Raw genomic sequence first — 112,682 nt, forward strand, 5'->3', positions numbered from 1 at the left:
AGCTGTCGGCGATTTTCTGTTGGGCGGCGACCACCTCAGGGGTCAGGAACAGCGCGCCGTAGCCCTGGCGCTTCACCGAAGTCAGGGTGATGTCCGCCGGCAGGCCGAGCAGTGGCGAAACCTGTTTGGTGACGTCCTCGGGATTGGCCCTGGACCATTCACCGACCGCGCGCACTTCTTCCACCAAGGCTTTGATCACGTCAGGATTTTTTTGCGCGTAAGGCTTGGTTGCCAGGTAGAACTGGTGGTTGTCGACGATGCCTTTGCCGTCGCGCAAGGTGCGCGCTTGCAGTTGCTGTTCGGCGGCCGCCTGATACGGGTCCCAGATCACCCAGGCATCGACACTGCCGCGCTCAAATGCGGCGCGGGCATCGGCGGGTGGCAGGAACACGGTCTGGATGTCGGTGTATTTGAGGCCGGCGTCTTCCAGCGCACGCACCAGCAGGTAGTGCACGTTGGAGCCTTTGTTGAGCACGACTTTCTTGCCCTTGAGTTCCTGCACCGATTTGATCGGTGAGCCCTTCGGCACCAGGATCGCTTCGCTGTGGGGCGCTGGCGGTTCATAAGCGACGTAGAGCAGATCGGCGCCCGCGGCCTGAGCGAAAACCGGAGGCGTTTCGCCGGTGACGCCGAAGTCGATGGAGCCGACGTTCAGGCCTTCAAGCAGTTGCGGGCCGCCGGGGAATTCCGTCCATTGCACGTCCACGCCTTGGGCGGCGAGGCGTTTTTCCAGGGTGCCTTTGGCTTTGAGCAGCACCAGGGTGCCGTATTTCTGATAGCCGATTCGCAAAGTCTCGGCTTGGGCTTGAGTAATGACGCCGAAGGACACAGCCGCAGCAAACAGAGCGACCAGACCACGACGCAAAATGACAGGGCGCATGGCGCTCTCCTTTTTGCAGTTGGGTTTTGGCTGCACCTGCTTGCCCGTTGGCGGGCCAGTAAGGTGAGTACTTCAAATTCAGATGTTGCTTGAGGGCTGGCTTAAATGCTCCAGCGAGCACTCAACAAACGTTCGTTCAACAGGTTCGGATCGAGCGGCTTGGGCCGGCGAGCCATGGCGCTGTAGAACAGCTCCAGCGATTCATTCAGTCGTTGTGCAAGCTCGGGGGCCAACTGCGCCTGGGCGCTGCCTTCGCCGTAGGCGATCTGACTGTCTACGGCGAAAATCCCGTGGAGCATTTCCTGGGCCTTCAACGCCGACAGCACTGGCTTGAGCGCGTAATCCACCGCCAACATGTGGGCGATGCTGCCGCCGGTCGCCATTGGCAGAACCACTTTGTGGGCCAGGGCGCGTTCGGGCAGCAAATCCAGTACGGTTTTCAACGCGCCGGAGAACGAGGCTTTGTAAACCGGTGTGGCGATGAGCAGACCGTCGGCGTTATCAATCTGTTGCAACAGATCGATCACCTTCGGGCTGTCGAAACGGGCATGCAGTAAATCTTCAGCCGGGAAGTCCCGTACCTGGTAACTCACCACTTCCACACCTTGCTCTTGCAACCAGCGTTTGGAGCGCTCCAGCAACACCCCGGAACGGGAGCGTGGGCTGGGGCTGCCACCGAGTGAGACGACCAGCATTCAGACAATTCCTTGAGCGGTGTTGGCGATTCGCAGCTTGCGATCTCGCGTCGATGGAATGACCTTAACAGGTGATTTATATATCCATAAATCATATTTATTCATTTGGTTATATCCTAAGTGAATATGCTGTTTGTCTTTTTCCGGACAAAAAAACAGGCCGTCGAAACAGCCTGAAAATCCCCTGCTTTGTAAATCTACACAGCCCTTGTAGGAGCGAGCGGTGCGGCGATCCGACTTGCCCGCGAAGGCGTCATCCCTGACGCTAGAAAGACCGAGGCGTTCGCTTCGCGGGCAAGCCTCGCTCCTACAAAGGTTCAGCGATTCGGCTGCGGCGTCAGCCGCAGGTACGGTTTCACCGCGCGGTATCCCTTGGGAAAACGTCGCTGGATTTCATCTTCGTCCTTGAGCGACGGCACGATCACCACCTCATCACCGTCCTGCCAATTGGCCGGGGTGGCCACCTTGTAGTTGTCGGTGAGCTGCAGCGAATCGATTACCCGCAGAATCTCATTGAAGTTACGGCCGGTACTCGCCGGGTAAGTGATGGTCAGCCGAATCTTCTTGTTCGGATCGATCACGAACAATGAGCGCACGGTCAGGGTGTCGTTGGCATTCGGATGGATCAGGTCGTACAGGTCGGACACTTTACGGTCCGCATCGGCGAGGATCGGGAAGTTGACGATGGCGTTCTGGGTTTCGTTGATGTCCTCGATCCACTTGTGATGCGAATCCACCGGGTCCACGGACAGAGCAATGGCTTTGACACCGCGCTGGGCGAATTCATCCTTGAGCCTGGCAGTGAAGCCCAGCTCGGTGGTGCACACCGGCGTAAAGTCTGCCGGATGGGAAAACAGCACACCCCAGCTATCGCCCAGCCATTCGTGGAAACGGAGGGTGCCGGCGCTGGAATCCTGTTCGAAATCGGGGGCGATATCGCCAAGTCTGAGACTCATGGTGCTGCTCCTGGTGAGTGCTTGTTGAGCTCAACTGTGCCTGCGTTCCAATTTAATTAAAAAGAATAAATATCAATTTATTTAGATCATAAAGAAATATTAAAGATCTGTTCACTGGACCTGATCCGCCATCGGGACGAACATCGATCCCAAGGTTCGAGAAGGCCTTGAGTTGTTGCAAAAAGGGAACTTCAAGGAGGGTTTACGGGGGTGAGCCCGCCTTGAAAACGCAAAAGCCCCGCCCGGCGTGATGCCGGGCGGGGCTTTTTTTCACCGGTTACGCGAGCGCTATTACAACAGCGGGATCGAGTAGCTGACGATCAGACGGTTTTCGTCCTGGTCGCGCTGACCCGGAACGTCGTTGCGCCACATGGCGTTTTTCCAGGTGAGGCCCAGGTTTTTCAGCGGACCTGATTGCACTACGTACGCCAGGGTCAGGTCGCGTTCCCACTCGGAACGGCCAGAACCGTTCTCGCGACCATTGGTACCCACGGTGTCAATGTTGTCGCCACGCAGGTAAACGATGCCGGCAGTAGCACCTGGCAGGCCAACCTTGGCGAAGTCATACGAGTAGCGAGCTTGCCAGGTACGTTCGCCGGCACGGGCGAACTTGGCGATCTGGCTGTCGGTGGTCAGGTAAGCCGACGAGCCGTCACCCTGGTTCAGCCAAGGGAAGTCGCTGCTGCCATTGCTGACCTGATAACCGCCGCCGAAGGTGTGACCGGCAACGGAGTACAGGAACAAGCCGCTGTACAGGTTGTTGTCGACTTTACCGCGACCGGAACGGAAGCCCTCGTAGTTACCGGTGCTGAAATAAGCCGAGTCGTGACCGTTGGCACCGTCATCGGAGCTGTTGAAGTAACGCAAGTCAGACTTCAACACACCAGGACCGATCGACCAGTTGTGAACCAGGCCCAGGAAGTGTTGCTTGTAGAAGTCTTCCAGGTTGCCGTAGTAGTACTGGGCAGTCAGGTCTTTGGTGATTTTGTAGTCACCGCCACCGTAGATAAACTTGTTGCTGTCACGGAAGCCAGCACCGCGCGTGTTCGCACCAGCGATCGACAACTCTTCGTTGTTGCTGGAGTTACGCCCCTTGGCGTGCTCGATCTGACCGCCAACCAGTGTCAGGTCTTTGATCTCGTTCGAGGTGATCTGACCGCCCTGGAAGGTTTGCGGCAGCAGACGACCGTCGTTGGTCACGATCACCGGCAGTTTTGGCTGCAGGGTACCCAACTTCAATTCGGTCTGGGAAATCTTGGCTTTGGCAGTCAGGCCCAGGCTGGAGAAGTTATCAACCGCTTTGCCGTTGGACTCACTTGGGAAAACAGTGCCGCCGTAAGAGGTAGGAGTTGCGCCGTTGGTGCCGCCACCCGAATCCAGACGGACGCCCAGCAGGCCGATGGCATCAATACCAAAGCCAACGGTGCCTTGGGTGTAGCCCGAGGTGAAACGCAGATCGAAGCCTTGTCCCCATTCTTCGTTTTTGCTCTGAACATTGGAAGCAGTTCTAGCTGCCGAATCACGGTTATCAGTGTTGATGTAGAAGTTACGCAGCCCCAATGTAGCCTTGCTGTCTTCGATGAAACCGGCGGCGCCTGCCTGCTGCGCCAAAACCCCTACGGCCACAGCCAGGGCCAAGGTGGACTTGTTCATTGTTTCGCTCCTCTCATTTCTAATTCTGGGTTCCTGGTCCTGGTCGAGTGCCCGGATCCAAAGATGCGCAATGAGCGCCGGGTGGTCAGCCCCCTTGTTTTTGCCGACATGACAAACCAAAAGATTTATTGCGGTATTTTTTAATGCCATTTAGGCATATATATCCATGCCGGGACACAAGGTATCGGCTCATGAACCAATTCCTTGATCTTCAAAATCGGGGGATGCTGAATCCGATACTCGTGTTGCTGCCAATGAGTACCTGATGAATTCATTTTATAGACTCGGGCAAAAAACAAAAAAGAATAAATAATCAACTGAAACTATTTTTTTGGAATATGAAAAAACACACAAAAAAAAGCCTCGCCAACAGGCGAGGCTCTTTTTTGAAGGTTATTACAGGAAGCTGTAGGTGTAGTTGAAGATCAGACGGGTCTGGTCTTGGTCAGCGGTGCTGGTATTACCGCTGTAAGTACCGTGACGCAGAGTCGTACCAAACCCTTTGAGTGCACCCGTTTGAATCACGTAGTCGATACGCGCGTCGGTCTCGTGCTCATTCAGGTCTTTACCCACGCCGTTGGTTGCCTTGATGTCTCGGCCATCCAGGTAAGCAATCGAAGCTTTCAAACCTGGCACACCCAGTGAGGCGAAGTCATAGGAGTACTGACCGTACGTGGTGTTTTCACCGGCACGGATGAAGCTGCCCACGGTGGCGTCGGTGAACGAGTAGAAGCTGGCGCCACCGGCACCTTCTTGACGACCTTTGCTATCGATCAGGCTGCCCTGGTTCAAGAAGACAAAGCCGCCGTCATCGCTGACACGCTGATGACCAAGCAGGAACGCGCTGCCACCCAGGGTGTAGGTGAACGTCGCGCTCCAGGTCTTGTTATCGACCTCGCCTATATTCTTGGCGTAGCCATTGTTGTTGTTGAAGCGGTAGCCGACGTCGCCATTCTTGCCATCGGAGCTGCTGTCGAAATAACGAATATCAGTCTTGAACGACTGGTTCGGGGCGATCGGGTAGACGTGCACCAGGCCGAGGAAGTTCTGCTTGTAGTAGTCTTCCAGGTTCGCGTAGTAGTACTGCAGTGTGAGGTCTTTGGTGACTTTCCAGTCAGCACCGGCATAACGGAACTGGTTGCTGTCCTGAGCACCGCCAGCCACTGCCAGGCCAGTTCTGTTGGAGGAGGCGCGACCCGACGCGTGCTCCAGTTGACCCAGGTTGAAGGTCACATTGTCAATTTCCTTCGAGGTGATGGTGCCACCGTCAAAGGTCTGCGGCAGCACACGGCTGTCGTTCGCGATCAGGATCGGCAAGTTAGGTGCCAGAGCGCCACCCAAGTGGGCCTCGGTCTTCGAGAAGCGCGCCTTGACGTTACCATCCAGACGACTCCACTCGTCGGCGGACCTGTCGCCGTCGCTCGGGAAGAAGGAGTTGCTGTTACCGAGCGGGTGATGTCCCCTGCCGCCATCCAGGTGGATGCCGACCAGTGCCTGGGCGTCGATACCGAAACCAACGGTACCCTGGGTGAACCCGGACAGGTAATCGAACTTGAGACCTTCAGCGGTTTCTCGCTGACGGTTTGCAGCTCTATTGTCGCCTTCACGGACATCGGCGTCGTAATACATGGTCCGGGAACTGACGGAAGCCTTGCTGTCTTCCAGGAAACCCGCTGCGCCTGCCTGCTGCGCCAAAACCCCCACGGCCACAGCCAGGGCTAAGGTGGACTTATTCATGTTTCGCTCCTCTCGTTTTCTAATTTTTGTGTTCTTTGGTCTTGGGTCGAACGCCCTGGATCCACAGATGCGCGATTAGCGCCACTCCGTGACTACCAAGTCAATCGTAACCATACGTGTCTACGACCAAGGTCTAACGTCGAATATTGAGTCCCTGCCGGCGGCTCATCGAACCGGACATGACGGCATTGGCCCAAAAGCTAATTCCTAAAGGGTATTTACCAGCCTTTTTTTATTCCCATTGGCTTTGGCACATCCCGTACGCGTCAATCCCTATCGAAAAGGCGACGCCATCATGGCTAAACGCGCACTATCTAGTCAATTTGTTACAGTTTGTGTATCGCTATTATTTTTCTTTCGGCTCGGGCGGGACGGCGATTCGAGAAACCATAGGCCATAAAGTCGATTGGCGTCGTTTCGATCGCGGTTCGTAAGTGGTCAGCGCCGCGCAGCAGACCGCGGTGCGTTGGCGGCACGACGAAGACGATTGGAGAGATGGCGAAGTTCTTGCGGGAGCAAGGGAAGGTAGAAACGGTGCTGCCGGATTATTCGCCGTATGTCAGCGCCAAATACGTCACTGAGTGATGATCGTTCCCACGCGTGGGAACGATCACAGCCACTCAGTCAGAGGGCTTTTTCGAAGATCTTCGAATTACGCTGATAGTTGTAAAGCGACGCCCGCGCCGACGGCAGGCGATCGACGCTGCTCGGCACGAAACCCCGCTCACGGAACCAGTGGGCGGTCCGGGTGGTGAGCACGAACAGGGTTTTCAGGCCCTGAGCCCGGGCGCGGGTTTCGATACGTTCCAGCAATTCATCGCCGCGACCGCCATGGCGGTACTCCGGGTTCACCGCCAGGCACGCCAGCTCCCCCGCATCCGAATCGGCAATCTGATACAGCGCCGCGCAGGCGATGATCATGCCTTCACGCTCGACCACACTGAACTGCTCGATCTCACGCTCCAGCACCTCGCGGGAACGGCGTACCAGAATCCCCTGCTCTTCCAGCGGGCTGATCAAGTCCAGCAAACCGCCGACGTCCTCGATGGCCGCCTCGCGCACCACCTCGAATTGCTCCTGGGCCACCAGCGTACCGCCACCGTCACGGGTGAACAGTTCGGTCAGCAGCGCGCCGTCTTCGGCGTAGCTGACGATATGACTGCGCGCCACACCGCCCCGACATGCCTCAGCAGCTGCGTCCAGCAGCTCAGCCTGATAGTTGCTGCCCAGACGCTGCAAGTGCGCCGGCACTTGTTGCGGACGCAACTCGCGAACCAGACGACCCTGTTCATCCAGCAGACCGAGCTCGGCGCCGAATAGCAGCAACTTATCTGCGCCCAGGTCGATGGCTGCGCGGGTCGCGACGTCTTCGCAGGCGAGGTTGAAGATCTCGCCGGTCGGCGAGTATCCCAACGGCGACAACAGCACGATGGAGCGTTCGTCCAACAGGCGATTGATGCCCTTGCGGTCGACCCGGCGCACTTCGCCGGTGTGGTGATAATCGACACCTTCGAGCACGCCGATCGGCCGCGCAGTGACCAGATTGCCGCTGGCCACCCGCAGGCGCGAGCCCTGCATCGGCGACGAGGCCATGTCCATGGACAACCGCGCTTCGATGGCGATGCGCAGTTGGCCGACCGCATCGATCACGCACTCCAGCGTCGCTGCATCGGTGATGCGCATGCCGTGGTGGTAGTGCGGGGTCAGGCCGCGAGCAGCGAGGCGGGTTTCAATTTGCGGACGCGAACCGTGAACCAGCACCAGTCGCACGCCCAGGCTGTGCAGCAGCACCAGGTCGTGGACGATATTGCCGAAATTCGGGTGCTCAACACCGTCGCCGGGCAGCATGACGACGAAGGTGCAATCGCGGTGGGCGTTGATGTAAGGCGAAGCGTGGCGAAGCCAATTGACGTATTCGGGCATGAACCTGGGCCTGTAATAAATAGCAGCCGAAAAAAAGAGTAACGCAGTAAACGCACAGCGGGCTGATGGTTATCGTCGGAACAGGCTTGGCGACACGCGCGCTCTCCTCATAAGTACGGGTAGTGACACTGGCAATTTATACGAGCGACGCCGGTGTCAGGCAGTAATGTTCGATCAGTTGACGTAATAGATGCACGGTAGGCTGCAAACGTGACATTTCGAGGTATTCCCCCGGTTGGTGGGCGCAGGCGATGTCGCCGGGGCCCAAGACCAGTGTTTCACAGCCAAGGCGCTGAAGATAAGGCGCTTCTGTGCCGAACGCCACTGCTTCGGCGCGATGGCCGGTGAGCTTTTCGGCGATCCTTACCAATTCCGAGTCCTCGGCCTGCTCGAACGGTGGCACTTCGGGGAACAGAGGCGCGTAATCGATCTTCACCTTATGCCGCTCGGCAATGGGGTTGAGCTTCTGCAAGATCGCCGCACGCAGGGCGTTGGGATCCATGCCCGGCAGCGGACGCAGGTCAAACTCCAGTGAGCACTGGCCGCAGATACGGTTGGGGTTATCGCCACCGTGAATGCAGCCGAAATTCATCGTCGGCTGCGGCACACTGAACTGCGGATTACGAAATTCCCGCTGCCACGCCAGACGCAAGCCGCGCAGTTCGCCGATGGCATCGTGCATGGCTTCGAGGGCGCTATGGCCCAGGCTCGGGTCCGAGGAGTGGCCGCTCTGACCGAGGATGTCGATGCGCTCCATCATCACGCCTTTGTGCAGACGGATCGGCTTCAACCCCGTCGGCTCGCCGATCACCGCCGCACGACCTAGTGGCCGCCCGGCTTCGGCCAAGGCACGTGCACCAGACATCGAACTTTCTTCATCGCAGGTCGCGAGAATCATCAACGGTTGCTTGAACGGTTGGTCGAGCAAGGGTTTGACGGCTTCGATGGCCAGGGCGAAAAAGCCCTTCATGTCGCAACTGCCCAGGCCGACCCAACGGCCGTCCACTTCCGTCAGTTTCAGCGGGTCGGTCTGCCACAACGCCGCGTCGTACGGCACCGTATCGCTATGACCGGCCAGCACCAGGCCGCCGGGACCTGTGCCGAAACTGGCCAGCAGGTTGAATTTGCCGGGGCTGACCTGCTGTATGTCGCAGGCAAAACCCAGCTCCCCGAGCCATGTCGCCAACAAGTCGATGACCGGCCGATTGGTTTGATCCAGGCTGGGTTGGGTACAGCTGACAGACGGCGCGGCGATCAGCGCAGCGAACTGATCTCTCATGGACGGCAAAGGCATCGCTGACTCCCAACTCCCGAATTGAAGTCCATCATAGAGCCATCCGGCGACAGGAATAAACCGCTACGGCACGTAGGACGTATGAGTCCTGTACACTGCACGACCTTGGCAGCCACACATTCCCCCGGCTGCGCTCCCGATCCTGGATTTTCCGGCCATGCAGAAAGAAACCGAAATCAAACTCCGCGTCAGCCGCGAAACCCTCGCCGCCCTGCGCGAGCACCCGTTACTGAAAAAACGCAACAAAAGTGGCTGGGAACGCCGTGAGTTGATGAACCAGTACTTCGATACGCCCGAGCGTGATCTGGCCCGCGCCAAGGTTGCCCTGCGCCTGCGCCGCGATGGCGAAGAAGTGATTCAGACCCTCAAGACCCGTGGCCAGAGCGTCGCCGGTCTGTCCGAACGTCACGAGTACGACTGGCACCTGGCCAAAGCCAAACTCGACGTGAAAAAACTCGACGGCGAATGCTGGCCCGAGCAGTTGGCCGAACTGGACAAGAAAACCCTGAAAGCCATCTTCACCACCGATTTCGTGCGTGAGCGTGCGGAAATCGCCTGGGGCCGTGGCAAGACCAAAGTGGTCATCGAAGCCGCCCTGGACCTGGGCCACGTGGTGGTCGGCAAGCAGAAAGAAGAAATCTGCGAGCTGGAGCTGGAGCTGCGCGAAGGCGAGCCGGCCGCGCTGCTGGAACTGGCCGCCGAACTGGCCGCGACCCTGCCGCTGATGCCATGCGACATCAGCAAGGCCGAACGCGGTTATCGCCTGTTCGACGCCAACAGCTACTCGCTGAGCTTGCCGGCGCCGCAGATCACCGCCGAAATGCCACTGGACGATGCGTTCGCCGCCCTGTGCTGGCACTTGCTGGGCAGCAGCCAGCGCCTGGCCGAGCAATATCGCTTCAATGGCCACTGGCGCCTGCTGCAGGACTGGGTCGAAAACCTCGCTGAAATGCGCGCGCTGATCAGTAGCCTCGGTCAAGCCGCGCCGCGTCAGTCGACTCACGATCTGCGGGTCGCGCTGGATGCCTTGCTGGAGGACTGGCGCCCGCTGGTACAAGCCGGCCTGGACGACGAAGACGTGCGCAAAGCCGCGCCGGAGCAATTCCTCGAAGAGCTGGAAGACCCGCGCTGGGGCTTGTTCTCGCTGAACACTTCGCGCTGGTTGCTGGCCCGTACCTGGGCTGCCGATCGCAACACCCGTGGCAATCGCCAGGGCGCCGCGCAACTGGGCAGCTGGCTGCCACGCCTTCTGGGCGAAGAAGCCAACTCGCTGCAATTGCAGCGTTACCAGCAACAGCCGGAAGACCTGGCCGAGCAGCTGCCGCGCATCGAACGCATCCAGGCCTGGCTGCACCATGCCCGTAGCGTGCTGGACATCCCGGAAATGGATCGCCTGTACGGTGAGCTGAAACAGCTTGCCCTGCTAGCTAACGAGCCGATCACCGATGAGTCGCTGGATGCGCGCAAGCAGCAGGCGATTGCGGTGTATCAGAATCGTGCCTGGAAAATGCTATTGCGCATGTAACACCTGTGGCGAGGGAGCTTGCTCCCGTTCGGCTGCGAAGCAGTCGTAATCCGGGCATCGCGGTTTGTCTGGCATACCGCAATGGCCGGATTAGGAGCGCTTCGCACTCCAGCGGGAGCAAGCTCCCTCGCCACAAAGGCCCTCGAACATCATCAACGCAACACCGGCAAACTCGTCGTGGATTTGATTTCCGACAAAGCCACGATCGAGTTGACCTCCTGTATCCCCGGCACCATCGACAGTTTCTCGAAGAAGAAACGCTCATAAGCCTCGATGTCTGCCGTGACGATCCGCAACAGGAAATCCACCGACCCCATCAGCACATAACATTCCAGCACTTCGGGGAAACCGCGAATCGCTTCGGTGAACTCAGTGAAGTTCGAGCGCCCGTGGGCGTTGAGTTTGATCTCGGCGAAGATTTGCGTGTTGAGGCCGATTTTCTTGCGATCAAGCAACGTCACCTGACCGCGAATGATCCCCTCCTCCTTCATCCGCTGAATCCGCCGCCAGCAGGGCGACTGCGAAAGGCCCACCTGCTCGGCGATCTGCGCGCTGGAGAGCGAAGCGTCCTCTTGCAGCAACGCGAGAATCTTGCGGTCGTAGCCATCCAGCTCGCTATGCATAGAAAAACCTGAAATTAATATGATCTTGAATTGATCGATTCGATAAATCGTCAATAAGCCCAATCATAGATAAGAAATACCCCACACCGAATGTAAAAATTCCTCCAATGATTTTGGAGCCTGACCATGCCGCCCCTCGAAGCCGTGAACACCCCGCCCGCCCGCGCCGATGTCTGGAACGTCAGCAACGCCCACTGCCGCGTTCAATACCAACTGCTGGCCGAGGCCGAGCCGGATCTGCTGTGCCGCGCGCTCAATCTGTTCGCCTTGCAGTTTCTGACGCCGCAGCAGGTCAACGTGCAGCGCCTGGACGATCTGCTGTCGATCGACATCGTCATGGACGGCCTGAGCTGGCACCGAGCCCAGGTGATCGCGGAAAAACTGCGTAACCTGATCAGCGTCTGCTCGGTGAATCTGCAAACGGCCGATTCGGCGTGGCAGGAGCCGGCGCAGGCAGCGGGCTGACCCCCTCCCCTGAAAAAACCCGACACGTGTTGGTCGGGTAGTGGCCCAACGGTCTGCGGGTGCGCAGCTATCCTTTGCGAACGGTTGTTCATAAGGAGCCCGCATGTCCGTTCAACTTGCCACTCAGGACCGCTGGCTGGACCTTAACGATTTGCTGCGTGAACTGGTCGCCCAGGGCTTTGTCAGCCAGGATTCGGCCGAACACGCACTCAACGCCCGCCGCCGTCACGCCCCCCATGGTCAGCAACATCCGCTGGAATTCATCGCCAGCCAGCACCTGGACGATCTCAGCCGTCCGGGTAAACACCTCGATCTGGAAAGCCTGACGCTGTGGCTGTCCCAGCAGGCCGGCCAGCCTTACTTGCGCATCGACCCACTGAAAATCAACGTCGCCGCCATTACGCCGCTGATGTCCTATGCCTTCGCCCAGCGCCACAAGATTCTGGCGGTGGCCATCGACCGCGAGGCCGTCACCGTGGCCAGCGCCCAGCCCTACGTCAGCGGCTGGGAAGCCGACCTGACCCACGTACTGAAGCTGCCGATCAAGCGCGTGGTGGCCAACCCGGTGGACATCCAGCGCTTCAGCGTGGAGTTTTTCCGCCTGGCCAAATCGGTCAGCGGCGCCACCAACGCCGATCAGCAGACGAGCAACCTGGGCAACTTCGAACAGTTGCTCAACCTCGGCGCCAGCGACCAGGAGCCGGACGCCAACGATGCACACATCGTCAACATCGTCGATTGGCTGTTCCAGTACGCATTCCAGCAACGGGCCAGCGATATCCATATCGAGCCCCGGCGTGAGCAAGGCACGGTGCGTTTTCGCATCGACGGCGTGCTGCACAACGTCTATCAATTCCCGCCGCAGGTGACCATGGCCATCGTCAGCCGCCTGAAAAGCCTGGGGCGGATGAACGTCGCGGAAAAGCGCAAACCCCAGGACGGCCGGGTCAAGACCAAGACTCCGGACGGCGGCGAAGTCGAGCTGCGGTTGTCGACATTACCGACAGCGTTCGGCGAGAAGATGGTCATGCGGATTTTCGACCCGGAAGTGCTGCTCAAGGATTTCGACCAACTGGGATTCTCCGCCGAGGACCTGCGCCGCTGGCAAGACATGATCCGCCAGCCCAACGGCATCATTCTGGTGACCGGACCGACCGGTTCGGGCAAGACCACCACGCTGTACACCACCCTCAAGAAACTGGCGACGCCGGAGGTCAACCTCTGCACCATCGAAGACCCGATCGAAATGGTCGAGCCGGCGTTCAATCAGATGCAGGTCCAGCACAATATCGACCTGACCTTTGCCGCCGGCGTGCGCGCGCTGATGCGGCAAGACCCGGACATCATCATGATCGGCGAGATCCGCGACCTCGAAACCGCTGAGATGGCGATTCAGGCGGCACTCACCGGCCACCTGGTGCTATCGACCTTGCACACCAACGATGCCCCGAGCGCGATCAGCCGCCTGCTGGAACTCGGCGTGCCGCATTACCTGATCAAGGCCACAGTGCTCGGGGTCATGGCCCAGCGGCTGGTGCGTACGTTATGCCCTCACTGCAAGGCGCCGCTGACATTGGGCGAGGACGACTGGCAAACCCTGACCCGGCCCTGGCAAGCGCCCCTGCCGGGCAACGCCCAGCGCGCCATCGGTTGCCTGGAATGCCGCGAAACCGGCTATCGCGGTCGCGCCGGGGTTTACGAAATAATGCAACTGACAGACGGCATCAAAGCGCTGATCAACCCCGACACCGATTTGCTGGCGGTCCGCCGTCAGGCATTCAAGGAAGGCATGCGCAGTTTGCGATTGTCGGGGGCGCAGAAAGTGGCGGCGGGGTTGACCACGATCGAAGAGGTGTTGCGGGTGACGCCGCAGAGTGAGCAGAAATAGGCATCCCGTAATGCCGTAAGACCAAGACACATAACTTGTGGGAGCGTGGCTTGCCCGCGAAGAGTGCAGCGCGTTTTTTCAGGTATTACGCGTCATCGTTCTTCGCGGGCAAGCCACGCTCCCACAGGATTTCCGCCGCTCAAATTTCTAGACTTTGCCGACATTAGCCATAGTCCCTGGCCCCTCCAAGTCGCATTCAAACCTTTTGCCCTACACTCTGGTCATCGCAACTCAACCAGGCTGGACAGGGACCGTTATGGGCATTGCACTGATTCTCTTCGTCGTACTGGTCGTGGCCATTCTTTTCATGGGCTTCAAAGTGGTGCCCCAGGGATTCGAATGGACGGTCGAACGCTTCGGCCGTTACACCAACACTCTCAAGCCAGGCCTGAGCATCATCATTCCGGTGATGGACCGCATCGGTCGCAAGATCAACGTGATGGAAAGCGTACTGGACATTCCGCCCCAGGAAGTGATCACCGCCGACAATGCCACCGTGCAGATCGACGCCGTGTGCTTCTTCCAGGTGGTCAACACCGCACAGGCTGCCTACGAGGTGAACAACCTCGAACATGCCGTCCGCAATTTGCTGCAAACCAATATCCGCACCGTGCTCGGTTCCATGGAGCTGGATGCGATGCTCAGCCAGCGCGACAACATCAACGAAAAACTGCTGCGCACCGTCGACGAAGCCACGGCGCCGTGGGGCATCAAGATCACCCGGATCGAGATCAAGGACATCAGCCCTCCCGCCGACCTGATGGCCGCCATGTCCGGCCAGATGAAAGCCGAACGGATCAAGCGCGCACAGATTCTGGAAGCCGAAGGTTTGCGCGCCTCGGCGATCCTCACCGCCGAAGGCAAGAAGCAGGCGCAGATTCTCGAAGCAGAGGGCAGTCGTCAGGCGGCGTTCCTCGAAGCCGAGGCCCGGGAACGTCAGGCCGAGGCCGAAGCCCAGGCCACCAAAGTGGTGTCCGAAGCCATCGCCGGCGGTAACGTGCAGGCAGTCAACTACTTCGTTGCACAGAAGTACATCGATGCCTTGGGCAAACTGGCCTCGGCCAACAACAGCAAAGTGATCCTGATGCCGCTCGAAGCCGGTTCGATGATTGGTGCAGTCGGTGGCATCGGCGAAATCGTCAAAGCCACCTTCGATGGCAAGAAAGGCTGAGGTCGCGGCTCATGGAACTGTTCTCGTTCTGGAGCTGGCTGGCCCTGGGCACACTGTTGCTGATCCTCGAGGTGTTCGGTGCCGGCGGTTATCTGCTGTGGATCGGCATGGCAGCTGCCGCCGTCGGCGTGCTGACGTTCCTGATGCCGAGTTTGCCCTGGGAATGGCAGGTGCTGTTGTTTGCCGTTTTTTCGATCCTCACCGCCCTGTACTGGTGGAGACGACAGCGTAGTGTGGTGCGGGCCAGCGATCAGCCGAACCTGAACCTGCGAGGGCAAGAGCTGATCGGCAAGGTGTTCGTGGTCACTGAAGCGATTGTCGATGGCCGCGGCAAGATCAAGGTCGCCGACGGTGTGTGGATGGCCCGAGGGCCTGACGCCGAGTCCGGCAGCCGTGTTCGGGTGATCGGGCAACAAGGGGCAATTTTACTGGTGGAACGGGCCGACTAACGTCACGGAACTCGATTGGGTTATTGGCAATCAAAGGCCGCAGTTAAAACCCACTGGAGTCACCTTTTATGCGTCTCAAACTTGCTGTCGCTACCTTCGCCGTGTTGTCCCTTTCAGTCGGTTCGGCGATGGCTGATGACAGCTTTTGGAGTAACGTCCTTACTTCCGGTGCCACCACCGGCACCTCCTACCTGACCTCCAGGGATCACAAGCTGATCGTCGCCGCCCAGGACGACGCCGGCAGCTTTGTCGCCAGTGACGGCGCTATTCGCGGCCCCTATCTGGAAGCTGCCATGCAGAAAGTCCGCGCTGAAAACCCTGGCCTGCAAGCCACGGACATGGAACTGGCGAACGCCATCCTGGCGAAGAATGCCATCGCCTCGAAGTAAGCTTCATTGCTGGTCAAAAATGCCGCTCCCAACAGCGGCATTTTTTATGAGCCAGGTAAATTTCACAGTTATTTCCTACGACGGCTAACGCCAAAGCACTGACATGCTGGCGAGCTTTCCCCGACCTTCTGAGGAAAAGTCTGATATGAACGCGAGGAGAGCAAACTCAAACTTTGTCGATTCGGATTACCCATATACGCGAGTCGACTCACATGAAAAAAACAGCCTTATCTTTACTGCTGCTGACCGCCACCTTCTGCCAGATATCGCAGGCCGATGGTCTGTACGGCTCGATAAAAATCCAGAGCGCTCAACAAGACCTTTCCAGCGCCCTGCTCACCAGCCCTCGAGTGAATAACCGCGTCATCAGCCCCGACAGCAACAAGAACATCACCGGCTCCGTTGCGCTAGGGTATGGGTTCAAGGGTGATTGGCGTCTGGAAGGCGAGTACACGATCAAGCAAGACTCGGAATTCAAGAGTTACTGGGCGCCGTTCAACGCCAACGTCAACAACATGCAAGTTTCGTCCAGCCGACTGATGGTCAATGGCTACAAGGATTTTCCTCTGAACGAATACCTGTCCCTGTACGCGATGGCCGGTATCGGTGTCGCGCATATCAGTTCCGAGGGCTATCAATCCAACCCTTCGCGACGGTTCGCCAATAATAGCCAGAACAACTTCGCCTATGCCTTTGGCGTCGGGGCTGACCTCAAGCTCAATCAGCAAGTGACCCTCGGCACCGGTTACCGGTACGTCGACATGGGAGATATTGAAACCGGCTACAACACCTTTGCTAACCGCATTAATGCAAGGGACGAACAACTGAAGGGCAAACTCCGGGAGCAGAACCTATACGTCGAGGCACGAATGTCGTTCTGATTCATTACCCAGAACAATGCCGCTCCATATGAGCGGCATTTTTTTGCCCGACACCAATCAACGGTATTCATCCACCGGCACACACGCGCAAAACAGGTTGCGATCGCCGTAGACATTGTCCACACGGTTCACCACCGGCCAGTACTTGTGGGCCTTGGTGTGAGCATCCGGCGTCACCGCCTGCTCGATGCTGTACGGCCGCTCCCAAGCCCCGGTGATGTCGGCCAGGGTGTGCGGAGAACGCTTCAGCGGGTTGTCCTCGGCCGACCAGTTGCCGTTCTGCACCTCGTTGATTTCCGCGCGAATGCTCAGCATCGCATCGATGAAACGGTCCAGTTCTGCCTTCGATTCACTCTCGGTCGGTTCGACCATCAACGTCCCCGGTACCGGGAATGACATGGTCGGCGCATGGAAGCCGTAGTCCATCAGGCGTTTGGCAACGTCTTCTTCGCTGATCCCCGTCAGCGCCTTGAGTGGCCGCAAGTCGAGGATGCATTCGTGGGCCACTCGCTCGTTGCGCCCGGTGTAGAGCACCGGGAACGCCCCGGACAAATGCCGCGCCAGGTAATTCGCAGCGAGGATCGCCACCTCACTCGCGTCCGCCAGTTGCGGCCCCATCATCGCGATGTACATCCAGCTGATCGGCAGAATGCTTGCACTGCCCCAAGGGGCTGCGCTTACCGCTCCGTTCCCCGGCAGCGGGCCTTCGATCGGCACCACCGGGTGATTGGCGACAAACGGCGCCAGGTGCGCCCGGACACCAATCGGGCCCATCCCCGGCCCGCCACCGCCGTGGGGAATACAGAAAGTCTTGTGCAGGTTCATGTGCGACACGTCGGCACCGATATCTGCCGGCCGCGCCAACCCGACTTGCGCGTTGAGGTTGGCGCCATCCATGTACACCTGACCGCCATGGCGGTGGATAACTTCACAGATCTCGCTGATGCCTTCCTCGTAGACCCCATGGGTCGAAGGATAAGTCGCCATCAGGCAGGCGAGTTTATCCCCCGCCTCGATGGCCTTTTCTTTCAGGTCTTCCAGATCGACGTTGCCCGCCTCGTCGCACTCGACGATCACCACCCGCATCCCGGCCATTTGCGCCGAGGCCGGGTTGGTGCCGTGGGCCGAGGACGGGATCAGACAGATATCCCGCGCGCCCTGATGACGGCTCTCGTGATATTTGCGAATCGCCAGCAACCCGGCGTATTCGCCCTGAGCGCCAGAATTGGGCTGCATGCAGATTGCATCGAAACCGGTGATCGCGCAGAGCCAGCGCTCCAGTTCCTCGATCATCAGGGAATAACCCACCACCTGCTCTTTCGGCACGAACGGGTGCAGGTTGGCAAACTGTGGCCAGGTGATCGGGATCATCTCGCTGGTGGCATTGAGCTTCATGGTGCAAGAGCCCAGCGGGATCATCGATTGATTGAGTGCCAGGTCTTTGTTTTCCAGCTGCTTCAAGTAACGCAGCATTTCGGTTTCGCTGTGATGGGCGTTGAACACCGGATGACGCAGATAAGGCGTACTGCGCTGCAATCCTGCAGGAATGCCGGACACCAGGGCTTCAGCATCCAGTTCGTCGACGTTGAGTCCATGATCGGCACCGAGAAACACATCGAACAGTTTCGCCACGGTGGTTTCGTCACTGGTTTCGTCGAGGCTCAGGCCCAACCGCCCGCGACCAAGAATGCGCAAGTTGATCTGCTCCGCCTGGGCACTTTCGATGATCGCGGTCTGAGTGCCTCCGACTTCCAGAGTCAGGGTGTCGAAGAACTGTTGGTTCACACGTGTAATGCCATGGCGTTCCAGGCCGGCGGCAAGGATGCAGGTCAGCCGATGGACACGCTGGGCAATATTTTTGAGCCCTTCCGGGCCATGGTAGACCGCATAGAAACTGGCGATATTGGCCAGCAGCACCTGGGCGGTGCAGATATTCGAGTTGGCCTTCTCCCGGCGAATGTGTTGTTCGCGGGTTTGCAGGGCCATGCGCAGGGCGACATTGCCGCGAGCATCTTTCGACACGCCGATGATCCGCCCGGGAATCGCACGTTTGTATTCATCGCGGCTGGCAAAAAACGCCGCGTGCGGGCCGCCGTAACCCATGGGCACGCCGAAGCGCTGGGATGAACCGAACACCACATCGGCACCCAACTCTCCCGGCGGAGTCAGCAACAACAGGCTGAGCAGATCGGTGGCGACGCAGGCCAAGGCTTGCTGGGCATGCAGATGATCGATCAGCGGACGCAGGTCGCGAATTTCGCCATGGGTGTCTGGATATTGCAGCAACGCGCCGAACACTTGATGCTGCTTCAAGTTATCCACAGCGTCGACGATCAGGTCGAAACCGAACCCTTCGGCCCGGGTCTGCACCACGGAAATTGTCTGCGGGTGGCAGTTTTCGTCGACGAAGAACAGATTGCTTTTGGACTTGGCGACACGCTTGGCCAGCGCCATGGCCTCGGCGGCCGCCGTGGCTTCATCCAGCAGCGAGGCGTTGGCCAGTTCCAGGCCGGTCAGGTCGATGGTCAACTGCTGGAAATTCAGCAACGCTTCGAGCCGGCCTTGGGCAATCTCCGGTTGATAAGGTGTGTAAGCGGTGTACCAACCGGGATTTTCCAGCACGTTGCGCAGGATGACGGCTGGCGTGAGCGTGCCGTAATAACCCATGCCGATCAGGCTGGTCCAGACCTGGTTCTGCTCGGCATAGCCACGCAGTTTGGCCAGCGCGGCTACTTCATCGAGGGCGGGCGGCAAATCCAACGGCCGGTTGAGGCGGATTCCCGGCGGCACCGTCTGCTCGATCAACTCGACCCGGCTGCCAAGGCCGAGGCTGTCGAGCATCGCCTGCTGCTCGGCGGCATCGGGCCCGAGGTGGCGGCGCAGGAAGGTATTGGGGTCGCGTAACTGGCTCAAGGACGGCAACTGGGACATGACGGGCTCTCTCATGACTGGCGCTCAGCGTCGATGCAACTCGGTCAAACCAGCATAGCAGTCGATACCGGCACGGATGGCGTGGCGCTGTCGGTCATTCCGGATCATCATGCTCGACGCCTACAAACGTTCGCTGATCGGGTATCCACATTTATGAGCCAACTGTCTTTCCTGCCCTTCTCCAAACCCACCATCGATGAAGCCACGATTGCCGCTGTCGGCGATGTGCTGCGCTCGGGCTGGATTACCAGCGGCCCCAAGGTTCAGGCTTTTGAAGCGCAACTCTCGGAATATTTTGGCGGGCGCCCGGTGCGTACGTTCAATTCCGGCACCTGCACCATGGAAATCGCGCTGCGTATTGCCGGAGTCGGGCCGGGTGATGAAGTGATCACCACGCCGATTTCCTGGGTGGCCACCGCCAATGTGATCCTGGAAGTTGGCGCCACGCCGGTGTTTGCCGACATCGACCCGGTTACCCGCAATATCGACTTGGCGCAGCTTGAAGCAGCGATAACTCCGCGCACCAAAGCCATTATCCCGGTGTTTCTCGCGGGACTGCCCGTGGACATGACGCGCCTTTACGCGATTGCAAAAAAACACGGTTTGCGAGTGGTGGAAGACGCGGCCCAGGCATTGGGTTCGAGCTGGAACGGACAGCGCATTGGTGCGACTGGTGATTTCGTGTCCTTCAGTTTCCAGGCGAACAAGAACGTCACTTGCTCAGAGGGCGGTTGCCTGGTGCTGAACAATGCCGAGGAAGCACGGCTGGCGGAAAAGTACCGCTTGCAGGGCGTCACCCGCAGCGGTTTCGATGGGCTGGACGTTGATGTGCTGGGCGGCAAGTTCAACATGACCGATGTCGCGGCAGCCATTGGCCTGGGGCAATTTGCGCATATCGAGGCGATCACGGCTCATCGGCGTGAACTGGCGCGGCACTATTTCGCATGTTTCGGTGAGGACTTCGAAGCGCAGTACGGCGCTCAACTACCGCCGGCAGATTTCGAGAACAGCAACTGGCACTTGTTCCAACTGGTGCTCCCGGAACGCCAGGATGGCAAACCGGCACGGGCCACTTTCATGGAGCAGATGCAGGCACTGGGGATTGGTATTGGCTATCACTACCCGCCGATCCACCTGCTGAGTCTTTACCGCGAACGCGGGTTCAAGGAAGGCATGTTCCCGGTCGCCGAGCGGGTCGGACGACTGATCGTCTCGCTGCCGATGTTCACGGCCATGGATAAAGCGGATGTCGAGCGTTCGGTGGCCGCGGTGAAAGCCGTCTTGCGGCCTTGATTCGACCTTCGCAGGAGCGGCCAAAGGCAGCTCCTGCGAAGGCGAGCATTACTCGCCGATGGCGGCCTTGTAGGCCATCGGGTCGAGCAGCTTGTCCAGCTCAGAGGTATCGCTTGGCTGAAGTTTGAAGAACCAGCTGTCATAAGGCGCGCTGTTGACCAGTTCCGGGCTGTTGGCCAGCTCTTCGTTGACGGCAATGACTGTGCCGGAGACTGGCGAGTAGATATCCGACGCAGCCTTGACCGACTCGACGACACCCGCGGCCTCTCCGGCAGCGAACACTTTGCCGATTTCCGGCAGCTCGACGAACACTACATCACCCAAGGCTTCCTGAGCATGGTCTGAAATACCCACTTTCACGCCGCCATCATGGTCTAGACGGGCCCATTCGTGACTTTCGGCAAAACGCAGGTCGACTGGGATTTCGCTCATGTTCTGTGTCCTCAAGAAAAATATCGGCGGTCATTGACCACCAAAAAAGGTTAGATCAAGGTTTTGCCGTGACGTACGAAGGTCGGCTTGACCACTCGAACCGGGTACCACTTGCCACGGATTTCCACTTCAGCGCGGTCGGCGGTGGCCGCCGGCACGCGCGCCAGTGCAATCGACTTGCTAAGCGTAGGAGAGAAACTACCACTGGTGATCTCCCCTTCGCCAACATCGGCGATGCGAACCACCTGATGCGCTCGCAAGACACCACGTTCTTCAAGGACCAGACCGACCAGTTTGTGCTGCACGCCAGCGGCCTGCTCGGCCTCCAGGGCGGTGCGGCCAAGGAACTGGCGCGTGGCCGGTTCCCAGGCAATGCTCCAGGCCATGTTGGAAGCCAATGGCGAAACGTCTTGATGAATATCCTGACCGTACAGGTTCATGCCAGCTTCGACCCGCAAGGTATCGCGCGCCCCGAGGCCGATCGGGGAAATACCCGCGCCCACCAGATCGTTGAAAAACCCCGGCGCCTGATCGGCCGGCAGCACGATTTCCAGACCGTCCTCACCGGTGTAACCGGTGCGCGCGATGAACCAGTCACCGTCGGCCTGACCTTCGAAAGGTTTGAGTTGCTGGATCAACGTAGCGCGGGACTGGGTCACCAGTTCGGCAATCTTGTGCCGGGCGTGAGGCCCTTGAATGGCCAGCATCGCCAGTTCGGAGCGCTCGTTGAGCCGCACATCGAAGTCGCCGAGATGAGCCTGCATCCAGGCCAGGTCCTGATTGCGGGTGGAGGCGTTGACCACCAGCCGATATCCGTCATCGAGGCGATAGACGATCATGTCGTCGACGATACCGCCGTGCTCGTTGAGCATGGCGCTGTACAAGGCACGGCCAGGGCTGTGCAGGCGTTCGACGTCATTGGCCAGCAAATGCTGGAGCCAGGCCTTGGCCTGGAGGCCGTCGACATCGATCACGGTCATGTGGGATACATCGAAAACCCCGCAATCGCGGCGCACCTGATGGTGTTCCTCGACCTGCGAGCCATAATGCAGAGGCATATCCCAACCGCCAAAATCGACCATCTTCGCGCCAAGGGCGAGATGAAGGTCATACAGAGGCGTGCGCTGTCCCATGGGTTTCTCCTTCCGGGCGTGGCGAAGGTGCGGACAGCCGCTGTATGGGATGAAATGCCTTGAAATAAAGGCTTTCAGCCGATTTCAGCAACCCGGTCTAAAAGACGGACCGCACCGAATGCCGCGCATTGTAGCCGCAAGGTGTAGGACTGACACCTAGCCGTTTCGATGCGCCGACCTTCTGATTAATCCGATGACCGGCAACAGCCCGACCAGAACCAGGGTCAGTGCCGGCAACGAGGCCCTGGCCCACTCGCCTTCGCTGGTCATTTCAAAGATTCGCACCGCCAGCGTGTCCCAGCCAAATGGGCGCATCAGCAGGGTCGCGGGCATTTCCTTGAGCACGTCGACGAACACCAACAATGCAGCACTCAACGTGCCCGGCAGCAACAGCGGCAGATACACTTTGAAAAACAGTCGTGGCCCACTGACGCCAAGGCTACGTGCTGCTTCGGGCAAAGAAGGCCGTATTCGCGCCAGGCTGCTTTCCAGCGGCCCGTAAGCGACGGCGATGAATCGCACCAGATAAGCCAACAACAACGCCGACAGGCTGCCCAGCAGCAACGGTTTGCCCGCGCCGCCAAGCCAGCTCGACAGCGGAATCACCAGCTCACGATCCAGATAACTGAACGCCAGCATGATCGACACCGCCAATACCGAGCCCGGCAAGGCATAGCCAAGGTTGGCCAGGCTGATGCCGGAACGGATCACCCGGGTCGGTGCCAATCGACGGGCAAACGCCAGCAGCAGCGCGACGCTGACGGTGATCAACGCCGCCATGCCGCCCAGGTACAAGGTGTGCACGATCAACCCGGCATAACGTTCGTCCAGATCGAAGCGCCCGCGTTGCCAGAACCACACCAGCAGTTGCAGCACGGGAATGACGAAGGCGCAGGCGAACACCAGACCACACCAGCTCATTGCTGCCAGCGCCTTGACCCCATGCAGGTGATACAGCGCCTTGACCCGTGGCCGCTCATTGCCCGCCCGGTTGGCTCCCCGGGCGCGACGCTCGCCATACAACACGACCATCACCACCAACAGCAACAGGCTGGCCAGTTGCGCGGCAGTGGAGAGACTGAAAAAGCCGTACCAGGTCTTGTAGATGGCGGTGGTGAACGTATCGAAGTTGAACACCGACACCGCACCGAAATCCGCCAGGGTTTCCATCAGCGCCAACGCCACCCCCGCGCCGATCGCCGGACGAGCCATGGGCAACGCCACTCGCCAGAACGCCTGCCACGGGGATTGCCCAAGGACTCGCGCCGCTTCCATCAGGCCTTTGCCCTGAGCCAGAAATGCAGTGCGCGCCAACAGGTAAACGTAGGGATAGAAAACCAGCACCAGCACCAGAATCACGCCGCCGGTGGAACGCACTCGCGGCAGCCTCAGACCACTGCCGAACCATTCGCGCAACAGGGTTTGCACCGGGCCGGCGAAATCCAGCAGACCGACGAAGACGAAGGCCAGCACGTAGGCAGGAATCGCGAACGGCAACATCAACGCCCAGTCCAGCCACCGCCGCCCCGGGAACTCACAGAGGCTGGTGAGCCAGGCGAGGCTGACGCCCAACAGCGTCACGCCGATGCCAACGCCGACGACCAGCGTGAGGGTATTGCCCAGCAGCCGCGGCATCTGCGTGTCCCACAGGTGGGACCAGATCTGCTGATCGATGGTTTGCCAGGAGAGAAGCAGGACACTCAGGGGCAGCAGGACCAGCGCAGCGATGGCGAAGACCAGGGGATACCAGCGGCGTTGGGCGGGGTGGGCCAAGGAAAAGCTCTCGGGTAAATCAACGAAGTGTATGCAAACCGCAAAAAGATCGCAGCCTACGGGAGCTCCTACGTCGGGATGGTATTTACCCGGTAGGAGCTGCCGCAGGCTGCGATCTTTTGATCTTTAAAACAGCAGACTCAGTTCCAGCCGACCCGGTCCATCATCCGAATCGCTTCAGCCTGACGCTTGCCGGCGATTTCCACTGGCAAGGTATCGGCCACGAACTTGCCCCAGCTCGCGACTTCAGCCGAAGGCTGAACGGCAGGGTTGGCCGGGAACTCCTGGTTCACGTCAGCGAAAATCTTCTGCGCTTCAGGCGTGGTCATCCACTCCACCAGCGCCTTGGCGGCTTCCGGGTGCGGTGCATGTTTGGTCAGTCCGATACCCGATAGGTTGACGTGCACGCCACGGTCGCCCTGATTCGGCCAGAACAGTTTCACCGGCAGGTCCGGCTTTTGCTTGTGCAGACGGCCATAGTAGTAAGTGTTGACGATGCCGACGTCGCACTGACCGGCATTGATCGCTTCCAGCACGGCGATGTCGTCGGAGAACACGTCGGTGGACAGGTTGTTGACCCAGCCTTTGAGGATCTTCTCGGTTTTCTCGGCGCCATGGACTTCGATCATGGTGGCGGTCAGGGACTGGTTGTAGACCTTCTTCGCCGTGCGCAGGCACAGGCGGCCTTCCCACTGTTTATCGGCCAGCGCCTCGTAGGTGGTCAGCTCACCGGGTTTCACCCGGTCGGTGGAGTAGGCGATGGTTCGCGCCCGCAGGCTCAGGCCGGTCCAGGCATGGGAGGACGCGCGGTATTGCAGCGGAATGTTGGTGTCGATCACCTTGGAGGTGAACGGCTGGAGGATGCCCATCTGCTCGGCCTGCCAGAGGTTGCCGGCATCGACGGTCAGCAGCAGGTCGGCGGTGGCGTTTTCGCCCTCGGCCTTGATCCGCTGCATCAACGGCGCTTCCTTGTCGGTGATGAACTTCACCTGTACGCCGGTTTTCTGGGTGTAGGCATCGAAGACCGGTTTGATCAGCTCATCGATACGCGAGGAGTAAACCACCACCTCGTCGGCGGCCTGGGCGGCAGTGCTGCCTATCAGGGTCAGGGCCAGTGCGGTCAGTAGACGCTTGGGTGCCAACATGGAAGCGGTCTCTCGAAATGGGAAGTAAGGCCAAATGATAAGGACTCACATTTCGCTTCTCAATCGAACAGTGGGCGAAGGAGTTACCGGATGTTGCGCAAGATCTTTGGTGAATGTGCTGTCGTCTTCGCGGGCAAGCCTCGCTCCTACAGGTCTTGTGTCGTTAATGCGATCACACAACTCCTGTAGGAGCTAGGCTTGCCCGCGAAGGGGCCATCAGCCACAACGATAATCTCAGGCCTTGGCAAGTGCCGGCAGATCCCCGATCAACCCAAGTGCTTCGCGCACGAACAACGCCTTGGCCTCAGGCATCTGGTCGACCATCTTCAACCCGGTATTACGCAACCAGCGCACCGGCAATGGATCGGCCTGGAACAGCCGTTCGAAGCCTTCCATCGCCGCCATCAACGCCAGGTTGTGGGGCATGCGCCGACGCTCGTAGCGACTGAGCACTTTCACATCCGCCAACCGCTCACCGCGCGCAGCCGCTTGCAGCAGCACTTCGGCCAGCACTGCGGCATCGAGGAAACCAAGGTTCACGCCCTGCCCGGCCAGCGGATGGATGGTGTGGGCCGCGTCGCCGATCAGGGCCAGACCTTCCGCCACGTAACGCTTGGCATGACGCTGACGCAGCGGCACGCACAGACGCGGGTCGGCGCTGAGCACCGTGCCGAGACAGCCTTCAAAGGCCCGCTCCAGCTCCTTGCAGAAGCTTTCGTCGTCCAGCGCCATCAGACGTTCGGCTTCGCTCGGCGTGGTCGACCAGACGATCGAACACCAATCCTGCTGACCGTCCCGTTCCAGTGGCAGAAACGCCAGCGGGCCGTTGTCGGTGAAACGCTGCCACGCGGTCATTTGATGCGGTTTGGAACAGCGCACACTGGTGACGATCGCGTGGTGCATGTAATCCCATTCGCGGGTCGCAACGCCGGTCAGGCGCCGCACCGCCGAGTTGGCGCCATCCGCCGCGATCACCAACGGTGCCCGTAAGGTGCGGCCATCGGCCAGGGTCAGCAGCCAATCGTCACCGGAACGGCGCATCTGCTCCAGACGCGCATTGGCCAGCATCCCGAGGTCACAGTCGTGCAGCCGATCGAGCAAGGCATCTTGAACCACGCGGTTCTCGACGATATGCCCCAGCACGTCGGCATGTACGCTGGTCGCCGAGAAATGGATTTTCCCGGTGCCGCTGCCGTCCCAGACGTGCATATCGGTGTAAGGACTGCTGCGCCGGTTGGCGATGCCGTCCCACACACCCAGGCGTTCGAGTATTCGCTGGCTGGCCGCCGACAGGGCGCTTACCCGTGGTTCGAACGGCGCTTGGCCATCGAAGGGTTTGACGCTCAGGGGGCTACCGTCCAGCAGCAGGACTTCGAGCCCGCTGTTTTGTAACGCCAGCGCCAGGGCGCTGCCGACCATTCCGGCCCCGACAATCAGCAGATCTGCGCGCATTTCCATGCTTTAGGCCTGTCTCGCTTGCGACTTGAGCCGCAGATAAAGGGTTTTCTCGACGCGCGTCACCAAAGTGCTCGCGTCGTCATGAATATTGACGTGCAAGTGCGCTCGCTTAAACATCGGGACGCGTACCCAGGCCCATGGCCTGCCGGGCAAACCAGCGCTTGGCCGGCGGCAGCAGATCAAGGCCGAGCAGGCCGATGTTGCGGCCCAGGGAAACCAGCGGCTGGGTGCTGCCGAACAGCCGGGTGACCTGATCGGAGAAACCCACGGTCAGGCTCTGGTCCAGCCGCTGGCGCTCGCGATAAGCCTGCAAGGTGGCAAAATCGCCGGGGGCTGTCTCGCTGCCCAACAAACTGTCGGCCAACGCCTGGGCATCGCGCAGAGACAGGTTGAACCCTTGCCCGGCAATCGGATGCAGGCTGTGGGCGGCGTTGCCGAGGATCGCCAGATGCGGGCGGACTTGTTCCTCGGCTTCGATCAGCGACAACGGATACAAATTGCGTGCGCCGACCTGTTTCAGCGTGCCGAGGCGATAACCGAACACGCCCTGCAACTCGCTGAGAAAGCTGCGGTCATCAAGGGCCGCCAGCCGTTGCGCGTCCATGCCCAGACGGGTCCAGACCAGGGCGCAGCGGTTTTCCGGCAGCGGCAACAAAGCCATTGGGCCGTCGTCAGTGAAGCGTTCGAAGGCCATGCCGTTGTGCGCTTCGCTCGGAGTGATGTTGGCGATCAGCGCGCTCTGGTTGTACGGGCGCTTCTTGATGCCGATCCCCAGCTGTTCACGCAGGCCCGAACGGCCGCCATCGGCCAACACCGCGAGGTCGCATTCCACCAAAGTTTCATCGTTGAGCGTCAGGCGATAGCCGTCGGTCAGCGGTTCCATGGCGGTGACTTCCGCCGGGCAACGCCAACTGATCACGTCCTTGTCCAGACTGTGCCAGAGGCATTGGCCGAGCCAGGCGTTTTCCACCACATAACCCAGTGCTGGAACGCCCTCTTCCATCGCCGACAACCGCGCCGTGGAAAAACGCCCACGGTCGGAGACATGAATCTGCTTGATCGGCTCGGCGCGGCGGGAGATTTCTTGCCACACGCCCAGCCGTTGATAAATCTGCCGGGCGCCGAACGACAGCGCTGAAGAGCGAGCGTCATAGCTCGGTTGGTACGTATCGCCGGGGGCAAAGGGTTCGATCAGCACGATCTTCCAGCCACGGGCCTTGGCCCCGGCCTGCAACGCCAACGCAAGGCTGGCGCCAACCAGGCCGCCGCCGATGATTGCCAGATTGACTCGACTCATGCCGCTTGTGTCCGTGCGGCGGCCATCAAGGCCTCGATTTCGGCGACCGTTTTCGGCACGCCGCTCGTCAGGATTTCACAACCGGTTTTGGTGACTACCACGTCGTCCTCGATGCGCACGCCAATGCCGCGCCATTTCTTCGCCACGTTCTGGTTGTCCGGAGCAATGTAGATGCCCGGCTCGACCGTCAGCGCCATGCCGACTTCCAGCACGCGCCATTCGCCGCCGACCTTGTACTCGCCGACATCATGCACATCCATGCCCAGCCAGTGGCCGGCGCGGTGCATGTAAAACGCCTTGTAGGCTTCGCTGGCGATCAGTTCATCGACCTCGCCCTGCAACAGGCCCAACTTCACAAGGCCCGTGGTAATGACGCGAACCGTGGCTTCGTGCGCCTGATTCCAGTGTTTGTTCGGTGCGATTTCGGCAAACGCCGCTTCCTGGGAAGCCAGCACCAGCTCGTAGATCGCCTTCTGTTCCGGTGAATACTTGCCGTTGACCGGCCAGGTGCGGGTGATGTCGCTGGCATAGCAGTCGATCTCGCAACCGGCGTCGATCAGCACCAGATCGCCGTCTTTGAGCACCGCGTCATTCTGCTGGTAATGCAGGATGCAGCTGTTGCGCCCGGCGGCGACGATCGAACCATAGGCCGGCATCTTCGCCCCGCCCTTGCGGAATTCGTAATCGAGCTCGGCTTCGAGGCTGAACTCATGCAAACCGGCACGACTGGCCTGCATCGCCCGGATATGCGCCTGAGCGGAAATCCGCGCAGCTTCACGCATCACCTTCACTTCTGCCGCCGATTTATACAGGCGCATGTCGTGCAGCAGATGATCCAGGGCAACGAATTCGTTCGGCGGCTGGGCACCGAGATTCGCCTTGGAGCGGATCACGTTGATCCAGTCCATCAGGTGCCGATCGAATTCCGGGTTGCTGCCCATGGCCGAATACACCCGGTCGCGGCCTTCGATCAGGCCCGGCAGGATGTCGTCGATGTCGGTGATGGGGAAAGCGTCGTCGGCGCCGAAGTCGCGGATCGCGCCTTCCTGACCGGCGCGCAGGCCGTCCCACAGCTCGCGCTCGGCATTGCGCTCACGGCAGAACAGGATGTACTCGCCATGTTCGCGACCGGGAATCAAAACGATAACGGCCTGAGGCTCGGGAAAGCCGCTGAGGTACTGGAAGTCGCTGTCCTGACGGTAAACGTGCTCGACGTCACGGTTGCGAATGGCAACCGCAGCGGCGGGCAGAATGGCGATGCTGTTGGGTTCCATCTGCGCCATCAAGGCCTTGCGGCGACGGCTGTATTCCGATTTCGGGATATGAATCATGGGCAGATGGCTTTTCCTGGCTCGCGATTAATGCAACGACGGTTTGGCGGCTGCTTCGTCGGTTTTCTTGGTTTCAGTGAACAGCAGCAACGGTGCGACGCGCAGGTACTCCATGACTTCCATGTAGTCGCTTTCGCCGTCGTCGGACTCTTCCAGGGCGTCTTGCACCTGAGAAATGGCGGCCAGATCCTGCAGCACTTCAGTCGCTTCAGCGCTGAGGGCATATTCGCGACGGGTCAGGCCGAAGCCAGTGAGGAAGCCCTGGCACCACTGGCCCAGCGCGGCTGCGCGCTCGGTGAGCGGCGCGTCGTCGCTCGGCAGCAGCAGAACAACGGTCATGTCGTCGCTGGTAAGCTCGCCCTTGACCATCTCTTGCAGGCCGATCAAGGCGTTGCGAACGTTGTCTTGCGGCTCGCCTTCGAGCAGCTCGGCGGCGTCTGCCAGCCAGCTGTCGGCATCGAAACCGGCACCGGCGCAGCTACGGCCGAGCAGCAGGCCGTGCAACTCGGCAGGCGAGACGGGATGGCCGCTGGTGCTCAGCAGGGTGGCGAAGGCTTGGTACGGAGAATTCTGAATGGGCATGGGTAGCTAGGCGCCAGACGGCGCTATGTCTAGAATGAAGGCCTTGTATCCTACATCGACAGACTCGCCAAGACTATTAAAGGCTGTCCGCCAGCTACCTCCCATCAGACGAACACGTGGACACAATGGAAGACACCGACCTGAAAGCGCTGATGGCCAGACTCGAGCTGCTGATTACCCGAGTCGAGCAACTAAAGAGTCAAAACGCACTCTTACTAGCTCAAGAAAAGACCTGGCGCGAGGAACGCGCGCACCTCATTGAAAAAAATGAAATCGCCCGGCGTAAGGTCGAATCGATGATTTCGCGCCTCAAGGCCCTGGAGCAAGACTCATGAGTTCAAGCAATAGCGTTACCGTGCAGATCCTCGACAAAGAATATTCGATCATCTGCCCCCAGGAAGAGCGCAGCAACCTGATCAGCGCTGCCCGCTACCTGGACGGCAAGATGCGCGAAATCCGTAGCAGCGGCAAAGTCATCGGCGCCGACCGCATTGCCGTGATGGCTGCGCTGAACATCACGCACGACCTTCTGCACAAGGAAGAACGTCCGGATGTGCAGGCCAGCGGTTCGACCCGCGAACAGGTTCGCGACCTGCTGGACCGAGTCGATCTGGCGCTGTCGACCGATCCGGATGTCACCAAGGGCTGATTCGCGTGACCGCTTGGGGTATACTCGCATCACTCCCTGGGGTGCTTGCCAGTTGACCACGTCCCTGAGCCGATTCGCACTACCCTGGAAGTTGCACGTTGGGCTGGTGTGCATGTCCGCTAGACGGAAAGCCTTAAAGCCTACTGCATCTTCCACCTTGAACTTTCGGGTTCAAGGGCTAAGTCAGCAGCGGTTCATCCGGGGAGCCTGATTTCAATCCGATGCCGGTTTTCATACCGGCATCGGCATTTTTACGGGTACGCTTTTAGTACTCGCACTTTCTGAAGCCTGAATCCATGACCGAACCTGCGCTGCTGCCCCGACCGCAACTTCGACGCATGCTGCGCAAGGCCCGCCGCGCACTGACCCCCTGTCAGCAACGCGAAGCCGCTCGCGGGCTGTATAAGCAATTGGCCCAGCACCCACTGTTTCGCCGCGCAAAACACATCTCCCTGTACCTGCCCACCGACGGTGAAATCGACCCGCGCCTGCTGATGCGTGCCGCGCAACGTCGGGGCAAGGCGACGTACCTGCCGGTACTCAGCGCCTGGCCGCGAACCAAAATGGTGTTCCAGCGGATTCGCCCCGGCGAAAAGCTCAAACCCAACCGTTTCCGTATTCCAGAACCACGGGCCAATATCGCCCGGCAACGCAAAGTCTGGGCGCTGGATCTGGTGTTGCTGCCATTGGTGGGGTTTGACGATGTCGGCGGACGCCTGGGGATGGGCGGCGGCTTCTACGACCGAAGCCTGGCGTACCTGGCGCGCCGAAAAAACTGGCGTAAGCCGACGCTGCTGGGCTTGGCCCATGAATGTCAGAAGGTTCAACGATTGGCTCAGGCGAGCTGGGATGTACCGTTGCAGGGCACGGTCACTGACAAGGCGTGGTATTTCGCGGGCTAGACGCCACTGATCTCAGCGGCGTCCAGGCGACAGGTTCAGCGCTTGAACGCCGACGGCTGTTGCTGCGCGATCTCGACGGGAGCATCGGGTTTGTTGTTCCACAGGCTTTGGGCATAGCCGGTGGTCACGACACCAAGGCCGAATAAAATAACCAAAATCCATAGTAAATCCGGTTTGCGTTTCATCGACTGCCCCCCAAAGGCACATCAACACGATGACAGCAGCGGTTTCCGTTGTAGGTGTAGGCCGTGCAGCAGCGTCAAGCTAAGAAGGCCGGCATTTTGCGACAACGTGAACCGACACGCAAACGCTGGCGTCAACCGACTGTCGGTTTGTCATAAAATTGCCTGACCACTTGCCCACCCACCTCGCAAGGAGCAAAAACATGGCTTATTGGCTGATGAAATCCGAGCCCGACGAACTCTCCATCGAAGACCTGGAGAAGCTTGGCCGAGCGCGCTGGGACGGGGTTCGCAACTACCAGGCGCGCAATTTTTTAAGGGCCATGGCAGTGGGCGACGAATTTTTCTTCTATCACTCCAGTTGCCCTGAGCCTGGGATTGCCGGGATCGGAAAGATTGTCGAGGCAGCCTATCCGGACCCGACGGCGCTGGAGCCCGAGAGTCATTACTACGATCCGAAGGCCACTGCCGAGAAAAACGCCTGGAGTGCGATCGATGTCGCTCACGTCGAAACGTTTTCCAAGGTGCTGAAGCTCGATTATCTGAAGCAGCAAACGGCGCTGGCTGAAATGCCATTGGTGCAGAAAGGCTCGCGACTGTCGGTGATGCCGGTGACAGCCGAGCAATGGGCGGCGGTGCTTGGTCTGCGCTGAATAATGCACAACTGGCTTACCTTGCCAACCGGTCACGCTTGCTCCTCGGTTGACTGACATCAAGTCGCTCCAGCGCTTTCCTGTCAGACTGAGACGCAATAGACGCAGGATGCAGACATGTCGACGCACAGCCGTTCTTCGCTTTTCTTCGTTTTTTTACTGGGGGCTGTGTTGCTGGCCGCCGGAGGGTTTGGTTATTGGCGGTCGACCGTTAACCGACTGCCCCAAGGGTTGTCTGTCGGCAATGGTCGACTTGAAGCCACTGAAGTGCAGATCGCCAGCAAAACACCCGGTCGATTGGCTGAAGTGCTGGTGGACGAAGGCGACAAGGTCACCCAGGGTCAACTGTTGGCCCGCATGGACACCCGTACCCTCGAAGCCCAGCGCAACCAGGCTGAAGCCGAAGTGATACGCGCCCAGGAAAATCTTTCCGCGGCCCAGGCCAATGTGAAACTGCGCCAGAGCGAGCAACTGCTTGCCCAGCAAGAGCTCAAGCGCTCCCAGGCATTGTTCAATCGCGGTTTCGCCAGCGGCCAGATCATCGACCAACAGCAGTCACGCTTCGACACCGCCAACGCGGCTGTTACTGCGGCCCGCGCACAGGTGTCCGCCGTCGGCGCGGCCATTGGCGCTGCACAGGCGCAAGTGGCTCAGTTAAACAGTGAAATCGACGACAGCAGTTTGCGAGCCCCCATCGACGGGATCATTCAGCTTCGCATGGCCGAACCCGGGGAAGTGCTCGGCGCCGGAGGGCGAGTGTTGCTGCTGATTGACCCGAACGATCAATACATGAACCTCTATCTTGCAGCCTCCGTCGCCGGACGCCTGGCGGTCGGCGATGAAGCGCGGATCCTGCTGGACGCCCTGCCCGACCAGCCACTGCCGGCAAAAATCAGCTTCGTGGCGGCCAAATCGCAGTTCACACCCAAAGAAGTCGAGACCCGCGATGAACGTCAGAAGCTGGTGTTTCGGGTCAAGCTACGCTTGACCCGTCCCAGCGCCGTGCCCCAGGCCAAACCGGGGATGCCCGGCAACGGCTACGTGCGCACTGCTCCCATTGACTGGCCGGCCAATCTTCAATGACCGGCCTGGCACTGCATGCCACTCGCCTTCAGCACCGCTATGGCGAACGGCATGCACTGACCGACATCACGCTCAGTCTGCCCACCGGTACCCGGTGTGGGTTGATTGGCCCGGATGGCGCCGGCAAATCCAGCCTGCTGGGATTGATCGCCGGCGTGAAGACGCTACAGGAGGGCCAACTGGAAGTGCTCGGCGGCTCGATCCAGGACCGGCGCCACCGCAACAGCCTCTACTCGCGCATCGCGTTCATGCCTCAAGGTCTGGGCGGCAACCTGTACCCTGATCTGTCAATCCGCGAGAACATTCACTTCTTCGCCACGCTGTTCGGGCTGTCCGCGGCCGAAAGCGATCAGCGCATGCACAGCCTGCTACAGGCCACCGATCTACTGCGATTTGCCGAGCGCCCGGCCGGCAAGCTGTCGGGCGGAATGAAACAGAAGCTCGGACTCTGTTGCGCACTGATCCATGAGCCGGATTTGTTGATCCTCGATGAGCCGACCACTGGCGTCGACCCTTTGTCCCGACGGCATTTCTGGGAGTTGATCGATGATGTTCGGCGCCAACGCCCGCAACTGACGCTACTGGTCGCCACCGCGTACATGGAAGAGGCCGAACAGTTCGAACACTGCCTGATGCTCGACGGCGGCAAACTGATCGCCGCCGGTTTGAGCCGCGATCTGGCGGCGGTAACCCCCAGCGGCAAGCTCGATGAAGCCTTCACTCACTTTCAGGGTGACACCGGCCACGACAACCAGCCGCTAGTGATCCCTCCCCGAACCAATGCTACGGCCGACATCGCCATCCAAGCCCATGACCTGACCCTGCGCTTCGGCGATTTCACCGCTGTGGATAAAGTCAGCTTCGCCATCGGCCGCGGCGAGATCTTCGGGTTTCTGGGCTCCAACGGTTGCGGCAAAACCACCACCATGAAAGTGCTCACCGGGCTGATCCCGGCCAGCGAAGGCAGTGCCACGTTGCTGGGCAACCCGGTGAACGCCAAGGATCTGGCCACCCGCAAGCGCGTCGGCTTCATGTCTCAGAGCTTCTCGCTCTATGGCGAACTCAGCGTGCGGCAGAACCTGGACCTGCATGCGCGACTGTTCGATCTGCCCCAGGCCGACAGCACTCAGCGCATCGACGAACTGATCCAGCGCTTCAGCCTGGCCAGCGTCGCCGATCAGCCGTCCGGTGCATTGCCGCTGGGTCTGCGTCAGCGGTTATCCCTGGCGGTGGCGGTGCTGCATCGCCCGGAAGTGCTGATCCTCGACGAACCCACCTCCGGCGTCGACCCGGCGGCGCGGGACGATTTCTGGCGACTGCTGATCGAACTGTCCCGTGAACAGGACGTGACGATCTTCCTGTCCACCCATTTCATGAACGAAGCCCAGCGTTGCGACCGCATCTCATTGATGCACGCAGGCAAGGTTTTGGCCTGCGACACCCCGGCAGCACTGCAACAGCAGTTCAACGGCCAGACACTAGAGGCCGCGTTCGTCACCTGCCTGGAACAGGCCCAGAGCCCGGGCGCGACAGAGGCGCCACCAACGCCCATCGACACAACGCTCGCACCCACCCCATCGATGAAAGACCGTCGCTTCAGCTTTGGGCGACTGCGGGCATTGGCGAGCCGTGAAGGCAAGGAACTGCTGCGCGATAGAGTACGCCTGGCCTTCGCGCTGCTCGGGGCGATGCTCATGATGGTGATTTTCGGCTATGGCATTTCCCTGGACGTGGAGAAACTCGCCTTCGCGGTCTACGACCAGGACCAGACCCCGCAAAGCCGGGCTTATCTGGAGGCCTTCCGCGGCTCCCGTTACTTCGACGAACAACCCCCGATAAGCGATCCGGCGCAGTTGCATCGACGACTGCAACGCTCGGAAATCAAACTGGCGCTGGAGATTCCCCCCGGATTCGGTCGGGATCTGTTCGCCGGTCGCCAGCCTACGGTGGCGGCCTGGCTCGACGGCGGTATGCCGTTTCGCGCTGAAACCAGCCGCAACTATGTGGAAGCCGTGCACCAGGCCAACCTGGAGCAATTGGCGGATCAGTCCAGCCCCGCGCCGACCCGGCAAGCGCCCGCCAAACTGGAAACCCGTTTCCGCTACAACCAGGATGTCGTCAGCGTCAATTCGATCGGCCCCGGGGTGATGGCGCTGATCCTGGCGTTTATCCCGGCCATGCTGACTGCGCTGGGCATTGTGCGGGAGAAGGAACTGGGCTCGATCACCAACTTCTACGCCACACCACTGACCCGCCTGGAGTTCCTGTTAGGTAAACAGGTGCCGTATCTGGCCGTCAGTCTGATCAATCTCGCCGTGCTGGCGGCCATGAACCGCTGGCTGTTCGGCGTACCCTTCAAGGGCAGCGCATTGACCCTGGCCTTCGGCGGGCTGCTCTACGTGCTGGCGACCACCAGCATGGGGATGTTGATTTCGGCGTTCACCCGAACCCAGATCGCCGCGATTCTCGGCACCATGATCATCACCAGCCTGCCGACCATCCAGTTTTCCGGTTTGATCGTGCCGCGATCGTCCCTCGATGGTGCGGCCGCGGTCATGGGTATGCTGTTTCCGGCAGGCTATTTTCTCGATATTGCTGTCGGCACCTTTACCAAGGCGCTGGATATCCGGCAGTTGTGGCCACAATGCCTGGCACTGTTCGGGTTCTTTCTCGGGTTCACCGGGCTCAGCCTGGCCATGCTGAAAAAGCAGGAGGCCTGATGCATAAGCTTGCGCACATCCTGCGTCTTGGCCTCAAGGAACTCACCAGCCTGCGACATGACAGTGTGTTGCTGCTGTTCCTGTTCTACGCCTTTACAGTGGCGATCTACATGCCGGCCGCGGGCTCAGTGATCGGTGTGCACAACGCCAGCGTGGCCATGGTCGATGAAGATCACAGCCCCATGTCACGCCAACTGGCCCAGGTTCTGCGGCCGCCGGAATTTCAACCGCCAGTGCCACTGCCTTATGGTCAGCTGGACGAGGTGCTGGACAACGGGCGGTACACCTTCGTGATCAATGTTCCAGCCAATTTTCAGGCCGATCTGCTGGGCGGCCACCAGCCAGCGGTGCAGGTCAACGTTGACGCCACGGCCATGAGCCAGGCGTTCATGGGGGCAGGCTATATCGGGAGGATTTTCCAGCGCGAGCTGCTGACCTACAGTGGTCAGGGCGATGCGGCGAGCCAGACACCCGTGCGGCTGACAACACGAGCGCTGTTCAATACCAATCTGGAGGGTGGCTGGTTCCTGGCGGTGATTCAGATCGTCAACAACATCACGATCCTGGCCATCATCCTGACCGGTACGGCGCTGCTGCGTGAACGCGAACACGGCACCCTCGACCATCTGCTGGTACTGCCGCTGACGGCGCTGGAAATCATGCTGGCGAAAGTCTGGAGCAACATGCTGGTGGTGGTGCTGTGCACCTGGGTGTCGCTGGAAGTCATTGTCAAAGGCGCTCTTGGCGTGCCGCTGGCTGGCTCCATGAGCTTTTTCTTGCTGGTAACGGCGGTTTATCTGTTCGCCAGCACGGCGCTGGGGATATTCCTCGCGACCCTCGCCCGCTCGACACCGCAGTTCGGCTTGTTGGCGATTCCGGTGATTATCCCGATGTTGCTGCTTTCCGGGGGCAGTACGCCCCTCGACAGCATGCCGCAATGGCTGCAATGGGTGATGCAGGGCTCGCCATCGACGCACTTCGTCAGCCTCAGCGCCGCGATACTGTTTCGCGACGCCGGCATCGGTGTGGTCTGGCCGGACTTGCTGGCATTGAGCGCCATCGGCCTGCTGTTCTTTACCATTGCACTGCTGCGGTTTCGCAAGAGCCTGGCGTCCTGAAGGACCGAATCGCCCCCACAGGGTTCTGCGCAGTTCCTGTGGGAGCGGGCTTGCCCGCGATGAGGCCAGCCCAGACAACAAAAGTCTTACTGGATAATGAGGTTGTTGAACAACAGATCCTCAACCACCGGCTTGCCGGTTTCGTCGTTCATCACTTGCTGGGTCTGCTTCAAGGCTTCCTGACGCAGCTTTTCCTTGGCTTCGACGTTGTTCATGGTTTCGGTGGTCTGCTGGGCAAACAAGGCCACCAGCTGATTGCGGATCAGAGGCTCATTAGCCTTCACCGCCTTGGTCGCCTCGTCACCAGTCACCCGCAACGCCACATCGGCCTTGTAGACCTTGAGCTTCGGCGTGCCATCCAACCCATAGTTGCCCACGAACGGCGGGCTCAGGGTGATGTAGTTGACCTTCGGGGCTTCACCTTCTTTGGCTTCTTCGGCCATCGCTGCCACAGGCAGAGACAGGGCCAGCATCAACATGATCCACGCTTTCACAATTCGCTCCTTATCCGGTTTGCGGCCTAGCATAACGACCCGCCGCTCAAGCACAAGCTTATGGCTGACTATCAGGGTCGGGCATGCTCGTTGACCCGTTAACTCACACACCTACACTTATCGGCCATCACTCCCAAAGGAATAGCCCTGATGAAAGCCGTGCTGTGCAAAGCCTTCGGCCCTGCCGAATCGCTGGTGCTGGAAGACGTCGCCAGCCCCGCCCCGAAGAAGAACGAAATCCTGCTGGACGTGCACGCCGCCGGGGTGAATTTCCCGGACACGCTGATCATCGAGGGCAAATACCAGTTCAAACCACCCTTCCCGTTTTCACCGGGTGGCGAAGCCGCTGGCGTGGTCAGCGAGGTGGGCGAAAAGGTCAGCCACCTCAAGGTCGGTGACCGGGTCATGGCCCTGACTGGCTGGGGTAGTTTCGCCGAGCAGGTCGCGGTGCCGGGCTACAACGTGCTGCCGATCCCGCCATCGATGGACTTCAACACTGCCGCCGCCTTCAGCATGACCTACGGCACTTCGATGCACGCCCTCAAGCAACGGGGCAACCTGCAACCCGGCGAAACCTTGCTGGTGCTCGGTGCGTCCGGCGGCGTCGGCCTCGCCGCCGTGGAAATCGGCAAAGCCATGGGCGCCCGGGTGATCGCCGCCGCCAGCAGCGCGGAAAAACTCGCGGTAGCCAAAGCCGCCGGCGCCGATGAGCTGATCAACTACAGCGAAACCAGCCTCAAGGACGAAATCAAACGCCTGACCGACGGCCAGGGCGCCGACGTGATCTACGATCCGGTGGGCGGCGACCTGTTCGATCAGGCCATCCGCGCCATCGCCTGGAACGGCCGTCTATTGGTGGTCGGTTTCGCCAGCGGGCGCATCCCCGAGCTGCCAGTGAACCTGGCACTGCTCAAAGGTGCCGCAGTGGTCGGCGTGTTCTGGGGCTCGTTTGCCCAGCGCCAGCCACAGGACAACACGGCGAACTTCCAGCAGCTGTTCCAGTGGTTCGCCGAAGGCAAGTTGAAGCCGCTGGTGTCGCAGGTGTATCCACTGAGCGATGCGGCGCAGGCGATCAATGATCTTGGCCAGCGCAAGGCAGTCGGGAAGGTGGTCGTGCAGGTTCGCTGATCGTTTTCCAGCCAGGTCGCAGACTGCGACCTGGCTCCGTCATCCCCGTACCGACTCTCATTTATACCTGAGCGACATGTTCATAAAGGAACATGCGATCTCCAACATTTCCGCTGTTTTGCCGATGCGAACCGGTGCTATTTTCGGTAACGAAACTGTAACATTCGCATCCGCAGTCAAAACAAGAAATCTGGAGCTCTTGAATGTTTGCTTTCTTTCGTCCTGCCGCACATCAGGCTCCATTGCCTGAAGAAAAAATAGACAGCACCTACCGACGCCTTCGCTGGCAGATCTTCGCCGGGATTTTCATTGGCTATGCCGGTTACTACCTGCTGCGCAAAAACTTCACCCTGGCATTCCCGGACCTGATCGCCCAAGGCTACACAAAAGGCCAACTGGGTGTGGCGATGTCGGCGATTGCAATCGCCTACGGCCTGTCCAAGTTTCTGATGGGCATCGTGTCCGACCGCTCCAACCCGCGTTACTTCCTGCCCTTTGGCCTGGTGGTGTCCGCCGCGGTGATGTTCGTTTTCGGTTTCGCACCTTGGGCCACCTCCAGCGTGACCATGATGTTCATCCTGCTGTTCATCAACGGCTGGGCGCAAGGCATGGGCTGGCCGCCGAGCGGGCGAACCATGGTGCACTGGTGGTCACAGAAAGAGCGTGGTGGCGTGGTTTCGGTCTGGAACACCGCCCATAACGTTGGTGGTGGCTTGATTGGCCCGCTGGCGATTCTCGGCATGGGCTGGTTCAACGACTGGCACAGCAAGTTCTACGTACCGGCTGCCGTGGCGCTGCTGGTCGCCGTGTTTGCCTTCATTGTGATGCGCGACACACCGCAGTCGACGGGCCTGCCGCCGATCGAAAAGTACAAGAACGATTACCCGGAAGGCTACGACGCCAGTCACGAAGAGGAATTCAGCGCCAAGGACATCTTCGTCAAATACGTGCTGCGCAACAAAATGCTCTGGTTCATCGCACTGGCTAACGTTTTCGTCTACCTGCTGCGCTACGGCATTCTGGACTGGGCGCCGACCTACCTCAAAGAGGTCAAGCACTTCGACTTCGACAAGACGTCGTGGGCTTACTTCCTGTACGAGTGGGCGGGCATTCCCGGCACGCTGCTGTGCGGCTGGATGTCGGACAAGATCTTCCGCGGCAACCGTGGCCTGACCGGCATGGTGTTCATGGCGTTGGTGACCGTTGCGACGATCGTGTATTGGCTGAATCCACCGGGCAATCCGATGATCGACATGATCTCGCTGTTCGCCATCGGCTTCCTGATCTACGGCCCGGTGATGCTGGTCGGCCTGCAGGCGTTGGAACTGGTGCCGAAGAAGGCCGCGGGTACGGCCGCAGGCTTTACCGGCCTGTTCGGTTACTTGGGTGGTTCCGTCGCGGCCAGTGCCATGATGGGCTACACCGTGGACTATTTCGGCTGGAATGGCGGCTTCATTCTGTTGGTCGTTGCTTGCCTGCTGGCAATGGCGTTCCTGGCACCCACCCTGGGCCACAAAAACGCCGCCAGTCAGGGCCGCGAAGCGCTCGCCTGATCTGCCTTTGATTTACAGCGCTTGAGCCGCGCCTCCAGATTCCGGTCTGGCATGGCGTGGCTACGCAGGGCGTGGGCGGTCTGCTCGACATACTCGCGAGTGGTGCCGTAACGCCCGCAAGCGCTTTCGAACACCTGGCTCAGCACATGATCCGGCAAGTTGCCGGCATAGCTGGGCAGGTGCCGCTCCAACACAAATCCCAATGCCTGAACCTGATTACCGTTTTCGAGACGGCAATTGAGCCAATGTGGACGATAAGAAGGGAATGGCATCTCGCGCTGCCAGAGTGCATAAAGCGAAGCGTCGAGTTGTTCTTCGGGCAAGCGATAGGCGAAGCCGCTGCAAGAACCGCCGCGATCCAGGCCAAACACCAACCCAGGCACTTCCGGCGTGCCGCGATGTTCGTGTGACCACAAGTACAAACCGCGATGATACCCATGCACCCGGCCGCGCACTCGCTCAACCGCCGCACATTCAGGCCGCCAGATCAGCGAACCGTAAGCGAACAGCCAGACTGGCCCACCCTTGTGGCGCGCCATGGTGGTCTGCATCGAGGTGAGCAATTGTTCGTGCGTAAGCTGCGGCCCCAGATCGAGCCGCGGAGGGTAAGCCAGATTCAAAAAAGCAGATTCAATGGCGCTCATGGCAATAAAATTTCGGCCCTGCAATTATTACAAAATACAAACAACTTTCACTTCATAGAACATATAGCAGCAATACTAAAACGAAAAGTACTAAGAGCCCTATGACGCTACATCCCCATAAAAAATCCGATGCTTGCGCTGGGGGCTTGGGCATATACCCTAATATCATTTAGGAGAATTCTTAAATACCAGAACGAAATATACATAAGCATCCGGCGCGTCTACGATAAAGCTCACGCAGGAAAATCCCTACAAACCCTTCGGATTTACCACCTGTCCGTTGCAGCTTTACGTCGCGTATAACGGCCATCCAAAGGCGTCAGCCAAACTGCCTCAAAGGCCTGAACAATGAAAAAGCCATGGATTTACGGGTTACTTCTAATGCTCACGGCACAGCACTCGCTGGCCGAGGAGACCTCTGCGAAAGACACCGGCTCCTGGTATTTGCAGGCCAGCATCTATACCAGACACTTCTCCCCCGACTCCGACCACAATAACAATCAGGACCTCATCGGTCTTGAGCGCGAGCAAGCGTCCGGCTGGTTGTTTGGTGGCGCAACTTTTCGCAACTCGTTCAGCCAGCGTTCATATTATGCGTATGCAGGCAAACGCTACGAGAGTGCTGATTATCCCGTGTACATAAAACTCAGCGGTGGTCTGTTGCAAGGTTACAGCGGCAAGTATCAGGACAAGATCCCCCTGAATCACTTCGGGGTCGCGCCGGTGATCATTCCTTCAGTCGGCGCACACTACGGACCATTGGCAGCCGAGCTGGTGTTGCTCGGCTTCAATGCCGTCATGGTGACAACCGGGGTGCGCTTCTAGAACGGTTCGCGCACCTACGATCGCGGGGCGTAGGCAAACACGTCGGCACGCATTTGATGGGCATCCATCCCTGCTTCGACCAACGCATCAAGCGTGCCATAGACCATGGCCGGAGAGCCGCTGGCATAGACGTGCAAGGCTTTCAGATCAGGGAAATCTTCACACACCGCCTCATGCAACATGCCGCAGCGCCCCTGCCAGCCGCATTGATCGCTGACGACTTTATGCAGGAAGAGATTGGGCAACTTCAGCCATTCATCCCAATGTTCGATGTCATAAAAGTCTTCCGGACGACGTACCCCCCAATACAGGTGCACCGGATGCTTGAAGCCCGTGGCACGGCAATGTTCGATCAGGCTGTGGATCTGCCCCATGCCGGTACCGGCAGCAATCAGTACCAAAGGACCGTTCGGCAGTTCCGCCAGATGGGTGTCGCCGAACGGCATTTCGATCCGCACCATCGGGTTGCGCTGGAGCTGTTCGATCAGGCTCAGCGCACTGCTTTCGCGCGCCAGTACATGAATTTCCAGGTCGCGGCCGGAATGCGGTGCAGAGGCCAGGGAGAAAGCGGATTTCTCGCCATTCTCACGCTCGATCATCAGGTACTGGCCGGCGTGATAGCGCGGTGGCTTGCCCGCTGGCGCACGCAGACGCACGCGCCAGGTATCGCCACCGACGTCCCTGCATTCAATGACCTGACACGACACGCTGCGCACCGGCAGTTCTCCCAGCGCGAGCACGCCATCCCACAGCACGATGCAGTCTTCCAGCGGCTCTGCAATGCAAGTGTAGAACTCGCCATGGTCGCGCACATCGCCAGCCTGTTCGACCCGCCCTTCCACCAGCAACGCGCCGCACACATGGCAATTGCCGTTACGACAGCTTTGCGGGCATTCATAGCCCAGGCGACGCGCGCCATCGAGAATCCGCTCGCCGGGCAGAATCTCAAGCACTGCTCCGGAGGGCTGCAAGGTTACACGCATCAATCTATTCCTAACTGATTCCAGATGGCATCGATCCGTTGGGTAACGGCTTCATCCTTGACGATGACCCGGCCCCACTCACGGGTGGTTTCGCCTGGCCATTTATGCGTGGCATCGAGCCCCATCTTCGAACCCAGGCCGGAGACCGGCGAGGCGAAGTCCAGGTAGTCGATCGGCGTGTTATCGATCATCACCGTGTCGCGCTTGGGGTCCATGCGCGTGGTAATGGCCCAGATCACGTCGTTCCAGTCCCGTGCGTTGATATCGTCGTCGGTGACGATAACGAACTTGGTGTACATGAACTGTCGCAAAAACGACCAGACACCGAGCATTACCCGCTTGGCGTGGCCGGGATACGACTTTTTCATGGTCACGATGGCCATGCGGTACGAGCAGCCTTCGGGAGGCAGGTAGAAGTCAGTGATCTCCGGGAATTGCTTCTGCAGGATCGGCACGAACACTTCGTTCAGCGCCACACCGAGAATCGCCGGCTCATCCGGCGGACGGCCGGTGTAGGTGCTGTGGTAGATCGGCTTGATCCGATGGGTGATGCGCTCGACGGTGAACACCGGGAAGCTGTCGACTTCGTTGTAGTAGCCGGTGTGGTCGCCGTACGGACCTTCATCGGCCATTTCGCCCGGATGGATCACGCCTTCGAGGATGATTTCGGCCGTGGCCGGTACTTGCAGGTCGTTGCCGCGGCATTTCACCAGTTCGGTGCGATTGCCCCGCAGCAGACCGGCGAAAGCGTATTCGGAGAGGCTGTCCGGCACCGGCGTCACGGCGCCAAGAATGGTGGCCGGGTCAGCGCCCAGGGCCACGGACACCGGGAACGGCTGGCCGGGGTGTTTTTCGCACCATTCGCGGTAATCCAGCGCGCCGCCACGGTGGCTCAACCAGCGCATGATCACCTTGTTGCGACCGATCACCTGTTGACGGTAGATGCCGAGGTTCTGGCGATCCTTGTTCGGACCTTTGGTGACAGTCAGGCCCCAAGTGATCAGCGGGCCGACATCGCCTGGCCAGCAGGTCTGCACCGGCAACATCGCGAGGTCGACATCGTCGCCTTCGATGACCACTTCCTGGCACACCGCGTCTTTGACGACTTTCGGCGCCATCGAGATGATCTTGCGAAAGATCGGCAGCTTGGACCAGGCGTCCTTCAAACCTTTCGGCGGCTCGGGCTCCTTGAGGAACGCCAGCAACTTGCCGATTTCGCGCAGTTCGCTCACCGACTCGGCGCCCATGCCCATGGCCACCCGTTCGGGGGTGCCGAACAGGTTGCCGAGCACCGGAATGTCGTAGCCGACAGGTTTTTCGAACAGCAGCGCAGGGCCCTTGGCCCGTAGCGTGCGATCACAGACTTCGGTCATCTCCAGCACTGGAGAGACGGGGATCTGGATACGTTTCAACTCTCCGCGCTGCTCAAGCTGCTGCACGAAATCCCGAAGATCCTTGAATTTCATTGATGATGGCACCCCTAAAATAGGCGTACATCCTACCTGCTCTGCCGGCCAAACAGCAGCCTGTCAGTGTGCAGCAGCAATCAATTGTGATTTGCACCCAGCAGCACCGGGGCAAACAACGGGCTCAAGCGGGTACTGCCAGTGTCCGACAGATGATCCTCGTCCTTGTACTGCGAATGACCATTGACCTCGATGCTGCAAATCTGGCCCACACACATCAACGGCGTAGGGTCGATGACATGCACACCTGGGTCGGCGGCACTCATCGAGTCGAACAAGGTATTGAGAAAACGCTGGCGCGCCAGATGCTCTTCGAGCGGTCGACCCAACCCCTCGGCCGTTCGCCCGATCCGGGCCAGGCTGGTCAGTCGGTCAATGGAGCCCTTGCGCTGCAGCGGCACTTCCTTGAACAACCAGACTTGCGCGCCCGCACCCCTTAACGCCGCCACCCGCGCCTTGAGCGCCGTGGCCATGCGTTCCTCGGCCTGAGCCGTGTTGTCATACTGATTTAGCAGCACCTTTTTATCGCCGTCTTCGCGGCCGTAAATGTACAGGTTCCAATTGGATGCCAGCACCACATCCTTGATCTGCAGACTGCGAACCCGCTCCATTGTCTGCTCGTTGAAATCCTTGCAACGCTGGCGCAGGTCATTGCTCAGAACCGGCGGACAGGCACTCATGCTGTAAAGCCATACCGGGCGACCCTCGCGCTTTGCGCTACTTTCGATCGCCGGTAACAGCGCGGCCGCGTGACTGTCGCCCCAGAACATTTGTGTCGCCGGAATCTCTTCGTTACCACCCACCAGACACGCCTTGTCCAGTTCTTTGTCCGAAGTCACCAACATGCATTTCATCTGCCCGGCCCGCCACTCTCGAGACTGCGCATATTCCAGCGCTTTGCCGGTAAGGCGCCCAGGAAAACCATCCGCCGATCGCACCATCGAACCTGTGACAGCCAGCGCGACCATGGCCAGCACCCCCCCCAATAACACAGGCTTGCGTCCGGCAAGCAGGCGCCGCTCACGGAATGGAAGTTCGACAAAACGCCAGCTCAACCAAGCAAGCCCGAGCGCCAATAGCATCCAGCCCGTAGCCTCCAAGGGCTGAATGCCGTCGATCGAAGTGGCATTGGCGTAGACATAGACCGGCCAGTGCCACAAATACAAGGAATAGGAGAGCAAGCCGATCCATACCAGCGCGGGAGCACTCAAAACCTGACCGCTCCATGTAGAACCGTGCCCGCCAGACCAGATCAACGCGGTTGCACCGAGCACAGGCAGCAGTGCCGCCCAGCCTGGGAACACCGTCGCCTTGTCAAAAGTGAAAACTGCCACCAGGACCGCCGTAAATCCGGCCAATCCCACGGCCTGATAAAGCCAGGGCCGCACAGCCTGTTTTGATGCGGGCAAGACCGCGAGCATGGCACCGCACAACAGCTCCCAGGCGCGTGTCGGCAGTGAGAAGAAAGCGACGTCTGGCTTGCGGTCGATATAGGCAATATTGAGCCCGAATGACACCAGCAGCATGGCAAACAGCATCCAGCGCCAATGGCGTACATGGCGTATCAACAACACCATCAACAGCGGAAAGAAGATGTAGTACTGCTCTTCAACGGCCAGGGACCAGGTATGCAGCAGCGGCTTCAATTCCGACGCAGGCTGGAAGTAGCCGTCTTCGCGCATGAACAGAATATTTGAAATGAACAGCGACTGATAACGAACCGTTCTTCCCAACTCGGAGAAGTCCTTGGCCGTCAGCAGCAACCAGCCCAGAGCCAGCGTCGCCAGCAGCACCACACTCAGGGCCGGAATGATCCGTCGTGCACGGCGAGCCCAGAAATCGACGAAGCTGAAACGCTGCGCGCCGATCTCACGGAACAGGATGCTGGTAATCAGGAATCCGGAAATGACAAAGAAAACATCGACCCCGACAAAGCCACCGCTGAAAGTGCTGAAGCCAAAATGAAACAGCACGACCGGAATAACGGCCAGCGCCCGCAATCCGTCAATATCACGGCGATTGCCAAATGTGTGCATAACGTTCCTTGTCGCTCCCGATACAAAGCTGGTCGAAAAGGGACTCACCGGTAGCGCGACGGCCCCATCGAATGGGCGCCAGTTTACAACACGGCAAGTATCAATCCAGATACAAAATACCGGGCACAAAAAAAAGAGCGCCCTTTTCGGGGCGCCCTTTTTTGAAGCGTTGTCCCGTCCTGAATAAGGTTTAACCGTCTTCAGGACCAGACAGAACGTCGTGTTACTTGCGTTTCATCGACAGGAAGAACTCATCGTTGGTCTTGGTCTGTTTCAGCTTGTCGACCAGGAACTCGATGGCAGAGACTTCATCCATCGGGTGCAGCAGTTTGCGCAGGATCCACATACGCTGCAGTTCGTCGTCGGCTGTCAGCAACTCTTCGCGGCGAGTACCGGAGCGGTTGATGTTGATGGCCGGGAACACCCGTTTTTCGGCGATCTTGCGATCCAGAGGCAGTTCCATGTTGCCGGTGCCTTTGAATTCTTCGTAGATCACTTCGTCCATCTTCGAACCGGTTTCAACCAGTGCGGTAGCGATGATGGTCAGCGAGCCGCCTTCTTCGATGTTCCGTGCAGCACCGAAGAAACGTTTCGGTTTCTCCAGGGCGTGGGCATCGACACCACCGGTCAGCACCTTGCCGGAGCTCGGGATCACGGTGTTGTAGGCACGCGCCAGACGGGTGATGGAGTCGAGCAGAATCACCACGTCCTTCTTGTGCTCGACCAGACGCTTGGCCTTCTCGATCACCATTTCAGCAACCTGCACGTGGCGGGTTGGCGGCTCGTCGAACGTCGAGGCAACCACTTCGCCGCGCACGGTGCGCTGCATTTCGGTCACTTCTTCCGGACGCTCGTCGATCAACAGCACGATCAGGTGAACTTCAGGATTGTTACGCGCGATGTTTGCCGCGATGTTCTGCAGCATGATCGTTTTACCGGCTTTCGGCGGAGCAACGATCAGGCCGCGCTGGCCTTTGCCGATCGGGGCGCACAGGTCGATGACACGACCGGTCAAGTCTTCGGTGGAACCGTTGCCGGCTTCCATCTTCATGCGCACAGTCGGGAACAGCGGGGTCAGGTTCTCGAAGAGAATCTTGTTTTTCGCGTTCTCGGGACGATCGAAGTTGATCGTGTCGACCTTGAGCAGCGCGAAATACCGCTCGCCTTCCTTCGGAGGACGGATCTTGCCAACGATGGTGTCACCGGTGCGCAAGTTGAAGCGACGGATCTGGCTCGGTGAGACGTAGATATCGTCCGGGCCGGCGAGATAGGAAGCGTCAGCGGAGCGCAGGAAGCCGAAGCCGTCCTGGAGAATCTCCAGCACGCCATCACCGGAGATTTCCTCGCCGCTTTTAGCGTGCTTTTTGAGCAGGGAGAAAATCACGTCCTGCTTGCGCGAACGGGCCATATTTTCTATGCCCATCTGTTCGGCCAATTCGAGCAGTTCGGTAATCGGCTTTTGCTTGAGTTCAGTCAGATTCATATAGGAATGACGTAATCATTTATGGAGGGGGGGAAATTAAGCTTTTGGCTTAATGAGGCCGCGCCGCAGAGAAGGCGACAGGATCGCGTACTTATTCGAAAAGGAGTGCGTCGGCGACGGCTAGCAGGGGGCAGTGGAGAAACCAGTGCGGGGCCGAATGTACCACCTGAGTTTCGGAGCGTCTAGCCCTCAATAACGAAAAGGCCCCGCATAATGCGGGGCCTTTTCATGACGCTTTATAACAACGCTTAGATGTTGGCGTCGAGGAAAGCGGCCAATTGCGACTTCGACAGCGCGCCGACCTTGGTGGCTTCGACGTTGCCGTTCTTGAACAGCATCAGCGTCGGGATACCACGCACGCCATGCTTGGCCGGGGTTTCCTGGTTCTCGTCGATGTTCAGTTTGGCAACGGTCAGCTTGCCTTTGTAGGTCTCGGCAATTTCGTCCAGGACAGGAGCGATCATTTTGCAAGGGCCGCACCACTCAGCCCAGTAGTCGACCAGTACAGCGCCTTCGGCCTTGAGTACGTCGGCCTCGAAGCTAGCGTCGCTAACGTGTTTGATAAGATCGCTGCTCATGGAAGTCTCCAGGTTGTAAGCAAAAAAACGTGGCCCATCATAGCTGCCCTTCCCCCGTTCAGGAAGCCGCAGATGATTGAGTCTCGCTATGGTGGCCCATGAATTTGGGTATAGCTCAAGTCACGAGGTGGCGGGAGCGACGAAGGCAATCCCGGTGCGCAGGGCGGCGTTGCGCACATGTTCCTGCATGGCCTTCTGTGCGGCGCCGGACGATCGGCGCGCCAGTGCACGGAGGATTTTACGGTGTTCCTGCCAGGTTTCCATGGCCCGTTCGGCCCGGATGAACGGTAGCTTCTGGCTCTCCAGAAAGATGTCGGCGCTGGCTGTCAGGATGCTCAGCATCGCCTGATTGCCACTGGCCAGGAGGATGCGCCGGTGAAACTCGAAGTCCAGTCGCGCCGCTGCATCGAAGTTGGCGGCACGCAGTTCGTTGCGCATGGCGGCGACGTTGTCTTCCAGGGCATCGAGATCCTCGGTGCTCAGGGTCACGGCCGCCAGCCCGGCGGCAAAGCTCTCCAGCGCGTAGCGCAGTTGGAAGATATCCAGCGGCGATGCCTGCGCGGCGAACGGCCAACCCGGCACTGCATCGCTGCGGGGCAGATCGACCGGCGACTGCACGAACACGCCCTTGCCCGGCTGGATGCTGATCACACCCAGCGCACTCAGGGACGATAACGCCTCGCGCAACGACGCCCGACTGACCCCCAATTGCACCGCCAGATCCCGTTGCGAAGGCAACGCATCGCCCGGTCCGAAACCTTGCTCGGTGATCAGTTTGCGGATGGCTTGCAGCGCCACTTCAGGTACTGCGCGGGAGATCGAGTTCATGGTTTCTTCAGACGAACCAGGCCAATGAGCGGCTAGTTGTAAAGCTATTCGCGACGTCCGGCAAGTCGTGCCCCATGGGGGTTCGGGAAAGTTCACGGGTGCGCCATCAGGGTGCGAAACGCTACCCAACTGTTCAGACCAGTAAGACCGAGCGACACCAGCAAAACCGTGGCCTGCAACCTCTGAAACCGAATCTTGGCATGGCCCGTGCTCTGTCGATCCGCAGAAATCACTTCCCGCCGATCCGGAGATTTGCCATGACCCAGCGTTACAGCGCCCTCCTCGCCGCCCTGTTTGCCAGCCTGATGCTGAGCCAGGCACCCGCCCACGCCGACGGTCTGGAGGATGTGGTCAAACGCGGCACCCTCAAAGTCGCCGTGCCCCAGGACTTCCCGCCGTTCGGTTCGGTCGGCCCGGACATGAAACCGCGCGGCCTCGATATCGATACGGCCAAACTGCTGGCCGACCAACTCAAGGTCAAACTCGAACTGACCCCGGTGAACAGCACCAACCGCATCCCCTTCCTGACCACCGGCAAGGTCGACCTGGTGATTTCCAGCCTCGGCAAGAACCCGGAGCGCGAGAAAGTCATCGACTTCTCCCGTGCCTACGCGCCGTTCTACCTCGCCGTATTCGGTCCGCCAGACGCCGCCATCAAGGGTCTGGACGATCTCAAGGGCAAAACCATCAGCGTCACCCGTGGCGCTATCGAAGATATCGAACTGACCAAAGTCGCCCCCGAAGGCGTGATCATCAAACGCTTCGAAGACAACAACTCGACCATCGCCGCCTACCTCGCGGGCCAGGTCGACCTGATCGCCAGCGGCAACGTGGTGATGGTAGCCATCAGCGAGAAAAACCCGAAACGCGTACCGGCCCTGAAAGTGAAGCTCAAGGACTCGCCGGTGTACGTCGGCGTGAACAAGAACGAGCCGGCGTTGCTGGACAAGGTCAATCAGATCCTCACCACCGCCAAGGCTGACGGTGCGCTGGAGAAGAACTCGCAAACCTGGCTGAAAGAACCGCTGCCGGCCGATCTCTGATCGTTCGCGCGGGAGACGACTTATGGCTTATCAGTTCGATTTTTTGCCGGTGGTGGAAAACACTGACCTGCTGCTGCGCGGTGCGCTGTTCACCCTTGAGCTGACGGTTGTTGGCGCAGTGTTCGGGGTCGCTCTGGGCATCGTCGGCGCGTTGGTGCGGGCGTGGAACATCCGTCCGTTCGCCGGCATTTTCGGGGTCTACGTCGAGTTGATCCGCAACACGCCCTTTTTGGTGCAGTTGTTTTTCATCTTCTTCGGCTTGCCATCCCTGGGCCTGCAGATCTCCGAATGGCAGGCGGCGGTGCTGGCGATGGTGATCAACCTGGGCGCTTATTCGACCGAGATCATCCGCGCCGGCATTCAAGCGATCCCCCGTGGGCAACTGGAAGCCGCGGCGGCCCTGGCAATGTCGCGTTTCGAAGCCTTCCGCCACGTGGTTCTGCTGCCGGCGCTGGGCAAGGTCTGGCCGGCCCTGAGCAGCCAAATCATCATCGTGATGCTGGGCTCGGCGGTCTGTTCGCAGATCGCCACCGAAGAGCTGAGTTTCGCCGCCAACTTCATTCAGTCGCGCAACTTTCGCGCCTTTGAAACCTACGCCCTGACCACGCTGCTCTACCTGTGCATGGCACTGCTGATCCGCCAATTGCTGAACTGGATCGGCCGCCGCTACCTGTCCAAAAGCAGTGCAAGGAGCAGCCAATGAGCGATTTCACCTTCTGGGACATCCTGCGCAACCTGCTCACAGGCCTGCAATGGACGCTGGCGTTGTCGCTGGTGGCGTTTATCGGCGGTGGGCTGATCGGTTTGCTGATCATGGTGATGCGGATTTCAAAGAAACCGTTGCCCAGCCATTTCGCCCGCACCTACATCGAACTGTTCCAGGGCACGCCGCTGTTGATGCAGCTGTTTCTGGTGTTCTTCGGTGTGGCCTTGGCCGGTGTGGAAATTTCGCCATGGATGGCGGCGGCGGTTGCCTTGACGCTGTTCACCAGCGCCTACCTGGCAGAGATCTGGCGCGGTTGCGTCGACTCGATCCCCAACGGACAGTGGGAAGCCTCGTCGAGCCTGGCGCTCAACCCGCTGGAGCAATTGCGTTACGTGATCCTGCCACAAGCGCTGCGCATCGCCGTGGCGCCGACCGTGGGCTTCTCGGTGCAAGTGGTCAAGGGCACCGCCGTCACCTCGATCATCGGCTTCACCGAACTGACCAAGACCGGCGGCATGCTTGCCAACGCGACCTTCGAACCCTTCATGGTCTACGGTCTCGTCGCCCTCGGTTACTTCCTGCTCTGCTACCCCTTGTCCCTCAGTGCGCGCTACCTGGAAAGGAGACTGCATGCCTCTGCTTAGAATTTCCGCCCTGCATAAATATTACGGCGACCACCATGTACTCAAAGGCATCGATCTGAGTATCGAGGAAGGCCAGGTGGTGGCGATCATCGGTCGCAGCGGCTCGGGCAAATCCACCTTGCTGCGCACCCTCAATGGTCTGGAATCGATCAACGACGGCGTGATCGAAGTCGACGGCGAATACCTCGACGCAGCCCGCGCCGACCTGCGCAGCCTGCGGCAGAAAGTCGGGATGGTGTTCCAGCAGTTCAACCTGTTCCCGCACCTGACCGTGGGCGAAAACGTCATGCTTGCGCCACAAGTGGTGCAGAAAGTGCCAAAAGCCAAAGCCGCCGAACGGGCGCGGCAGATGCTGGAACGGGTCGGGCTGGGCGAGAAATTCGACGCCTTCCCGGATCGACTCTCTGGCGGCCAGCAACAGCGGGTGGCGATCGCCCGGGCGCTGGCCATGTCGCCGAAAGTCTTGCTGTGCGACGAAATCACCTCGGCCCTGGACCCGGAACTGGTCAATGAAGTGTTGAATGTGGTCCGGCAACTGGCCAGGGAAGGCATGACATTGATCATGGTCACCCATGAGATGCGCTTTGCTCGCGAGGTTGGGGATAAGTTGGTGTTCATGCACCAAGGCAAGGTGCATGAGGTGGGAGATCCGAAGGTGCTGTTTGCCAACCCGCAGACGGCGGAGCTGGCGAACTTCATTGGGACCGTGGAGGCGGCGGGCTGACACCCCTGTGGCGAGGGAGCTTGCTCCCGCTCGGCTGCGCAGCAGTCGTAAAACCTGCCGACCGGCTTTTCCTGAAGCACTGCGTTGAATGGTTTTGGGGCCGCTGCGCTGCCCAGCGGGAGCAAGCTCCCTCGCCACAGGAACCCACGTCGTCCGTGCGCTGGATCAAGGCATTAAACCGTACGCGTTGGCGCGAGCGTTTGATCGTGGCAGGATGTCGAGGTTATCGACCGAGACCCCCTGACCATGCCGCTATCCCAAGTCAAGAATCTGTCCCTGATCGCCGCAATCGACCTGGGCTCCAACAGCTTTCACATGGTCGTGGCCAAGGCCCAGAACGGCGAAATCCGGATTCTCGAGCGTCTCGGGGAGAAGGTTCAGCTGGCCGCCGGCATCGACGAAGAGCGTCAGCTCAGCGAAGAATCCATGCAACGCGGGCTCGATTGCCTGAAGCGTTTCGCCCAACTGATCAGCGGTATGCCGCCCGGCACCGTGCGGATCGTCGGCACCAACGCCCTGCGCGAAGCCCGTAACCGCGGTGAATTCATCCACCGCGCCGAAGAAATCCTCGGCCATCCTGTAGAAGTCATCTCCGGTCGTGAAGAAGCGCGTCTGATTTACCTCGGCGTCTCCCACACCCTCGCCGACACCCCGGGCAAGCGCCTGGTGGCCGACATCGGCGGCGGCAGTACCGAATTCATCATCGGGCAGAGATTCGAGCCATTGTTGCGCGAAAGCCTGCAAATGGGATGCGTCAGCTACACCCAACGCTATTTCAAGGACGGCAAGATCACCCCGGCCCGCTACGCCCAGGCGTACACCGCGGCGCGGCTGGAGATCATGAGCATCGAACACGCCCTGCACCGCCTGACCTGGGATGAAGCCATCGGCTCCTCGGGCACCATTCGCGCCATTGGCCTGGCGCTGAAGGCCGGCGGGCATGGCACTGGCGAGGTGAATGCCGAAGGCCTGGCCTGGCTCAAGCGCAAGCTGATCAAACTCGGCGATGTCGAGAAAATCGACTTCGAAGGCATCAAGCCCGACCGCCGGGCGATCTTCCCCGCCGGGCTGGCGATTCTCGAAGCGATCTTCGACGCCCTCGAACTGCAACGCATGGACCACTGTGAGGGCGCCCTGCGCGAAGGCGTGCTCTATGACCTGCTGGGCCGTCATCATCACGAAGATGTCCGTGAGCGCACGCTCAGCTCGCTGATGGAGCGCTACCACGTCGACCTGGAGCAAGCCGCGCGGGTCGAACGCAAGGCGCTGCATGCCTTCGATCAAGTGGCCGAGGATTGGGACCTGGACGACGGTGTCTGGCGCGAACTGCTGAGCTGGGCGGCCAAGGTCCACGAAGTGGGCCTGGACATCGCGCACTATCAGTACCACAAACACGGCGCCTACCTGATCGAGCACTCGGACCTAGCCGGGTTCTCCCGCGAAGACCAACTGATGCTCGCGCTACTGGTGCGTGGCCACCGTCGCAATATTCCCAAGGACAGGTTTGCCGATTTTGGCGACGACGGCATCAAGCTGATTCGCCTGTGCGTGCTGCTGCGCTTTGCGATTCTGTTCCACCACATCCGTGGCACCCAGGAAATGCCACAGGTCGTGCTGCACGCCAACGGCGACAGCCTGGATGTGTTATTCCCGGAACATTGGCTGGATGACAACCAGTTGACCCAGGCCGACTTCGCCCTGGAAGCCGAATGGCTGACTCGCGTCAGCTTCGTGCTGAACGTTCGCTAAGCCTGTGGTGAGGGAGCTTGCTCCCGTTGGGCCTCGCAGCGGCCCCAAAAGAAGGACTGCTACGCAGTCCAGCGGGAGCAAGCTCCCTCGCCACAGTCATTCATCGCTCATCGCTCGGGCGAGGTAAAAAAATGGCGATCCACATGGATCGCCATTTTTTTATCGCCCAAGGTTTGCGTTAACGCACCGCCAGAATCGGGCTGCCCAACCGCTCCAGCAAGGTGGCCTGGGCGCTGCGCGGGTTCTGGTTGCCGGTCGGTGTATTACGGACGTAGCGACCGTCCGACTGCAGGCTCCAGCTGTGGGTGTTGTCGGTGAGATAAAGCTCCAGCTCTTTCTTGACCCGCAAAATCAGCTTCTTGCCCTCGACCGGGAAGCAAGTCTCGACGCGCTTGTCGAGGTTGCGCTCCATCCAGTCGGCACTGGACAGGAACATCTGCTCTTCACCGCCATTGAGGAAGTAGAAGACCCGGGTGTGCTCCAGGAAACGACCGATGATCGAACGCACGTGGATGTTGTGCGATACCCCAGCGATGCCCGGTCGCAGGCAGCACATGCCGCGCACCACCAGATCGATGCGTACCCCGGACTGGCTGGCCTTGTACAACGCGCGGATGACCTTCGGATCGGTCAGCGAGTTGAACTTGGCGATGATGTGCGCCGGTTTGCCGTCCAGGGCGAACTGCGTCTCCCGGGCAATCATGTCGAGCATGCCCTTCTTCAACGTGAACGGCGCGTGCAGCAGCTTCTTCATGCGCAGGGTTTTACCCATGCCGATCAACTGACTGAACAGTTTGCCGACGTCTTCGCACAAGGCATCGTCGGAGGTCAGCAGGCTGTAGTCGGTGTACAGACGGGCGTTAGCCGCGTGGTAGTTACCGGTGCCCAAGTGAGCGTAGCGAACAATCTCGCCGGCTTCGCGACGCAGAATCAACATCATCTTGGCGTGGGTCTTGAAGCCGACCACGCCGTAAATCACCACGGCGCCGGCCGCCTGCAGACGGCTGGCCAGCTGCAGGTTGGATTCTTCATCGAACCGCGCGCGCAATTCGATCACCGCCGTCACTTCCTTGCCGTTACGCGCCGCATCCACCAGCGCATCGACGATCTCCGAGTTGGCGCCGCTGCGATACAACGTCTGGCGAACCGCCAACACGTGTGGATCCTTGGCCGCCTGACGCAGCAAGTCGACCACCGGGGTGAAGGACTCGAACGGGTGCAGAAGCAAGATATCCTGCTTGCTGATCACGCTGAAAATGTTCTCGCTGTTCTGCAGCAGTTTCGGGATCTGCGGGGTGAACGGCGTGTATTGCAGCTCCGGATGACTGTCCAGGCCGGTGATGCTGAACAGCCGGGTCAGGTTGACCGGACCATTGACCTGATACAGCTCGGTCTCCTGCAGGTTGAACTGCTTGAGCAGGTAATCGGACAGGTGTTTCGGGCAGGTGTCGGCCACTTCCAGCCGCACCGCATCACCATAGCGACGGGAGAACAACTCGCCGCGCAGGGCGCGGGCCAGGTCTTCCACGTCTTCGGTATCGACCGCGAGGTCGGCGTTGCGGGTCAGGCGGAACTGGTAGCAGCCCTTGACCTTCATGCCCTGGAACAGGTCGTCGGCGTGCGCGTGGATCATCGACGACAGGAATACATAGTTGTCACCCGGGCCGCCGACTTCTTCCGGCACCTTGATGATCCGCGGCAGCAGACGCGGCGCCGGGATGATCGCCAGGCCGGAATCGCGACCGAAGGCGTCGATGCCTTCGAGCTCGACGATGAAGTTCAGGCTCTTGTTCACCAGCAACGGGAACGGGTGCGTCGGGTCGAGGCCGATCGGGGTGATGATCGGCGCGATCTCGTCGCGGAAATAACGGCGGACCCAAGTCTTGAGCTTGGTAGTCCAGTAACGACGACGGATGAAGCGGACCTGATGTTTTTCCAGTTCCGGCAACAGAATGTCGTTGAGAATCGCGTATTGGCGGTCGACGTGACCGTGCACCAATTCGCTGATGCGAGCCAAGGCCTGATGCGGTTGCAGGCCATCGGCGCCAGCCTGTTCACGGGCGAAGGTGATCTGCTTCTTCAGGCCGGCCACACGAATCTCGAAGAACTCGTCCAGGTTGCTGGAGAAGATCAGCAGAAACTTCAGCCGCTCCAGCAATGGGTAGGACTCATCCAGCGCCTGTTCCAGCACGCGGATGTTGAACTGCAGTTGCGAGAGCTCGCGATGGATGTACAGGCTGCTGTCATCCAGGCCGGGAATGGCAATCGCAGGCGCCGCCACAACGGGCTCGGCCACCACCGCGGGTGGAGCGGGCTCCAGTTCCGGCGGGGTTTCGGCGATTTGCTCCACCACGGGTTGAGCGTCTTTTACGGCAACTTCAGTGAGTCCTTCGGTATTCATCGAATGTTCCTGGGAGGGCTATTTTTGCTCTCGTAACAATTGAGCAGCACGGACGGCAAAGTAAGTCAGGATGCCATCAGCGCCTGCACGTTTAAAAGCGGTCAGGGATTCGAGGATAACCCCTTCGCTCAACCAGCCATTCTGGATCGCGGCCATGTGCATGGCGTATTCACCGCTGACCTGATACACAAAGGTCGGCACTTTGAACTCTTCCTTGACCCTATAGAGAATATCCAGATACGGCATGCCTGGCTTGACCATGACCATGTCTGCGCCTTCTGACAAGTCCGCCGCCACTTCGTGCAGGGCTTCGTTGCTGTTGGCCGGGTCCATCTGATAGGAGGCCTTGTTGGCCTTGCCCAGGTTCAACGCCGAACCCACCGCATCGCGGAACGGGCCGTAGTAGGCACTGGCGTACTTGGCCGAGTAGGCCATGATCCGCACATTGACGTGACCCGCCAGCTCCAGCGCTTCGCGGATCGCCTGTATGCGCCCGTCCATCATGTCTGACGGAGCCACCACTTGAGCGCCAGCTTCGGCGTGGGACAAAGCCTGTTTAACCAGTGCGTCGACGGTAATGTCGTTCTGCACGTAGCCTTCTTCGTCGAGAATGCCGTCCTGACCGTGGGTGGTGAACGGGTCCAGGGCGACGTCGGTGATCACACCGAGCTCAGGGAACTGCGCGCGCAAGGCACGAGTGGCGCGCTGGGCGATGCCGTTGGGGTTCCAGGCTTCGGCGGCGTCCAGCGACTTGAGTTCCGGTGGCGTCACCGGGAACAGTGCCAGCGCAGGAATCCCCAGCTCGACCCACTTGGCCGCCTCTTCGATCAACAGATCGATCGTCAGGCGTTCAACGCCCGGCATCGAGGCCACTGCTTCGCGACGGTTTTCGCCGTCCAGCACGAACACCGGCAGGATCAGGTCGTCGACGGTCAGTACGTTTTCACGGACCAGTCGACGCGAAAAATCATCACGACGATTGCGACGCAGGCGGGTTGCAGGAAACAAACGGTTGGCAGGGGTAAAGCTCACGGCAGACTCCTGAGCCCGCGCTGGCGGGCGAGCGTGACAGTTATAAGCGGCCATTATGACCAACGTATTACAGTTATGTGCACCCCTGTGACAGGTAGTCGCATTCCATTGTCCTTGTAGGAAATGTTCACGTCGAGACACATTTGGACACTTTCATGAATGTGCACGAAGGGTTAGGCTGCGCGTTCATTTCGCCAGCACCCAGACAATGCTCCAACAATTCCTACATGACTTCGGCTACTTTGCCCTGTTCCTCGGCACGTTTTTCGAAGGCGAAACCATTCTGGTGCTCGCAGGTTTCCTCGCGTTCCGCGGGTACATGGACATCAACCTGGTAGTGGTCGTGGCATTCTTCGGCAGTTATGCCGGCGATCAGCTGTGGTACTTCCTGGGGCGCAAGCACGGGCGCAAATTGCTGGCGCGCAAACCGCGTTGGCAATTGATGGGCGATCGGGCGCTGGAACATATCCGCAAGCACCCGGACATCTGGGTGTTGAGCTTCCGCTTTGTCTATGGCTTGCGCACGGTGATGCCGGTGGCAATCGGTCTGTCGGGCTACCCGCCAGGACGCTATCTGCTGCTCAACGGGATTGGCGCGGCGATCTGGGCCGCCGCACTGGCCGCTGCCGCGTATCACTTCGGCGCGGTGCTCGAAGGCATGCTGGGCAGCGTCAAGAAATACGAGCTGTGGGTGCTGGGCGCCCTGCTGGTTCTGGGCTTTGTGCTGTGGCTGCGGCGGCGTTTCAAGAATGCCCGCCTGGCGAAGAAGATCTATGCCGATGAGCAGGCGCTGAAAGCCGAACAGGCCAAGTCCAGCGAACCTACGACGCCCATCGAGTGACGCGGTTTCTACAGCAGTAGAGACCGATGCCGCTGAGCAGGCTGTAACTGAGCAGCACCACCCAGCCCACCGCGCTGCCCGGCCATAGCCCGACCATCGGCGCCAGCCACACCAGCGGCAGGTTCGACACCAGCCGCAACAGCTCCAGCTTCAACGCCTGCGGGCGATTCTCCAGGGCTGCGCCCAACACGAACAACCCCAACGCCACGGCGCCCCAACCCAACACCAGGGCTGCGGTCGGCAGGCTCTGCTCCAAATTCATCAAGTAACTGCCCAAGGCGATGTAGACGCAGAACTGCAGCGCCACATACCACTGCTGACGTCCGTCCAACGGCACCTCGAATTTGCGGAACTGAGCCAGGTCCGGCTTGTTCATCGGGTATTTGGCCGCCACGTCCGCCGGCCGCCAACCGGTGCGCATGAACCAGATCCGCAGCTTGTCCCACCAGCGCTCGGCGCGCCGGGCGTCATCCCACAACTGCGCGTAAAACTGCACGTTCGCCCACACCGGATTCCAGCTCGCCAGCGGCGTGGTCACGCCGAAGATCACCGGTTCGTTGTCGTCCTCTTCCTGGAACGAGCCGAACAGACGGTCCCAAATAATGAACACCCCGCCGTAGTTGCGATCCATGTAAAGAGCGTTCTGTGCATGGTGAGCCCGATGATTGGACGGCGTGACGAAGAACCACTCGAACCAACCAAGCTTGGGAATATGCCGGGTATGCACCCAGAACTGGTACAGCAGGTTCAACGCCGCAACGCTGACGAACACCAGCAGCGGCACGCCGAGCACGGCCAGGGGCAGGTAGAAAATCCAGCTCAACAGAAACCCGGTGCTGGTCTGGCGCAGGGCCGTGGAGAGGTTGTAGTCCTCGCTCTGGTGATGCACCGAATGCGCGGCCCAGAGGATGTTGCGCTCATGGCCCATCCGGTGCAGCCAGTAGTAGCAGAAGTCGTAGAAGACGAATGCAAACACCCAGACCCAGACACTGTCGGCCGACAGCTCGATCAAGGCCAGATGTTCCAGGGCGAAGGCATAAGTGACCAGGCCGACACCTTTGGTCAACAGCCCCGTGGTGGTCGATAGCACGCCGGTGCTAAGGCTGTTGATCGCGTCTGCCACGCGGTAATTGCTCACCCCGCGCCAACGGTCGGCCAGCAACTCGACCGCAATCAGCACAAAGAAAAACGGCACCGCATACAGAATGAAGTTCATGACGCGACCTGATCGGAATCGTTCAGCAGAGATTAGGTGTAACCGCGAATCAACCCTATGGCAACGAGTGACAAATTAGTGGACATTTAACGCCATGAATCTGGAGAAAAGCCCATGAGCAAAAAAATTGCAGTGATCCTTTCCGGCTGTGGCGTGTACGACGGCGCCGAGATCCACGAAAGCGTGATCACCCTGCTGCGGCTGGACCAACGCGGAGCCCTGGTGCAGTGTTTCGCACCCAACATCGCGCAACTGCATGTGATCAACCACCTGACCGGCGAAGAAATGCCCGAATCGCGCAATGTTCTGGTGGAGTCCGCGCGTATCGCTCGGGGCAACATCAAGGATATCCGTGAAGCGGACGTCGAAGACTTCGATGCACTGATCGTCCCCGGTGGTTTCGGGGCGGCCAAGAACCTGTCGAACTTTGCCGTCGAAGGCGCCGGATGCAGCGTTCAACCTGATGTCCTGGCGTTGACCGAAGCGTTCGCCGAGGCCGGCAAACCAGTGGGGTTGATCTGCATCTCGCCGGCTCTGGCGGCAAAAATCTACGGCCCGGGCGTGACCTGCACCATCGGCAACGATGCCGATACCGCCGCTGCAATGAACAAGATGGGCGCCACCCATGCCGAGTGTGCAGTGACCGATATTGTCGAAGACAAGGCGCGCAAGCTGGTGAGCACTCCGGCGTACATGCTCGCGCAATCGATCAGTGAGGCCGCTTCCGGCATCAACAAGCTGGTCGACCGCGTACTGGAATTGACCCACGAAAACGACGAGTAACACCGTTCAATGTGGGAGCGGGCTTGCTCGCGAAGACGGGCTGACCTTCGACATTGGTGTTGGCTGACACACCGCTTTCGCGAGCAAGCCCGCTCCCACAGAGTTCAACGCATGGCTTAAGACTTGCGTGATAACCGGGTCAGTATCCGGTCCAGCGCATTGGCGAATGCCTGCTTCTCGCGGTCGCCGAACGGCGCCGGTCCGCCGCTCATCTGACCCTGCTCCCGCAGATCGGTGAACAGATTACGCACCGCCAATCGATCACCCATGTTCTGCGCATCGAACTCCTTGCCCCGTGGATCCAGCGCCGCAACGCCGTTCTTCACCAGCCGATCCGCCAGCGGTACATCGCTGCAAATCACTAACTCCCCCGGTATCGCGTGTTCCACCAGGTAATCGTCGGCGGCATCCGGGCCGCTGGGCACCACGATCAGCTTCACCAGGGCCAGGCCCGGCTTGATCTGCGGCTGACCGGCCACCAGCACCACTTCGAACTGGCGCTTGAGGGCGAACTTCACCACCAGATCCTTGGCTGCCCGAGGGCAGGCGTCGGCATCGATCCACACGCGCATTGGGTTTCCTCTATTGAAAAGCATCGCGGGCAAGCCCGCTCCCACAAGGTTAGCGCTGAACCTGTGGGAGCGGGCTTGCCCGCGATTATGAGCACAGCGAATGCTTCAGGAAACCGACACCCGCCGCTTCTCGGCCATACGGCTGCGGCTGTACAACACGATGATCGCAATGATCGCCACGGCCTGAGCACCCAGCGAATAGGCATCAGCGTGAATTCCCAGCCAGTCGAAGTCAAAGAACCGCACCGGCCGCGTGCCGAAGACCCCGGCTTCCTGCAACGCCTTCACGCCATGACCGGCAAACACCACCGACAACGCACACAGCAACCCGGCATTGATACCAAAGAATAGCGCCAGCGGCAGTTTTGCCGAGCCGCGCAGAATCACCCAGGCCAGGCCGATCAGCAACACCAGCGCCGTCGCGCCGCCCGCCAGTACGGCGTTATGCCCGGCAGGCCCGGCCTGCAACCAAAGGGTTTCGTAAAACAGGATCACTTCGAACAGTTCGCGATAAACCGAAAAGAACGCCAGAATCGCAAAGCCGAAACGCCCGCCGCCGCTCACCAGGCTGCTCTTGATGTAATCCTGCCAGGCCGCCGCATGGCGACGGTCATGCATCCACACACCGAGCCAGAGCACCATGACACTGGCAAACAACGCCGTCGCGCCCTCCAGCAGTTCACGCTGGGCACCGCTGACGTCGATCACATACGCCGCCAACGCCCAGGTCGCCAGCCCGGCCAATAGCGCCAGGCCCCAACCGGTGTTGACGCTGCGCACCGCCGATTGCTGACCGGTATTGCGCAGGAACGCGAGGATCGCCGCGAGCACCAGAATTGCTTCCAGACCTTCTCGCAACAAAATCAGCAGACCGGAAATGTAGCTCAGCGACCAGCTCAAGCCATCGCTGCCGAGCAATCCGGCAGATTGCTTCAACTTGGCCTTGGCCACCTCCAGACGCTGCTCGGCCTGGGCCACCGGCAAGCCGTCCTGCAATGACTGACGGTAAGCCATCAGTGACTTCTCGGTGTCTTTGCGCACATTGGCATCGACGTTATCCAGAGAACTTTCGACCAGTTCGAAGCCTTCAAGGTACGCCGCCACCGACAGGTCGTAGGCCTGATCGTGATCGCCGGCGCGGTAGGCCGCGATGCTCTTGTCCAGCGTGGCCGCCGTGTATTCAAGCAATTGCCCCGGGCCACGCTTGACCTGCGGCGGTTGAGCTCGTTGCGCGCGGAAGGTCGCGGCGGCTTGCAGGCCTTCAGCGGCCTGCACTTCAGCTGGCGTCTGACGCGCCAGGTCGGCGATGTTGTAGGTTTTCTCGGATTTTGCCGCGGCCGGATCGGCGCTGAAGCTGGCGATGTAGGTCGCCAGGTCCCAGCGCTGGCGATCATCGAGTTGATCGGCGAAGGCCGGCATGTCGGTGCCCTCGACGCCCATGCCCAGCGTGTTATAGATCGCGTAAAGGCTCAGACGATCCAATCGCACGGCATCGCGCAGATTGGCCGGCGGTGGCGTCATGCCGACGCCTGCCGGGCCATCACCGGCGCCCGCATCGCCATGACACACCGAGCATTGCTGGGCGTACAGCGGCGCGCCGCGAGTCGGGTCCGGGGTAATGACCGGGGCTTGACTGACCTCGTAGGCCACCGCCAGTTTCGCCCCTAGCTGCCGCGCCTGACGGGCAACGTCCGCGCCGTCCTTGCGAGCGGCAATCGCGGTGCGCAGGTTGCTGACGCCCTGCTCCAGTTCGGCGCGCTCGGGTTTGGCCGGCAAATCGGCGATCAAACCTTGCAGCACCGTCAGGAATTCCTGCTGTTCGCGGTACTCGGACTCATCGATGACTTTGCCCGCCTCGACCGTCGCCGGGTAATCGGCGCCAACGTAATCGAGCAAATGCAAAGCCTTCGGCGCACCGTCTGCGGTTGCGGCCAGCGCATTGAAGCTGCAAAGCGCGATCATCGGCAGCACGAGCCACGCCAGAAAACGAGAGGATGCAGTCATGAATAATTCTCAAATGGAAATACGAAGTAACACATTGTTCACTTCCAATCAGTTTCACTCAAGCTTTGTTGTATTCGGGTTTTGCAGTTAACGAGCTGCAGCACACCATGGCATCGGACCCCAGGCTTGAAATGGATGATGGCATCAATCAAAAAAATGCCCTCAAAAAGCCATTACATAGCCACCATCCCTGCTTATAATGCCGCGCCTTCGTTATCGCGATATGGCATTTAAGCTCCTCTTTTTATGAGGAATTGGCAGGACGCCAGTCTCCCTGCCGATGGTCCCAACAGCCCGACCAGCACGCGGCTGCTTACACTCAGGGAAGAAGTACCCCCTATGGCCTCCCGCGCCCTTACCTCGATCGCGCTCAGCGCTGTCACCTTACTCTCCGGCTGTTCGGCTTTTCGCAACTACGATTCCGAACTGGCACAAACCAACCAGCAACTGGCTGCCGGCAACGTCGACGCTGCCTTGACCCTGCTGGAAAAGAACAACACCAGCAAAGACAAAGACCTGCTCTATTACTTCGAGAAGGGTGAACTGCTGCGCGCCAAGGGCGACTTGTCCGGCAGCCAGAACGCCTGGACCAGCGCCGATCAGGTGGTGGGCAAATGGGAAGACGCGGTCAAGCTCGACACCGACAAGTACCTGGCTCAGTTCGGCAGTTTCCTGGTCAACGACAAGGTCCGTCGCTACGAAGGCTATGACTACGAAAAAGTCATGCTGACCACGCAGATGGCCCTCAACCTGCTGGCGGTGAATGACTTCGATGGCGCGCGCACCGCGATCAAGAAAACTCACGAACGTGAAGCGGTGATCGCCGACCTGCGCGACAAGGAATACCTCAAGAGCGAAGAGCAGGCCGAGAAAGAAGGCGTCAAAACCCAGTACAAGGATCTTCAGGGTTATCCGGTGGCCAGCCTCGACGCGCCAGAAGTGGTCAGCCTGAAAAACAGCTACCAGAGTGCGTTCAGTCATTACCTGGCCGGCTTCGTCTATGAAGCCCTGGGCGAGAAAGACCTGGCCGCGCCGGGTTATCGCAAGGCCGCCGAGTTGCGCCCGAACACCCCGCTGCTCGAACAGGCGCTGGTAAATCTCGACAAACCTGCCAAGGACGAGGACAGCGACATCCTGATCGTCGTGCAAAGTGGCCTGGCGCCGTCCCGCGACTCGATCCGCATTCCGCTGCCATTGCCGATCAGCAACAACGTGGTGATCACACCGCTGTCATTCCCGATCATCAAGCCAGACACCTCCACCGCCACCTTCGCCCAGATCGGCGTGGACGGTCAGCAACTGAACCTGACTCAGCTCAACAGCACCACTGCCATGTCCCGCCGCGCGCTGCGTGATGACATGCCGGGCATCATCCTGCGCACCACCGTCCGTGCCGTGACCAAAGGCGTGGCGCAGAAAAAGATCAACGAAACCAACCCGCTGGCGGGTCTTGCGGTCGGCATCTCTTCAGCCGTGCTCGAAGGTGCCGATACCCGTACGTGGCGCACCCTGCCGGACACCACTCAAGTGGTGCGTCTGCGCTTGAAGAAGGGCGAGCATCACGTCTCGCTGCCGAGCGCCGTAGGTGGTTCGGTGGTCAAGATCAACGTCGATCAGCGCTATCAGGTCATCAGCCTGCGCGCCGTGGGCAATCGGGTATTCGCCAGCGGCCAGGCCGCTCACGTGATCCCGAGCACCAACCCGACCACCGTGGCCAGCCTCAAACAACCGTAAGAACGGAGTCTTTGCATGCGCTTCAAACTCATCACTGTCGCCGCCATGGCCTTACTGGCCGGCTGCGCCACCCCGCCACCACCAGAACCAGGCAGCGCGGCCAGCAAAGTTGTGGCCATGGGTCCGCAGAAACACATCGTGGTCGGCGCCATGCGCGTCGCCCGCGAGAACGGTTTCATGACCGTTAATGTGCAGTTGAGCAACACCCTCAACAGCAACAAGACGTTCTACTACCGCTTTGCCTGGCTCGGCCCGGAAGGCTTCCCGGTGGCCGAGGAAGAAACCTGGAAAAGCCAGATGATGTACGGCGCGCAGACCAGCTTCATTCAGGCCATCGCGCCAACCGCTAAAGCCGTGGATTTCCGTCTCGAAATCAAGACGCCTTAAGCCCGACACCCTATTCGTTCAGTTCCAGAGAGCATTCCCATGTTTGCACGCTTTTCGTTCATTGCCATTGTCGCCCTCCTGGCCAGCGGTTGCGCCAACACTTCGCCGACCCTGGGCAGCAAAAATATCAGCTACGGCGACACCAAAGCCGTGGAAACCGTGACCAACGAGTTCGGCTCCACCGACCTGCAGATGATCGCTGAATCCATGACCCGCTCCCTGGCCCAGTCCGGCATCCTGCAAGGTCGCCCAGTGGTTCAGGTCTACGATGTGAAGAACAAGACCAGCGAGTACATCGATACCCGCGAAATCACCACCAGCATCAAGACCCAGCTGATGAAATCCGGCGTTGCCCGTTTCGCCAGCGACAACACCGCGATGCAGAGCCAGGTCGACCAGCTCAAGCTGCAAAACCAGAGCGGCCTGTACAAGAAGAGCACCGTGGCCAAGACGGGCAACATGATTGCCGCCCAATACCGCCTTGAAGGTTCGATCAGCTCGATCGTCAAGCGCAGCAGCGACTACAAGGACGTCTTCTACAAATTCAGCCTGCAATTGATCGACGTTGAAAGCGGCCTGGCCGAGTGGATGGACGAAAAAGAGATCCGCAAAACCACGGAGCGTTAATCGATGCGCTCATGGATTGGCATGATGGCCCTGGCTTGCGCGTTCAGCGTGCAAGCGGCCCCGAAAGTCGCGGTAACCGATCTGGCGTACCAGGAGCGCGTGGAGCAGTACATCCACATCGTTTCGGCACAGAGCAATCACCGCGAGAGCGACTACAGCGCCAGCGGTTCTTCGAGCTACAACGAGATCGAAGCAACCAGTAGTTACATCGAGCAAGGCGAGTTGCGCAAATTCACCGGCGACATCAAGGGCGAGATATTGCGCACCGGGATGTTCCAGCTGGTGCAAGGCACGCCGTACACCGCCTCGTCCAAAGGTGACGTGTATGACGTGATCAAACGCATCAAGGCCGGCAGCTTCAAAGGTGCCGACTATGTGCTGTTCGGCACCGTGTCAGACATCGACTTCACCCGCGACATGAACGAGCTGGCCAACACCGACAGCTATTCGGCGGTGCTGGGGCTGACGCTGGTGGCTGACTTCAGCCTGATCAATACCAAGACCTTCGAGATCACCTCGGCTTTCACGGCGATGGGTGAAGGTCAGGACACCAAATTGGTGAATGGCCGGGACATCCGGGTTTCCCTGAATCGCCCACGGGTGGTGCGTGAGGTGTCCAAGGCGTTGGGTGAGGACGTGGCTTCGCAATTGAGCCAACAGCTCGGTGGTGGCGGTTACGAGCAGCCGGGGCAGGCACCGCTGCGTAATAACCTGCCGAGGGATACGGCGCCGGTGATTCTGCACTGATCTCTGGCTGGCCACCCTGTGGCGAGGGAGCTTGCTCCCGTTGGGCCGCACAGCGGCCCCAAAACCATTCCGCCGGTCACATCAGGCAAACTGCATCAGCCGGTTTTACGACTGCTGCGCAGCCGAGCGGGAGCAAGCTCCCTCGCCACAAATGAAAAAGGCGACCTTGATAGGTCGCCTTTTTTGTGCCTGAAGCTTTATGTCGCTGCTTTGCGCAAAGTAGCCATGAACGCCGCCGCGCCGATGAATAGCCCGGCAAAGGTGCGGTTCATGCGCTTCTGCTGCTTGGGTGTGCGCAACAAGCGCAGGACCTTGGCCGCCAGCCCGGTGTAGCCGGCCATGACAATCAGGTCGACACAGATCATGGTCACGCCGAGGATCAGGTACTGGGCCACCAGCGGCGCCTGAGGGTCGATGAATTGCGGCAGCACGGCGAGCATGAACACCAAGGCCTTGGGGTTGCTGACGTTCACCAGAAAACCGCGGAACATCAGCGCCATCGGCTTGCCGATCTGCCGAATGGCAGCGTCGTCGTTCATCTCATTGGGCAACGCGCGCCATTGCTTGACTGCGAGGTAGACCAGGTAAGCCACGCCGAACCATTTGATCGCATAAAAGGCAGTGGCGGAGGCCGCGAGGATCGCACCGACACCGGCAGCGACAATCACAATCTGCAACGCCAGTCCCAATTGCAGGCCCAAGGCGTTCCAGTAACCACGCCAGAAACCGTAGCGCAGACCGCTGGACATCGACGCAATGGCGCCGGCACCGGGGGAAAGACTGATCACCCAGCAGGCGGCAAAAAACGCCAGCCATGTTTGAAGCAGCATCGCACACCTCGACTCAGATTCGTGACAGATGTCTAAGCTAATGCGGCTTTGGGCCGATGACTACCGATTTTTTGCAGGACTGAGCGACTGCCGACCAGCGTTTACAGCTGCTGTGCCCCTTCGCGAGCAAGCCCGCTCATTCCTTCTGGAGAAACCCGGTTAAACGCGGGAGCGGGCTTGCCCGCGAAAGCGCTGTGTCAGGCAACAGAAGGCTTACTTTTCGAACCCGTTCGAAGGAAACACATCCGTACCACGCCAGCGTCGAACCGAGCGCTGGAAGAACAGGCTGTTGGGCACTTGCACCATGGCGCTGCCGGTACCGAGCTCTTCGGCTTCGATCAGCGTGGTGTAGAGCAGATTGATCGCCACCACCCTGCCCTTGATGCCGGGCTTGTCGGTGGTGTCCACCAGCTCGACCACATCGCCGATACGGAATGGGCCGACGGTGAAGATCAGGATCGCGCACAACAGGTTGGAGAGTACGCTCCACATGGCGAAAAACGCCACGGCGGCCACTGCCACGAAACCGGACAACGCGGTCCAGAGCACCGTGGCCGACACCCCAAGGCGTTCCAGCACAAAGATCAACGCGCTGCCCATGATCAGCCAACGCAAACCACCGCGCAGAGGCATCAAGAACTGCGGTGGGAACGGGTAGCGCTCGCCCAAGCGGGTCAGGCATTTAGCAACGACGCGCTGAGCGACATAACCGGCCAGCAGGATCAGCAGGATTTGCACCACCAGCCAGATCGGCTCGACCCACATCGCCGGCAACGGCAGTTTGAAGGCCTCCATCAAGACAGCGCCTCCAGCTCCGCCTGCATGCTTTCAAGCAGTTCGAGCGCTTCCATCCAGGCTTCTTCCAGCTCGGCTTCACGCACCTTCAGCCTGGCCTGTTCGGCCAGCAGATCACGCAATTCGTTCTTGCGCGTCGGCTCGTAAATATCGCTGTCGCCGAGGCTGGCGTCGATCTTCGCCAGCCTCTCGTGCAGCTTGCCCAACTCGGCTTCAAGCTTGTCGGCCTCGCGCTTGTGCGGCGCCAGTTGCTGACGCAACGCGGCGGCGGCCTGGCGCTGGGCTTTCTTGTCAGTCTTGTCCGGGTTGACCGGGGTGTTGTTGACCGGCGCGTTGCGCTGACGGTACTCCACCAGCCAACGGGTGTAGTCCTCCAGGTCGCCGTCGAACTCCTCGACCTTGCCGTCTGCCACCAGATAGAAATTGTCGGTGGTGCTTTTAAGCAAATGACGATCGTGGGAAACCACCAGAACCGCACCACTGAACTCCTGCAAAGCCATGGTCAGCGCCAGGCGCATTTCCAGGTCCAGGTGGTTGGTCGGTTCGTCGAGCAGCAACAGATTCGGCCGGCCCCAGGCGATCAGTGCCAGGGCCAGTCGCGCTTTTTCGCCACCGGAGAAATTCAACACCGGCTCATCAATGCGCGCCCCCCGGAAGTCGAAACCACCGAGAAAATCACGCAGGGTCTGCTCGCGTTCCGTCGGCGCCAGGCGCTGCAAGTGCAGCAACGGGCTGGCCTTGGAATCGAGGGAATCCAATTGATGCTGGGCGAAGTAGCCAACCACGGTGTTCTCGCCCCGGGTCAGTCGGCCCGCCAACGGCTCAAGCTCACCGGAGAGGTTTTTGATCAGGGTCGATTTACCGGCACCGTTGGGGCCGAGCAGACCGATCCGCGCGCCGGGGGTCAGTTGCAGCTTGACCTTCTCCAGCACGGTTTTGTCGCCGTAACCCAGGCGCGCATCCGACAGGTCGATCAGCGGACTGGAAATCTTCTGCGATTCGCGGAAGACGAAGTCGAACGGTGAATCGACATGGGCAGCGGACAGCTCTTCCATCCGCTCCAGCGCCTTGATCCGGCTCTGGGCCTGACGGGCCTTGGTGGCCTGGGCCTTGAAGCGGGCGATGTAGCTTTCCATGTGCGCACGTTGCGCCTGCTGCTTCTCGTAGGCTTGCTGTTGCTGGGCCAGACGTTCGGCGCGGGCCCGCTCAAACGCGGTGTAACCACCGCGATACAGGGTGATTTTGCGTTGATCGACGTGGGCCACATGATCGACCACGGCATCGAGGAAGTCCCGGTCGTGGGAAATCAGCAATAAAGTGCCGGGGTAGCTTTTGAGCCACTCTTCGAGCCAGATGATGGCATCGAGGTCCAAGTGGTTGGTCGGTTCGTCGAGCAGCAACAGGTCCGAGGGGCACATCAAAGCTTGCGCCAGATTCAGACGCATCCTCCAGCCACCGGAGAAATCTCCTACTTGCCGGTCCATTTGCTCATTGGTGAACCCAAGGCCTGCCAGCAGCTTGCGAGCCCGGGCATCGGCGGTGTACCCGTCGGCGCTGTCGAGTTCCGAGTGCAGGCGAGCCTGAGCTGCACCGTCATGGGCTGCTTCGGCCGCCGCCAGGTCGCGTTGCACCTGGCGCAGGCGCAGGTCGCCATCGAGCACGTAGTCGACCGCCAGGCGTTCGAGGGTGTCGACCTCCTGGCGCATGTGGGCGATGCGCCAGTCGGCCGGCAGGAAGCAATCACCCGAGTCTGGGTGCAGTTCACCCCGAAGCAAGGCGAACAGGCTCGATTTGCCGGCGCCGTTGGCACCGATGAGGCCGGCTTTGTGGCCGGCGTGCAGGGTCAGCTCGGCGTCTTCTAGCAGACGTTGCGGGCCACGCTGTAAAGTCAGGTTCTGAAGTCGAATCATAATGGCGGCGGAGTCTACCAGCTTCGCTCGCAACTGGCGCGAGTAGCACTATGTCCTCTGACCTGTGGAGTTTTTCCCTCGATACCTACACCCGCCCCGGTGTTGAAGGCGCCTGCCTGCAACTGCAGTCGACGGGGGTGAATGTGTGCCTGCTGCTCTGTGGGTTGTGGCTGGGGCAACGCGGCGTCGCCTGTAACGAACAGCGATTGCAGCAGCTTCGCGATGTCGCCACCCCCTGGGACGCGGATGTCGTGCGACCGCTACGGGCGTTGCGCAGGCAATGGAAAGCCGACGCGGCTGAGGACGCCGAACTGGATACGTTGCGCGAACAAGTCAAAAAACTGGAACTGGAAGCCGAGCGGCAGCTGTTGTTGCGGCTGGAACGGCTGGCGCAAGGCTGGCCGCAGGATGAGACGAACGATCTCTCGACCTGGCTGGAAGGTATGGCAGCAGGCGCCGCCAACCTGAGCCGCGACGCGCTGCATCAGCTGCGCGTCGCGGTAACCGGCACTTAGGAAGCGCTGGTTGGGGTGGTGCTGGTGCTCGACGATGCGGCTGGCGTTGGCGCAGGCGAAGCTGTCGAGGTAGTGGCTACCGGAGCCGGCGAAGCCGATGCAGCCGGGGCCGGGGTTGCTGGCTTGGCAACAGGTGCGGCAGTCGGCTTCGCAGCAACGACTGGCTTTTTCACGGCCGGTTTTGCTGCTGGCTTGGCGGCAGGTTTTGCAGCTGGTTTGGCAGCTGCAGGTTTGGCTGCTGGTTTCGCTACAGCTGGTTTGGCGGCAGTGGCTGGCTTGGCAGCGACGGCAGGTTTCGCAGCAGCAGGTTTGGCAGCGGGTTTGGCTGCAGCTTTTGCAGCAGGTTTCGCCGTTGCTTTTACAGCTGGTTTGACTGCAGCGGTTTTAGCCGCAACAGGTTTGGCGGCTGGCTTGGCAGCCGGTTTTGCAGCGGCAGTTCTGACTGCTGGTTTTGCAGCAGGTTTGGCCGCTGCAGTTTTCGCCGCGGCGGGTTTGGCAGCCGTGGTTTTTGCAGCAGGTTTAGCGACAGCTGTTTTGGCAGCAGCTGGCTTGGCGGCAGGTTTGGCAGCTGCCGTTTTAGCGGCTGGTTTAGCCGCAGGTTTCGCAGTGCTGGCAGCGACTGGTTTTTTCGCCGCAGGTTTTGCGGCTGGTTTTGCTGCGGCTTTTACCGGCGCTTTGGCAGCCGGTTTGGCAGCAGGCTTGGCCGGTGCTTTTGCAGCAGCCGGTTTGGCAGCGGCTTTCTTCGCAGGTGCTGCGGCTGGCTTGGCTGAACGCAGGGACAACGCCTTGCCGACAGCCTCTTGGACACGACCGACGCCCTGGGCCAGTTTCAGGCTTTCTTGAGCGTCGCGTTTGAGTTGCAGGATGTAGCTGCGAGTTTCGGACTGACGATCCTTGAGGGCGTCGAGCAGCTCCTCAAGTTCTTTCACCGCATCTTTGGCCTTGGCTTGTGCCTTGGCTTTGCCGGCCGCCGCAGCGTCCTGCAATTTGGTGCGGGATTTGTGCAGTTTTTCCTGCGCTTTTCCGCGCTGCTTTTCCAGTTTGGCGAGCAGTTTTTCAGCATCAGCCAAGGCTTGGGAACAAGCATTTTCCAAGTGCTCGAGCAGGCTGCCCGAGAGTTGTTGGAGTAAGTGCAACGGAGTATTTACTGGCTTCTTGGTGGCCGACATGGTTTACCTCCTGGCTGACGTGAATGCGGCTCATACTAGACCTCTGCTGAAGCCGCCGCTAGGGCATGTTGACACTATCGAAAGCACTCCGTTGCAATGAAGTAAAAATGTTCTGCGCTGACGTAAAACCAGTTCACCTTCGAACGCATTCACACTGGCATAATCCTGCGCATCTCAGGTCGGAGAGTGCCTATGTCGCGCTACCTTTTTTTATCGCTGTGCATGTTTTTTTCCGTGGTCCAGGCCGCCGAAAAAAACACCACAAATGACGCTCACGATCTCGCTTACAGTTTGGGAGCGAGCCTTGGCGAACGCTTGCGCCAGGAGGTTCCCGACCTGCAACTTCAGGCGCTGCTCGAAGGCTTGCAACAAGCCTACCAAGGTAAGCCGCTGGCGCTGAAAGACGCGCGGATCGAACAGATTCTTGCCGAGCACGAAGCCCAGGTCGCCGAGCAACCCGCCGTCGTGCAAAGCGAAGTTGCCCTCGAGAAAGAGCGGCGGTTTCTCAGCGAAGAAAAAGCCAAACCCGGAGTTCGCGAATTGGCTGATGGAATATTGCTGACGGAGCTGACGCCGGGTATTGGCGCCAAGGCGGGTCCGAACGGCAAGGTCCAGGTGCTGTATATCGGACGCTTGCCAGACGGCACAGTGTTCGACCAGAACAGCCAGCCGCAGTGGTTCAATCTTGATAGTGTGATCGCGGGTTGGCGCAGTGCATTGCAAGACATGCCGGTCGGCGCGAAATGGCGCCTGGTGATTCCATCGGAGCAAGCCTATGGCGCGGACGGTGCCGGAGACTTGATCGCGCCGTTCACGCCGCTGGTGTTCGAAGTCGAATTGCGTGGTGCCACAAGCTGAATGCCGGAAACGAAAAACGGTGCGCATTGCGCACCGTTTTCAGTGTCCCGCCGGGAAGGGTTCAAGCCTGAACCGAAGTCTCTTCCTTGTGGGCGGTGTGCAGCACTTCGATCAGGCAGTCTTCCAGTTCGAAACGTTCACGCAGTTGGCTGCCCAGCTTTTCCAGCGCTTCGGCGAAACGCTCGGTGTCGTTGCAGTCACCTTTGTGGCAATGATCATTGAACGACAGCGCCATCTCGGTGCTCACGTCGATACGCGGGTTGATCTGCTTCACCAGTTCAAGGCCGCCATCGTCGCCAAAGGCCTTGGCTTCATTGACCAGATGCTCGCTAACTTCGAAGTGCCAGGCAGAAACATAGTCGACAAGAATCTCGCAGAACCGACCGTTCAAAGACTTGTCGGCGAAAGCCGGTTTGGCATTTCGCAAATCGTGGAACGCCTTTACCAACTCTTCACGCTCTTGTAGCCAGCGGTCAATGAGCTTATGAACCCCGCCCCAGCGTTCCTGAGCATTCTGACAACTATCTAACATGGCGATCTCTCTTCCCTAATGGGTCATGCCGTTCTACGCCTGCCCCCAAGGCTCGGCACATCCGGTCTTGGTCAGGCAGAACAGCAACGAGCAACATAATTCCAATGATACGTGCGGGCCAGATTATGCCCGCGCGCCTATGGCTTCAAGGTACGCAGGAGATAAAGTTCATACAAGTGTTTAATCGCCCGCCAGCACCCGGTGCGACGACTCGTCGCTGAGTGGTCGCTGACACGCGATCCAGACAAGGCGCAGCAATTGATACCCGCCCAGAATCATCATCGCGACGAAGAACAACAGGCTCCATTCCGGAATGCTCAGATCGAACAGCGTCCAGGAAATCTCCGCGCAGTCGGCGGTTCCCTCGAACATTCGCTGCACGACGCATAACCAGGGTGAACTGGCGAACAGATCGGCCAGATTGGGCGAGCATGCCGATAGTTGATGCGTCGGATCGCTCTGCAACAAGACCTGCCGCCACGCCGTGACAGTCCCCGCCAGACTGCAAAGCAAACCCAGCAGCCAATACAGGAATGATCCGAAGCGACCAGGCCCCTGCACCGAGGCCGTCAGGCAGACACCCGTGAGCAGCGCCAGGCAAAGACGCTGCAACAGGCACAACCCGCAGGGCTTGAGGCCGACCGCATATTCCAGGTAATAGGAAACGCCCAAGGCCAGGGCACCTGCAATGAAAACCATGAAAAACAAGGAGCGTGAGCAGGCCAAAGACATGGCTTTTCCGTAACTGTAGAGACAAGCGGTTACGGTAGAGGAAAGCGCAGCAGCCTTTCAAGACAGCTCAGCACGGACACTTCACCAGAAGTGTAGGGAATTCCCGACAGAGTCGAGAGGATAAGATGTAGTCCGCTGTAGGACTTTGCCAGCCGAGGACTACAGCACAAAAACAGTGGCGGACTTGGAGCGACTGGATCCCTGATGAACGCCCCCCTGTAGCAGCTGCCGAACGCAGCCTTCGGCAGCTGCTACAGGCCGGCATCAAGCGTGTGCCGGCACCGGCAGCGGTGCCGCCAGCAAGCGCTCGTCCAGCAAGCCCAAGCCCTCCTGGAACAGTTGATTACTGCGTTCAGTGTCACCCAATTGAGCCAGTAATCGCGCCAGTTCGGCGCATGCTTCAGGATTACGTTGTACACGCAGACTGCTTTCCAGATAGTCCCGGGCCTTGCCCCACAGACTGCTCTGCAGACACAAGCGGCCCAGTGTCAGCAACAGGCTCGGATCGGCCGGATGATCTTTGAGCCAACCTTCGGCGGTGTGCAGTTGCCTGGCCGGATCGCTGCCGCGAACCAGACCGTACAGGCGTGCCAGATGACTGTCGTATTTGCGTTTGAGCGCGGTACGCAGAACCTCTTCGGCCTCGACCTGCGCCCCCAGTTGCCGCAGTTGCTCGGCATAGGCCAGCACCAGTTGCGGTTCCTGCCGTTGAGCGGCGGTGAGCTGCTGCCAGGCACGAGCGAGCGATTGCAAGCCGACCGTTCCGTCCTCTTCCCGGTGCGCCGCCAACGAAAGATTCTCACCCCAGGCGCGGCGCTCCAGTTCAGTCAGCTCGGCCGGTGGCAGCACTTTGTCCTTGCGTAACTCCGGCAACAAGCGAATCACTGCCGACCAGTCGCCCCGCTGCTGATGCAGGCGCTGCAACTGGCGCAGGGTCTGGACGTTATGAGGATGACGCTCGTGCATGGCTTGCAGGGTGACCAGCGCACCGTCGGTGTCGCCGCGGTCGGTCTGCAATTGGGCATGACTCAAGGCTATCGCCAGCTCGGCCTGGGGCTGTCGCTCCAGGGCGCGTTCCAGCAAATTATCGCTTTCCTGGTAAAGACCTTGTTCGTTAGCGGCGCGGGCAGCACCCAGGTAGTAGAGCAGCGGCTGCCGTTCGGCCTCAGCCGCGCGATACAGATGACGCTGCGCACTGGCCCAGCGGCCCTCGGCCAAATCCAGCTGGCCGTGCTCGATCGCCACTTGCACCCGTCGACTGCGATTGCGCCGCGACCATGGGTTGACCACCCCACCGGAAGTCGTCACCAGTTCGACCAACGCCTTGATGCCCCAGAACACCAGCCACAGCACGGCCACCAGGGCCAGGGTTGCCCACAGGCTCGATTCGTAACGGAAGCTCTTGTAGGCGATCAGCACGTAACCGGAATGCTCGGCAATCGCCAGCCCCAACGCGGCGGCTGCAGCGATGACCACGAACACGATCACATAGAGACGCTTCATGGTGTGGCCTCCTGCGCAGTGTTCGCGGCAGGTTTGGCCAGAGGCTTCACTGAGTCCTCGGCGTTGACGTTGCGTCGCTCAAGGTAAGCCTGGACGGCGCTCAACGTGCCTGTCAGATCCGGCGTGACCACCGTGACTGGCTGTTTGCTCAACTCGGCCACCTGCTCCAGCATGACCTTGCTCTGAGGGTTGTCCGGGTTGAAGTTACCCTTGAGCACGTCCCGCGCTTCGGTCAGCGCCTGAGTGTAAACCGCAGCCTGACCGTTGAGCGCGGCCCACTGCGCCTGTTCCAGCGCCAGGCTCAGGGCCAGGCGCACTTGGCTCAGGCTCTGCCCTGCCAGCAATGGACGGACATTCTTATCGGCGTTGAAATCGATGCGGATATAACGCGAGATCTGATCCCACCATTGCGCCCAGCGACTGGCGCCGTCGCCATCGGCCGTCAGGCCCAGCAGGGATTCGCCACGGTCCTTGTACTCGGGCGCCAGCTCGGTGAGGTTGATCACTTGATCACGCAAGGCCCCCAGCCGCAGGAACAATCCGGTGCGATCCGGCTGTTCGGTACCGCGCAGGGCCACCAGGGTTTTGGCCACTTGCTCGCGGGCGGCAAAAGCCCCCGGGTCATTCTGCTCACGAAGAATCTCATCGGCCCCCTGCACCAGGGCCTGGGCGCTGCTGATGTCCTGCAAAGCGGACAGTCGCAGGCTGGCGAGGCGCAGCAAATGCTCAGCCTCGGCCAAACGCCAATCCTTGCGGCTGGCACCGAGGACGGTTTCCAGGCGTTGATTCAAGCGCTGTTGATCGCCCTGAAGCTGAATGACCAAACGACTGCGCGCATCGAGCTCTTCGGCGGCAGGCATCTGTTCGAGGCGAGCGGTCAGGCGCTGCTCGTTGAGCTTCAGGCTCTGTGCCTGATCGTTCAACGCCTGTACCTGACTCAACTGTTGCTGGTTATTGGCTTGCAGGTGACGCACCTGCCAGACTCCCCAACCGCCTACGGCAACACCGGCAGCGCCCAACAGCAGCGCGACGATTGCCAGCCCATTGCCTCGGCGCTGCTCAGTAGCAGGTGAAGGAGTTTCAACCGGTGCATCAAATACCGGCTGGACGTCATCTTTAGGCAAGGCTGTTTCGCTCACGTATCCATCCTTTGCATTAGAAAACGGGCACGGGGTGCTCCCGTAACGCCGTCAGCAAGGCCGCGGCACTGGCGCCACGACAATCCACAACTGTTTGGGCCCCGGCGGCACGTGCCAGCTCGGCGACCCTGGGGCTTGGAACAAACAACGGCAACCGCGCCATGATCGGCCAGGCATCGCCCGCCAATCGGTGCAGGTGCTCAAAACCCTGTCCACTGCTGACCACCAGCCCGTTCAAGCGTTCCGCCTCGATCCTCGAGGGCAGCGTCGCCGGTGGGTACTGCGGCAAGCCGCGTCGGTACAACTCCAGATACTCGACACTAGCACCAAGCTCACGCAAACGCTCAGCCAGCAGCTCGCGCCCGCCCTCCCCGCGCATGATCAGCACTCGAGCGTCCGGGCGGGCGATAGCCTCGCGCAACAGTGTAAGTTCAAGCAAGGCTTCGCTGTCATCGCCGTCGGCCGGAAAGCTCACGTCCAGCCCGTTAGCCTCGAGGATCTGCGCCGTCGCCGCGCCGACGCTGAACCATCTCAGAACCGGTGCTTGTGGCCAATATTGATGGAGCAGCTCGACAGCGATTCTGGCGGCCGGCTTGCTGACCACGATCACCGCGCAGTAGCGATCCAGATCCTGAATCACTGCGCGCATTGTGGCAGAGACCGGCATTGGCTCGATGTCCAAAAGCGGCAAGCTGCTACTGAAAACCCCCGCGTCAGCCAGCACACGAGCAAGCACCACCGACTCATCCGCAGGGCGGGTCAGCAGCAGGCGCCAGCCAGTCACTCGTGACCTGCCTCGCCATAGACTGCTTTGAGGATGGCGTCGGCGCCTTGACTCAGCAGGTCTTCGGCCACTTGCACACCCAGGGCCTCGGCCTCGCTGCGTGGTGCTCGGGCTTCGGCGCTGAGTAGCAGGCCACCGTTTGGATCGCCCACCAAACCACGCAACCAGATCTGCTCGCCTTCTAGCACGGCGTAGCAGGCGATCGGCACCTGGCAGCCGCCATTCAAATGTTTGTTGAGGGCACGTTCGGCGGTCACGCGAATGGCCGTGTCCTGGTGATGCAGCGGCGCGAGCAGTGCATGAATCTCAGTGTCGGCGCTACGGCACTCGATACCAACCGCGCCCTGGCCACCGGCCGGCAGGCTGTCATCGACACTGATGGCCGAGGTGATGCGGTGTTCGAAGCCCAGGCGAATCAAGCCCGCCGCAGCGAGGATAATGGCGTCGTATTCGCCGGCATCGAGCTTGGCCAGGCGCGTGTTGACGTTGCCGCGCAGGAAGCGGATTTCCAAGTCCGGGCGACGGGTCAGCAGCTGAGCCTGACGGCGCAGGCTGGAGGTGCCGACGATGCTGCCTGGCGGCAACTCATCCAGGCTGGCGTAGGTATTGGAGACAAATGCATCGCGCGGGTCTTCGCGCTCGCAAATGCAGAACAGACCGAGGCCTTCGGGGAAGTCCATCGGCACGTCTTTCATCGAATGCACGGCGATGTCGGCTTCGTTTTTCAGCAGCGCGGTTTCCAGCTCCTTGACGAACAAGCCCTTGCCGCCGATTTTCGACAGGGGCGAATCGAGCAGCTTGTCGCCGCGACTGACCATAGGCACCAGTGTCACGAGCAGGCCAGGATGGGCCTGCTCCAGACGAGCCTTGACGTATTCGGCCTGCCATAGGGCCAGAGCACTTTTGCGGGTGGCGATGCGGATTTCGCGAGAGGACATGGATCAATCCGTACTGAATAGATACGGCAGATAATAACAGCTCAGCCAAATCCACTTTGACTTGTATCAGAAACTGCATGGCCTCCCTGGCCCTCGAGGTCCGGCAACAGGGTAAAAATCCACCCGATTACAGCTGCTGCATCATTTTTCGCACACCGGCCACATGGCGTCGGCTGACGATCAGGGCATCGCCGTTCAGGCCTTTGAGAAACAGCTGAAAATGCCCCAGGGGTGTGCGCTGCAGCCGCTCGATGCGTTCGCGGGCAACCAGTGCGTTGCGGTGGATTCGCACGAAACGGTCGCCGAATTCGTCTTCGAGGGCCTTGAGTGGCTCATCCAGCAGCACTTCGCCGCCTTCATGGCGCAGGGTCACGTATTTATGGTCGGCAATAAAGTAGACCACCTGGCCCAACGGGATCAGTTCAATACCTTTACGGGTGCGAGCGCTGATATGGCTGCGTGGGCCGCTGCCGGTTTCGGCGGCGGGACGCGTCAAGGCGGCGAGCTGGACACGATTGGGGCGTTCGGCTTTTTTCAATGCTTCATGTAGCTGTTCTGTGCGCACGGGCTTCACCAGATAGCCCACGGCGCTGGCCTGCAGGGCTTCCACGGCAAATTCATCGGGCCCTGTGCAAAACACCACGGCGGGCGGGGTTTCGCGTTCGCACAATCGTGCCGCCACTTGCAGGCCATCGAGGCCCGGCATGCGGATATCGAGCAGTACGATATCCGGTTTGTGGCTGTCGATCAGTGCCAACGCCTCTTCGCCATTCGTGGCGCTGGGCTCCAGGACGTTGTATCCCTCGAGTTCGCCGACCATTCGGCTCAGGCGCTCGCGGGCCAGGGGTTCGTCATCAACGATCAGGACATTCATATTGCGCTGGATTCCTGCGTGAGTCTCGCACAAAGATAGCGTAGACAGGTGAAGTGACGTCCGTCACCGCGATCCACGCTAAGACTAGCGCGAGGGCCAAAAAGTGCCGCGAGACCGGCGGCTAAATTTTCATCTGCCGGGTGACTGACGGCCCAGGCCCGCGTTGGCGAGGCATCGCCATAGGGTTTGCTGATACACAATATGAACACCCCTCTTCTCTCTATAGTCAGCTGCAGCATCGAGAAGTGCGCTGATCCTAATGTCCAACTGTAGACGGTTGCCGGGACGATATTGCTCAAATGAGAAATATCGTTGCGCAATTTGCGCATCGCTAGCCTCGAGTATGGGTTGCCCCATGAGAAAAAAACGTATCGACCAGTGTCAGCGACAGGATTGGCAACCCTGTTATTATCCGCGTCAGCGTTCCACGCCAACTTTCTTCAAGCCGATACGAGCGAATTCATGAGCACTGACAAGACCAATCAGTCCTGGGGCGGCCGCTTCAGTGAACCCGTCGACGCCTTCGTTGCCCGCTTCACCGCCTCCGTCACCTTCGACCAGCGCCTGTATCGCCACGACATCATGGGCTCGATCGCCCATGCCACGATGCTGGCCAAGGTCGGCGTGCTGACCGATGCCGAGCGCGACAGCATCATCGATGGCCTGAAGACCATCCAGGGTGAAATCGAGGCCGGCCAGTTCGACTGGCGCATCGACCTCGAAGACGTGCACATGAACATCGAGGCGCGCCTGACCGACCGCATCGGCGTGACCGGTAAAAAACTGCACACCGGCCGCAGCCGCAATGACCAGGTCGCCACCGACATCCGCCTGTGGCTGCGTGACGAGATCGACCTGATCCTGGCCGAGATCACCCGCCTGCAAAAAGGCTTGCTCGAGCAGGCCGAGCGCGAAGCCGGCAGCATCATGCCGGGCTTCACTCACCTGCAAACCGCGCAGCCGGTGACTTTCGGGCACCACATGCTGGCCTGGTTCGAAATGCTCAGCCGCGACTACGAGCGTCTGGTGGACTGCCGCAAGCGCACCAACCGCATGCCGTTGGGCAGCGCCGCACTGGCCGGCACCACCTACCCGATCGATCGCGAGTACACCGCACAATTGCTGGGCTTCGACGCTGTTGGCGGCAACTCCCTGGACAATGTGTCCGATCGCGACTTCGCCATCGAGTTCTGCTCGGCCGCGAGCATCGCGATGATGCACTTGTCGCGATTCTCCGAAGAGCTGGTGCTGTGGACCAGCGCGCAGTTCCAGTTCATCGATCTGCCGGACCGTTTCTGCACCGGCAGCTCGATCATGCCGCAAAAGAAAAACCCGGACGTGCCAGAGCTGGTTCGCGGCAAGACTGGCCGGGTGTTCGGTGCGCTGATGGGCCTGCTGACCCTGATGAAAGGCCAGCCGCTGGCCTACAACAAGGACAACCAGGAAGACAAGGAACCGCTGTTCGACGCCGCCGACACCCTGCGCGACTCGCTGCGGGCCTTTGCCGACATGATCCCGGCGATCAAGCCCAAGCACGCGATGATGCGCGAAGCGGCCCTGCGCGGTTTCTCGACTGCCACCGACCTGGCCGACTACCTGGTACGCCGCGGCTTGCCGTTCCGTGATTGCCACGAGATCGTTGGCCACGCGGTGAAGTACGGCGTAGACAGCGGCAAGGACCTGGCGGAAATGAGCCTGGAAGAATTGCGCAAGTTCAGCGACCAGATCGAGCAGGACGTGTTTGCCGTGCTGACCCTGGAAGGTTCGGTGAATGCCCGTGACCATATCGGCGGGACCGCGCCGGCGCAGGTCAAGGCTGCCGTGGCTCGCGGTCAGGCGCTGCTCGCCAGCCGCTAAATAGCCAAAAGCTTCGCGAGCAAGCCCGCTCCCACATTGAATTTCGGTTGTTCACAAAATTTGTGTTCACCACTGACTTAATGTGGGAGCGGGCTTGCTCGCGAAGGCGCCCTTACAAACACTATAAAACTTACTTCTTCGACGCGATCATCTCCAGAAACGCGGGCATTGCTGCGTCCTTGTCTGCCGCAATTCGCTGCACGTTCGGATTCTGTCCCAGACGCTCCAGCAGCGCCCTGGCCGCCGGCATCTCAGCCAACGGATCGATATCGAACAGCTTCTGCGCCACGGCACAGGCCATCGGCACGCTGTACAGGAAATACAAATCCGCAATGCTGAGACGGTCGCCCGCAACGTAAGGGGCGAACTTGCCGTGCCTGCCCAGTGAGGCGAACCCCAGCAGCAACTCGGCCTTGGTCTTGTCCTTGATCGCTTCCGGCACTGACATGCCGAAAAACGCTTCGGCGTAACAGGCGCGCGCCGGCAGTTCGATGTACAACTCGATTTCCTTGGCCAAAGCCAGCGCCTGGGCTCGCTCGAAGGGCTCGCTCGGCAGCAGCGGTGTGCCTTTCTGGCTCTGCTCGAGGTACTCGAGAATCACGCTGGTTTCGTTGACGAAACCTTGCTCGACGCCCAGTACCGGAACCTTGCCGCGCGGGCTGATGGCCAGCGCCTCGGGGCTGGTGCCTGGGTAAAACGGCACCTCTTCAAACGGCAGTCCCTTCTCCAGCAACGCCAGCTTGACCATGTTGTAGTAGTTGCTGACGCAAAATCCATAAAGCTTGAGCATTACATAGCCTCCAGGCCGTGCAGGGGGTTGGCAGCGCCAGTTATAGAACGCCCAGGCACTTCTTGCCAGCAGTATCACAATGCTGAATGCAGGTAAACTGGCCGCCTTTCCTTGAGGAGCCTGCCATGAGCGAGCCAAACGACATCGACAACGACGAAGAAGAATTCGCCGAAACGACGCTGACCGAAGCGATCGAGAACCAGATCGAAAGCGACAACCCGCCAGCGGCCAAGGCAACCTTCAACAAGCTGACCCTGGTGGGTTACGAGCGCGAAGAAATCCTTAACCTCATGGCCCATGTGCTGGCCTACGAAATCGACGCCATGCTCGATGAAGACCGTGCATTCGACACCGAATGGTATGAAACGGCGCTGCGCGCGCTGCCAGAGTTGCCGCCGGAAAAGCAATAACCCCGCCCCCCCCCTGTAGGAGCGCGCTCGCTCCTACAGAAACCACCCCCGCTGTCCGTACCACCCTTCGGGGAAAGCCTCTCGGGAAGAAAAACCCTGCTGCCAGCACTGGACATGCCTCACCGACGGGTTCACCTTAGGGGCGCTATCGTCTAATTCCTAGAAAGTCTGGAGTCCTTATGTCGCTTACCCCTGAGTTGGTTGCCGAACTGGAAATCCTCGCACTCTTCAACCTGGACAGTTCCCAGGAAGGTTTGAAAATTCATCAGACCGCTGCCCCGAAAGCCATTGCCGCCGCACAAAGACTGTTCGACAAAGAATTGATCACCCAGCCCGATGGCGGTTATCTGACCAGCCTGGGGCGTGACGCCGCACAAAACGTGCAAACCGTTCTCACCATTCTGTCCGTGCGGGAAACAGCCTGAGCATCACTGCATAGCCCACGGAAAGCTCTGTCACGGGATTTCCGCGGGCACACTTGATGACCGGCACTGTTACCTGCCGTCGCCAAACGATAGAAATCTGACGCCAGGAAAACAAAATCAGCTTAAAAGTCCCGGGGCCGAGGCGCTAAACTGCCCCTCACCTTGAGCCCTCCCACGTCCGAGCCCCGCGAGCCGGATTGAGCTGACATGACCCGCACCCATGAAATCCGCCCCGATCTGGACGAGGGAATCGATCGCAAGGTTCTCAGCCAGCTGCGCGCCCGCTTCCTGAAGCTCAACGAGGGTCGCATGGCCCGTGCCATGGAAGGGTTGTCGCCCCGCCAGCAAACGGTTCTGACCCTGCTGCCGCTGTTTTTCCACGTCAATCATCCGCTGTTGCCGGGTTACGTTTCGGGTAGCACCCCGGCTGGCCTGTCGAATTACGAACCCGACACCAACACCCTCGCCGAAGCCCAACGCCTGACCCGCTCGTTTTCCTACAAGCCGCGCCACGGCAGCAATCCGCCGCGACCGATTCACGGTCTGTTCCTGATGGGCAGCCTCGGCACCCTGGCCCAGGCCGATCAGAGCGACATGGACGTGTGGGTCTGTCATGGGCCGGACCTGAGCGAAAGCGAGCTCGCTGAACTGCGCAAGAAATGCCAGTTGCTGGAAGCGTGGGCCGCCAGCCAGGGCGCCGAAGCGCACTTTTTCCTGATCGACCCGGCCCGCTTCGTGCTCGGCGATCGCGATACGCAGTTGAGTTCAGAAGACTGCGGCACCACTCAGCACTATTTGTTGCTGGACGAGTTCTACCGCACCGCGATCTGGCTGGCCGGACGCACTCCCATCTGGTGGCTGGTGCCGGTCTACGAAGAGTCTGCGTACGACCGTTACACCCATACACTGCTTTCCAAGCGGTTCATCCGTGCCGACGAAACCCTGGACCTGGGGCATCTGGCGTACATCCCGCCCGGGGAATTCATCGGTGCCGGGCTCTGGCAGTTGTTCAAAGGCATCGAATCGCCCTACAAATCAGTGCTCAAACTGCTGCTGACCGAGGTCTACGCCAGTGAACACCCGAAAGTCCATTGCCTGAGCCTGCGCTTCAAACAGGCAGTGTTCGCCAATCGACTGGACCTCGATGAACTGGACCCGTACATGGTGGTTTACCGGCGCATCGAGGAATACCTCACGGCTCGGGGCGAACCGGAGCGGCTCGAACTGGTACGTCGCGCGCTGTACCTGAAGGTCAATCGCAAACTCACCGGCGGCAGTCGTACCCAGAGCTGGCAGCGTTCGCTGCTCGAACGCCTGGCCCACGAATGGCATTGGGATCAGCGCCAGTTGGGGTTGCTCGACAGCCGCAGCCAGTGGAAAGTCCGCCAGGTCAGTGCCGAGCGCCGGGCCTTGGTCGGTGAGCTCAATTACAGCTACCGCTTCCTGACGCAGTTCGCCCGTAACGAGCAGACCGTCAGCCTGATCAACAAGCGCGACCTCAATGTGCTGGGGCGGCGCTTGTACGCGGCCTTCGAGCGCAAGGCCGACAAGGTCGAATTCATCAATCCGGGCATCGCCCCCGATCTGGCCGAAGACACCTTGACCCTGGTGCAAGCCCCGAACAAGAGAGAGCCGGGGCAAACCCAATGGGGTTTGTACAACGGCAGCCTGACCGCTCACGAGTGGGAGCATTTTGCGCCGATCAAGCGCAGCCGCCAGTTACTCGAGCTGCTCACCTGGTGCCACCGTAACGGCGTGATCGACAGCAGCACCCGCCTGGCCCTGCACCCCGGCACCAGCGACTTGAGCGAGTTCGAACTGTTCAACCTGCTCGGCAGCCTGCAGCAAAGCATCGCCCTGCCCCTGACCACCGTCGCCGAAGAGCCTTTGCTGCGCGCCAGCGTGCCGAGCGAAATACTGATTCTGGTGAACGTCGGCGTCGATCCGCTCAAGCACCATCGCGACATGAACATCCTGATGACCACCGAGCGCACCGACTCCCTGAGCTACGCCGGCGTGCGGGAAAATCTGGTGCTGACCCTGGATCAGGTCACGCTAAACAGCTGGAACGAGGTGCTGGTCAGCCGCTTTGACGGTCCCCATGCCCTGCTCGACTGTCTGCGCGATTACCTCAACAACCTGCCGGACGGGCCACAGCAGCCCAAGCTGCGGGTACGTTGCTTCTGCCACAACCGCGCGCAATTCATAGCCCGACGAGTCGAAGAAGTTCTCGATACCGCGCAAAACCTGCTGCTGAGCAAACTCAATCACCGCTACCTGATTCAGGTCCAGCAGCATTACCACGTGCTGGAGCTGGTGCCCGGCCAGGTCAATCACGTTGCGCTCGCCACGCTGCCGGCACTGTTTGACTACCTCGGCGAAGAGCTGGCGAGCTACAGCCCGCTGCATCTGGACCCGATGGCGCTGGAAGACCACGATCTGGCGCTGATCCTGCCCATGGGGCAACCCGACTGCGTTCAGGTGTTCTACCGGATCAACGAACACCAGGCCGATCTGTACGTGCTGGATGAATTCAATGCCCTGTGGCAGCAGCGTTTGCCTTACCACGACGAACAAAGCCTGCTGGTGCCGCTGCAACGCTTCCTGCAATCGATCCAGTACCGACGCGACGCCTTGCTGCCGATGGACGCCGCCCAGCCGCTGAGCCTGGAGACTTTGTATTACCAGTTATTGCCTTCAGGCACCGCACGGGCGCGTCGAGTCGAAGCCCGGCCAGCGCCGCAAACCCCGGTCAACAAACCGTTCTACGACGTGCAGGCGATCGTCGGCAAAGCCGCACCGGGGCAGGTGCAGGTCACGTTGTATTGTAATCAGCGGGAATTTTCGGAGCTGGAACATGGCGACCAACTGTTCAGCGTGGTTGCCCGGGAAATCGTCGAGCAGCGCCGCGAGACCGAACGCTATCGCTGCTACATCACCGACCTGGACCTCTCGGGCCTGCTCGGTGATGGTCAGAGTTCAAGCAATTTGTATTTGCGCTACAAGGCCGACCTGGAGCGCGCATTGAACGAGGCGCTCGAGCAGGTCTGAAGGGGTTCATTCCGGGAAAGCACCGCCATTGGCAGGCTGCGCTTCGACTTCCAGCAAGGTCAGTTTCAGGGTTTTACCACCCGGAGCTGGCCAGTCGATGTGCTGACCGACTTTCAAGCCCAGCAACGCACTGCCCACCGGCGCCAGAATGGAAATCCTGCCTTCGTCGGCGTTGGCATCCTTGGGGTAAACCAGAGTCAGGTGATAATCCTTTCCACTGCTCTCTTCACGGCAGTGCACCCGGGAATTCATGGTCACGACATCGGCGGGCACTTCATCGTGACCGACCAGGGTATCGGCGCGATCCAGTTCGGTTTGCAGCGCGATAACGCCCGGCAGCGTGTCATCCAGGCTGTCGATCAGGCGCTCCAGACGTTGCACGTCCAGACGGGTAAGGGTGATGGAAGGTGCGGTCATGATCAGGGCAGACTCCTTTCTTCTGCACGAAAAAAGCAAAACCCCGCCAGAAAAAGGCGGGGTTTTCACGAGCCTCGATGGGTTGAGGCGTATCTGGACACTATCACAGCTCAATAAATAAACAAGCCGGGGGCGACCACGGCCCAGCGCTGACCATTGTGGCGAGGGAGCTTGCTCCCGCTGGGGCGCGCAGTGGCCCTAAAAACCTTGCGGCTGCTTCGCACCCGAGCGGGAGCAAGCTCCCTCGCCACAAAAGCCCTTAAGCCAAGATCTTGCGTTGTACAGCCTGCGCACAAATCACCCGCCGCCGCTCATCATCGGCCGAGCGCCATTCGCGGATATCTTCGACATGCCGAAAACACCCCAGGCAAACCTTCTGTTCATCCAGCCGGCACACACCGCTGCACGGCGAAGGCACTGCCGGGCTGACGTTACTATAGAGCGGTTTGGGCGGGCGAACGGGCGCAGGCTGGGTCACGATCTCACAGACCTTCGAAATCGAGTTCGACGTCGGCTTGCTGCTTGACGATGCGCTCGAGCATCTCACCCAGTTGCTCGTCACTCTTGTCACACATCCAGCGCTTGCTCTCTTCGTCATAGTCGAAGTGGAAACCGCCGGACACCGCCGCCAACCACAATTGCCGCAACGGCTCCTGGCGACTGAAGATCAACTGGCTGCCGTTTTCGAACTTGACGGTGAGCACACCGGCCGAGCTCTCCAGATCGATATCCAGGTCACTCTCATCGAAAATATCCTCCAGCGTCTGCTGGGTGGCATCGACCAGGTCGTGAAAACGGGCTTCAGTCAAACTCATTACGGGAACCTCAAAAAGTGTCTACTCACGCTCAAGCGCCGCAAGATACGGGCGAGCCCCGATGATTGCAAAGAATAACCACCAAGGACGAGGTGCGGTACGAAATATCCCTGCGCAACGCAGGACAAGTTGCTGCGCCACAGTCAAAGGCCCGCCGGACGGGAGCCGCGTCACATAGGCAAGCTGCCGGGTGGCCGGTATACTCCGGCGCAATTAACGCATTTTCAAGGATTTCGCCATGAAGCGCCTGATCTCTTCCCTTGCTGCGCTCGTCGCGGTTGCCTGCCTGGTATCGGCCTGTGGTCAAAAAGGCCCGCTGTACCTGCCCGATGACAGCCAGGATCCTGCAGAGCAGGCCAAGTCATCGCAACAGTCTCCGTCGAAAGCACACAAACACGACGTCTACCAATAAGGGAACGCCATGGACGCTTTTAACTACCGTGACGGTGAGCTGTTCGCGGAAGGTGTTGCCCTGTCCGCCATCGCCGAACGCTTTGGTACACCGACCTACGTCTACTCCCGTGCCCACATCGAAGCCCAGTACCTGGCTTACGCCGATGCGCTGGCCGGCACGTCGCACCTGGTCTGCTTTGCGGTCAAGGCCAACTCCAACCTGGGTGTACTGAATGTCCTGGCCCGTTTGGGTGCCGGTTTCGACATCGTTTCCCGTGGCGAGCTGGAGCGTGTACTGGCCGCTGGCGGCAGCCCCGAAAAGATCGTGTTCTCCGGTGTCGGCAAGACCCGTGACGACATGCGTCGCGCCCTGGAAGTCGGCGTGCACTGCTTCAACGTCGAATCCACCGACGAGCTCGAGCGTCTGCAAGTAGTCGCCGCCGAGCTGGGCGTTCGCGCGCCGATCTCGCTGCGCGTCAACCCGGACGTCGATGCCGGCACGCACCCGTACATTTCCACCGGCCTCAAAGAAAACAAGTTCGGCATTGCCATCGCCGACGCTGAAGACGTGTACGTGCGCGCTGCGCAACTGCCTAACCTGGAAGTGGTCGGCGTCGATTGCCACATCGGCTCGCAACTGACTACCCTGCCGCCCTTCATCGATGCCCTCGACCGCCTGCTGGGCCTGGTCGACCGCCTCGGCGATTGCGGCATCTACCTGCGCCACATCGATCTCGGTGGCGGTCTGGGCGTGCGTTATCGCGATGAAGAGCCGCCATTGGCCGCCGACTACATCAAGGCTGTGCGCGAACGTCTCGACGGTCGTGACCTGGCGTTGGTGTTTGAGCCAGGCCGCTTCATCGTCGCCAACGCCGGCGTGCTGCTGACTCAGGTCGAGTATCTCAAGCACACCGAACACAAAGATTTCGCCATCGTCGATGCGGCCATGAACGATCTGATCCGCCCGGCGCTGTACCAGGCCTGGATGGACGTTACCGCCGTGCGCCCTCGTGATACCGCGGCGCGTGCCTACGACATCGTCGGCCCGATCTGCGAAACCGGCGACTTCCTGGCCAAGGATCGTCAACTGGCGCTGGAAGAAGGCGACCTGCTGGCCGTGCATTCGGCCGGTGCCTACGGGTTTGTCATGAGTTCCAACTACAACACCCGCGGCCGCGCCGCTGAAGTGTTGGTGGACGGTGATCAGGCAATCGAAGTGCGTCGCCGCGAGACGGTAGCCGAGTTGTTTGCTGGCGAAAGCCTGCTGCCGGAGTAAACCCATGCTGCTGCGTTTTACCAAGATGCACGGCCTGGGCAACGACTTCATGGTTCTCGACCTGGTCAGCCAGCACGCGCACATCCTGCCCAAGCATGCCAAGCAATGGGGCGATCGGCACACCGGCATCGGGTTCGACCAGTTGCTGATCGTCGAGGCGCCCAGCAACCCGGACGTGGATTTCCGCTATCGGATCTTCAACGCCGACGGCTCCGAAGTGGAACAGTGCGGTAACGGTGCACGCTGCTTCGCCCGCTTCGTGCTCGACAAGCGCCTGACCGCCAAGCGGCAGATTCGCGTCGAGACCAAAAGCGGCATCATCGAACTGGACATCCGCAACGATGGCCAGATCAGCGTCAACATGGGCGCCCCGCGCCTGGTGCCGGCCGAGATTCCGTTCGAAGCCCCAAGCCAGGCCTTGAGCTATCAGGTCGACGTCGACGGCACCCTGGTCGAACTGGCTGCGGTGTCCATGGGCAACCCCCATGCCGTGTTGCGGGTTAGCGACATCAACAAAGCACCGGTGCATGAACTGGGGCCGAAAATCGAACATCACCCGCGCTTTCCGGCGCGGGTCAATGTCGGTTTTCTCCAGGTCATCGACCGGAACCGCGCGCAGTTGCGCGTCTGGGAACGCGGAGCCGGGGAAACCCAGGCCTGCGGCACCGGCGCCTGTGCAGCCGCAGTGGCCGCGATCAGCCAGGGGTGGATGGATTCGCCGCTATTGATCGACCTGCCTGGCGGGCGCCTGTCCATTGAATGGGCAGGCCCTGGCCAACCGGTCATGATGACCGGCCCGGCAGTACGCGTATACGAAGGACAAGTGCGTCTTTGAGTGAGCGAAATCCATGACCGACAAGCCCCAGGTTCCCGCCCTACAGCCCGACGAATCCCCTTCCGAAAGCCTTGAGGCGGCGGCGATTGCCGCGTACCTGGAGGCTCATCCGGATTTCTTCATCGAGCATGAAGAACTGCTCCCGGCCCTGCGCATTCCGCACCAGCGCGGCGACACCATTTCGCTGGTCGAACGCCAGATGACGATTCTGCGCGACCGCAACATCGAGTTGCGTCATCGCCTCTCGCACTTGATGGACGTCGCCCGGGACAACGATCGCCTGTTCGACAAGACCCGCCGCCTGATTCTCACGTTGATGGACGCAACCAGCCTGGAAGACGTGGTGATCGGCGTCGAAGACAGCCTGCGCCAGGATTTCCAGGTGCCCTTCGTCAGCCTGATCCTGCTGGGCGACAACCCGATGCCGGTAGGCCGCTGGGTCACCCACGCCGACGCACAAACGGCCATCGGCGGCCTGCTCTCGGAAGACAAGAGCGTCTGCGGCAGCCTGCGTGAGCATGAACTGGACTTCCTGTTCGGCGAAGAACAGCGCAAGCAGATCGGCTCCACCGCCGTCGTCGCCATCAGCCACCAGGGCATCCACGGTGTTCTGGCCATCGCCAGCCGCGATCCGCAGCACTACAAGAGTTCGGTGGGCACATTGTTCCTCAGCTACATCGCCGAAGTCATGGGTCGCGTACTGCCACGGGTCAACAACTCCCTGCGCTCGGTACGCTGATCGTGGAACGGCAACTGGACGCTTACTGCGAACACCTGCGCAGTGAGCGGCAAGTGTCGCCGCATACGCTGTACGCCTACCGCCGCGACCTCGACAAAGTGCTCGGCTGGTGCGTCAAACAGAACATCGGCAGCTGGGCCACGCTGGACATCCAGCGGCTGCGCAGCCTGATCGCTCGCTTGCATGCACAAGGCCAATCGTCCCGCAGCCTGGCGCGGCTACTGTCGGCGGTGCGCGGGCTCTATCATTATCTGAACCGCGAAGGCCTGTGCGACCACGACCCGGCCAATGGCCTGGCACCGCCCAAAGGCGAGCGTCGTCTGCCGAAAACCCTCGACACCGACCGTGCGCTGCAACTGCTGGAAGGCGCGGTAGAGGATGATTTCCTGGCCCGTCGGGATCAGGCGATACTGGAGTTGTTCTATTCCTCCGGCTTGCGGCTTTCGGAGCTGACCGGGCTCAACCTCGATCAGCTGGACCTGGCTGACGGCATGGTTCAGGTCCTCGGTAAAGGCAGCAAGACCCGGCTGTTGCCGGTCGGCAAAAAGGCTCGCGAAGCATTGGAGTTATGGTTGCCGTTGCGGGCCATGGCCAACCCGGCGGACGACGCGGTGTTTGTCAGTCAGCAAGGCCGGCGCCTTGGCCCCCGGGCGATTCAGGTGCGGGTCAAGGCCGCCGGCGAGCGCGAACTGGGGCAGAACCTGCACCCGCACATGTTGCGACACTCTTTCGCCAGCCATTTGCTGGAGTCCTCTCAGGACTTACGCGCCGTGCAGGAACTGCTCGGCCACTCGGATATCAAGACCACCCAGATCTACACCCATCTGGACTTCCAGCACCTGGCGACCGTCTACGACAGCGCCCATCCACGGGCCAAACGCATTAAAGGCGATGATTCATGACCATCCAACTGATCACCTTCGACCTCGACGACACCCTGTGGGACACCGCCCCGGTAATCGCCAGCGCCGAAGCCATATTGCGTGAATGGCTGACCGAGCATGCGCCGAACCTGGGCGCGGTGCCGGTGGAGCATTTGTGGTCGATTCGCGAGCGGGTGTTGAGCAACGAGCCGAACCTCAAGCACCGAATCAGTGCGCTGCGTCGGCGGGTGCTTTTTCATGCTCTGGAAGAGGCTGGTTACGACCATGGTCAAGCCTCAGACCTGGCTGATCAAAGTTTTGAAGTGTTTCTGCATGCCCGGCATCAATTGGAAGTATTCCCCGAAGTCGAGCCGACGCTGGAGACACTCGCCAAGCACTACGCCCTCGGTGTAGTGACCAACGGCAACGCCGATGTGCGCCGACTGGGCCTGGCGGACTACTTCAGGTTTGCCCTGTGCGCCGAAGACATCGGCATCGCCAAACCGGATGCGCGACTGTTTCATGAAGCGTTGCAACGTGGCGGCGCGACCGCCGAAACCGCGGTGCATATCGGCGATCATCCTGGCGATGACATTGCCGGAGCACAGCAGGCGGGGTTGCGGGCGATCTGGTTTAACCCGGCGGGCAAAGTGTGGGAAGCCGAGAGGGCGCCGGATGCCGAGATTCGCAGTTTGACCGAGTTGCCTGCGCTGCTGGCGCAATGGAACACCCAACACTGACCCTATGTAGAACACACATCCTGTGGGAGCGGGCTTGCTCGCGAAAGCGGTATGTCAGCCAACATCAATGCTGGATGTGATGGACTCTTCGCGAGCAAGCCGCTCCCACACTGGATCACACCGGGTTCGAGACTTTTGACACCTCCCATGAAAAAGCCCGCAGCGACGGCGGGCTTTTTCAGCAAGCAGGAAGCAGGCGCTTAGATAGGCCGGCTGCCGTACTTGTTATCAGGCTTCTTGGGAGGATCGGCGACCACATTGGCCTCCACTTCCTGCACCTTGCCGCCCCGTGCCAGAAACTCTTCCATGGCCTTGGCCAGGGCATCGCGTTCCTTGTTCTTGGCTTCGACGCTCGGCAGCTCATCGACCGATACCGCTGCCTTGGCCTTGCCTTTGGCAGTGGGAACGGGCGCATCAGCACCGTCATCGTCAGCAACGTCTTCCGCTGCTGCTTCCAGGCCTTCTTCGGCCTCGTCTTCGTCGCCTACTTCGAGGTCGTCGTTTTCCAGATCATCGTCGCTCATGTTCTACCTCATGACTTGCGAAAAGCAGATTAGTTATAGCCCAGCTTCGCCATCTGTCGAAGGCCGCCGGAAAAAATTCAACTGCCGTTGCTGACCAACGGCTTATGCCCCTTCACCGTGTACGGTGGCGAGGACTTTACGGGCACCGCCATGATCACGGTGCTCGCCCAGATAAACGCCTTGCCAGGTTCCCAACGCCAGTCGGCCTGCCGAGATCGGCAAACTGAGCTGACAGCCAAGCACGCTGGCCTTGAAGTGCGCCGGGAGGTCGTCCTGGCCTTCGTCGTTATGCTCATAGTCGTCCGCTCCTTGTGGGATCAGACGATTGAAAAATCGTTCGAAGTCGCGACGTACCGCCGGATCGGCGTTCTCGTTGATGGTCAACGACGCCGAGGTATGCTGCAGCCACAAATGCAACAGACCGACCCGACACGCCTTGAGTTCAGGCAAGCCGGCGAGTAACTCATCCGTTACCAGATGAAAGCCCCGAGGCCGTGCCCGCAGGGTTATCAGAGTCTGTTGCCACATACAGTTCTCCGCACGTTCGGGGCGCATTCTAGCGCGCTCTGGGAAAAAACAAAGACCCTAATATTCCTTCAATCGTGTAAGCCATTGGCCGTAGAAAAACACCCGTTATAAACGTCCCTGAACGTGTATGAAAAAACCTTTCAGCCTTTCCTTCACTGACAAATCCCAGACAAAAAAATGCCCGGCAAGCCGGGCAATTTTTTACGGGCGTGCTTACAAGTTGTAGCCCCGTTCGTTGTGCAGCGCCAGATCGATACCGACTGCTTCTTCTTCCTCGGTGATACGCAGCCCCATGACAGCGTCCAGAACCTTGAGGATGATGAAGGTGACGATCGCGGTGTAGATCACCGTGAAGCCCACGCCTTTGCACTGAATCCAGACTTGAGCCGCGATGTCGGTAACGGTGCCGAAGCCACCCAGGGACGGTGCCGCGAACACACCCGTCAGGATCGCGCCGAGGATACCGCCGATACCGTGCACGCCGAAGGCGTCGAGGGAGTCGTCGTAACCCATTTTGCGTTTCAGAGTCGTGGCACAGAAGAAGCACACCACGCCTGCCGCCAGACCGATGATCATCGAGCCCATCGGGCCAACGGTACCCGCCGCCGGAGTGATCGCAACCAGACCGGCCACCACACCCGAAGCGATACCCAATGCGCTAGGTTTGCCGTGGGTCAGCCACTCGGCGAACATCCAGCCCAGGGCTGCGGCGGCGGTGGCGATCTGAGTCACCAGCATGGCCATGCCGGCAGTGCCGTTGGCGGCCGCAGCGGAACCGGCGTTGAAACCGAACCAGCCGACCCACAACATCGCAGCACCCATCAAGGTGTAACCAAGGTTGTGCGGCGCCATTGGGGTGGTTGGGAAGCCTTTACGCTTGCCCAGTACCAGACAGGCAATCAGCCCGGCTACACCGGCGTTGATGTGCACCACGGTGCCGCCTGCGAAGTCGAGCACGCCCCAGTCGCCCAACAGCGAACCCGGACCGCTCCAGACCATGTGCGCAATTGGCGCGTAAACCAGGGTGAACCAGATCCCCATGAACACCAGCATTGCGGAGAACTTCATCCGCTCGGCGAAAGCACCGACGATCAACGCAGGGGTGATGATGGCGAAGGTCATCTGATAGGTGACAAATACCGCCTCGGGGAACAGCGCCGCGGGGCCGGTAATACTGGCAGGCGTGATGCCGGCGAGGAACGCCTTGGCGAAGCTGCCGACGAACGAATTGAGGTTGACGACGTTGGCTTCCATACCCGTTGTGTCAAACGCCATGCTGTAGCCGTAAAGGAACCACAGGATGGTGACCAGGCCGGTAATGGCGAAGCATTGCATCATCAACGAAAGAACGTTTTTGGAACGAACCATGCCGCCGTAGAACAGCGCGAGGCCGGGAATGGTCATGAACAGCACCAGGGCTGTCGAGGTCATCATCCAGGCGGTGTCGCCGGAGTTTAGGACTGGAGGAGCCACCGGATCTGCCGCCATGGCCAAGCCAGGCATTACGATGGACAACAGGGCTCCTAGCCCTGCGAATTTACGCAGAGTCATTTTGTTTTCTCCTGGGGCGTTGGGTTTGTGGCGGCTTAGATTGCGTCGGTATCGGTTTCGCCGGTACGGATGCGAATCGCCTGTTCCAGATTGACCACGAAGATCTTGCCGTCACCGATCTTGCCGGTGTTGGCGGCCTTGGTTATCGCCTCGATAACCCGGTCCAGATCCTTGTCGTCAATGGCGACATCGATCTTCACCTTAGGCAGAAAATCGACCACGTACTCCGCGCCGCGATACAGCTCGGTGTGACCCTTCTGCCGACCGAAGCCTTTGACTTCAGTAACGGTAATGCCCTGCACGCCGATCTCGGACAGCGACTCGCGCACGTCGTCCAGTTTGAACGGCTTGATGATGGCAGTGACTAGCTTCATGAAAACTCTCTCCCGAATTGGTGGACTTGCCCCAGGAAAACAAACCCGACTCAAGTCTAAGCGCAGTGCCTGGCTTTGTAACGCATCGTCGGCTTTACCTGCCCGTCCGACGCCAGCTAACCACTCCGCACGAAACTTCCCCCGTTCCGCTTGGCGCACTGCATTCGTCACAGCGACTGCATCAGTGCATGGGTCACCAGCGACTAAGCAGAAAGCTTGCCATCTATCCAAAACCCATTGATTTCAAGCCCTTGGCCGCTGCCACAAGCCCTTCCAGTCGATTGGCGCAACGGTTACGCACAACAACAGTGCGCGGCCGTCCACTCGCATGCGCGAAAAGCGTGCATCCCAGCCGCCGAGATTGACTATAGACACTGCGTGGTACACTGCCCGCCATTGTTGACAGGACATTTCCCATGCTCGCGCCCAAAGACTTCCTCGACGCCCTTAGCGGCACCGCTTCCCGCCTCTTCAGCGGCGACACCCCACTGCCGAAAAGCGAAATCGAAAGCCAGTTCAAGGCCCTGCTGCAGAGCGGCTTCAGCAAGCTGGACTTGGTGAGCCGTGAAGAATTCGACAGCCAGATGGTTGTGCTGGCGCGGACCCGCGCCCGGTTGGAGAGCTTGGAGGCGAAAGTGGCGGAGCTGGAAGCGAAGCTCAATCCACCTGCCGAGTAACGTACTGACTCTTCTGTGAAATGCATTCCCTGTGGGAGCGGGCTTGCTCGCGAATGAGGGCGCCTCGGTCTACCAGCCCTCCCATACTGGACAGACCACCTTTGTAGGAGCTGTCGAAGGCTGCGATCTTTTGATCCTTAGCCTCGCAAACATCCCGGCAACGTCCTACAAAGAACACCACCGCCGTCCGATTGCGTCGTAAGGCCTCCAGTTTCTATGCTCATCCCCAGCTGAATGTTCAGCTCTGGGTTTGGCGACCCGGAAGACCCCGACGCACCGCGACCACATTCGACCGAGGAATTTGTTCCCATCTCGAATTATGGCGGCTATGCGTGGGAGACCTTCGGGTCTGCCGGTTTTCGGGCGTCACCGGTTCGCCAACCCGCGCATGGCTGCCACCTTTTTCGTTTGGCGACGATCAGAGGCAGTTTTCTTCATTTGATCCCGAGAACTGCACCATGGACGAAAACTATCTAATCCCCCACATCTTCACCCGCCACAAACTCCACCTCCACGCCCTCCTCCTCGAAAACCAAGCCTGGTTCAGCGCCCGCGACCTCGGCCGATTGCTCCGCCTCTTCCTCGACGAACGAGCGCTACGCAAACTCGATCCCGACCAACACCAGAATCTGCAAATGCTCATCCACGGCACTGTAGAAAACACACTGCTGATCAGCGAATCCGGCGTCTACGCATTACTGGTCTACCACTACTGCCCCGAATACCGAGGCCTGCGCGAATGGCTGACCCACGACGTAGTACCAGCCCTCAGAGACGCCCAACAACCCACCTCAACCGAACGCCCGATTCTGAGCCTGCTCAATTGGCCGCAGATGTCGTTGAGTTTGCTGCACTGGAATAACCAGCCGTGGATTCGGTTGCAGGATGTTCCGCAACTGCTGCCGAATGAGGAGCGACCGCGAAGTATGGTCAATGCTCCGTGGTGGAAGCGTGCGTCACAAATACTCCAGGCATTCTGAACGACAAAAAACCCCACGTTTATCGCGTGGGGTTCGTTCAGGAACAGAGGTTCAGGCGCAGTGCGGGAGCCGCTCAACCTGATCCCGGATCGCAGCCCCTCGTTCGATCTCGGCTTTTCGCAAATCGTATGTCGATTGCAGGTTCAGCCAAAACTCGGGAGTCGTGTCCAGGCAGATAGATAGCCTTAGAGCCATATCGGCACTGACACCTCGACGCTGAAGTACGATGTCGTTCACCGTAGGCGTCGAAACGCTCAACGCTCTGGCCAAGGCTGCAGCCGTAAGGCTCAGAGGCTCCAGGTATTCCTCTTTGAGGATCTCGCCAGGGTGAACCGGGCGCATACCATTCTTAGTCATTACTCACCTCAGTGATAATCGACGATTTCGACATTCTCTGGTCCGTTAAGACCCCAAACAAAGCAAATTCACCATTGAGCGTTGATGCGGATGCTGTGCTGACCTTTTCGATCTCCTTCCAGCGCCTCCAATCGATTGCCTGGTGGTGATCGAAGGTCCATCAGCACCGCAGCAGCATCAAGCATCGTCAGCTTTCGTTCCACGACACTCAGAATGGCTGACCACATACGGGTCTTTCCGTTGCGAAACAGGTACTCGGTCTCAGAACACTTAAAGCCAACGATCATAATTTAAAGCTTAACGTTATGCATTAATCTTGAGTGTATAACCTGAATTCACTAATGCAAACGCGGTGTTGCGATTCTTGGTCCCCCTCTCAAAACTTTAGGAAAAGGACTACCTGAGCCCTTCAGAAGGCTTTCGAAATCCAGCCGAATCCTACAAAAACAAGCGCCAATTCCCATTGCATCAAAACCGTGTCCACCTCTTAAGCTGACTGACCCAAAAAAACCAATCTACAAATCGAAAAGGTCGCTATGAAATCTAAAAAACAAAAAGCCAAACTGTTACTCGCCACTAAATATCATGCTGAGGCACTCCGGTTAGCCGGGAGCGTATCGGCCAATCAACGCCGCTTTTTTGATGTCGCCGCTGCTCAGGGCAAAGAACTTGAACCGAATGGCTGGCTTGCAGGCACGAGCCTGACGAAGCTCCCGGATTAGCTCACCAAAACTCGCAACATCCTGCGAAAGTTTCCTTCCCTAGCCGCCACGCTAAACCCTCACTCCCCGTCTACCCTTCAAAAACCCGCAGGAAGCGGTTCCCCGTCAGCTCAAGGAACGACCATGTCCCTATCCATCGTCCACAGCCGCGCCCAAGTCGGCGTGGATGCGCCCGCCGTCACCGTCGAAGTGCATCTGGCCAACGGCTTGCCATCGCTGACCATGGTCGGGCTGCCCGAGGCGGCGGTGAAGGAAAGCAAGGACCGGGTGCGTAGCGCGATCATCAATTCGGGACTGCAATTCCCTGCGCGGCGGATCACCTTGAATCTCGCTCCCGCCGATTTGCCGAAGGACGGCGGGCGGTTCGATCTGGCGATTGCCTTGGGGATTCTGTCGGCCAGCGTGCAGGTGCCGACGTTGACGCTGGATGACGTGGAGTGCCTGGGAGAGCTGGCGCTGTCGGGCGCGGTGCGGGCGGTTCGGGGGGTATTGCCGGCGGCGCTGGCAGCGCGCAAGGCCGGGCGCACGCTGGTGGTGCCGCGAGCGAATGCCGAAGAGGCGTGCCTGGCGTCGGGGTTGAAGGTGATTGCGGTGGATCATTTGCTGGAAGCGGTCGCGCATTTCAATGGCCACACGCCCATCGAACCCTACGCTTCCAACGGTTTGCTCTACGCCAGCAAACCCTACCCCGACTTGAATGAAGTTCAGGGACAACTGGCGGCCAAGCGAGCCTTGCTGATTGCAGCGGCGGGGGCTCATAACCTGCTGTTCAGCGGTCCGCCGGGGACGGGGAAAACGTTGTTGGCGAGTCGTCTGCCGGGGTTGTTACCGCCATTGGCCGAGAGCGAAGCACTGGAAGTCGCGGCGATTCAATCGGTCGCCAGTTGTGTGCCGTTGAGTCATTGGCCACAGCGTCCCTTCCGACAGCCACACCACTCCGCCTCAGGCCCGGCACTGGTGGGTGGCGGCTCGAAACCGCAACCCGGCGAAATCACCCTCGCCCACCATGGCGTGTTGTTCCTCGATGAGCTTCCAGAGTTTGATCGCAAGGTATTGGAGGTGTTGAGAGAGCCATTGGAATCCGGCCACATCGTGATTTCCCGCGCCAAGGACCGCATACGCTTTCCGGCGCGCTTTCAATTGGTGGCTGCGATGAATCCCTGCCCCTGTGGATATCTTGGCGAGCCAAGCGGCCGTTGTTCCTGTACGCCGGACATGGTGCAGCGCTATCGCAACAAGCTGTCGGGGCCGCTGCTGGACCGCATCGATCTGCACCTGACGGTTGCTCGGGAGGCCACGGCGTTGAATCCTGCGTTGAAACCCGGCGACGATACAGCCACCGCCGCCGAGTTGGTTGCTGATGCAAGAGAGCGGCAACACAAACGCCAGGGTTGCGCCAATGCCTTCCTCGACCTGCCAGGCCTACGCCGGCACTGTAAGTTATCCACAGCCGATGAAAACTGGCTGGAATCCGCCTGCGAGCGTTTAACGCTGTCGTTGCGAGCGGCCCATCGACTGCTCAAGGTCGCGCGCACGCTGGCGGACCTTGAGCAGGCTGACGGGATCAGACGCGAACACCTGGCCGAAGCGCTGCAATATCGGCCAACAACGCTCTAGTCCGTATCACCCCTTGGTCAGATCAACCAACGGCGTCTGCCGCACTTCAGTCTCGCGCCCGCCCTGAATCTCGCTCACCCGTTTCAACGCCTTATCCACAGCCGCCTTATCCGCCAACAAGCTGTAGCTGATACGGAACTGCTTCTGTTCCTTCGGCGCAATTGTCGGCACCAGGTTCAGTGGCCGCTGATACCGGCGGTTATAGGAAAAGCTCGTTCCCGGCTCCAGCCCCGTAACATAGCCCTGGCCCTGGGTATCGGTGTTTTTCCACAGGGAGAACACCGGCAGTGTTTGAGTGTTGAAGCCGACCGAGACACCCAGGCTGCCGGCCTTGTTATGCAGCACGGTCAACGTATCGCCCTTGGCATCGGCATACGGCACCACGTTGTAAACCGTTTCGTCGTAGTCCTTGGTCGGTGCGCGGTAGGTTTGCCAGTCCGGCAAATCGCCCTTGGCTTTGTCGTTGAACGGCGACACCTGCTTCACCGGCGCGGCGAAGCGGGCGCCCTGTTCCAGGAACGGGGTGCTGAAGTTGCTGTGATACAGCGCTTGGTATTCCTTCGGATAATCACCGTTGTTGGTCAGAGTGTCGTTGAGGGCGAACACAACGCTGCCGGGGTCGGTGACCAGTTCGGTCGCGACGGAGAAGTCGACTTTCTTGAATGCCTGCTCTTTCAGTTCACCGCGCAGACTGATGGCGTATGGCGGTTTTTCATCAATGTGCAGGGTGACTTTGTTGGCCGGGATGTTGGCGGCGCGACCGTGCAGGGTCAGCAGCTCGCCATTGTCCATGCCGGGATGGCCGACCCATTCGTAGCCGCAGCGGGTGACCAGTTCATTGAAACCTTCCAGCCAGCCCAGGCCACCGCGGCCGTTGAGTTCGATGAAGGACGGGTTGACCACTTCCTTGACCGGCGAATCCCAGCCCATGCGCACATTGCCGACCGAAGCTTGCAGCACGTTCATGCCGCGAGTCGGCACCACCGAGAGTTTCATCGTGCCGTTATCGATGTCGACGATGCTGACACCCTCCTGCCGACCGCCGTGCAAGGTGCGCAGGGTTACGGAGAAGGGTTTGGCGGTTTTTACCCCGAGTTGCTGGCTGGTGATCTGCCAGTTCTGGGCGGCTTTGTCGGTATCGAGCAGGACGTAATCCCAGGCCATGGCGTGGGAAGCAGCGGACAGTGCGCTGAGGGCAACGAAGAGTTTGAGCGGGGTCATGGCAGCAGCCTTTATTGGAGTTGTGCCATTTTTATAAACTTGAAGAAACGTTTCAGCAAGCATAAAAATCGAGATCACGACGGCAAATGCCAAATGATCGTCGATACGGGGCTTGTGGATAACGCGCAGAATCGAGTTGATGCCATCGCGAGCCTACTCGCGATGGCGATTTGGGCAGCGCCTCAACGAAACCGGTCAACCTCACGCCGCAAGTCCGCCGCGAGCTTCTCCAGCTCTTTGGCAGTCACCGCCAGGTTCGACACCACTTCCCGCTGCTCACTGTTCGCCAGGGCGATGCTTTGCAGGTTGCTGCTGAGCAAGGTCGCGGTGCTGCTTTGTTCATGGGTCGCGGTGGTGATGGCGGCGAACTGCTGACCGGCAGAGCGGCTTTGCTCATCGATCCGCGCCAGGGCTGAGGCGACGTTGGCGTTGCGCGACAAGCCTTCCTGCATCAGCACGTTACCCTGCTCCATGGTGCTGATCGCGTTGCCGGTTTCCTGCTGGATACTTTGGATCATCCCGGAAATTTCATCAGTGGCCTGGCGAGTACGTGAGGCCAGGTTGCGCACCTCATCGGCAACCACCGCAAACCCACGACCTTGTTCACCGGCACGGGCGGCTTCAATGGCGGCGTTGAGCGCCAGCAAATTGGTTTGCTCGGCGATCGCAGTGATCACCCCGACAATGCCGCCGATTTCCTGGGAACGCTGACCCAAGGTGTTGATCACCGTCGCGGTGCTGTTCAGCGCACCAGCGATTTGTTCCAGGGACGAGGACGCTTCGTCCATCGACGTACGACCGATCTGAGTTTGCTGTGCGTTTTCCTGCGCCAGGCGCTGGGTGTTGCCCATGTTGTCGGCAATGTTCAACGAGGTGGCGCTGAACTCTTCCACGGCGCCGGCCATGCTGGTGATCTCGCCGGACTGCTGCTCCATCCCTTCATAGGCACCACCGGACAAGCCAGACAACGCCTGGGCGCGGCTGTTGACCTCTTCCGAGGCTCTACGAATGTGCTCGACCATGGTCGACAAAGCCTGGCTCATCTGGTTGAAAGCGCGGGCCAACTGACCGATTTCGTCGTTGCTCGACACATTCAGGCGCACGCTCAAATCACCGGCACCCAAGGCTTCGGCCTGACGCACCAGATCCCCCAGCGGCGCCAGTTTGCTGCGCAACAACCAGACCGCCGAACCCACCGCCAGCAACATCGCCAGCAGACTGCCGATGGCCAGGCGAATGCCGACGCTCCAGGTCACCGCGCGGATTTCCGCTTTCGGCATGCTCGCCACCACCGACCATGGGCCGCCTTCGAACGGCACGGCAATGCTGTAGAAGTCTTGCGACTTGTCGCTCCAGAAATCGCCCTTGCCCGGTGTCTTGGCCAGACCGACGATGGCCGGGACAGCTACGTCCAATGCTTGCGCACCGGCGATCGGCACCAGCCATTTGTTCTGCTCATCGAGCAGCGCCAGGGAGCCAGTCTGGCCGATGCGGAAGCGCTTGAGGTTTTCGAACTGGGCGTTCTGGGCGTCGGTGTAATCGAAACCTACGAACAGCACGGCAATCACCTTACCGCCGCTGTCGCGTACGGGGGTGTACTGAGTCATGTAGGACCGTTCAAAGAGCAAAGCACGACCGACGTAGCTCTGGCCGGCCATCAAGCGCGCATAAGCCGGGTGAGCGTGATCCAGCAATGTGCCGATGGCCCGGGTGCCGTCCTGTTTGCTCAGGGACGTGCTGACCCGAATGAAGTCTTCGCCACTGCGCACGAACAGCGTCGCAACGCCGGCAGTCATTTGCTTGAACTCATCCACTTCCTTGAAGTTGTTGTTCAACACTTCGCCACCCAGGTGCAGGCCCGGAGTCTGCACACCCGCCACGGTCACCGGCTCATCCGGGTGCACGCTCAGACCGGCGCTGAAGCGCTTCTCGAACAGGCCGCTCAGGCGCTGGGTACTTTCACGCAACGTGCCGTGGAACGTGCTCAGCTGATCGGCCAGCAGCCGCGCCTCGCTGGCCAGGTGCTCTTCGCGGGTGGCGAGGTTGGCGGCGTCCAGCGAGCGCAGGGCAAACACGGTGCTGCCGCTGATGACAATCGCCAGTATCACGGCAAGCGCAAGACCCAGCTGTGAGGCAATCCGAGCACGAGGTTGAGACATGACAGCTCCTGACCCAGTGGGCCGGATCATCCTGATCCCGTCGCACTCGGCTAAATTTCTGATAGTGGGGAAAACGTGGAGCCTGGCACGAAGGTTCCATCAGCAGATTTTCGGCGGCAAAGCCGAATACTTGAGTGATTAACGGGGATATGGCTCAAGGCCGCCATTGCAGCGGCTCCATCGATTCAGCCCAGGCGCTCGACATCCGGTAATTCCATAGCCCGGACTTCGCCTTGCAGGAAATCGCTGAGCCGGCGCAAACGTTCACCTCCCGGGCGGGTTTTCGGCCACACCAGGTAATAATTCTCACCACTGGCGACGGCCGTCGGCCACGGCAAACTCAGGCGTCCTTGGGCGACATCCTCCGCCACCATCAGCAAATCACCCATGGACACGCCGTAGCCACGGGCGGCAGCGATCATGCCCAGTTCCAGGGTGTCGAACACCTGCCCGCCCTTGAGCGAGACCTGATCGCTCAGGCCCATGCGCTCCAGCCAGTTGCGCCAGTCACGGCGGTCCGGCGTCGGGTGCAGCAGTTCGGTGCTGGCCAGGCGCGCAACGTCCCACGGTTGATCCTTCAGCAGATTCGGCGCGCCCACCGGAATCAACTCTTCGGGGAACAGCAAAGTCGTCTCCCAGTCCGGTGGAAAATGCCCGTTGCTGAGGATGACGGCGCAGTCGAAGGGTTCGTGGTTGAAGTCCACCGTATCGACGTCCATCCAGGCGCTGGTCAATTGCACCTCGTTCCCCGGGCGCAAATGCCGAAAGCGACTGAGCCGCGCCAACAGCCAACGCATGGTCAGGGTCGACGGGGCTTTCATGCGCAGGATGTCGTCTTCGGCGCGCAAGGTGTTGCAGGCCCGCTCAAGGGCGGTGAAGCCTTCGCGAATGCCCGGCAGGATCAGCCGCGCTGACTCGGTCAGTTGCAGGTTGCGCCCGCTGCGATGAAACAGCCGACAGGCGAAATGCTCTTCGAGCGTACGAATGTGCCGGCTGACCGCACTTTGCGTGATCGATAATTCTTCGGCGGCGCGGGTGAACGAGCTATGCCGCGCCGCCGCTTCGAATGCTCGAAGGGCATACAAGGGAGGAAGACGACGAGACATTCGGAAAGCTCCTATAGCGCGGTTGCCTCAACTTATCAGAAAGTCCCAAGCATGAGTTTTAATCATGCCACCCATCCTTTTTATCCCTTTGTGGAAACCCCGCAGAGCGCCGAGAATCGACGCTTCCTGTTCTCTTTGACAATCGAGCGTGATGATCATGCAGCATCCAGCGCGTATTGAACTCTGGGCCATCCTGCGGCTGGCGGGGCCGTTGATTGCCTCGCAGTTGGCGCACATGTTGATGGTCCTCACCGACACCTTGATGATGGCGCGCCTGAGTCCCGAGGCGCTGGCCGGCGGCGGTCTGGGCGCGGCGACGTATTCGTTCGTGTCGATCTTCTGCATCGGCGTGATCGCGGCGGTCGGCACCCTGGTGGCGATCCGTCAGGGCGCGGGCGACATCATTGGCGCGGCAAGGCTGACCCAGGCCGGTTTGTGGCTGGCCTGGTTGATGGCGCTGGTGGCGGGTCTGCTGCTGTGGAACCTCAAACCGGTGTTGCTGTTGTTCGGCCAGACCGCAACCAACGTCCAGGCGGCCGGCCAGTTTCTGCTGATTCTGCCGTTCGCCCTGCCCGGCTACCTGAGTTTCATGGCACTGCGCGGCTTCACCAGCGCCATCGGCCGGGCGACGCCGGTGATGGTCATCAGCCTAGGCGGCACCGTGGCCAACTTCCTGCTCAACTATGCCTTGATCACCGGCATGTTCGGCCTGCCGAAATTGGGCCTGATGGGCATCGGCCTGGTCACGGCGATCGTCGCCAACCTCATGGCGCTGGCGCTCGCACTGCACATTCGTCGGCACCCGGCCTATGACGCTTATCCGTTGCGCCAGGGTCTGTCGCGACCCAATCGTCAGTATTTGAAAGAACTGTGGCGCCTGGGCCTGCCGATTGGCGGCACCTATGCGGTGGAAGTCGGCCTGTTTGCCTTCGCCGCGCTGTGCATGGGCACCATGGGCAGTACGCAATTGGCAGCGCACCAGATCGCCCTGCAGATCGTCTCGGTGGCGTTCATGGTTCCGGCGGGGCTTTCCTACGCGATCACCATGCGCATCGGCCAGCATTACGGCGCCGGGCAATTGATGGATGCGCGGCTGGCCGGACGGGTCGGGATCGCCTTCGGGGCGGTGTCGATGCTGGGGTTTGCGATGGTCTTCTGGCTGCTGCCGAATCAGTTGATCGGCTTGTTCCTCGACCACAACGACCCGGCGTTTCGCCCGGTCATCGAACTGGCCGTGAGCTTGTTGGCGGTGGCGGCGTGGTTCGAGCTGTTCGACGGCACGCAAACCATTGCCATGGGCTGCATCCGCGGACTCAAGGATGCCAAGACCACGTTCCTGGTGGGTTTGGGCTGCTATTGGCTGATTGGTGCGCCGGCCGCCTGGTGGATGGCCTTCCATCTGAACTGGGGGCCGACGGGCGTTTGGTGGGGATTGGCCCTGGGGCTGGCGTGTGCGGCGGTGAGCCTGACGCTGGCGTTTGAGTGGAAGATGACTCGAATGATTCGGCGCGAGCCATCGTCACAGCCGAGCTTCCAAATCACCCAGCCTGACTAAACCCTGTAGGAGCGAGGCGTGCCCGCGAAGGCGGAGTGTCAGTTAACAACAATATCGACTGACACTCCGCCTTCGCGGGCAAGCCTCGCTCCTACGGTACGTTGTTAAGCCAGCACAGCCTGCTGGCTGGAGCCGAAGGTCAAATACTCAACCAATTCCGCCAACGGCAATGGCTTGCTGATCAGATACCCCTGCACCTGATCGCAACCAAACCCGCGCAACAAATCCAGCTGCTCCGGTGTTTCCACCCCTTCGGCAACCACTTCGAGGTTGAGGTTGTGCGCCAGGTTGATCATGGCATGCACCAGTTTGCGATTCTCTTCCCGCTCTTCCATGCCGCCGACAAAGCTCTTGTCGACCTTCAGCAAGGCGATCGGCAGGCTGTTGAGGTGCACGAACGAAGAGAACCCGGTGCCGAAATCGTCCAGCGAGAAGCGCACGCCGAGGCGTCCCAGGGCGTCCATGGTCTGCTTGACCAGATCGCTGCGACGCATCACTGCCGTTTCGGTCAGTTCGAACTCCAGCCATTGCGCCTCGACGCCACGCTCGGCAATCAGCCGGCTCAATGTCGACAGTAACTGGCTGTCCTGAAACTGCCGGAACGACAGGTTGATCGCCATGTGCAGCGCCGGCAGCCCCCGCTCGCGCAACGCCTGCATGTCCCGCAAGGCCCGGGAAATCACCCAGTAACCCAGCGGTACGATCAAGCCGCTCTGCTCGGCCAGCGGCACGAATTCGCTGGGGGCCAGCAAGCCACGCTCGCCATGACGCCAGCGCACCAAGGCTTCGAGGCCGACGATCTGGCCGTCCTCGAGGTTCAGGCGCGGCTGGTAATGCAACTCCAGCTCATCGCGGCGTAAGGCCCGGCGCAGCTCGCTTTCAAGGTCGGCGATGCTGCGGGCATTGCGATTGATCCGTTCGTTGAAGATGTGAAAGGTGCAGCCCTGAGTGCTCTTGGCCTGCTGCATGGCGATGTGCGCGTGCCACATCAGCGGGTCGGCGCCGGCCTGCGCCCGGGCGTGAGCAATGCCGAGGCTGGAACCGATCAACAGGCTTTCGCCGTCGATCCAGTAGGGTTCGGACAAGGCTTCGGTAATCCGTTCGGCCATCCATTCGGCGCGCTGAGGAGCGCGACGGGTGTCGATCAGCAGGGCGAATTCATCGCTGCCCAGCCGCGCCAGTTGATCGCCGGCCTCCAGCTGGCTTTTCAGCCGCGAGACCACCTGCAGGATCAACCGATCGCCAGCCTGATGGCCGAGGGCGTCGTTGGCGTGTCGAAAATTGTCGAGGTCGAGGTGACCGAGGGCCAGGCCGCGGCCATCGTTGTCCGCCAGACGCGCCGCCAGCAAGGTCTGAAAACCCTGACGGTTGGCGATGCCGGTCAGCGGATCCTGTTCGGCCAGGCGCTGCAAGGTGTTTTCCAGTACGCCGCGCTCACGCACATGGCGCAGGCAGCGGCGCAACATGCCGGGATCCAGCAGATTGCGCACCAACCAGTCGCTCACGCCATCGGGCGGCGCCAGCGGCTCGTGTTCGAGCAGCAACACCGTCGGCAGGCTGCAACGGCCGGGGGCCGGCTGCAGAGCAGGAATCGTCAACAACACCGCGCTGCGGTTGTCATCGAACAGGTTGCTGACCGACTCCCAGCTCGGCGCGCTAAGCAGCACCGCTGAGCTCCCCATCGGAGCCAGACACTCGCGCAACAACGCCGCCCATGCTGGCTCTTCGGCCAGTAGCAGCAAACGCAAGGGTTCGACAGGCGTAGACAAGCTAGCTCCCTAGACTCTGCAAAGATGTAGGCGGCGGGCATTATGCCGCTCGGGTAACCAATGACCAAATGACATCGGTTATCAATCACGACTTCGAGTCTTGAATACGTACATTAGACGCGAATTCACTGCGCATCCTGCGTGAAAGTATCAAAACCGGCAAATAGAGATCGCGTGTTGCGTCACAAGTCGGAGAGAGCAGCACAATTCGCTGAGCCTGTTAAAATGCCGGCCCATTTCGCTGATGACTCCCTGATTTCGTATGTCCCGACTCAATCCCCGGCAGCAAGAAGCCGTGAGCTACGTCGGCGGCCCTCTTTTGGTGCTCGCCGGCGCAGGCTCCGGCAAGACCAGCGTGATCACGCGCAAAATTGCGCACCTGATCCAGAGCTGCGGCATCCGTGCCCAGTACATCGTCGCCATGACCTTTACCAACAAGGCCGCGCGGGAGATGAAGGAACGGGTCGGAACGCTGCTCAAGGGCGGCGAAGGCCGTGGCCTGACGGTCTGCACCTTCCACAACCTGGGCCTGAACATCATCCGCAAGGAACACGTGCGGCTGGGCTACAAACCGGGCTTCTCGATCTTCGACGAGACCGACGTCAAAGCCCTGATGACCGACATCATGCAGAAGGAATACTCGGGCGACGATGGCGTCGACGAGATCAAGAACATGATCGGCGCCTGGAAAAACGACCTGATCCTGCCGCCCGAAGCCCTGGAAAACGCACGCAACCCCAAGGAACAGACCGCCGCCATCGTCTACACCCACTACCAGCGCACGCTCAAGGCGTTCAACGCGGTGGACTTCGACGACCTGATCCTGCTGCCGGTAAAACTGTTCCAGGAACACGACGACATCCTGGAAAAATGGCAGAACAAGGTCCGCTACCTGTTGGTGGACGAATACCAGGACACCAACGCCAGCCAGTATTTGCTGGTGAAACTGCTGATCGGCAAACGCAACCAGTTCACCGTGGTAGGCGATGACGACCAGTCGATCTACGCCTGGCGCGGCGCCCGCCCGGAAAACCTGATGCTGCTCAAGGACGATTACCCGTCCCTGAAAGTGGTGATGCTGGAGCAGAACTACCGCTCCACCAGCCGCATCCTGCGCTGCGCCAACGTGCTGATTTCGAACAACCCGCACGAATTCGAAAAGCAGCTGTGGAGTGAAATGGGTCACGGCGACGAGATCCGCGTGATCCGCTGCCGCAACGAAGACGCCGAAGCCGAGCGCGTGGCCGTGGAAATCCTCAGCCTGCACTTGCGCACCGACCGGCCCTACAGCGATTTCGCGATTCTGTATCGCGGCAACTACCAGGCCAAGCTGATCGAGCTGAAGCTGCAGCATCACCAGGTGCCTTACCGACTGTCCGGCGGCAACAGCTTTTTCGGACGTCAGGAAGTGAAGGACCTGATGGCCTACTTCCGCCTGATCGTGAACCCGGACGACGACAACGCCTTTCTGCGGGTGATCAACGTCCCACGCCGGGAGATCGGTTCGACCACGCTGGAAAAGCTGGGCAACTACGCCACCGAGCGCAAAATCTCGATGTACGCCGCCACCGACGAAATCGGCCTGGGCGAACACCTGGACAGCCGCTTCACCGATCGCCTGTCGCGCTTCAAGCGTTTCATGGACAAGGTCCGCGAGCAGTGCGCCGGCGAAGACCCGATCTCCGCCCTGCGCAGCATGGTCATGGACATCGACTACGAGAACTGGCTGCGCACCAACAGCTCCAGCGACAAGGCCGCCGATTACCGCATGGGTAACGTCTGGTTCCTGATCGAGGCGCTGAAGAACACGCTGGAAAAAGACGAAGACGGCGAGATGACCGTCGAAGACGCCATCGGCAAACTCGTCCTGCGCGACATGCTGGAGCGTCAGCAGGAAGAGGAAGACGGTGCCGAAGGTGTGCAGATGATGACCTTGCACGCCTCCAAGGGCCTGGAATTCCCTTACGTGTTCATCATGGGCATGGAAGAGGAAATCCTCCCGCACCGCTCCAGCATCGAAGCCGACACTATCGAAGAGGAACGCCGTCTGGCCTACGTCGGGATTACCCGAGCGCGTCAGACGCTGGCTTTCACCTTCGCCGCCAAGCGCAAGCAATATGGCGAGATCATCGACTGCGCGCCCAGCCGCTTCCTCGATGAACTGCCGCCGGACGACCTGGCCTGGGAAGGCAACGACGACACCCCGACCGAAGTCAAAGCCGTTCGTGGCAACAGCGCATTGGCAGATATACGCGCAATGCTAAAGCGCTAGAATTGACCACATTTATTTAGACCTTCGGCGCAACAGACGCCAACAGAGGACAGCTTCATGGAAGCACTGCACAAGAAAATTCGCGAAGAAGGCATCGTGCTTTCCGACCAGGTCCTGAAAGTCGACGCCTTTCTGAACCACCAGATCGACCCGGCCCTGATGAAGCTGATCGGCGACGAATTCGCCTCGCTGTTCAAGGATTCGGGCATCACCAAGATCGTCACCATCGAAGCCTCGGGTATCGCCCCGGCGATCATGACCGGCCTGAACCTCGGCGTACCGGTGATTTTCGCGCGCAAGCATCAGTCCCTGACCCTGACTGAAAACCTGCTGTCGGCGACGGTCTACTCGTTCACCAAGCAGACCGAAAGCACTGTGGCGATCTCCCCGCGTCACCTGACCAGCAGCGACCGCGTGCTGATCATCGACGACTTCCTGGCCAACGGTAAGGCTTCGCAAGCGCTGATCTCGATCATCAAACAGGCCGGCGCGACCGTGGCCGGTCTGGGCATCGTGATCGAGAAGTCGTTCCAGGGTGGCCGTGCGGAACTGGATGCCCAGGGTTATCGCGTGGAATCGTTGGCTCGCGTTCAGTCGCTGAAGGATGGCGTCGTAACCTTTATCGAATAAACCAGCTGCATCACCGAACCTGTGGGGGCGGCGGTGCGACGATTCGACTTGCCCGCGATGAGGTCTTAACATTCAACATTGATGTTGGCTGTTCTACCGCCATCGCGGGCAAGTCGAATCGTCGCACCGCCGCCTCCACTGGTTTTTTGTGGCGGCTATTAATGCGCGGTGGCTTTGAGGCCAGTGAGCAACAACCGCTGAAACAAATCCTCTTTCAATCCTTCGGGTTTCGTCAGCTGCATGCGCTCCAGATGCTCGGGAAACTCCGCCGGCTCCGGCGCATCCAGCGCCGCCCTGCCCAATTCCAGAATCTCCGTGAGCTTGAACTTGCTCTTCAACCAGTTCAGCGCCCGCAATAAATCCCGCTCCTGCGTCGTGAAATCGCAGCCCAACGGATATTCCGGAAACAGATTCGAATGCCGTGCCCGAATGGCCTGTAAACGCTGCGGGCTGTTGTCGGCGAAACGCGGATCTAGGCGGAAATGCTTCGGCAATTTGCCAGCGTTCTGCGCCTGTTCGATCAGCCCCGGCTGGAAGCGTGAGTCGCTGATGTGCAGCAACGCCTCGATCACCGCCGCGTCGGTCTTGCCCCGCAGATCGGCGATGCCGTACTCAGTGACGACGATGTCCCGCAGATGCCGTGGGATCGTGCAATGGCCGTATTCCCAGACGATGTTCGAACTGACCTCGCCGCCCGACTCACGCCAACTGCGCAGAAGCAGGATCGAACGCGCGCCTTCCAGTGCATGGCCTTGAGCGACGAAGTTGTATTGCCCGCCAACGCCGCTCAGCACCCGCCCGTCTTCAAGTTGATCGGCCACGCCTGCGCCGAGCAGGGTCATGGTGAACACAGTGTTGATGAAGCGCGCATCAAGGCGCTGCAAGCGTTTGAGTTCTTCCTGGCCGTAGAGCTCATTGATGTAGCTGATGCGGGTCATGTTGAATTCGAGCCGTTTGCTCTGCGGCAACTCGCGCAAGCGCTCGTAGTAACTGCGCGGGCCGAGAAAAAACCCGCCATGCACCGAGATGCCGTCAGGTTGCGCCGCCTCGTCCAGCATCCCAGCATTGGCCTGCCGCTGGGTCGGCACGTCCGGGTAGACCTTGCGTCGCACGATCCCGGCATCCGCCAGCACCAGCAAGCCGTTGACGAACATTTCACTGCATCCGTAAAGGCCCTTGGCGAACGGTTCGATGCCCCCTTCGCGCTCGATCAGCGGCGCCCACTGGCTGAGATTCAGATCCGCCAGCAACGCCTTGTAACCGTCATTGTCCGCTTGCCGCGCCAGCAACGCCGCCGTCAGGGCATCGCCCATGGCGCCGATGCCGATCTGCAAGGTGCCGCCATCGCGCACCAGTGTGCTGGCGTGCAGCCCGATGAAATGATCCTGGCAACCCACCGGCATGTTCGGCGTGGAGAACAACGTGGTGTTGTCCTTGGCGTCGATCAGCAGGTCGAAGGTGTCGATGCCGACTTCCGCATCGCCGGGCATGTACGGCAAATCGTTGTGCACCTGGCCCACCATCAGGATCGTCTCTCCCGCCGCCCGGCGTTTGGCGATCATCGGCAACAGGTCGAGGGTGATGTCCGGGTTGCAGCTCAGGCTCAGACGATCGGGATGTTCGCTGTGGCTGGCGACCAGTTGCGCCACCAGGTTCAAACCGGCGGCATTGATGTCCCGTGCGGCGTGGCTGTAATTGCTGCTGACGTAATCCTGCTGGGCCGGGGCGCTGTTCAGCAGGCTGCCCGGCTGCATGAAGAACTGATGAATGTGGATGTTGTTCGGCAAGCTGTCGCGATGCAGGTCAGCGAGGAAATCCAGTTCCGGGTAATCGCCGAACACCCGGTCGATGAAGGGTTCGAGGAAACGCTTTTGTAAACCATCGCCCAAGGGCGGGCGTCCAAGGCACAGGGCGGTGTAGACCGTCAGCTGCCGCTCGGGCAGTTGCGCGATGCGTTGATACAGCGCGTTGACGAAGTGGTTGGGCTTGCCCAACCCCAGCGGCAGGCCCATGTGGATATGCGCCGGCAATCGTGCCAGGACATCATCGACCGCCTGCTCGATAGAACACAACTGCACCATCTGATCCTCCCGCCCACCCCATGAATTGGGTTGGGCCGAGCTTGCCGGGTCTTTGCTGCAAAGAATAGCCTCAGGCAAATCGCAGGCACAAAAAAGCCGCTCGTAGGCGGCTTTTCGTTGAAGACAGGCTTATTTCAGGCCAGACATCTTCTGGATGGCGCCTTCAAGGTCTTTCAGTTCGCAGTCACTGCAGGTGCCTTTTGGCGGCATCGCATTGAGCCCGCTCAACGCTACCTTCGCCAAGCCAGCAGCGGTGCCGCCTTCTTTATCGGCACGTTTCTTCCAGTCTGCGGCATCACCGATCTTCGGTGCGCCCAACAGGCCGGTGCCATGGCAAGCATTGCAGTGTTTGGCAATAATTTCGTCGGGAGTTTTCGATGCACCGCCGCCAACCGAAGCAGCGACTTCCATCCCCTTGCATTCTTTACCCTGCACACAGACTTGGCCGACTGGTTCAAGACGTTTAGCGATATCGTCGTTGGTCGCAGCTTGTGCGCTGACTGCCCAAAGGGCCAATACGGTTGCTGGTGCGGCCAGCATTTTCATAATTAGGTTCACGCGTACACCCTCAATGGTGGCTAGTCACGCCTGCGGCCACGGTTCGCAGGCGGGCGCAAGTATAGCGGTAAGCCCGCCACACTGAAACAACCCCAAAGTCGAAGGGGTCTTATCACAAGGCGGGAATACAGCATGGGCGTCTGTGCAATCCGGGCACGACGCCGTGTCTCTTAGAAATTCGCTGGAGTGGCTGCGCTGATTAGTCGCGCCGGGGCATCGAACGGATTCCGGAAACGGTGCGGCTTGGTACTTTCAAAGTAGTAGCTGTCGCCGGCCTCGAGCACAAATGTTTCGAGCCCTACCACCAGTTCCAGTCGACCTTCCACCAGAATCCCGGTTTCCTCGCCCTCGTGGGTGAGCATCTCCTCACCG

107 protein-coding genes, 1 other RNA gene and 1 pseudogene (2 of these 109 running past the window's edge) are annotated in these 112,682 nt (G+C 60.0%); 50 read left to right on the forward strand and 59 right to left on the reverse strand.

Features of this window, described 5'->3' with window-relative positions:
- The 5 genes from AC30D7_RS00270 to AC30D7_RS00290 all read right to left on the reverse strand — a co-directional run.
- Positions 1-880, reverse strand: partial view of a sulfonate ABC transporter substrate-binding protein gene (locus tag AC30D7_RS00270; protein ID WP_490132615.1) — the 5' portion only. 86 nt of this gene lie to the left of the window's left edge; the window shows 880 of its 966 coding nt (coding positions 1-880); it begins with the start codon at positions 878-880; its stop codon lies beyond the left edge, outside the window.
- A 101-nt stretch (positions 881-981) separates the two neighbouring features.
- Entirely contained in the window at positions 982-1,575 is a 594-nt protein-coding gene (gene ssuE, locus AC30D7_RS00275) for an NADPH-dependent FMN reductase (RefSeq protein WP_018928624.1), read from the reverse strand.
- 317 nt (positions 1,576-1,892) lie between these two features.
- Complete coding sequence (locus AC30D7_RS00280; protein ID WP_018928623.1) at positions 1,893-2,531, reverse strand: peroxiredoxin; 639 nt, start codon at positions 2,529-2,531, stop codon at positions 1,893-1,895.
- 291 nt (positions 2,532-2,822) lie between these two features.
- Positions 2,823-4,184, reverse strand: a complete 1,362-nt coding sequence (locus tag AC30D7_RS00285; protein WP_258671550.1) for an OprD family porin — start codon at positions 4,182-4,184, stop codon at positions 2,823-2,825.
- A gap of 396 nt (positions 4,185-4,580) precedes the next feature.
- A complete protein-coding gene (locus tag AC30D7_RS00290; protein WP_490132616.1) occupies positions 4,581-5,921 on the reverse strand; it encodes an OprD family outer membrane porin in 1,341 nt (446 codons plus the stop codon).
- Between the two features lie 468 nt (positions 5,922-6,389).
- Between AC30D7_RS00290 and tauA the strand changes: the two are divergent.
- A pseudogene (gene tauA / locus AC30D7_RS00295) lies at positions 6,390-6,506 on the forward strand (taurine ABC transporter substrate-binding protein); the annotation flags it as partial.
- 39 nt (positions 6,507-6,545) lie between these two features.
- Here tauA and argA read toward each other — a convergent pair.
- Positions 6,546-7,844: an amino-acid N-acetyltransferase gene (gene argA, locus AC30D7_RS00300; RefSeq protein ID WP_019580550.1), complete on the reverse strand. Its 1,299-nt coding sequence runs from the start codon at positions 7,842-7,844 to the stop codon at positions 6,546-6,548.
- Positions 7,845-7,980: 136 nt separating this feature from the next.
- The gene (argE, locus tag AC30D7_RS00305; RefSeq protein WP_490132617.1) at positions 7,981-9,138 is read right to left on the reverse strand and encodes an acetylornithine deacetylase; all 1,158 of its coding nucleotides are present in this window, start codon (positions 9,136-9,138) and stop codon (positions 7,981-7,983) included.
- 157 nt (positions 9,139-9,295) lie between these two features.
- Here argE and AC30D7_RS00310 point away from each other — a divergent pair, with 157 nt between their 5' ends.
- Entirely contained in the window at positions 9,296-10,663 is a 1,368-nt protein-coding gene (locus tag AC30D7_RS00310) for a CYTH domain-containing protein (protein ID WP_490132618.1), read from the forward strand.
- A 152-nt stretch (positions 10,664-10,815) separates the two neighbouring features.
- On the opposite strand, the gene AC30D7_RS00315 is transcribed toward AC30D7_RS00310, so the two are convergent.
- Positions 10,816-11,286, reverse strand: coding sequence for an Lrp/AsnC family transcriptional regulator (locus tag AC30D7_RS00315; RefSeq protein WP_018927598.1), 471 nt, complete (start codon positions 11,284-11,286; stop codon positions 10,816-10,818).
- 126 nt (positions 11,287-11,412) lie between these two features.
- Here AC30D7_RS00315 and AC30D7_RS00320 point away from each other — a divergent pair, with 126 nt between their 5' ends.
- The 6 genes from AC30D7_RS00320 (at position 11,413) to AC30D7_RS00345 (ending at position 16,529) form a co-directional block, all read left to right on the forward strand.
- Positions 11,413-11,751 carry an ACT-like domain-containing protein gene (locus tag AC30D7_RS00320; protein WP_490132619.1) on the forward strand — a complete coding sequence of 113 codons (339 nt, stop codon included), beginning with the start codon at positions 11,413-11,415 and terminating at the stop codon, positions 11,749-11,751.
- 103 nt (positions 11,752-11,854) lie between these two features.
- A complete protein-coding gene (gene tfpB, locus AC30D7_RS00325) occupies positions 11,855-13,639 on the forward strand; it encodes a type IV pilus assembly ATPase TfpB (RefSeq protein ID WP_490132620.1) in 1,785 nt (594 codons plus the stop codon).
- A gap of 256 nt (positions 13,640-13,895) precedes the next feature.
- Positions 13,896-14,810, forward strand: a complete 915-nt coding sequence (locus AC30D7_RS00330; RefSeq protein ID WP_490132621.1) for an SPFH domain-containing protein — start codon at positions 13,896-13,898, stop codon at positions 14,808-14,810.
- Between the two features lie 11 nt (positions 14,811-14,821).
- Positions 14,822-15,259, forward strand: a complete 438-nt coding sequence (locus AC30D7_RS00335; RefSeq protein ID WP_490132622.1) for an NfeD family protein — start codon at positions 14,822-14,824, stop codon at positions 15,257-15,259.
- A 68-nt stretch (positions 15,260-15,327) separates the two neighbouring features.
- Complete coding sequence (locus AC30D7_RS00340; RefSeq protein WP_490132623.1) at positions 15,328-15,648, forward strand: DUF2388 domain-containing protein; 321 nt, start codon at positions 15,328-15,330, stop codon at positions 15,646-15,648.
- Positions 15,649-15,860: 212 nt separating this feature from the next.
- A complete protein-coding gene (locus tag AC30D7_RS00345) occupies positions 15,861-16,529 on the forward strand; it encodes an outer membrane protein (protein ID WP_490132624.1) in 669 nt (222 codons plus the stop codon).
- A 57-nt stretch (positions 16,530-16,586) separates the two neighbouring features.
- Here AC30D7_RS00345 and gcvP read toward each other — a convergent pair whose 3' ends face one another.
- On the reverse strand, positions 16,587-19,460 hold the full coding sequence (gene gcvP / locus AC30D7_RS00350; RefSeq protein ID WP_490132625.1) for an aminomethyl-transferring glycine dehydrogenase: 2,874 nt from the start codon (positions 19,458-19,460) through the stop codon (positions 16,587-16,589).
- 153 nt (positions 19,461-19,613) lie between these two features.
- On the opposite strand from gcvP, the gene AC30D7_RS00355 reads away from it, so the two are divergent.
- On the forward strand, positions 19,614-20,753 hold the full coding sequence (locus AC30D7_RS00355) for a DegT/DnrJ/EryC1/StrS family aminotransferase (protein WP_105340995.1): 1,140 nt from the start codon (positions 19,614-19,616) through the stop codon (positions 20,751-20,753).
- A 48-nt stretch (positions 20,754-20,801) separates the two neighbouring features.
- Here the strand turns inward: AC30D7_RS00355 and gcvH are convergent, their stop codons facing one another.
- From gcvH to AC30D7_RS00395, 8 genes are all read right to left on the reverse strand, one after another.
- Positions 20,802-21,185, reverse strand: a complete 384-nt coding sequence (gcvH, locus tag AC30D7_RS00360) for a glycine cleavage system protein GcvH (protein ID WP_105340722.1) — start codon at positions 21,183-21,185, stop codon at positions 20,802-20,804.
- A 50-nt stretch (positions 21,186-21,235) separates the two neighbouring features.
- Complete coding sequence (gene gcvT, locus AC30D7_RS00365) at positions 21,236-22,318, reverse strand: glycine cleavage system aminomethyltransferase GcvT (RefSeq protein WP_490132626.1); 1,083 nt, start codon at positions 22,316-22,318, stop codon at positions 21,236-21,238.
- A 156-nt stretch (positions 22,319-22,474) separates the two neighbouring features.
- Positions 22,475-24,091 carry an ABC transporter permease gene (locus AC30D7_RS00370; RefSeq protein WP_490132627.1) on the reverse strand — a complete coding sequence of 539 codons (1,617 nt, stop codon included), beginning with the start codon at positions 24,089-24,091 and terminating at the stop codon, positions 22,475-22,477.
- 140 nt (positions 24,092-24,231) lie between these two features.
- The gene (locus tag AC30D7_RS00375; RefSeq protein ID WP_019580539.1) at positions 24,232-25,236 is read right to left on the reverse strand and encodes an extracellular solute-binding protein; all 1,005 of its coding nucleotides are present in this window, start codon (positions 25,234-25,236) and stop codon (positions 24,232-24,234) included.
- A 234-nt stretch (positions 25,237-25,470) separates the two neighbouring features.
- Positions 25,471-26,688, reverse strand: coding sequence for a 2-octaprenyl-3-methyl-6-methoxy-1,4-benzoquinol hydroxylase (locus AC30D7_RS00380; RefSeq protein WP_167331189.1), 1,218 nt, complete (start codon positions 26,686-26,688; stop codon positions 25,471-25,473).
- A 115-nt stretch (positions 26,689-26,803) separates the two neighbouring features.
- Complete coding sequence (gene ubiH / locus AC30D7_RS00385; RefSeq protein WP_490132628.1) at positions 26,804-27,991, reverse strand: 2-octaprenyl-6-methoxyphenyl hydroxylase; 1,188 nt, start codon at positions 27,989-27,991, stop codon at positions 26,804-26,806.
- On the reverse strand, positions 27,988-29,322 hold the full coding sequence (gene pepP, locus AC30D7_RS00390; RefSeq protein ID WP_018927585.1) for a Xaa-Pro aminopeptidase: 1,335 nt from the start codon (positions 29,320-29,322) through the stop codon (positions 27,988-27,990). The genes ubiH and pepP overlap by 4 nt, the downstream gene beginning before the upstream one ends.
- Positions 29,323-29,349: 27 nt before the next feature.
- Positions 29,350-29,904, reverse strand: a complete 555-nt coding sequence (locus tag AC30D7_RS00395) for a YecA/YgfB family protein (RefSeq protein WP_007940361.1) — start codon at positions 29,902-29,904, stop codon at positions 29,350-29,352.
- A 125-nt stretch (positions 29,905-30,029) separates the two neighbouring features.
- On the opposite strand from AC30D7_RS00395, the gene AC30D7_RS00400 reads away from it, so the two are divergent.
- The 4 genes from AC30D7_RS00400 (at position 30,030) to AC30D7_RS00415 (ending at position 31,455) form a co-directional block, all read left to right on the forward strand.
- Positions 30,030-30,239: a TIGR02449 family protein gene (locus AC30D7_RS00400; protein WP_490132629.1), complete on the forward strand. Its 210-nt coding sequence runs from the start codon at positions 30,030-30,032 to the stop codon at positions 30,237-30,239.
- A complete protein-coding gene (locus AC30D7_RS00405; protein ID WP_018927584.1) occupies positions 30,236-30,553 on the forward strand; it encodes a cell division protein ZapA in 318 nt (105 codons plus the stop codon). Before AC30D7_RS00400 ends, AC30D7_RS00405 begins: the two co-directional genes overlap by 4 nt.
- 30 nt (positions 30,554-30,583) lie before the next feature.
- A non-coding RNA gene (gene ssrS / locus AC30D7_RS00410) (6S RNA) lies at positions 30,584-30,762 on the forward strand.
- Positions 30,763-30,849: 87 nt separating this feature from the next.
- Positions 30,850-31,455: a 5-formyltetrahydrofolate cyclo-ligase gene (locus AC30D7_RS00415; protein ID WP_028939122.1), complete on the forward strand. Its 606-nt coding sequence runs from the start codon at positions 30,850-30,852 to the stop codon at positions 31,453-31,455.
- A 35-nt stretch (positions 31,456-31,490) separates the two neighbouring features.
- Here AC30D7_RS00415 and AC30D7_RS00420 read toward each other — a convergent pair whose 3' ends face one another.
- Positions 31,491-31,640: a hypothetical protein gene (locus AC30D7_RS00420; RefSeq protein ID WP_018927582.1), complete on the reverse strand. Its 150-nt coding sequence runs from the start codon at positions 31,638-31,640 to the stop codon at positions 31,491-31,493.
- Between the two features lie 200 nt (positions 31,641-31,840).
- On the opposite strand from AC30D7_RS00420, the gene AC30D7_RS00425 reads away from it, so the two are divergent.
- From AC30D7_RS00425 to AC30D7_RS00440, 4 genes are all read left to right on the forward strand, one after another.
- Positions 31,841-32,290 (forward strand): EVE domain-containing protein, encoded by a 450-nt coding sequence (locus tag AC30D7_RS00425; protein WP_490132630.1) that lies wholly within the window; start codon positions 31,841-31,843, stop codon positions 32,288-32,290.
- A 117-nt stretch (positions 32,291-32,407) separates the two neighbouring features.
- Entirely contained in the window at positions 32,408-33,373 is a 966-nt protein-coding gene (locus tag AC30D7_RS00430; protein ID WP_490132631.1) for an HlyD family secretion protein, read from the forward strand.
- Positions 33,370-36,093, forward strand: coding sequence for a ribosome-associated ATPase/putative transporter RbbA (gene rbbA, locus AC30D7_RS00435; RefSeq protein ID WP_490132632.1), 2,724 nt, complete (start codon positions 33,370-33,372; stop codon positions 36,091-36,093). Before AC30D7_RS00430 ends, rbbA begins: the two co-directional genes overlap by 4 nt.
- Positions 36,093-37,211 (forward strand): ABC transporter permease, encoded by a 1,119-nt coding sequence (locus AC30D7_RS00440; protein WP_258612824.1) that lies wholly within the window; start codon positions 36,093-36,095, stop codon positions 37,209-37,211. Before rbbA ends, AC30D7_RS00440 begins: the two co-directional genes overlap by 1 nt.
- An 86-nt stretch (positions 37,212-37,297) precedes the next feature.
- Here AC30D7_RS00440 and AC30D7_RS00445 read toward each other — a convergent pair whose 3' ends face one another.
- Positions 37,298-37,705 (reverse strand): flagellar basal body-associated protein FliL, encoded by a 408-nt coding sequence (locus AC30D7_RS00445; protein ID WP_019580533.1) that lies wholly within the window; start codon positions 37,703-37,705, stop codon positions 37,298-37,300.
- A 150-nt stretch (positions 37,706-37,855) separates the two neighbouring features.
- On the opposite strand from AC30D7_RS00445, the gene AC30D7_RS00450 reads away from it, so the two are divergent.
- The gene (locus tag AC30D7_RS00450; protein WP_490132633.1) at positions 37,856-38,833 is read left to right on the forward strand and encodes an NADPH:quinone oxidoreductase family protein; all 978 of its coding nucleotides are present in this window, start codon (positions 37,856-37,858) and stop codon (positions 38,831-38,833) included.
- 203 nt (positions 38,834-39,036) lie between these two features.
- Positions 39,037-40,386 carry a glycerol-3-phosphate transporter gene (gene glpT / locus AC30D7_RS00455; protein WP_490132634.1) on the forward strand — a complete coding sequence of 450 codons (1,350 nt, stop codon included), beginning with the start codon at positions 39,037-39,039 and terminating at the stop codon, positions 40,384-40,386.
- Here the strand turns inward: glpT and AC30D7_RS00460 are convergent.
- The gene (locus AC30D7_RS00460) at positions 40,362-41,030 is read right to left on the reverse strand and encodes a gamma-glutamylcyclotransferase (RefSeq protein ID WP_490132635.1); all 669 of its coding nucleotides are present in this window, start codon (positions 41,028-41,030) and stop codon (positions 40,362-40,364) included. The genes glpT and AC30D7_RS00460 overlap by 25 nt on opposite strands.
- Positions 41,031-41,378: 348 nt before the next feature.
- Between AC30D7_RS00460 and AC30D7_RS00465 the strand changes: the two genes are divergently transcribed.
- Positions 41,379-41,855, forward strand: coding sequence for a sn-glycerol-3-phosphate transporter (locus AC30D7_RS00465; protein ID WP_490132636.1), 477 nt, complete (start codon positions 41,379-41,381; stop codon positions 41,853-41,855).
- Positions 41,856-41,869: 14 nt separating this feature from the next.
- On the opposite strand, the gene AC30D7_RS00470 is transcribed toward AC30D7_RS00465, so the two are convergent.
- The 6 genes from AC30D7_RS00470 to AC30D7_RS00495 form a co-directional block, all read right to left on the reverse strand.
- Positions 41,870-42,838: a CDP-6-deoxy-delta-3,4-glucoseen reductase gene (locus AC30D7_RS00470; RefSeq protein WP_490132637.1), complete on the reverse strand. Its 969-nt coding sequence runs from the start codon at positions 42,836-42,838 to the stop codon at positions 41,870-41,872.
- Complete coding sequence (ubiD, locus tag AC30D7_RS00475) at positions 42,838-44,304, reverse strand: 4-hydroxy-3-polyprenylbenzoate decarboxylase (RefSeq protein ID WP_018927571.1); 1,467 nt, start codon at positions 44,302-44,304, stop codon at positions 42,838-42,840. The genes AC30D7_RS00470 and ubiD overlap by 1 nt, the downstream gene beginning before the upstream one ends.
- A gap of 80 nt (positions 44,305-44,384) precedes the next feature.
- On the reverse strand, positions 44,385-46,340 hold the full coding sequence (locus AC30D7_RS00480; protein WP_490132832.1) for an acyltransferase family protein: 1,956 nt from the start codon (positions 46,338-46,340) through the stop codon (positions 44,385-44,387).
- Between the two features lie 223 nt (positions 46,341-46,563).
- Entirely contained in the window at positions 46,564-47,823 is a 1,260-nt protein-coding gene (gene rho / locus AC30D7_RS00485; RefSeq protein WP_205890497.1) for a transcription termination factor Rho, read from the reverse strand.
- Between the two features lie 248 nt (positions 47,824-48,071).
- Positions 48,072-48,401: a thioredoxin TrxA gene (gene trxA / locus AC30D7_RS00490; RefSeq protein WP_003206727.1), complete on the reverse strand. Its 330-nt coding sequence runs from the start codon at positions 48,399-48,401 to the stop codon at positions 48,072-48,074.
- A 120-nt stretch (positions 48,402-48,521) separates the two neighbouring features.
- A complete protein-coding gene (locus AC30D7_RS00495; protein WP_490132638.1) occupies positions 48,522-49,229 on the reverse strand; it encodes a FadR/GntR family transcriptional regulator in 708 nt (235 codons plus the stop codon).
- Between the two features lie 257 nt (positions 49,230-49,486).
- On the opposite strand from AC30D7_RS00495, the gene AC30D7_RS00500 reads away from it, so the two are divergent.
- The 5 genes from AC30D7_RS00500 (at position 49,487) to ppx (ending at position 54,095) form a co-directional block, all read left to right on the forward strand.
- The gene (locus AC30D7_RS00500; RefSeq protein WP_490132639.1) at positions 49,487-50,272 is read left to right on the forward strand and encodes a transporter substrate-binding domain-containing protein; all 786 of its coding nucleotides are present in this window, start codon (positions 49,487-49,489) and stop codon (positions 50,270-50,272) included.
- Positions 50,273-50,294: 22 nt separating this feature from the next.
- Positions 50,295-50,975, forward strand: a complete 681-nt coding sequence (locus AC30D7_RS00505) for an amino acid ABC transporter permease (RefSeq protein WP_490132640.1) — start codon at positions 50,295-50,297, stop codon at positions 50,973-50,975.
- Positions 50,972-51,622, forward strand: a complete 651-nt coding sequence (locus tag AC30D7_RS00510; RefSeq protein WP_490132641.1) for an amino acid ABC transporter permease — start codon at positions 50,972-50,974, stop codon at positions 51,620-51,622. Before AC30D7_RS00505 ends, AC30D7_RS00510 begins: the two co-directional genes overlap by 4 nt.
- Positions 51,609-52,346: an amino acid ABC transporter ATP-binding protein gene (locus tag AC30D7_RS00515; RefSeq protein ID WP_490132642.1), complete on the forward strand. Its 738-nt coding sequence runs from the start codon at positions 51,609-51,611 to the stop codon at positions 52,344-52,346. The genes AC30D7_RS00510 and AC30D7_RS00515 overlap by 14 nt, the downstream gene beginning before the upstream one ends.
- A 246-nt stretch (positions 52,347-52,592) precedes the next feature.
- Positions 52,593-54,095, forward strand: a complete 1,503-nt coding sequence (gene ppx / locus AC30D7_RS00520) for an exopolyphosphatase (RefSeq protein WP_018927565.1) — start codon at positions 52,593-52,595, stop codon at positions 54,093-54,095.
- Positions 54,096-54,273: 178 nt separating this feature from the next.
- Here ppx and ppk1 read toward each other — a convergent pair whose 3' ends face one another.
- Together ppk1 and hemB are read right to left on the reverse strand one after the other, a co-directional pair.
- A complete protein-coding gene (ppk1, locus tag AC30D7_RS00525) occupies positions 54,274-56,496 on the reverse strand; it encodes a polyphosphate kinase 1 (RefSeq protein ID WP_018927564.1) in 2,223 nt (740 codons plus the stop codon).
- An 18-nt stretch (positions 56,497-56,514) separates the two neighbouring features.
- Positions 56,515-57,528, reverse strand: coding sequence for a porphobilinogen synthase (gene hemB, locus AC30D7_RS00530; RefSeq protein WP_490132643.1), 1,014 nt, complete (start codon positions 57,526-57,528; stop codon positions 56,515-56,517).
- Between the two features lie 208 nt (positions 57,529-57,736).
- On the opposite strand from hemB, the gene AC30D7_RS00535 reads away from it, so the two are divergent.
- The gene (locus tag AC30D7_RS00535) at positions 57,737-58,369 is read left to right on the forward strand and encodes a DedA family protein (protein WP_018927562.1); all 633 of its coding nucleotides are present in this window, start codon (positions 57,737-57,739) and stop codon (positions 58,367-58,369) included.
- On the opposite strand, the gene AC30D7_RS00540 is transcribed toward AC30D7_RS00535, so the two are convergent.
- Positions 58,350-59,585 (reverse strand): sterol desaturase family protein, encoded by a 1,236-nt coding sequence (locus AC30D7_RS00540; protein ID WP_064621047.1) that lies wholly within the window; start codon positions 59,583-59,585, stop codon positions 58,350-58,352. The genes AC30D7_RS00535 and AC30D7_RS00540 overlap by 20 nt on opposite strands.
- Before the next feature lie 114 nt (positions 59,586-59,699).
- Between AC30D7_RS00540 and elbB the strand changes: the two genes are divergently transcribed.
- Positions 59,700-60,368, forward strand: coding sequence for an isoprenoid biosynthesis glyoxalase ElbB (gene elbB, locus AC30D7_RS00545; RefSeq protein WP_019580519.1), 669 nt, complete (start codon positions 59,700-59,702; stop codon positions 60,366-60,368).
- Positions 60,369-60,484: 116 nt separating this feature from the next.
- On the opposite strand, the gene AC30D7_RS00550 is transcribed toward elbB, so the two are convergent.
- Entirely contained in the window at positions 60,485-60,940 is a 456-nt protein-coding gene (locus AC30D7_RS00550; protein WP_490132644.1) for a YaiI/YqxD family protein, read from the reverse strand.
- 105 nt (positions 60,941-61,045) lie between these two features.
- Complete coding sequence (locus AC30D7_RS00555) at positions 61,046-62,944, reverse strand: FTR1 family protein (protein ID WP_490132645.1); 1,899 nt, start codon at positions 62,942-62,944, stop codon at positions 61,046-61,048.
- 339 nt (positions 62,945-63,283) lie between these two features.
- Between AC30D7_RS00555 and AC30D7_RS00560 the strand changes: the two genes are divergently transcribed.
- The 4 genes from AC30D7_RS00560 to AC30D7_RS00575 are packed head-to-tail and all read left to right on the forward strand — an operon-like array spanning position 63,284 to position 66,439.
- Complete coding sequence (locus AC30D7_RS00560) at positions 63,284-64,678, forward strand: COG3014 family protein (RefSeq protein ID WP_490132646.1); 1,395 nt, start codon at positions 63,284-63,286, stop codon at positions 64,676-64,678.
- 15 nt (positions 64,679-64,693) lie between these two features.
- On the forward strand, positions 64,694-65,065 hold the full coding sequence (locus AC30D7_RS00565; protein WP_490132647.1) for a YcfL family putative periplasmic lipoprotein: 372 nt from the start codon (positions 64,694-64,696) through the stop codon (positions 65,063-65,065).
- 39 nt (positions 65,066-65,104) lie between these two features.
- A complete protein-coding gene (gene lpoB / locus AC30D7_RS00570) occupies positions 65,105-65,692 on the forward strand; it encodes a penicillin-binding protein activator LpoB (protein ID WP_490132648.1) in 588 nt (195 codons plus the stop codon).
- Between the two features lie 3 nt (positions 65,693-65,695).
- Positions 65,696-66,439, forward strand: a complete 744-nt coding sequence (locus AC30D7_RS00575) for a penicillin-binding protein activator LpoB (protein ID WP_490132649.1) — start codon at positions 65,696-65,698, stop codon at positions 66,437-66,439.
- A 197-nt stretch (positions 66,440-66,636) separates the two neighbouring features.
- Here AC30D7_RS00575 and AC30D7_RS00580 read toward each other — a convergent pair whose 3' ends face one another.
- From AC30D7_RS00580 to AC30D7_RS00590, 3 genes are all read right to left on the reverse strand, one after another.
- Positions 66,637-67,269, reverse strand: a complete 633-nt coding sequence (locus AC30D7_RS00580; protein ID WP_490132650.1) for a LysE family transporter — start codon at positions 67,267-67,269, stop codon at positions 66,637-66,639.
- 213 nt (positions 67,270-67,482) lie between these two features.
- Positions 67,483-68,064 carry a mechanosensitive ion channel domain-containing protein gene (locus tag AC30D7_RS00585; protein WP_490132651.1) on the reverse strand — a complete coding sequence of 194 codons (582 nt, stop codon included), beginning with the start codon at positions 68,062-68,064 and terminating at the stop codon, positions 67,483-67,485.
- Positions 68,064-69,974 (reverse strand): ATP-binding cassette domain-containing protein, encoded by a 1,911-nt coding sequence (locus AC30D7_RS00590; RefSeq protein ID WP_490132652.1) that lies wholly within the window; start codon positions 69,972-69,974, stop codon positions 68,064-68,066. The genes AC30D7_RS00585 and AC30D7_RS00590 overlap by 1 nt, the downstream gene beginning before the upstream one ends.
- A 50-nt stretch (positions 69,975-70,024) precedes the next feature.
- On the opposite strand from AC30D7_RS00590, the gene AC30D7_RS00595 reads away from it, so the two are divergent.
- Positions 70,025-70,489 (forward strand): TIGR02444 family protein, encoded by a 465-nt coding sequence (locus AC30D7_RS00595; protein ID WP_490132653.1) that lies wholly within the window; start codon positions 70,025-70,027, stop codon positions 70,487-70,489.
- On the opposite strand, the gene AC30D7_RS00600 is transcribed toward AC30D7_RS00595, so the two are convergent.
- Positions 70,486-71,658, reverse strand: coding sequence for an AlgP family protein (locus AC30D7_RS00600; RefSeq protein WP_490132654.1), 1,173 nt, complete (start codon positions 71,656-71,658; stop codon positions 70,486-70,488). The two genes, AC30D7_RS00595 and AC30D7_RS00600, sit on opposite strands and share 4 nt — an antisense overlap.
- A 192-nt stretch (positions 71,659-71,850) precedes the next feature.
- Here AC30D7_RS00600 and AC30D7_RS00605 point away from each other — a divergent pair, with 192 nt between their 5' ends.
- Entirely contained in the window at positions 71,851-72,516 is a 666-nt protein-coding gene (locus AC30D7_RS00605) for an FKBP-type peptidyl-prolyl cis-trans isomerase (RefSeq protein ID WP_490132655.1), read from the forward strand.
- 61 nt (positions 72,517-72,577) lie between these two features.
- Here the strand turns inward: AC30D7_RS00605 and rsd are convergent, their stop codons facing one another.
- From rsd to AC30D7_RS00640, 7 genes are all read right to left on the reverse strand, one after another.
- Positions 72,578-73,048, reverse strand: coding sequence for a sigma D regulator (gene rsd, locus AC30D7_RS00610; RefSeq protein WP_490132656.1), 471 nt, complete (start codon positions 73,046-73,048; stop codon positions 72,578-72,580).
- Positions 73,049-73,228: 180 nt separating this feature from the next.
- Entirely contained in the window at positions 73,229-73,780 is a 552-nt protein-coding gene (locus tag AC30D7_RS00615; protein ID WP_490132657.1) for a disulfide bond formation protein B, read from the reverse strand.
- A 264-nt stretch (positions 73,781-74,044) separates the two neighbouring features.
- Positions 74,045-75,283 carry a heme biosynthesis protein HemY gene (locus AC30D7_RS00620; RefSeq protein WP_490132658.1) on the reverse strand — a complete coding sequence of 413 codons (1,239 nt, stop codon included), beginning with the start codon at positions 75,281-75,283 and terminating at the stop codon, positions 74,045-74,047.
- A complete protein-coding gene (locus tag AC30D7_RS00625; protein WP_490132659.1) occupies positions 75,280-76,422 on the reverse strand; it encodes a uroporphyrinogen-III C-methyltransferase in 1,143 nt (380 codons plus the stop codon). Before AC30D7_RS00625 ends, AC30D7_RS00620 begins: the two co-directional genes overlap by 4 nt.
- A gap of 16 nt (positions 76,423-76,438) precedes the next feature.
- Positions 76,439-77,206, reverse strand: a complete 768-nt coding sequence (locus AC30D7_RS00630) for a uroporphyrinogen-III synthase (RefSeq protein ID WP_490132660.1) — start codon at positions 77,204-77,206, stop codon at positions 76,439-76,441.
- Positions 77,203-78,144 carry a hydroxymethylbilane synthase gene (gene hemC, locus AC30D7_RS00635; RefSeq protein WP_490132661.1) on the reverse strand — a complete coding sequence of 314 codons (942 nt, stop codon included), beginning with the start codon at positions 78,142-78,144 and terminating at the stop codon, positions 77,203-77,205. The genes AC30D7_RS00630 and hemC overlap by 4 nt, the downstream gene beginning before the upstream one ends.
- Positions 78,145-78,271: 127 nt before the next feature.
- On the reverse strand, positions 78,272-79,018 hold the full coding sequence (locus AC30D7_RS00640) for a LytR/AlgR family response regulator transcription factor (protein ID WP_007899317.1): 747 nt from the start codon (positions 79,016-79,018) through the stop codon (positions 78,272-78,274).
- 462 nt (positions 79,019-79,480) lie between these two features.
- Between AC30D7_RS00640 and argH the strand changes: the two genes are divergently transcribed.
- The gene (gene argH / locus AC30D7_RS00645; protein ID WP_019580504.1) at positions 79,481-80,875 is read left to right on the forward strand and encodes an argininosuccinate lyase; all 1,395 of its coding nucleotides are present in this window, start codon (positions 79,481-79,483) and stop codon (positions 80,873-80,875) included.
- Positions 80,876-81,005: 130 nt separating this feature from the next.
- On the opposite strand, the gene AC30D7_RS00650 is transcribed toward argH, so the two are convergent.
- A complete protein-coding gene (locus AC30D7_RS00650; RefSeq protein WP_490132662.1) occupies positions 81,006-81,665 on the reverse strand; it encodes a glutathione S-transferase family protein in 660 nt (219 codons plus the stop codon).
- 125 nt (positions 81,666-81,790) lie between these two features.
- Here AC30D7_RS00650 and AC30D7_RS00655 point away from each other — a divergent pair, with 125 nt between their 5' ends.
- From AC30D7_RS00655 to AC30D7_RS00665, 3 genes are all read left to right on the forward strand, one after another.
- Positions 81,791-82,075: a hypothetical protein gene (locus AC30D7_RS00655; RefSeq protein WP_490132663.1), complete on the forward strand. Its 285-nt coding sequence runs from the start codon at positions 81,791-81,793 to the stop codon at positions 82,073-82,075.
- Between the two features lie 179 nt (positions 82,076-82,254).
- Complete coding sequence (locus tag AC30D7_RS00660) at positions 82,255-82,500, forward strand: TIGR02647 family protein (protein ID WP_007894898.1); 246 nt, start codon at positions 82,255-82,257, stop codon at positions 82,498-82,500.
- A gap of 207 nt (positions 82,501-82,707) precedes the next feature.
- Complete coding sequence (locus AC30D7_RS00665) at positions 82,708-85,551, forward strand: class I adenylate cyclase (protein ID WP_490132664.1); 2,844 nt, start codon at positions 82,708-82,710, stop codon at positions 85,549-85,551.
- Positions 85,552-85,557: 6 nt separating this feature from the next.
- Here AC30D7_RS00665 and rnk read toward each other — a convergent pair whose 3' ends face one another.
- From rnk to cyaY, 3 genes are all read right to left on the reverse strand, one after another.
- Positions 85,558-85,968, reverse strand: a complete 411-nt coding sequence (gene rnk / locus AC30D7_RS00670; RefSeq protein ID WP_490132665.1) for a nucleoside diphosphate kinase regulator — start codon at positions 85,966-85,968, stop codon at positions 85,558-85,560.
- A gap of 259 nt (positions 85,969-86,227) precedes the next feature.
- The gene (locus tag AC30D7_RS00675; RefSeq protein ID WP_081625749.1) at positions 86,228-86,446 is read right to left on the reverse strand and encodes a DUF1289 domain-containing protein; all 219 of its coding nucleotides are present in this window, start codon (positions 86,444-86,446) and stop codon (positions 86,228-86,230) included.
- Positions 86,447-86,450: 4 nt separating this feature from the next.
- Positions 86,451-86,783, reverse strand: a complete 333-nt coding sequence (cyaY, locus tag AC30D7_RS00680; protein ID WP_018927535.1) for an iron donor protein CyaY — start codon at positions 86,781-86,783, stop codon at positions 86,451-86,453.
- A gap of 238 nt (positions 86,784-87,021) precedes the next feature.
- Between cyaY and lptM the strand changes: the two genes are divergently transcribed.
- The 6 genes from lptM to AC30D7_RS00710 are packed head-to-tail and all read left to right on the forward strand — an operon-like array spanning position 87,022 to position 91,629.
- Positions 87,022-87,195 (forward strand): LPS translocon maturation chaperone LptM, encoded by a 174-nt coding sequence (lptM, locus tag AC30D7_RS00685; protein WP_007941283.1) that lies wholly within the window; start codon positions 87,022-87,024, stop codon positions 87,193-87,195.
- A gap of 9 nt (positions 87,196-87,204) precedes the next feature.
- Positions 87,205-88,452: a diaminopimelate decarboxylase gene (gene lysA, locus AC30D7_RS00690; RefSeq protein ID WP_018927534.1), complete on the forward strand. Its 1,248-nt coding sequence runs from the start codon at positions 87,205-87,207 to the stop codon at positions 88,450-88,452.
- 4 nt (positions 88,453-88,456) lie between these two features.
- Positions 88,457-89,287: a diaminopimelate epimerase gene (gene dapF / locus AC30D7_RS00695; RefSeq protein WP_490132666.1), complete on the forward strand. Its 831-nt coding sequence runs from the start codon at positions 88,457-88,459 to the stop codon at positions 89,285-89,287.
- 13 nt (positions 89,288-89,300) lie between these two features.
- Positions 89,301-90,026: a DUF484 family protein gene (locus tag AC30D7_RS00700; RefSeq protein WP_007941280.1), complete on the forward strand. Its 726-nt coding sequence runs from the start codon at positions 89,301-89,303 to the stop codon at positions 90,024-90,026.
- A gap of 2 nt (positions 90,027-90,028) precedes the next feature.
- The gene (gene xerC / locus AC30D7_RS00705) at positions 90,029-90,928 is read left to right on the forward strand and encodes a tyrosine recombinase XerC (RefSeq protein WP_490132667.1); all 900 of its coding nucleotides are present in this window, start codon (positions 90,029-90,031) and stop codon (positions 90,926-90,928) included.
- Positions 90,925-91,629: an HAD family hydrolase gene (locus AC30D7_RS00710; RefSeq protein WP_490132668.1), complete on the forward strand. Its 705-nt coding sequence runs from the start codon at positions 90,925-90,927 to the stop codon at positions 91,627-91,629. The genes xerC and AC30D7_RS00710 overlap by 4 nt, the downstream gene beginning before the upstream one ends.
- Positions 91,630-91,829: 200 nt before the next feature.
- Here the strand turns inward: AC30D7_RS00710 and sutA are convergent, their stop codons facing one another.
- From sutA to glnK, 4 genes are all read right to left on the reverse strand, one after another.
- The gene (gene sutA, locus AC30D7_RS00715; protein WP_490132669.1) at positions 91,830-92,153 is read right to left on the reverse strand and encodes a transcriptional regulator SutA; all 324 of its coding nucleotides are present in this window, start codon (positions 92,151-92,153) and stop codon (positions 91,830-91,832) included.
- Between the two features lie 102 nt (positions 92,154-92,255).
- The gene (locus AC30D7_RS00720) at positions 92,256-92,681 is read right to left on the reverse strand and encodes a secondary thiamine-phosphate synthase enzyme YjbQ (RefSeq protein ID WP_253417638.1); all 426 of its coding nucleotides are present in this window, start codon (positions 92,679-92,681) and stop codon (positions 92,256-92,258) included.
- 213 nt (positions 92,682-92,894) lie between these two features.
- Positions 92,895-94,232, reverse strand: a complete 1,338-nt coding sequence (locus AC30D7_RS00725) for an ammonium transporter (protein ID WP_018927528.1) — start codon at positions 94,230-94,232, stop codon at positions 92,895-92,897.
- Positions 94,233-94,267: 35 nt separating this feature from the next.
- A complete protein-coding gene (glnK, locus tag AC30D7_RS00730) occupies positions 94,268-94,606 on the reverse strand; it encodes a P-II family nitrogen regulator (RefSeq protein ID WP_002555808.1) in 339 nt (112 codons plus the stop codon).
- Between the two features lie 416 nt (positions 94,607-95,022).
- Here glnK and AC30D7_RS00735 point away from each other — a divergent pair, with 416 nt between their 5' ends.
- Positions 95,023-95,283, forward strand: coding sequence for an accessory factor UbiK family protein (locus AC30D7_RS00735; protein WP_008076132.1), 261 nt, complete (start codon positions 95,023-95,025; stop codon positions 95,281-95,283).
- A gap of 458 nt (positions 95,284-95,741) precedes the next feature.
- On the forward strand, positions 95,742-96,263 hold the full coding sequence (locus AC30D7_RS00740; protein ID WP_490132670.1) for a BRO-N domain-containing protein: 522 nt from the start codon (positions 95,742-95,744) through the stop codon (positions 96,261-96,263).
- Positions 96,264-96,314: 51 nt separating this feature from the next.
- Here the strand turns inward: AC30D7_RS00740 and AC30D7_RS00745 are convergent, their stop codons facing one another.
- Together AC30D7_RS00745 and AC30D7_RS00750 are read right to left on the reverse strand one after the other, a co-directional pair.
- A complete protein-coding gene (locus AC30D7_RS00745; RefSeq protein WP_030129123.1) occupies positions 96,315-96,620 on the reverse strand; it encodes a HigA family addiction module antitoxin in 306 nt (101 codons plus the stop codon).
- A gap of 68 nt (positions 96,621-96,688) precedes the next feature.
- Positions 96,689-96,907 (reverse strand): type II toxin-antitoxin system RelE/ParE family toxin, encoded by a 219-nt coding sequence (locus tag AC30D7_RS00750; protein WP_490132671.1) that lies wholly within the window; start codon positions 96,905-96,907, stop codon positions 96,689-96,691.
- 249 nt (positions 96,908-97,156) lie between these two features.
- Between AC30D7_RS00750 and AC30D7_RS00755 the strand changes: the two genes are divergently transcribed.
- Positions 97,157-97,342, forward strand: a complete 186-nt coding sequence (locus tag AC30D7_RS00755; protein WP_490132672.1) for a hypothetical protein — start codon at positions 97,157-97,159, stop codon at positions 97,340-97,342.
- 123 nt (positions 97,343-97,465) lie between these two features.
- Complete coding sequence (locus AC30D7_RS00760) at positions 97,466-98,959, forward strand: YifB family Mg chelatase-like AAA ATPase (protein WP_490132673.1); 1,494 nt, start codon at positions 97,466-97,468, stop codon at positions 98,957-98,959.
- Between the two features lie 6 nt (positions 98,960-98,965).
- Here AC30D7_RS00760 and AC30D7_RS00765 read toward each other — a convergent pair whose 3' ends face one another.
- The 3 genes from AC30D7_RS00765 to AC30D7_RS00775 all read right to left on the reverse strand — a co-directional run bounded on the left by AC30D7_RS00765 (position 98,966) and on the right by AC30D7_RS00775 (position 103,445).
- Entirely contained in the window at positions 98,966-100,180 is a 1,215-nt protein-coding gene (locus AC30D7_RS00765; protein WP_490132674.1) for an aldose 1-epimerase family protein, read from the reverse strand.
- A 182-nt stretch (positions 100,181-100,362) separates the two neighbouring features.
- Positions 100,363-102,339: a methyl-accepting chemotaxis protein gene (locus tag AC30D7_RS00770; protein WP_490132675.1), complete on the reverse strand. Its 1,977-nt coding sequence runs from the start codon at positions 102,337-102,339 to the stop codon at positions 100,363-100,365.
- Between the two features lie 185 nt (positions 102,340-102,524).
- Complete coding sequence (locus AC30D7_RS00775) at positions 102,525-103,445, reverse strand: LysR substrate-binding domain-containing protein (protein WP_019580487.1); 921 nt, start codon at positions 103,443-103,445, stop codon at positions 102,525-102,527.
- Positions 103,446-103,602: 157 nt separating this feature from the next.
- On the opposite strand from AC30D7_RS00775, the gene AC30D7_RS00780 reads away from it, so the two are divergent.
- Positions 103,603-105,000, forward strand: coding sequence for a NorM family multidrug efflux MATE transporter (locus AC30D7_RS00780; RefSeq protein WP_490132676.1), 1,398 nt, complete (start codon positions 103,603-103,605; stop codon positions 104,998-105,000).
- A gap of 104 nt (positions 105,001-105,104) precedes the next feature.
- Here the strand turns inward: AC30D7_RS00780 and AC30D7_RS00785 are convergent, their stop codons facing one another.
- A complete protein-coding gene (locus AC30D7_RS00785; RefSeq protein ID WP_490132677.1) occupies positions 105,105-106,769 on the reverse strand; it encodes a putative bifunctional diguanylate cyclase/phosphodiesterase in 1,665 nt (554 codons plus the stop codon).
- A 262-nt stretch (positions 106,770-107,031) separates the two neighbouring features.
- Between AC30D7_RS00785 and rep the strand changes: the two genes are divergently transcribed.
- Together rep and AC30D7_RS00795 are read left to right on the forward strand one after the other, a co-directional pair.
- A complete protein-coding gene (gene rep / locus AC30D7_RS00790) occupies positions 107,032-109,041 on the forward strand; it encodes a DNA helicase Rep (RefSeq protein ID WP_018927510.1) in 2,010 nt (669 codons plus the stop codon).
- A 57-nt stretch (positions 109,042-109,098) separates the two neighbouring features.
- Positions 109,099-109,671, forward strand: coding sequence for a xanthine phosphoribosyltransferase (locus tag AC30D7_RS00795; protein ID WP_018927509.1), 573 nt, complete (start codon positions 109,099-109,101; stop codon positions 109,669-109,671).
- A 158-nt stretch (positions 109,672-109,829) separates the two neighbouring features.
- Here AC30D7_RS00795 and AC30D7_RS00800 read toward each other — a convergent pair whose 3' ends face one another.
- The 3 genes from AC30D7_RS00800 to AC30D7_RS00810 form a co-directional block, all read right to left on the reverse strand.
- A complete protein-coding gene (locus AC30D7_RS00800; RefSeq protein ID WP_490132678.1) occupies positions 109,830-111,752 on the reverse strand; it encodes an acetyl-CoA hydrolase/transferase C-terminal domain-containing protein in 1,923 nt (640 codons plus the stop codon).
- A 129-nt stretch (positions 111,753-111,881) separates the two neighbouring features.
- Positions 111,882-112,310, reverse strand: coding sequence for a c-type cytochrome (locus tag AC30D7_RS00805; RefSeq protein ID WP_081625748.1), 429 nt, complete (start codon positions 112,308-112,310; stop codon positions 111,882-111,884).
- 170 nt (positions 112,311-112,480) lie between these two features.
- Positions 112,481-112,682 carry the final stretch of a cupin domain-containing protein gene (locus tag AC30D7_RS00810; RefSeq protein ID WP_018927504.1) on the reverse strand. 347 nt of this gene lie beyond the right edge of the window, so only the last 202 of its 549 coding nucleotides appear in the window; its start codon lies beyond the right edge, outside the window — the gene reads right to left on this strand; the stop codon is at positions 112,481-112,483.

The sequence above is a fragment of the Pseudomonas sp. DF5 genome (assembly GCF_058148225.1).

What these genes read in the sequence shown, in the direction of transcription:
- ssuE (WP_018928624.1), bottom strand. Translation starts at nt 1,575, where the DNA reads ATGCTGGTCGTCTCACTCGGTGGCAGCCCCAGCCCACGCTCCCGTTCC.
- AC30D7_RS00280 (WP_018928623.1), bottom strand. Translation starts at nt 2,531, where the DNA reads ATGAGTCTCAGACTTGGCGATATCGCCCCCGATTTCGAACAGGATTCC.
- AC30D7_RS00285 (WP_258671550.1), bottom strand. Translation starts at nt 4,184, where the DNA reads ATGAACAAGTCCACCTTGGCCCTGGCTGTGGCCGTAGGGGTTTTGGCG.
- AC30D7_RS00290 (WP_490132616.1), bottom strand. Translation starts at nt 5,921, where the DNA reads ATGAATAAGTCCACCTTAGCCCTGGCTGTGGCCGTGGGGGTTTTGGCG.
- argA (WP_019580550.1), bottom strand. Translation starts at nt 7,844, where the DNA reads ATGCCCGAATACGTCAATTGGCTTCGCCACGCTTCGCCTTACATCAAC.
- argE (WP_490132617.1), bottom strand. Translation starts at nt 9,138, where the DNA reads ATGCCTTTGCCGTCCATGAGAGATCAGTTCGCTGCGCTGATCGCCGCG.
- AC30D7_RS00310 (WP_490132618.1), top strand. Translation starts at nt 9,296, where the DNA reads ATGCAGAAAGAAACCGAAATCAAACTCCGCGTCAGCCGCGAAACCCTC.
- AC30D7_RS00315 (WP_018927598.1), bottom strand. Translation starts at nt 11,286, where the DNA reads ATGCATAGCGAGCTGGATGGCTACGACCGCAAGATTCTCGCGTTGCTG.
- AC30D7_RS00320 (WP_490132619.1), top strand. Translation starts at nt 11,413, where the DNA reads ATGCCGCCCCTCGAAGCCGTGAACACCCCGCCCGCCCGCGCCGATGTC.
- tfpB (WP_490132620.1), top strand. Translation starts at nt 11,855, where the DNA reads ATGTCCGTTCAACTTGCCACTCAGGACCGCTGGCTGGACCTTAACGAT.
- AC30D7_RS00330 (WP_490132621.1), top strand. Translation starts at nt 13,896, where the DNA reads ATGGGCATTGCACTGATTCTCTTCGTCGTACTGGTCGTGGCCATTCTT.
- AC30D7_RS00335 (WP_490132622.1), top strand. Translation starts at nt 14,822, where the DNA reads ATGGAACTGTTCTCGTTCTGGAGCTGGCTGGCCCTGGGCACACTGTTG.
- AC30D7_RS00340 (WP_490132623.1), top strand. Translation starts at nt 15,328, where the DNA reads ATGCGTCTCAAACTTGCTGTCGCTACCTTCGCCGTGTTGTCCCTTTCA.
- AC30D7_RS00345 (WP_490132624.1), top strand. Translation starts at nt 15,861, where the DNA reads ATGAAAAAAACAGCCTTATCTTTACTGCTGCTGACCGCCACCTTCTGC.
- gcvP (WP_490132625.1), bottom strand. Translation starts at nt 19,460, where the DNA reads ATGTCCCAGTTGCCGTCCTTGAGCCAGTTACGCGACCCCAATACCTTC.
- AC30D7_RS00355 (WP_105340995.1), top strand. Translation starts at nt 19,614, where the DNA reads ATGAGCCAACTGTCTTTCCTGCCCTTCTCCAAACCCACCATCGATGAA.
- gcvH (WP_105340722.1), bottom strand. Translation starts at nt 21,185, where the DNA reads ATGAGCGAAATCCCAGTCGACCTGCGTTTTGCCGAAAGTCACGAATGG.
- gcvT (WP_490132626.1), bottom strand. Translation starts at nt 22,318, where the DNA reads ATGGGACAGCGCACGCCTCTGTATGACCTTCATCTCGCCCTTGGCGCG.
- AC30D7_RS00375 (WP_019580539.1), bottom strand. Translation starts at nt 25,236, where the DNA reads ATGTTGGCACCCAAGCGTCTACTGACCGCACTGGCCCTGACCCTGATA.
- AC30D7_RS00380 (WP_167331189.1), bottom strand. Translation starts at nt 26,688, where the DNA reads ATGCGCGCAGATCTGCTGATTGTCGGGGCCGGAATGGTCGGCAGCGCC.
- ubiH (WP_490132628.1), bottom strand. Translation starts at nt 27,991, where the DNA reads ATGAGTCGAGTCAATCTGGCAATCATCGGCGGCGGCCTGGTTGGCGCC.
- pepP (WP_018927585.1), bottom strand. Translation starts at nt 29,322, where the DNA reads ATGATTCATATCCCGAAATCGGAATACAGCCGTCGCCGCAAGGCCTTG.
- AC30D7_RS00395 (WP_007940361.1), bottom strand. Translation starts at nt 29,904, where the DNA reads ATGCCCATTCAGAATTCTCCGTACCAAGCCTTCGCCACCCTGCTGAGC.
- AC30D7_RS00400 (WP_490132629.1), top strand. Translation starts at nt 30,030, where the DNA reads ATGGAAGACACCGACCTGAAAGCGCTGATGGCCAGACTCGAGCTGCTG.
- AC30D7_RS00405 (WP_018927584.1), top strand. Translation starts at nt 30,236, where the DNA reads ATGAGTTCAAGCAATAGCGTTACCGTGCAGATCCTCGACAAAGAATAT.
- AC30D7_RS00415 (WP_028939122.1), top strand. Translation starts at nt 30,850, where the DNA reads ATGACCGAACCTGCGCTGCTGCCCCGACCGCAACTTCGACGCATGCTG.
- AC30D7_RS00420 (WP_018927582.1), bottom strand. Translation starts at nt 31,640, where the DNA reads ATGAAACGCAAACCGGATTTACTATGGATTTTGGTTATTTTATTCGGC.
- AC30D7_RS00425 (WP_490132630.1), top strand. Translation starts at nt 31,841, where the DNA reads ATGGCTTATTGGCTGATGAAATCCGAGCCCGACGAACTCTCCATCGAA.
- AC30D7_RS00430 (WP_490132631.1), top strand. Translation starts at nt 32,408, where the DNA reads ATGTCGACGCACAGCCGTTCTTCGCTTTTCTTCGTTTTTTTACTGGGG.
- rbbA (WP_490132632.1), top strand. Translation starts at nt 33,370, where the DNA reads ATGACCGGCCTGGCACTGCATGCCACTCGCCTTCAGCACCGCTATGGC.
- AC30D7_RS00440 (WP_258612824.1), top strand. Translation starts at nt 36,093, where the DNA reads ATGCATAAGCTTGCGCACATCCTGCGTCTTGGCCTCAAGGAACTCACC.
- AC30D7_RS00450 (WP_490132633.1), top strand. Translation starts at nt 37,856, where the DNA reads ATGAAAGCCGTGCTGTGCAAAGCCTTCGGCCCTGCCGAATCGCTGGTG.
- glpT (WP_490132634.1), top strand. Translation starts at nt 39,037, where the DNA reads ATGTTTGCTTTCTTTCGTCCTGCCGCACATCAGGCTCCATTGCCTGAA.
- AC30D7_RS00460 (WP_490132635.1), bottom strand. Translation starts at nt 41,030, where the DNA reads ATGAGCGCCATTGAATCTGCTTTTTTGAATCTGGCTTACCCTCCGCGG.
- AC30D7_RS00465 (WP_490132636.1), top strand. Translation starts at nt 41,379, where the DNA reads ATGAAAAAGCCATGGATTTACGGGTTACTTCTAATGCTCACGGCACAG.
- AC30D7_RS00470 (WP_490132637.1), bottom strand. Translation starts at nt 42,838, where the DNA reads ATGCGTGTAACCTTGCAGCCCTCCGGAGCAGTGCTTGAGATTCTGCCC.
- ubiD (WP_018927571.1), bottom strand. Translation starts at nt 44,304, where the DNA reads ATGAAATTCAAGGATCTTCGGGATTTCGTGCAGCAGCTTGAGCAGCGC.
- AC30D7_RS00480 (WP_490132832.1), bottom strand. Translation starts at nt 46,340, where the DNA reads ATGCACACATTTGGCAATCGCCGTGATATTGACGGATTGCGGGCGCTG.
- rho (WP_205890497.1), bottom strand. Translation starts at nt 47,823, where the DNA reads ATGAATCTGACTGAACTCAAGCAAAAGCCGATTACCGAACTGCTCGAA.
- trxA (WP_003206727.1), bottom strand. Translation starts at nt 48,401, where the DNA reads ATGAGCAGCGATCTTATCAAACACGTTAGCGACGCTAGCTTCGAGGCC.
- AC30D7_RS00495 (WP_490132638.1), bottom strand. Translation starts at nt 49,229, where the DNA reads ATGAACTCGATCTCCCGCGCAGTACCTGAAGTGGCGCTGCAAGCCATC.
- AC30D7_RS00500 (WP_490132639.1), top strand. Translation starts at nt 49,487, where the DNA reads ATGACCCAGCGTTACAGCGCCCTCCTCGCCGCCCTGTTTGCCAGCCTG.
- AC30D7_RS00505 (WP_490132640.1), top strand. Translation starts at nt 50,295, where the DNA reads ATGGCTTATCAGTTCGATTTTTTGCCGGTGGTGGAAAACACTGACCTG.
- AC30D7_RS00510 (WP_490132641.1), top strand. Translation starts at nt 50,972, where the DNA reads ATGAGCGATTTCACCTTCTGGGACATCCTGCGCAACCTGCTCACAGGC.
- AC30D7_RS00515 (WP_490132642.1), top strand. Translation starts at nt 51,609, where the DNA reads ATGCCTCTGCTTAGAATTTCCGCCCTGCATAAATATTACGGCGACCAC.
- ppx (WP_018927565.1), top strand. Translation starts at nt 52,593, where the DNA reads ATGCCGCTATCCCAAGTCAAGAATCTGTCCCTGATCGCCGCAATCGAC.
- ppk1 (WP_018927564.1), bottom strand. Translation starts at nt 56,496, where the DNA reads ATGAATACCGAAGGACTCACTGAAGTTGCCGTAAAAGACGCTCAACCC.
- AC30D7_RS00535 (WP_018927562.1), top strand. Translation starts at nt 57,737, where the DNA reads ATGCTCCAACAATTCCTACATGACTTCGGCTACTTTGCCCTGTTCCTC.
- AC30D7_RS00540 (WP_064621047.1), bottom strand. Translation starts at nt 59,585, where the DNA reads ATGAACTTCATTCTGTATGCGGTGCCGTTTTTCTTTGTGCTGATTGCG.
- elbB (WP_019580519.1), top strand. Translation starts at nt 59,700, where the DNA reads ATGAGCAAAAAAATTGCAGTGATCCTTTCCGGCTGTGGCGTGTACGAC.
- AC30D7_RS00550 (WP_490132644.1), bottom strand. Translation starts at nt 60,940, where the DNA reads ATGCGCGTGTGGATCGATGCCGACGCCTGCCCTCGGGCAGCCAAGGAT.
- AC30D7_RS00555 (WP_490132645.1), bottom strand. Translation starts at nt 62,944, where the DNA reads ATGACTGCATCCTCTCGTTTTCTGGCGTGGCTCGTGCTGCCGATGATC.
- AC30D7_RS00560 (WP_490132646.1), top strand. Translation starts at nt 63,284, where the DNA reads ATGGCCTCCCGCGCCCTTACCTCGATCGCGCTCAGCGCTGTCACCTTA.
- AC30D7_RS00565 (WP_490132647.1), top strand. Translation starts at nt 64,694, where the DNA reads ATGCGCTTCAAACTCATCACTGTCGCCGCCATGGCCTTACTGGCCGGC.
- lpoB (WP_490132648.1), top strand. Translation starts at nt 65,105, where the DNA reads ATGTTTGCACGCTTTTCGTTCATTGCCATTGTCGCCCTCCTGGCCAGC.
- AC30D7_RS00575 (WP_490132649.1), top strand. Translation starts at nt 65,696, where the DNA reads ATGCGCTCATGGATTGGCATGATGGCCCTGGCTTGCGCGTTCAGCGTG.
- AC30D7_RS00580 (WP_490132650.1), bottom strand. Translation starts at nt 67,269, where the DNA reads ATGCTGCTTCAAACATGGCTGGCGTTTTTTGCCGCCTGCTGGGTGATC.
- AC30D7_RS00585 (WP_490132651.1), bottom strand. Translation starts at nt 68,064, where the DNA reads ATGGAGGCCTTCAAACTGCCGTTGCCGGCGATGTGGGTCGAGCCGATC.
- AC30D7_RS00590 (WP_490132652.1), bottom strand. Translation starts at nt 69,974, where the DNA reads ATGATTCGACTTCAGAACCTGACTTTACAGCGTGGCCCGCAACGTCTG.
- AC30D7_RS00595 (WP_490132653.1), top strand. Translation starts at nt 70,025, where the DNA reads ATGTCCTCTGACCTGTGGAGTTTTTCCCTCGATACCTACACCCGCCCC.
- AC30D7_RS00600 (WP_490132654.1), bottom strand. Translation starts at nt 71,658, where the DNA reads ATGTCGGCCACCAAGAAGCCAGTAAATACTCCGTTGCACTTACTCCAA.
- AC30D7_RS00605 (WP_490132655.1), top strand. Translation starts at nt 71,851, where the DNA reads ATGTCGCGCTACCTTTTTTTATCGCTGTGCATGTTTTTTTCCGTGGTC.
- rsd (WP_490132656.1), bottom strand. Translation starts at nt 73,048, where the DNA reads ATGTTAGATAGTTGTCAGAATGCTCAGGAACGCTGGGGCGGGGTTCAT.
- AC30D7_RS00615 (WP_490132657.1), bottom strand. Translation starts at nt 73,780, where the DNA reads ATGTCTTTGGCCTGCTCACGCTCCTTGTTTTTCATGGTTTTCATTGCA.
- AC30D7_RS00620 (WP_490132658.1), bottom strand. Translation starts at nt 75,283, where the DNA reads ATGAAGCGTCTCTATGTGATCGTGTTCGTGGTCATCGCTGCAGCCGCC.
- hemC (WP_490132661.1), bottom strand. Translation starts at nt 78,144, where the DNA reads ATGTCCTCTCGCGAAATCCGCATCGCCACCCGCAAAAGTGCTCTGGCC.
- AC30D7_RS00640 (WP_007899317.1), bottom strand. Translation starts at nt 79,018, where the DNA reads ATGAATGTCCTGATCGTTGATGACGAACCCCTGGCCCGCGAGCGCCTG.
- argH (WP_019580504.1), top strand. Translation starts at nt 79,481, where the DNA reads ATGAGCACTGACAAGACCAATCAGTCCTGGGGCGGCCGCTTCAGTGAA.
- AC30D7_RS00650 (WP_490132662.1), bottom strand. Translation starts at nt 81,665, where the DNA reads ATGCTCAAGCTTTATGGATTTTGCGTCAGCAACTACTACAACATGGTC.
- AC30D7_RS00655 (WP_490132663.1), top strand. Translation starts at nt 81,791, where the DNA reads ATGAGCGAGCCAAACGACATCGACAACGACGAAGAAGAATTCGCCGAA.
- AC30D7_RS00660 (WP_007894898.1), top strand. Translation starts at nt 82,255, where the DNA reads ATGTCGCTTACCCCTGAGTTGGTTGCCGAACTGGAAATCCTCGCACTC.
- AC30D7_RS00665 (WP_490132664.1), top strand. Translation starts at nt 82,708, where the DNA reads ATGACCCGCACCCATGAAATCCGCCCCGATCTGGACGAGGGAATCGAT.
- rnk (WP_490132665.1), bottom strand. Translation starts at nt 85,968, where the DNA reads ATGACCGCACCTTCCATCACCCTTACCCGTCTGGACGTGCAACGTCTG.
- cyaY (WP_018927535.1), bottom strand. Translation starts at nt 86,783, where the DNA reads ATGAGTTTGACTGAAGCCCGTTTTCACGACCTGGTCGATGCCACCCAG.
- lptM (WP_007941283.1), top strand. Translation starts at nt 87,022, where the DNA reads ATGAAGCGCCTGATCTCTTCCCTTGCTGCGCTCGTCGCGGTTGCCTGC.
- lysA (WP_018927534.1), top strand. Translation starts at nt 87,205, where the DNA reads ATGGACGCTTTTAACTACCGTGACGGTGAGCTGTTCGCGGAAGGTGTT.
- dapF (WP_490132666.1), top strand. Translation starts at nt 88,457, where the DNA reads ATGCTGCTGCGTTTTACCAAGATGCACGGCCTGGGCAACGACTTCATG.
- AC30D7_RS00700 (WP_007941280.1), top strand. Translation starts at nt 89,301, where the DNA reads ATGACCGACAAGCCCCAGGTTCCCGCCCTACAGCCCGACGAATCCCCT.
- AC30D7_RS00710 (WP_490132668.1), top strand. Translation starts at nt 90,925, where the DNA reads ATGACCATCCAACTGATCACCTTCGACCTCGACGACACCCTGTGGGAC.
- sutA (WP_490132669.1), bottom strand. Translation starts at nt 92,153, where the DNA reads ATGAGCGACGATGATCTGGAAAACGACGACCTCGAAGTAGGCGACGAA.
- AC30D7_RS00720 (WP_253417638.1), bottom strand. Translation starts at nt 92,681, where the DNA reads ATGTGGCAACAGACTCTGATAACCCTGCGGGCACGGCCTCGGGGCTTT.
- AC30D7_RS00725 (WP_018927528.1), bottom strand. Translation starts at nt 94,232, where the DNA reads ATGACTCTGCGTAAATTCGCAGGGCTAGGAGCCCTGTTGTCCATCGTA.
- glnK (WP_002555808.1), bottom strand. Translation starts at nt 94,606, where the DNA reads ATGAAGCTAGTCACTGCCATCATCAAGCCGTTCAAACTGGACGACGTG.
- AC30D7_RS00735 (WP_008076132.1), top strand. Translation starts at nt 95,023, where the DNA reads ATGCTCGCGCCCAAAGACTTCCTCGACGCCCTTAGCGGCACCGCTTCC.
- AC30D7_RS00740 (WP_490132670.1), top strand. Translation starts at nt 95,742, where the DNA reads ATGGACGAAAACTATCTAATCCCCCACATCTTCACCCGCCACAAACTC.
- AC30D7_RS00745 (WP_030129123.1), bottom strand. Translation starts at nt 96,620, where the DNA reads ATGACTAAGAATGGTATGCGCCCGGTTCACCCTGGCGAGATCCTCAAA.
- AC30D7_RS00750 (WP_490132671.1), bottom strand. Translation starts at nt 96,907, where the DNA reads ATGATCGTTGGCTTTAAGTGTTCTGAGACCGAGTACCTGTTTCGCAAC.
- AC30D7_RS00755 (WP_490132672.1), top strand. Translation starts at nt 97,157, where the DNA reads ATGAAATCTAAAAAACAAAAAGCCAAACTGTTACTCGCCACTAAATAT.
- AC30D7_RS00760 (WP_490132673.1), top strand. Translation starts at nt 97,466, where the DNA reads ATGTCCCTATCCATCGTCCACAGCCGCGCCCAAGTCGGCGTGGATGCG.
- AC30D7_RS00765 (WP_490132674.1), bottom strand. Translation starts at nt 100,180, where the DNA reads ATGACCCCGCTCAAACTCTTCGTTGCCCTCAGCGCACTGTCCGCTGCT.
- AC30D7_RS00770 (WP_490132675.1), bottom strand. Translation starts at nt 102,339, where the DNA reads ATGTCTCAACCTCGTGCTCGGATTGCCTCACAGCTGGGTCTTGCGCTT.
- AC30D7_RS00775 (WP_019580487.1), bottom strand. Translation starts at nt 103,445, where the DNA reads ATGTCTCGTCGTCTTCCTCCCTTGTATGCCCTTCGAGCATTCGAAGCG.
- AC30D7_RS00780 (WP_490132676.1), top strand. Translation starts at nt 103,603, where the DNA reads ATGCAGCATCCAGCGCGTATTGAACTCTGGGCCATCCTGCGGCTGGCG.
- rep (WP_018927510.1), top strand. Translation starts at nt 107,032, where the DNA reads ATGTCCCGACTCAATCCCCGGCAGCAAGAAGCCGTGAGCTACGTCGGC.
- AC30D7_RS00795 (WP_018927509.1), top strand. Translation starts at nt 109,099, where the DNA reads ATGGAAGCACTGCACAAGAAAATTCGCGAAGAAGGCATCGTGCTTTCC.
- AC30D7_RS00800 (WP_490132678.1), bottom strand. Translation starts at nt 111,752, where the DNA reads ATGGTGCAGTTGTGTTCTATCGAGCAGGCGGTCGATGATGTCCTGGCA.